Raw genomic sequence first — 88,395 nt, 5'->3', positions numbered from 1 at the left:
CGGGCGCTCGTGCCGCAGCGCACGGCCAGGTCCGCTGGCCCTTCCCGGTGCTCGACGCGCTGGGTGAGAACATCCGCAATGACTTCCGCGGAGGTGGCGTGCGGGCATGACTTTGGGCGGGAGCTGCGGTCTTCCAAACCAGCCCACCCATCCGCGCGGTACCTGCTGATCCAACGGTGCGCACAGGTCCTGGAGATACCCATCTCTTTGGCTACGTGGGCCACTGGCTGGCCTGCGAGGACGCGCTCGATAACGATCCGCCTACCGTTCGGAGTCAGCCGGGCATTACGGTGGGACATGAAGACCTCTTAGTCGTTGGCTGTGTGTGGTAACCACCAACCTAAGAGGTCTTCACCTATTCACGATGTAACCAACGTCCTGACTCAGTACACCTAGGCCGGCGACAGGTCCTGGAGCAGCGCCTCCAGGACGGGCAGCTGGCCCTTCACGAGTTTGAGCCGGGCCTCGTCCACCGTGAACCACCGGGCGTCGTCGATCTCGGGGTAGTGCTGGATCTTTCCCGACCCCCTGGGCCATTCAAGGGGGAAGGTGTTGCTGCGGATGGCGTCCGGTGCAAACCCGGCCCGGGCCGCGAAAACAGCAATGATTTTTCCCGATGCCTGCCGGAATTCGCCTAGCAGGCGGTAGTCGGCGTCAGGGGCGGGAACGCCCATTTCCTCGGCGAATTCGCGCCGCGCCGCGGCCAGGGCGTCTTCGTCGTCGGAATACTCCCCTTTGGGGATGGACCAGGAGTGGGCGTCCTTGTGGCTCCAGAACGGGCCGCCCATATGCGCGATCCACACCTGCAGCCCATCGGTGGCGCCCGCTGCCTGTCCCGGTGGCCACTGGTACAGCAGGATCCCCGCACTTCGAACCGGCATTGGTTTCCTTCCCGCCTGCTGTTGATGACCCTTAATTGCCGTCCGCCGTTAACGTTGAATTCACGGCGCTGCTTTAGGTTATTCCTTCAGGCACTCTGCTCGAAGGGACCCGGTCATGGCTCATATTGCTGAGGTTTTGGGACGGCTTACGCCGGAGGAAGTTGCTGAACTTCGCAGCCTTGGCCCGCAGGGCCACCTGCCGCGGCACTTGGTGGAGGCGCTGGACCGCGCCGCCGGAGGAACAGGATCGGGCCGCGGCTATTACGTTGCCAACGGCAACGTCAGCGCCACAGGCGGCCCGCTGATGGTGCTGCGCAGTGACGTTTCCAGCTGGTTGACCGGCTCCGATTCCTGAACTCCTGCCGGGCTGCTCAGGCTCCCGGCAGGATGAAGGTGGCACTGGTGCCTGCGCCGGGTGCGCTGGCCAGGCTGATTGATCCACCGTGGCCCTCCACAATCGTTTTGCTGACCGGCAATCCCAGGCCCGCCCCCGGGATGGCGGTGGACCGTGAACGCGCGGAGCGGAAAAACTTTGTAAACGCCTGCTCCTGCTCTTCTTCACTCATGCCGAGGCCGGTGTCCGTGATGGAACAGACCAGTCCAGCCTCGGTCCGGGCAGCGGTGGCGGTAATGAGCCCACCGCCCGGGGAGTATTTGACGGCGTTGGACAGCAGGTTGTCCAGGACCTGGCTGATCCTGGCCGGATCTGCCCGGACAGGCAGGGGCCGTTCCACTTCGAGCTTCACGTGCAGGCCATTCCCGGCCGCCCGGTGGAGGGCGGCGTCCACTGCGCGGGTCACCAACTGGGCGAGATCCGTCTCCTCCAGGGACAGTTCCACGCGCTCTGACGCCACGGCAATGAGGTCGTTGACCAAGCCCATCAAATGGTCGGCGTTGCGCCGGACCACCAGGAGCTCCGCACGGATGTCGTCGTGGCCAGGCTCGTCGAGGACCAGTTCCAGGTAGCCAAGGATTGATGTCAGGGGAGTCCGCAGCTCGTGCGAGACCGTGGCCACGAAGTCGTCCTTGGCTGCCAGGGCGCTGATCAGGTCGGTGACATCCGCGAAGGTGATGACGCCGCCGGCGTCCTGGCCGCCGGCGGCGGGAAAGCCGTGCGAGCTCACCGAATAGGCGCGCTGGCCATCCGCCGGCCCGGCCCAGTAGAGCTCGTCCATGAACGCTTCCCCGGCGGCCGCGCGCTCAGCGGGCAGTGAACCGCCCGGAACACGCGTGATCCGGTCTGCGGCCAGCAATTGGGTATTTCCGGCACCTGGTTTAATGAGGCCGGCCAGGGCGGGGTCGGATTTTAGGGTTTTGTTGGCCAGCACCGTGTTGCCGCTGCGGTCCACCACCCAGACGCCTACGCCCACGGCGCCGAGGACGGCGTCGAGCAGGTTTTGGCGCCGGACGCTTTCGTCCAGTGTCCGGCCGAGACGATCTTCGCTGTCCATCAGCTTGATGCGGTGCCGGCGGATGGTGGTGGCCACCACGTGCGCGGTTACGGCCATGACGGACATGACCAGGGGCAGGATCAGGACGCGGATCATCGAGCCGGCGGCCGGCTGCGACCCCAGCACTGCGGTGGGGATCACGGTGCTGAGGATGGTACCGGCGATAGCCAGGGCCGGCATGTAAGGCCGCACCTGCGCGGAGAGCCAGATAACGGGGAACACCAGGGTCAGGCTCAGGACGCTGAAGGACGGCCCGCCTGCCTCGCGGGTCAATCCGATGGCCAGGCAGTCAAGAAGCGGAATCACGGCGAATGCCCAGGACGGCAGCCGGCCCCAGGGCACGGCGACGCAGGCAGCGGCGATAGCCAAATGGAACAGCAGCGCAGCCAGGAACCTGCTGTCTGCCAGTGTCCAGGGGCTGTAGATGGCCGCGGCCACGACCACCAGTGCCACGGTCAGGGTGACGGGAAGTTGGCTTGCCATCACCCGCCTGCGGGCGCTGAGGCTGCCGAAAAGCCCGTCCAGGCGGCTGGACACGAGCGGTTCACGCTGCGTTGCGTGCGCCCGGCCGGGCATCTCGTTGCTGCGTTGCTGTTCACGGGTTACCACGCTGCCCCAGAGCAGAAATATCTTGCCTCCGTTTGCATGAAGGTCCTGCAGCCACAGTACCCGCGCAGGCGGCGGATCTCACGGTTGGCGCCTGGTTATGGCCACGGGCTATCCGATCAGAAGGCTCAGCGCCTCCGTCAGGTGCTCCACTTCCCGCACCGAGAATCCGGCAGGGACCGGACCGGGCCCGGTGTGGCTGGCCGGAACCACTGCGTGCGTAAACCCGAGCCGGTGGGCCTCCTGGATGCGCTGGTTGATCCCCGGCACCGGACGGACCTCGCCCGCCAGGCCTACCTCGCCGAAGGCAATCAGCCGGATGGGCAGCGGTTTGCGGGCCTTCGCCGAGGCCACGGCAAGGGCCACCGCGAGGTCCGTGGCCGGTTCGCTGAGCTTCACGCCGCCTACGGTGGCAACGTAGGAGTCGTCCTTGTGCAGCATGGTTCCGGCGCGCTGCTGCAGGACAGCAAGCAGCATGGACACCCGTGAACTGTCCAGGCCGCTGGTTGCCCGCCGGGGCTGCGCGTTGGGACTTTCGGCCAGGAGCGACTGCACTTCCGCGAGCAGGGGGCGGCGCCCCTCCATGGTGACGGTGATGCAGGTGCCCGAAACCGGGTCCTTGGTGCGGCTGACGAACAGGCCGCTGGGATCAGCGAGGCCCTCGATCCCGTTCTCGTTGAGGTCGAAGCAGCCCACGTCGTCGGTGGGCCCGTACCGGTTTTTCACGGCACGCAGCAACCGCAGCCGGGAGTGCCGCTCGCCCTCGAACTGGCACACTACGTCCACCAGGTGCTCCAGCAGCCGAGGCCCGGCGATGGAGCCGTCCTTGGTGACATGCCCCACCAGCAGCGTGGTCATGTTCCGCCGCTTTGCTGCGGCAATGATGGATGCTGCTACTTCACGCACCTGGGATACGCCGCCGGCGCTGCCGTCCACGTCCGCGCTGCTGAGGGTTTGCACGGAGTCCACTATCAGCAGCCGCGGTTCAATCTTCTCCACTTGGCCCAGCGCCTGGCCCAGGTCCGTCTCCGCTGACAGGTACAGGGATTCGGCGACGGCGTCGATCCGTTCGGCGCGCAGCTTCACCTGTGCGGCCGACTCCTCCCCGGTGACGTAGAGGACGTCCTGCGCGGTTCGGGCGAACTTTGCGGCCACGTCCAGCAGCAGCGTGGACTTGCCCACGCCGGGCTCACCCGCCAGCAGGATGACCGCACCGGGAACCAGGCCGCCGCCCAGGACGCGGTCCAGTTCGTCCACACCGGTAGGAAGGAACGCCGCCGTGGTGGCGTCCACATCCGCGATCCGGCGCGCCGGCTCCACCACCGTCGTGGCGGCCGTGGTCCGTGCCACCGCTGCGCCAGTTTCCTCAACCGTGCCCCACGCCTGGCACTCGCCGCAGCGGCCCACCCACTTGGCGGTGGTCCAGCCGCATTCGGCGCATTTATAGGCGGGCGCTTTGGATGCCCGGGAAGTCTTTGTTGCCATGGGGTCAACCCTACTGGCGGGCACAGACACTACAGTGCGGGCAGCACATCCCTGGCCTCGGCCGCGTCCATGCCCGTTGCTTCCAGCAGGTCCACCATGAGGGGGCGGAACAGCATCACCACTGTTTCGCCCTCCAGCCGCTGCACCTCCAACAGCTTCGGGTGCAACCGCAGCGCTATCTCGCTCAGGTCGCGCCTGGCCGTGCGCAGGTGGGCGCGCCGGACGCCGTCGTGCGTTTCCGCCAGGCCCAGCGAGAGCTCATCAATGGCGGCAGCGGTCTCCTGGAGCACCCCGGCGATGCTGTCCGTGGCCTCGTCCGAGAGGGCCGTGTGGTTGATGGCGCTGGTCAGCCGCCGCGCGAAGACGCGGCTGTTCCGCAGCGCCAGGTCAATAAAGTCCAGCGACTGGTTCAGCCGGTCCAGCTCGTCCCGGTGCCGACGGTAGGCCGGTGCCAGCGTGGCCACCTCCCCGGACGCCCGGAGGGACTGGCGCATGGCATCCACCAGGGGCTGGCAGTTCCTGCCGCGGATCAGCGCGTGCCAGGCCTGGGTGGAATCGCTGTTCACCAGCGCACCGGCGCATTCACGCAGGACCTCGGCCAGTTCATGCAGCAGCTTCTGGACGTCGCGGCGTGGCTCCCGGCGGGGGTCTTTGGGCGCCAGGATGGTCACCAGCAGTGCGCAGAAGCCACCCACCACGGCGTCGATACTTCGGGTGAACGGGCCGCCTGACGGCGCGGGCAACAGCACCACCAGCAGCGATTGCAGCGCCAACTGGGTGGTAAAGATATTTCCGCTGTCCAGGAACCGGGCCAGCAGGATGGAGAAGAGAAGCACGACGGCGGCCACCCAGATTTCGCCGCCCAGCCAGTGCAGGAGCAGGTCGCCCACCGCGATGCCGATGGTGCAGCCAAGCCCCACCTCCATGACCCTGCGCAGCCGCGGCTCACGCGAGAATCCGAGCGCGATCAGCGATGAGGTGGCGGCGAACAAGGGGCCCGAATGGCCCAGGACGTACTGCGCGAAAGCGTAGGCCCCCACCGCGCAGACGGTCATCTGGATGGCGGGCACGAAGGAGTTGCGGCTGCGGATCAGCCCGGTCCGGATGCGGGTGCGCAGGAACCGCCGGCTTGCTGAGAGTCCTGCTGGGATGGCCATGCGGTCAAGTCTATTCAGTGCCCGTCCACTGCCGGGTACGGGTCCACTACGGCTGGACGTGTGATCTGCGCAATGGTGACCCGGCATATGTCAGCCAATATCCCGCCGTCGTTAATCATCCGTTCACTTTGGACAGCCCATCCCGTTACCTGCGGCCCATAACTTACTTGAAGGTACACAACGTACGCATCGCGCAGCAGGGTTCTCCGTCCCTGTCCCGCACCTGAATAACCCTGGAAGGGGTACATCTAGTGAAGGCAATTCGCTTCGGCCGCCACGCGGCTATCGCTGTTATCGCTGCGGGCGCACTCGCGCTGTCCGCCTGCGGTTCAGACAACGCCACGGGCACCGCGCCTGCAGGCAACCAGGCTTCCTCCGGCACCAAGGTCACCGGCACGCTGACCGGCATCGGCTCCTCCGCCCAGGGTGCGGCCATGGATGCATGGAAGACGAACTTCGCCTCCGCCAACTCCGGCGCCAGCGTGCAGTACTCCCCGGACGGCTCCGGTGCCGGCCGCAAGGCAATCCTCGACGGCTCGGCACAGTTTGCCGGCTCGGATGCCTACCTGACCGATGCCGAGTTCGCTTCCTCCAAGGACAAGTGCGGTCCCGACGGCGCCATCAACGTTCCGGTGTACATCTCCCCGATCGCAGTGGCCTTCAACGTTCCCGGCGTCACCGACCTGAAGCTGGATGCCGCCACCGTTGCCAAGATCTTCCGCGGCCAGATCGCCAAGTGGAACGACCCCGCGATCGCTGCCCTCAATGCCGGCGTGTCCCTGCCGGACCTCAAGGTCACCCCGGTGAACCGCTCCGATGACTCCGGCACCACGCAGAACTTCACGGACTACCTGTCCGCCGCAGCCTCCGATGTCTGGACCGACAAGGCCGCCGGTGTCTGGCCTGCCAGCCTGCAGGGCGAGAACGCCAAGGGCACCTCCGGTGTGGTCAAGACCGTGACGGACACCCCCGGTGCCGTGACCTACGCTGACGACTCCGCCGTGAGCGGCAAGCTGGGTGTGGCACAGATCAAGGTGGGCGACTCCTTCACCAAGATCTCCGCCGATGCCGCCGCCAAGGCAGTTGACGCCGGCAAGCCCGTTGACGGCCGCGCCGCCAACGACCTCTCCATCAAGCTGGACCGCAAGACCACCATCGCCGGCGCCTACCCGATCGTCCTGGTGTCCTTTCACGTCCTGTGCACCACCTACGACAAGCAGGAAACGGTTGACCTGGTCAAGGCCTTCGAGCACTACGTAGTCTCCGCTGACGGCCAGAAGGCTGCTGCGGACTCGGCCAAGTCGGCTCCGCTGTCTTCCGACCTCGCAGCCAAGGCCGCCAAGGCCATCGACTCGATCAAGGTCAAGTCCTAGTAATCGCCGCAAAAACCAGGTTCCCCGCCTGCCGGAAGGCAGTGCGGGGAACTTGGCATTGCACCCCGTTTCCTTATACCGCAACGAATCGAAGGGCCGTCGAATGACCGCCACCTCCCTGACCAGTACACAGGGCGCCGGCCGCACCGGGGACAAAGTCTTCTCCGGAGCCGCACTGGCCGCCGGCTGCCTGATCCTCGCCGTCCTCTTCGGCGTCGCACTCTTCCTGGTGGTCCAGGCAATTCCCGCGCTGACCGCACCGGCCGACAAGATCCAGGGCGGACAAGGCTTCTTCGCCTACATCTGGCCCATTGTCATCGGCACCCTCATCGCCGCCGTCATCGCTCTGGTGATCGCCACCCCGGTGGCCATCGGAGTGGCGCTCTTCATCTCGCACTTCGCGCCGCGCCGCCTCGCCTCCGGGCTCGGTTACGTCGTTGACCTGCTCGCCGCCATCCCCTCCGTTGTCTACGGAGCGTGGGGCGCAGCGTTCCTGGCCAAGCAAATCTCGCCCGCCTACGGGTGGCTTGCGGAGAACATGGGCTGGCTCCCCATCTTCCAGGGCCCCGCCTCCACCACCGGCAAGACCATCCTCACCGCGGGCATCGTCCTGGCGGTCATGGTCCTGCCCATCATCACCTCGCTCTCCCGCGAGATCTTCCTGCAGACCCCCAAGCTGCATGAGGAGGCGGCGCTGGCGCTCGGTGCCACCCGCTGGGAAATGATCAAGATGGCAGTGCTGCCCTTCGGCCGCCCGGGCATCATCAGCGCAATCATGCTGGGGTTGGGCCGTGCACTGGGCGAAACCATGGCTGTTGCCCTGGTCCTGTCCTCCGGCGCCCTGACCGCCAGCCTGATCCAGTCCGGCAACCAGACCATCGCAGCCGAGATCGCCCTGAACTTCCCCGAAGCCAGCGGCATCAAGGTCAGCACCCTGATCGCCGCCGGCCTGGTCCTGTTCGTCATCACCCTGGCCGTGAACATGATCGCCCGCTGGGTCATCACCCGGCACAAAGAATTCTCGGGAGCCAACTAAATGACCTCCACGCTTACCCCGGTCCGCAGCAAGCGGTCGGCGCTCACCAAGGGCCAGCTGCCCAAGTACGCACCCTACGCCGTCCTGGCTGCCGCGTTGATCGTCGGGGCAGCCATCCTTGCCCTGATCGGCTTCAATGCGTTTGGCTGGGGACTGGTCTCGGCACTGCTCTTCGCCATCGGCCTGGTCTCCTGGAGCGCCATGGTGGAAGGCTCCCGCAGGGCCAAGGACAAGCTGGCCACCTGCCTGGTGGTTGGCTCGTTCCTGGTGGCCCTCCTGCCGCTCGTTTCGGTGATCTGGACGGTGCTGGTGAACGGCATTCCGGGTCTTATGGACCCCGGATTCCTCACCACCTCCATGAACGGCGTCACGGGCGCGTTCGACAACAAGGCCGTGGAGAGCGGCGGCCCGGTAATGGGCGGCATCTACCACGCCATCCTGGGCACGGTTCAGATCACGCTGCTGGCCACCGTGATCTCGGTGCCCGTAGGCCTGCTCACGGCCATCTACCTGGTGGAGTATGGCCACGACGGCCGCCTGGCCAAGGCCATCACGTTCTTCGTGGACGTCATGACCGGCATCCCCTCCATCGTGGCCGGCCTCTTCGCCGCCGCATTCTTCTTCGTGGTGGTGGGTCCGGGTACCAAGACCGGCGCGGTGGCCGCCGTCGCCCTTTCGGTCCTGATGATCCCCGTGGTGGTCCGCTCCAGCGAGGAAATGCTCAAGATTGTTCCCAATGAGCTGCGCGAGGCCGCCTACGCCCTGGGCGTGCGCAAGTGGCGGACCATCCTCAAGGTGGTTATCCCGACGGCGATCTCGGGCATCGCGTCCGGCGTCACCCTGGCTATTGCGCGCGTCATCGGCGAGACGGCGCCCATCCTGGTCACCGCAGGCTTTGCCACGAGCATCAACTCAAACGTGTTCGGCGGCTGGATGGCCTCGCTGCCCACCTTCATCTACACCCAGATCCTGAACCCCACCTCACCGTCCAACCCGGACCCGTCCTCGCAGCGGGCCTGGGGAGCGGCGCTGGTGCTGATCATCCTGGTGATGGTCCTGAACCTGGTGGCGCGCCTGATCGCCAGGATCTTCGCCCCCAAGACGGGCCGCTGACCAAGCCTCCCGCACCTTCCGCCGAACCCCGGCGGATCCTAGACTTCAATCCATACCAGCAAGTGAAGGAACACCATGTCTAAGCGCATCGACGTCAAGGACCTGAACGTGTACTACGGCGACTTCCTCGCCGTTGAGGACGTCAGCATCAACATCGAGGCCAAGTCCGTCACCGCGTTCATCGGCCCGTCCGGCTGCGGCAAGTCCACGTTCCTGCGGACCCTGAACCGCATGCACGAGGTCATCCCCGGTGCCCGCGTGGAAGGCGAGGTGCTGCTGGACGGAGACAACCTTTACGGCCCGGGCGTGGATCCCGTGACGGTCCGTTCCCAGATCGGCATGGTCTTCCAGCGCCCCAACCCGTTCCCCACCATGTCCATCCGGGACAACGTGCTGGCCGGGGTCAAGCTGAATAACAAGAAGATCTCCAAGGGCGAGGCCGATGTCCTCGTGGAGCGTTCGCTCAAGGGCGCCAACCTGTGGAACGAGGTCAAGGACCGGCTGGAGAAGCCCGGATCCGGCCTCTCCGGCGGACAGCAGCAGCGGCTCTGCATTGCCCGCGCCATCGCCGTGGAGCCGCAGGTGATCCTGATGGACGAGCCCTGCTCCGCCCTGGACCCGATTTCCACCCTGGCCATCGAAGACCTCATCAATGAGCTCAAGGACCAGTACACCGTGGTGATCGTGACCCACAACATGCAGCAGGCTGCCCGTGTCTCTGACAAGACGGCCTTCTTCAACATTGCGGGCACGGGCAAGCCGGGCAAGCTGATCGAATACGGTGACACGCACACCATCTTCAGCAACCCGGTGCAGAAGGCCACTGAGGACTACGTCTCCGGGCGTTTCGGATAAACGGCCGGCCGGTCCTGTTGGCGAACCCCGACGGCATTTAGTACGCTGAACTAGATACTTTCGAATCTAGCAGTAAGCAAGCTTAGGAGTTTTGCCATGACGCAGACGGCCAGCAATCCCGGTCCCCAGCTTACGGTTTCCCTGCCCGCTGCGGCCGCATCCGCGCTGCCCGCCGCGCACGTGCAGGACTTCGATGCAGCTGCCGGGCTGGCCGCCACCCTTGGCGGCGGGCCGCTCGTCCCGCAAATCGACCCGGAAGCCGTTGCGGCGGCCGGAGGCCCGGAGGACGTGCTCTCGGAGGTGTGGCGCACCAGCTCCTACCTTGAAAGCAAGCAGTGGGAGCTGGACAGCGCTTTGGAGGCGCTGCGCCAGGCAGTCCAGAAAGCGTCCTCCGCGGGAGTCGCCCAGGATGAGCTCTGCACGGCGGCGAACCTGTCTGCCGAAGAACTGGCCGCGATCCTGCCGGCCCCGGACGCAGCGCCCGCCATCATCTAGGACCGCAACTTTCGGGCCCCGGCTACGCCGCCAGCGGCGACAATGCCAGCGCCAGCACGAACGCCAGGGCGCAGGTGGCCACCGGCGTCAGGACCCAAAGCCAGATGATCCTGATGACCAGCTTCCGGTTGGTCACCGAGAAGTGCTGGTTCTCGCCCGCGCCCAAGGTGCCGGCCGTAACGGTGTGGGTGGTGGACAGCGGCCAGTGCAGCCCGATGGCACCCACAAACAGCATCAGCGCGCTGAAAGTCTGGGCCACGGAGCCGCGCAGCGGATCGATCCTGGTGATCTTGTAGCCGATGGTGTACGAGATCCGCCACCCGCCGAACAGGGTCCCTGCGGTCATCATCACCGCGGACAGCAAGGCAACCCAGACGGGGATCCCGCCGTCGGAATACCCTGCCGCCAGCAGGGCCAGCAACAGCACGGCGCTGACCCGCTGCCCGTCCTGCAGGCCGTGACCGAAGGCAACCGCACCGGCAGCGATGGCCTGCCCCCTGCGGAACCGCTGGTTCACCACGTTGGGTTGGGTGTAACGCGCCCCCCACGTGGCCGGGTACACCAGCATGAACGACCCGCTGTAGGCCACCAGCGGGGAAAGCACCAGCGGCAGGACCACCTGGAACAGCAGCGACTGGTCCACGCCGGCCACCCCGGGGCCGCCGACTGCCAGGCTGGCCAGTCCGGCCCCGGCAAGTCCCCCCACCAATGCGTGGGTGGAGGAGGCCGGGATGCCGCGGCGCCACATCAGCAGGCCCCAGGCGCAGGCGCTGGCCAAGCCGGCCAGCAGGATGGCGAGGCCGCCCGGTCCTGCCGGAAGGTTGATCCAGGTCCGGCTGGCGGCGACCGCGAGCATCGCGCTCAGCAGGGCGCCCACGAAGTTGAAGAACGCGGCGAGGAGCACGGCCACGCTCGGCGTGAGGGCCCGGTTCCGCACCGCAAGGGCCACCGAGGTGGATGCATCACGGAAGCCGTTCAGGAAGGCAAATGCTGCGGCCAGCAGGACCACCGCAGCGAAGATGGCTGCCGCCACGTCAGGATTCCTTGACGATGATGCTGCCTACCTGGGTGGCCACCCGCCGCATGTCCTTGGTGACCTCCACCAGCTGGTTGGCAATATCCCGGTTGCGCGAGTACTGCGCCCATTTCATGTCTGCGATCATGTCCGCAACCCACACCCGGTGGGTCCGCTCGGCCCGCTTGGCAAGGCGCAGGATCTCGATCCAGTAATCCTCGAGGTCATCGAGGTCATTGAGCCGGCGCATGGCATCGACTGTCAGCTCCGCCTGCCGGCTGATGATCTCCAGCTGGTCCGCCGCCCGCTTGGGCAGGCGGTCCAGCTTGTACAGGGCCACCAGTTCCGCCGCCGCGTCCATCTTCTCCATGGCCTCGTTGAGGTAGCGGGACAGTGCGTACATGTCCTCGCGGGGGAGGGGGTTCACGAAGCTGGTGCGCATGTGCGTCAGCAGCGCGAAATGCAATTCCGCGGACTTGGCCTCGAGGTTGTGCATGTCCTCCACGAGCTTGCCGTGCTCCGCCGCGGGTACGCCAAGGATTTCGGCCAGGGTTGCACTGGCCAGCACGATCTGGTGTGCCATCTGCGATAGGAGGTTCAGCCCTGCGGGCTCCTGGGGAAAAAGGCGCAGCTTCACGTGTTTACCGGTCTCCGGGACTGTTCAAGGCGGGCGTTGCTGCCGTGTGACTTGACGCCGACGCACAACTGTCGCCTACTCTACCGGCCCGTTGGAGCGTGCCTTGAATTGGCCGCCGGGAAGAGGGCAGAAAAATGGTGCCGAACCGGATACGCCTCTCGGCGGTAGGCCGCTCTAGGCGGCTAATTGTTGAAGCCCGGGGGTTTCGCGGCTCGGCACCGGTTTCAGTCTTCTACTTCGCCCCGTCCAAGTCAATCTTGACAGCAGGCCCGTGGTTGGTCAGGAAAACTGCGGGACAGCGGTCAATCGAGTTCGCCCAGGCGCCACGCGTTGGCGGCGTGTTCCAGGTCCTCGGCCGTCTTGACCAGCTGGTGGGAATTGCGGGTCAGCTTGCTGGCGTGGGCCTCGTTGGCGTGCTCGGCGCCGTCCGCCAGCGTGGCCTGGCCGAGCGCGACCACCCGGCAGAAGGCGGCCGAACGTTCCAGCGCGACGTCGAAATCGCCGTCGAACGCGCCCGAGAGGATGGCGTCGGCCATGGTGCGCATTTCATCGGCGCCCGGCGGCTCGGCGGCGCCGGCCACCACGTTGGACACCTGTGCCGTGTCCCGGCCGGCCCGGAAGTAGACCGAGATCCGTTCAGGGTCACGGACCGTGGCGGCGCGGAGCGCGTAGAGCCGCCAGAGCGCGCCGGGCAGGGAACGGGCCGGACTTTCAGCCCACATCTCGGCGATGGCATCCAGGCCCTGTTCGTCGGCCAGCTTCACCAGGCGTTCGGTGATCACGGGATCGTCGCTGTCGCGGCCATGGCGGACCAGCGCCTGGGCGGCAAGGTGGGCGGCCTCCGAGACGCGGGCGGGATCGGCGCCGCCGGCGAACGGCTCGAAATCCATCGGGGCGAACGGCTTTGGCTTGTGGTGCCGGTTGCTGCCGCCGTAGGGGCTGGTTCCTGCTTGCTCGCTCATGCCCCCACGCTACTCCTGTGCCACGGTGTAAATCGAGCATGGGCGGCGCCCGGCAGGGGCGCCCGGCAGGGGCGCCCGGACGGCCCTTGGGCGGGCCGGAAAGCGGCCGACGGCGGCGGCCGGGCCGTGTGCGAAGACGGCGGAACCATGGGTTAGAGTATTAACGTCCAGAAATGGATTGGGCCGGACGGAATGACACAGTGTGTCTGACCAGCCGGCAGGGGCCTTTAGCTCAGTTGGTAGAGCATCGGACTTTTAATCCGTGGGTCGTGGGTTCGAGCCCCACAGGGCCCACCCAGAGAGACCATGAGGGTCCGCCGCAAGTACCGGCGGACCCCTTTGCTTTAAGCCGCCCGGGCGGCTTAACCCAGTGCGCACCAAACCGGTGGTCCGCCAGGGCACACTGCGTCCAGTCGCCGCGGGAAAGCAGCCGCGGTGACCTGCAAAAGAACCACGCTGCCAGCGATGCAGCGCCCGGTATGCCGCAACACCCCCTCAACTGTCCCGGATGTCCGGGCCCCAGCAAGTAGGCTCGAAGGGTCATGAGCCGGTTTACACTCCCACTCACCGTACGCGCCAGCAAAATCTGCGCGGCGTTGACGGCTGCCGCCCTGATGGTGATGGCAGTGGTGCCGATGGCCAGCGCCGACGATGCCCCGCCGTCCGGCTACCCATCGTGGGCCGATGTGCAGGCTGCCAAGGGCAACGTCGATGCCAAGAACGCCGAGATCCAGAAAATCAACACGCTGCTGGACGGGCTGCAGCAGGAGGCCACGGCCCGCGGCGCCGACGCCGTCAAAGCCGGGCAGGCCTACGCCCTGGCAAACGGTGCGCTGGATGCCTCCACGGCCAAGCTCACCAGCCTGCGGGACAAGACCGCCGAGGCCCACGCCGCCGCAGCGAAACTGAAGAAACAAACCGGAGCCCTTGCCGCCCAGGCCTACATCACCGGTGGCAACGACCTGGGGGCCGTGTCGATGATGGACACCCTGCAAAGCGATGACGGGCTGCAGAAGCTGGACGTCGTCCAGATCGTCACCCAGCGGACCACGGACCTTTACAACATGTCGCGGGCCGCGGAAGCCACCGCCTCATCCCTGGACGCACAGCAGGCGGTGGTGGCGGCGGAGAACCAGCGGCTCGCCGACGACGCCAAGGCCAAGCTCGGTGCCGCGCAGGACGCCCAGCGGGACGCACAGCAAAAGGTGTCCGAGGAAGCCAAGTACAGTGACACGCTCACGGCGCAACTCGCGGACCTGAAAGACACCAGCGCCGCCGTCGAACAGAACTACCGGGCCGGCGTCGAAGCCCAGGCTGCCTACGAGGCGCAGCAGGAGGCCCGACGGCGCGCAGCTGAAGCGGCAGCGGCAGCGGCAGCGGCAGCGGCCGCGGCGGCGGCGGCCCAGGCCGCCGCGTCAGCAGCGCCGGCGGCGCCGGTCCAAGCCCAGCAGGATGTGCTGCAGCCCAACGTCCCCGGCGGGGCCGTCAACGACCCCGCGGGCGCACAGGCGTACGCTTCCAGCCAGCTCGGTGGGCACGGCTGGGGAGGCGACCAGATGGGTTGCCTGCTGAAGCTGTGGAACCAGGAATCGAGCTGGATGACCAACGCCACGAACCCCTCCAGCGGGGCCTACGGCGTCGCGCAGGCCCTGCCGCCGGAAAAATACGCCTCCACCGGAGCCGACTGGCTGACCAGCTACCGGACCCAGATCAATTGGGGGCTCGGCTACATCGCGTCCCGCTATGGTTCCCCCTGCGGAGCCTGGGACCACGAGGTGTCCAACAACTGGTACTGACCCGCCGGACAGGTTGGCCGGCGCGTCAGCTGGTGGGGTCGTCCTGGAAGGCCCGCACTTCCTGGGCGCAGCGGCAGGCGGCGGCGATCTTCGCAGCCCAGTGCAGTGCGGAGTCACGGCCGGGCAGTTCCAGCACCGTGTAGCCTCCTTCGATCCGTGCCGTCTGCGGGTACGTGCCCGGCGTGACGGTTCCGCCGGCATCCACCATGACCGGCGGGACACTTTCGTCAATTCCGCCGCCGAAAACCCATACGCCTGCCTCTTTTGCCTCCTGGACCACTGCGTGGGCGGCATCGGCAACCTGCTGCAGGCCGCCGTCGGGAATGTCCATGGCGCCGCTGGGAAACGAAATCAGATACTTGGTCACGGTGCCGGCTCCTTCGGTGCAGAGGGGAATCCCCTTATCCTTGCCAGCCGGCAGGGGCAGCGCAACCATCCGGGGCCGACGCCGGCGGGATCCGCAACGCGGCACGGCAGGCGCAGCGGCACCAGCAGGCAGAATAGGCACATGGCAAAAACCAGCAAGGGCCGGATGCCGCGCCTGGAAGACGTGGCCGAGCTGGCCGGCGTCTCCCACCAGACGGTTTCCCGGGTGGTCAACAACCACCCCAACGTCAGCAAGGGCACCCGTGAAAAGGTGGAGGCGGCCATCGCCGAGCTGGGATACCGGCGCAATACTGCCGCGCGCAGCCTGGTCACCCGGCGCTCGCAGACCATCGGCGTCCTGGCCAGCGAGCTCTCCCAGTACGGCCCCGCCAACACCCTGCTGGGGGTGGAACAAGCGGCCCGGGAAGCCGGCTACTTCGTCAGCATCGCCGCCTTGCGCGAGGTGGGCCCGGATTCGCTCGCCAATGCCGTGAGCCACTTCATGGACCAGGCGGTGGACGGGATCGCCGTGCTGGTGCCCCATTCGGAAACCCTGGCCGTCCTTGAGCAGATGGACCTTCCCGTGCCTGTGGTTGCGGTTGGATCCGCCGGAAGCGCTGCCGTCAGCGGCGCCATGGTGGACCAGCGCGCCGGGGCCAGGCTCGCCGTCGAACATCTCATCAAGGAGGGCCACCGGCTGATTGGCCATGTGGCCGGGCCGTCCGGCTGGACGGACGCCGCCCAGCGCGCCGAGGGGTGGCGGGCAGCGCTCCGGGACGCCGGGCTGGACGTTTCCCTGCTGGTGGAGGGGGATTGGAGCGCCGGAAGCGGCTACGCCATCGGCCGCCGGCTGGCGTCCGGCATGACGGCGACGGCGATCTTCGTGGGCAACGACCAGATGGCCTTGGGCCTGCTGCGTGCGTTCACGGAAGCGGGGGTCAAAGTGCCCGACGACGTCTCCGTGGTGGGCTTCGATGACCAGCCGGAAGCGGGGTACTTCACCCCGCCGCTGACCACCATCCGGCAGGACTTCGAAGAACTGGGGCGGCGCTGCATGGACATCATGCTCAAGGAAATCGAATCCGGTGCCCCCGTGAGTTCCACCGTGGTCCCCGCAGAGCTGGTTTTGCGTGCCAGCACCGCGGCTCCGGCGTAGGGACTGCGGTTGGCTTTTGCCTTCCGACCCCGGCCCCCGCGCCGCGGCGGGCTTCGGCGAGGCCCCTCCTAGTTGTACTCAGTACACCTAGTGGCCGAAATGCGGCGGCGGAGCGCCTTTGGGCAGGCGCTCCAGGATGTCCTCAGCCACCTTGCGGACCTTGATGTTCCGGTGGCTCGACGCCTTGGCGAGGATAGCGAACGCCTCCTCATAGGAACACCTGTTCTGGGCCATGATGACGCCGCAGGCAACGTTGATGGACGTCCTGCTGTCCAAGGCCGAGTGGAGGTCCGTTGCGAGGGAACGGGCGGTGTGCAGGTTGATGGCCATTTGGAGGCTCCTGGCCGCCAGTGCGGCGTAACCGCGGGCTTCGGCGATCACCTGGAGCGGAAATGCTTTCGTGTCCTGCGCAAAGAAAGCAAGGGCCGCAATGATCCCGCCGGGGCCGGCCCCCTCCGTAGCGTCCGCCCCCGGGGTCGAAAGCCCCGGGTCCAGCTGGAACCGCACCGCCAGCGCACTGCCGAACCCGGCTGACTGCAGCCGGCTGGAGTACCGCCGCCAGCGGAAGTCGCCGTTCCGTTGAAGGACCGCCACCGGGTGGCCTCCGGCCAGTACATCGGTTACGGGCCCCTCCGATGCCTCGAGTTCCCAGCCGAGCAGGCTGCGGACCTCGTCGGTGGTGCCGCAAATTGCCGGACTCCGCTTGGGCTGGCGCAGCACTGCTCCGCAGCCCACCTCGATCCCCGCGGTTCTGCAAATATGCCCGGCTGACGCTGCCGCCAGCAGATCGAGGGAGTCGGAGAGAGTTTGCGTGCCGCTGACCAGGTCCAGCAGCAGGGCCGGATTCCGGCGGTCTTCGAGCCGTGGTTTTGCCCGGGCGCCCGCAGGGGCAGAGATGAGTGAACTGCCCCTGCGCGCGCCCGATGGGGCTGGAGGGCCGGCGACGGCTGGGGGAGAGCCCTTGGTCTCAAAGGGCTCCTCGTCGCCGGCCCCGTTTAGTACCCGGGCGCTGTGGACCGGGAAATCTGTGCCTGCGTGTGGAGCATTCATTGCCAGTCCCACACCCCCCTAGTGAGCCAAATACCGAAAGCGAGAACTGGTATTGCCTCTGGGAAAAACCTAGTGGCCAGGCGGGCCCCGGTGAATGCGTAGTTGATACCTGTTTTTAGGATTGGGGATTACTTGGAATCCTCTCCGGCGGCACCCCTGGGTGCATTGCCGCAGGTGGAATCCGGCCCGGCCGCGACGGACCCGGCAGCCCGCGGCGGTGGCCATCCCTTGACTCGCCCGGCGGAACCCCAAAGAATACTTCTATAACGTTGTAAAAATCTGAGACAAGGATGTTTTCGTGACCCCAGCAGAATCCACCCCGGCGACGATCACCATCGATCCCGCCTTCACCGTAGGCCCGGTCCGGCGCCGCACCTTTGGCGCTTTCGTTGAACACCTTGGGCGTTGCGTGTACACCGGGATCTTCGAGCCGGAACACCCCGATGCCGACGAGGACGGCTTCCGAAAGGACGTCCTGGAGCTGACCCGTGAACTGGGGGTCTCCACGGTGCGGTACCCCGGCGGCAACTTCGTCTCCGGATACCGCTGGGAGGACGGCGTGGGGCCGGTGGACCAGCGGCCCATCCGGCTGGACCTGGCCTGGCACTCCACCGATCCCAACTCCGTGGGCGTGGATGAGTTTGCCAAGTGGTCCGCCAAGGCCGGCGTGGAACCCATGATGGCAGTCAACCTGGGCACCCGCGGCGTCCAGGAAGCCCTTGACCTGCTGGAGTACTGCAACATCGACTGCGGCACCGCCCTCTCCGAGCAGCGCCGCGCCAACGGTGCCCCCAACGGCTACGGCATCAGGATGTGGTGCCTGGGCAACGAAATGGACGGCCCCTGGCAGATCGGGCACAAGAACGCCCAGGAGTACGGCCGGCTGGCCGCGGACACCGCCCGCGGAATGCGCATGATCGATCCGGGCCTGGAGCTCGTGGCCTGCGGCAGTTCAGGGCCCACCATGCCTACGTTCGGCGAATGGGAGCGCGTGGTCCTGACCGAAACCTACGACGTGGTGGACCTGGTTTCCGCGCACCAGTACTTCGAAGACTTCGGCGACCTCCAGGAACACCTCGCCGCCGGACACAAGATGGAAGCCTTCATCCGCGACATCGTCAGCCACATCGACCATGTGAAGTCGGTTAAGAAGTCCACCAAACAGGTGAACATCTCCTTTGACGAGTGGAACGTCTGGCACATGAGCCGTGGCGAATCGAAGGTCCCCGGCGGCAACGACTGGCCGGTAGCTCCGGTCCTGCTGGAGGACACCTACACGGTGGCCGACGCCGTGGTGGTGGGGGACCTCCTGGTCACACTGCTCCGGAACACGGACCGCGTCCACTCGGCAAGCCTCGCGCAACTGGTGAACGTCATCGCCCCCATCATGACCGAACCCGGCGGCCGGTCCTGGAAGCAGACCACCTTCCACCCCTTCGCCCTGACTTCACGGCACGCGTCCGGCACGGTCCTGCAGCTCGCCGTCGAATCCCCCTTGGTCAGCGGCGGCACGACCGCCGACTTTGCCGCACTGTCCGCGGTCGCCACCTATGACGCCGCAAAGGGCGAGGCCGTGGTGTTCGCCGTCAACCGCTCGGCCGCCGGGGCACTCGCCCTCGACGCCGCCGTCGCCGGCCTGGGGAATGTCCGGGTCATCGAGGCGCTGACCTACTCCAACAAGGACCCGTACTGGCAGGCCGGCGCGGATGATTCCAGCTCCGTCCTGCCGGCGGAGAACGTCACGGTCAAGGCCGACGGCGGACGCCTCACGGCCGAGCTTCCGGCCGTGTCCTGGTCCATGATCCGGCTCTCCGTGGAGGCCTGACCGGGCCGCTCGCAAGGGCGGCGGCGCACTTATGACGACGACGGCCCGCAGGTGGGAGGATGGACGGCATGGAACTGCACATCACGGGCGATCCCGCCGCGGACAAGTTGTTGAGTGAGGACGCCTTCGCCCTGCTGACCGGCATGCTGCTGGACCAGCAGGTCACCATGGAATCGGCTTTCGCCGGACCGGAAAAGATCAGGAGCCGGATGGGCACCCTGACGCCCGAGGCCATTGCCGGGCACGATCCGGCGGAGTTCGTTGAGATCTTCAAAGAACGGCCCGCCGTCCACCGCTTTCCCGGATCCATGGCCGGCAGGGTGCAGGCGCTCGCCGAAGCGGTCCGGAACGATTGGGACGGCGACGCCGCAGCCATCTGGACCGAGGGCTCGCCCGACGGCGCAGAAGTCTTGAAGCGGCTGAAGGCACTCCCCGGCTTCGGTGAGCAGAAAGCAAAGATCTTCCTGGCCCTGCTGGGCAAGCAGCGCGGCCTGCAGGCGCCCGGGTGGCGGGAAGCGGCAGGCCACTACGGGGACGACGGCTCCTACCTGTCCGTGGCGGACATCGTGGACCCGGAATCCCTGGCCAAGGTGCGGGCCAGCAAGCAGGCGGCAAAGGCGGCGGCGAAGGCAGGAAAAGAGCGTTAATGGCAGTCACCATGAACGACGTCGCCCGCGCAGCCGGCGTTTCGCTCAAAACGGTCTCGAACGTCCTGAACGACTACGAGTTCATCCGCCCGTCCACCAAGCAGCGTGTCCAGGACGCCATTGCCGAGCTGGGGTACGAGGCCAACCTCACCGCCCGCAGCCTGCGCTCAGGCAAGACGTCCATGCTGGGCCTGGTGTTCTCCGACCTCTCGGCGCCCTATTACGCGGAGCTGGCGTCCAAGTTGATGAAGGCCGCATCACGCCGCGGCTACCGGGTGCTGGTGGAACAGTCCGGCGCTGATGCGTCCGTTGAACTCAGCGCCCTGCACGGGACGTTCCGTCAGCTCACCGACGGGCTGCTGTTCACACCGCTGGTGCTGGACGCGGACTCCATCGCCGCCCGTGCCGGCACCAAACCTTTGGTGATGCTCGGCGAACACATCATGGATCCCCGCTTCGACCTGGTCACCATGAAGAACGAGGAAGCCGCGGCTGCACTGACCACGCACCTGCTGCAGGGCGGCCGCCGTCGTATTGCCGTGATCGGCGCCCACCCCGGAGAGTCCACCGGGACCGCGGGCCTGCGGTTGAACGGATACCGGAAGGCGCTGGAAGAGGCGGGCGTCCCGTTCGACGCCGGTCTTGTGGCCCCGGCTGAATGGCGCCGCGACGCAGGGGCCGGCGCCGTGGCAGCCCTGATGGCATCGGGGGTGCAGTTCGACGCCGTCTTTGGCCTGAACGACGTCCTGGCCCTGGGGGCCATGCACGAACTGTTGATCAGGGGCGTCAACGTGCCCGGAGACGTGGCTGTTGGAGGCTTCGACGACATTGACGAGGCCCGTTTCGCGTCCCCTTCCCTGACCACCATCTCCCCGGGCATGGACGAGATCGCCGAGCGTTCGATCAGCCTGCTCCTGGACCGGATCAGCGGGCGCGAAACATCCGGGCAGGGCGTGCACGCGGAATCCCGGTTCGAGCTGAAGATCCGGGAATCCGCACCTTAGGATCTGTCCGGATGATGGACCTGAAACGTGGCGGAAACGTGACCGGCCTAGGCTGTCAGCACGCCCCAGGCCGTCGAAGGGAACCCCATGCATCTGATGCCGCGTGAGCAGGAAAAGCTCCTGATCGTGGTGGCCGCCGACCTCGCCCGCCGCCGCCAGGGGAGGGGACTCAAGCTCAACTACCCTGAGGCCGTGGCCATCATCAGCTACGAACTGATCGAGGGTGCCCGGGACGGCAGGACCGTGGCCGACCTCATGAGCTACGGCACCACGCTGCTGGGCCGTGACGACGTCATGGAAGGCGTGCCGGAAATGATCCATGACGTGCAGATCGAGGCCACCTTCCCTGACGGCACCAAGCTGGTCACCGTCCACAACCCGATCCGCTAAGGAGCGCCGCGATGATCCCAGGCGAGTACATCCTCCGGCCTGAACCCGTGACGGCGAACCCCGGCCGGGAGGCCATCGACGTTGCCGTGACCAACACCGGCGACCGGCCCGTCCAGGTGGGCTCCCACTTCCACTTCGCCGAGGCCAACGCCGCGCTGTCCTTCGACCGGGAGGCGGCTTACGGCCGGCGCCTGGACATTCCGGCCGGAACAGCCGCCCGGTTTGAACCCGGCGACTCCCGCAACGTGCGGCTGATCGAGCTGGCCGGCGCGCGCGAGGTGTACGGACTCAGCAACGCCGTCAACGGAAAGCTCGACGGCGGCACCGGCCCGGGTGCGTCGGCCACGGAAGGGAAAAACCAGTGAGCTTCGAGATTCCACGCCGGCAGTACGCCGACCTGTACGGGCCCACCGCCGGGGACAAGATCCGCCTGGCGGACACCGACCTGTTCCTCGAAATCGAAAAAGACTTCACCGCCTACGGCGAGGAAGTGGTGTTCGGCGGCGGCAAGGTGATCCGCGACGGCATGGGACAGAACGGCCAGGCCACCCGTGACCAGGACATCCCGGACACCGTCATCACCAACGCCGTCATCCTTGACTACACCGGCATCTACAAAGCCGACATAGCGCTCAAGGACGGCCACATCTTCCGCATCGGCAAAGCGGGCAACCCGCAGATCACCGACGACGTGGACATTGTGATCGGCGCCAGCACCGAGATTATCGCCGGCGAGCGGAAGATCCTTACCGCCGGCGGCATCGACACCCACATCCACTTCATCTCCCCGGACCAGGTGCCCACCGCCCTGGCCAGCGGCGTCACCACCATGATCGGCGGCGGAACAGGCCCGGCCGAAGGGACCAAGGCCACCACGGTGACCCCCGGAAAGTGGCACATCCAGCGGATGCTGCAGGCGGCCGAAGGGCTACCCATGAATATCGGCCTGTTCGGCAAAGGACATGCGTCCGCCGTCGAACCCCTCGCCGAGCAGATCCGCGCCGGCGCCATCGGACTGAAGGTCCACGAGGACTGGGGCGCCACCACCTCCTCGATCGACACCTCCCTCACGGTCGCCGACGAATACGACGTCCAGGTGGCCATCCACACCGACACCCTGAACGAGTGCGGGTTCGTGGAAGACACCATCCGCGCGATCAATGGCCGGGTGATCCACACCTTCCACACCGAAGGCGCCGGCGGCGGACACGCACCGGACATCATCAAGATCGCCGGAATGCCCAACGTCCTGCCCGCCTCCACCAACCCCACGCTCCCGTACACCCGCAACACCATCGAAGAGCACCTGGACATGCTGATGGTCTGCCACCACCTCAACCCGGACATCCCCGAGGACGTGGCCTTCGCAGACTCCCGGATCCGCGCCGAAACCATCGCCGCCGAGGACGTCCTGCAGGACCTGGGCATCTTCTCCATCACCTCCTCGGACTCCCAGGCCATGGGCCGGGTGGGTGAGGTGATCATCCGAACCTGGCAGGTGGCGGACAAGATGAAGAAGCAGCGCGGGATGCTGGAAGATCCCACCGGGGACGGAACTGCCGGTGCGCACGGCACCGCCGGCAGTGACAACTTCCGGCTCAAACGGTACGTGGCCAAGTACACCATCAACCCGGCCATCGCCCAGGGCATCGCAGACTCCGTTGGGTCCGTGGAGGTGGGCAAGTTCGCCGACCTGGTGCTCTGGCACCCGGCCTTCTTCGGCGTCAAACCCGAACTGGTGCTCAAGGGCGGCCAGATCGCCTACGCACTGATGGGCGACTCCAACGGATCCATCCCCACCCCGCAGCCGCGCACCATGCGGCCCATGTTCGCCACCTTCGGCAAGGCCATGCAGCAGTCCTCCATCACCTTCCTGTCCCAGGCGGCCATCGACGCCGGGGTACCCGAAGAATTGGGGCTCCAGAAGGTCATCCGGCCCGTCTCCGGCATCCGCAACCTCACCAAAGCCGACCTCAAATACAACGACGCCACCCCCGACATCCAGGTGGACCCGGAAACCTACCAGGTGACAGTCGACGGCGAGGACGTCACCTGCGAGCCGTCCGACGTCCTGCCCATGGCGCAGCGCTACTTCCTGTTCTAGAGCCGCGCATTCCAAACCCCGAAAGAACCCACGTGATCATCGACAAAGTCCTCGGCAACCTGCACGAACTGCCGGACCCCGACGCCTACGCCGGCCTGCACCAGGAAAAAGTAGTCCTGCCCAGCGCCCAACTGGTCAAACGCATCCAGCGCGCCACCACCGACCACGGCAAGGAAATCGGCATCCGCCTCCCCCCAGGCTCCGGCGACCTCCGCGACGGCGACATCCTCCACCTCGAAGCAACCAACATGATCGTGGTGTCCGTGTTGCCCACCGACGTCCTGGTCATCGCACCCCGCAGCATCCACGAAATGGGCGTCACCGCACACTCCCTCGGCAACCGGCACCTCCAGGCACAGTTCTTTGACTCGTCCTCGGAATATGGGGCCGACGTCATGGTGTGCGCCTACGACCACACCGTCGAGGACTACCTCCGCCACAACTCAGTGCCCTACACCCGCCAGGAACGCGTCATGCCTGTGCCTTTCCGCCATGCTGAACACAGCCACTAACTATCACGCGCTGCGCGCTCTTGCGGGTGCGTCCACTTGGGACGCCGCGAGGGATATGGGGCCGTGCCCGCTTCGCGGTGCCCGCCACGCCGCGGCCCCATATCCCTCGCGGCGCTCGGGTTTCGCGCCTTTGGGAGGCGCTTGGTGAGCAGTTTTCAGCTTGCTCTTCAGCAGCTCACTGATTCTGCGCTTCCTACTGGGGCTTTTGCTCACTCCCTTGGGTTTGAGACGTATGTCGACGCCGGTGTTGTTGCTGATGAGGCTGGTTTTGGACTGTGGTTGTCCGCTTTTGTGGCGCAGTCGCTGACCTATTCCGATGGGTTGGCTGTTCGGCTTCTGTATGAGGGTGTTGAGCTGGGGGAGCTGGATGGTCTGCTGTCTGCTTCGCTTTTGCCGCGGCAGGTCCGGGAGGCCAGCGTGAAGATGGGCGGCCGGTTGCTGGAGATTGGGGCTGAGGTGTTTCCCTCGCCGGCGCTGGATCTGTACCGGGGCCTCGTGGCCGCCGGCCGGGCCGCCGGGCACCAGCCGCTGGCGTTCGCCGTCGTCGCCCGCTCCCTTGGGGTGCCGCTGCAGGAGGCGCTCGCCGCCTACCTCTTCGCCACCGTCACCTCACTCACCCAGAACGCCGTCCGCGCCATTCCGCTCGGCCAGAATGCCGGGCAGCGGGTGCTCCGGGCAGCGCACGACGACGTCGCTGCCGCCATCGACACGATCGGCCGCCTTACGCCGGACGACCTTGGGGCCGTCAGCCCCGGACTGGAAATTTCGCAAATGCGGCACGAACGCCAACGTGCCCGCATGTTCATGAGCTAACCAAGTCTTTGACCTACAGGAGGAACACCATGGCAGAGCCCATCAAAATCGGCATCGGCGGGCCCGTCGGCGCCGGCAAGACCCAGCTCGTGGAGCGGCTCACCCGGCACATGAGCGGGGACATCTCGATGGCCGCCATCACTAACGACATCTACACCATCGAGGACGCCAAAATCCTCGCCGCCAACGGCATCCTCCCCGTGGACCGGATCATCGGAGTCGAAACCGGCGGCTGCCCCCACACCGCCATCCGCGAAGACACCTCCATGAACACCGCCGCCATCGAGGAACTCAAAGCCCGGCACCCGGACCTCCAAGTCATCTTCGTCGAATCCGGCGGCGACAACCTTTCCGCCACCTTCAGCCCCGAACTCGTCGACTTCTCCATCTACATCATCGACGTGGCCCAAGGCGAGAAAATCCCCCGCAAAGCCGGCCAAGGCATGATCAAGTCCGATCTCTTCATCATCAACAAAACCGACCTGGCGCCCCACGTCGGAGCGGATTTGTCAGTAATGGAGAAGGATTCACGGGAGTTCAGGGGCGATCGTCCATTTTGCTTCACCAACCTCAAGACTGACGAGGGACTCGAGAACGTCATCGAATGGATCCGGCACGACGTCCTGATGCTCGATTTGGCGCAGTAGACATGGCTGCACCGGACCTCCACGAAGGTGACCTATGTGCTGAGGCGGCGAGGCCGGATTTTGGGGCCGCGGCGTGGCGGGCACCGCGAAGCGGGCACGGCCCCAAATCCGGTGAAGCCGCCGGACCCAGCCACGGAAAGTCACCAATGGGGGAGCTTGAGCTTCGGGTTGCCGTGCGTGGGCAGCGGTCCTTTGCCGAACACCAGTACCACCGGGGTGCCTTGAGGGTTCTGCGGCCGCATTATCTCGATGACTCAGGGCAGGTTTGTTATGTCGTCGTCAATCCTGGCGGGGCTTATCTTGGGGCGGATCTCGTTCTACTGGATATCGAAGTCCAGGAGTCTGCCTCTCTTCTTTTGACGACGCAGTCCGCTACGAAGGTTTACCGGACTCCGGGGTCTTTTGCCGAGCAGCGGATGGCCGTGCGTCTGGGGGAGGGGGCGCGGCTGGAACTGATGCCGGACCAGCTCATCGCGTACCGGGAAGCCAGCTACCGGCAACGGACCTCGGTGACCCTGCGGCCGTCGTCGTCGCTGGTCATGACCGAGGTTGTGACTCCCGGCTGGTCGCCCGACGGAGCCGCCTTCCGGTACGAGGAGGTGCGGCTGCGGAACGACATCCGGGTTGAAACTGACGGCGGCAGCCAGCTGCTGGCTTTGGACAACCTGCTGATCCGGCCGCCGCTCGGCGACGTCGGAGGGCTTGGATTCATGGATGGGTACAGCCACCTGGGCTCGCTGGTGGTGGTGGACGCAAGAGTGGACCAGGAACTCGCCGACGAACTGCACGGGCTCACCGCCGGCTTCGACGCGCTGACCGGGATCTCGCTGACCCGCCCTGCTGCGGGAGTCGCCGGCCTGGTGCTGCGGAGCCTCTCCCACAGCACGGACGAACTGAACCGCCTGCTCCGATCATGCACCGACCTGCTGCGCGGACGCTGGTATGGCCAAGGGCCGCTGGACCTGAGGAAGCATTGATGACCAGCATCGGCGCCCTCTACCGGGACCGGGATGCCCTGCCGCTGCGGACCCGGGTGCTGTGCACGTTCGGTGCGGTGGCGGCGCTGCACGCTGCCGCCGTCGTCCTCCTGCTCGCAGGCAACACGGGGGCCAACGGACCGCAGGCGCTCACGTGGGGCCTGGTCCTCACCGCCTACCTGGCCGGCGTGAAGCACAGCTACGACTGGGACCACCTGGCAGCGATCGACAACTCGACCCGCAAGTTCGTGGCCCAGCGGCAGGACCCTGTCAGCGTGGGCTTCGCGTTCAGCCTGGGGCACAGCTCGGTGGTGACGCTCGCAGGCGTCCTGGTGATCGCCGGCGCCTCCATGGCCGGCGGCCTGATGCAGGACGGTTCCGCCGGAAACCTGGTTTTGGGGCTGATCGGCAGCGGCGTTTCCGGCCTGTTCCTGCTGGCCATGGGGCTGTTCAACGGCTCCGCCTTTGCCCGTGCGGCCGCTGCCTTGCGCCGCTCCCGGAACGGCGCCGCCGTCACAGCGCGGGACCTGGAGCCGCAAGGACTGGTGGCACGGCTCCTGGCGCGTCCGTTGTCCAAGGTCCGGCGGCCGCGCAACATCTACATGATCGGCTTCCTGTTTGGCCTGGGTTTCGATACCGCCACCACGATCGGACTGCTGATGATGACGACGGCGGCGTCCCTGGCCGGGGTGCCGGCGTTTGCCCTGCTCGCGTTGCCGTTGGCCTTCGCTGCCGCAATGACGCTGTGCGATTCTGTGAACGGCATGGCCATGATGCGGATGTACCGCTCGGCCCTGGATGATCCGAGGCGCAAGCTTGGCTTCAATGTTGCTGTCACCGGCATCTCCGCGGTGTCCGCTTTGTTCATCGCCGTGATCACGCTGGGCGGGTTCGTCCGCACGGCCCTTGCCATGCACGACCCGGTCACTGAATGGCTGGCGTCCATTGACCTGGGCGACGCCGGCCTGCTGCTGGTGGCGCTGCTCCTTGCGGTGTGGGGCGGGGTGGCGTTGCAGGGGGAAGGCGCTCCGCGGCAAGTGACAGGGCGCGGTGCCGGCATCCACTGCCGGAACCGCGCCCTGCATCATTGAGACTCCCTGGGTCCTAGCCGAAGTCCGCCACATAGCTGGGAACGCCGACGGCGTCAGTGGACACCGGTGCTCCCGTGTTGTTGACGACGTGGTCGAGCGTCCCGGCACCGAGGTTCACCGTCAGGAGGCTGTGCAGCTTCACGCCCGGCGTCACCGGCACTTCGAAACCCCTGGTGGCGTGGATGGTGGGATCCACATTGGTGTAAACGTAGCTCCCGGCGCCCCAGAGTTCATGGTTCTTCACGGAATCCGAAACCTTGTATCCGGCCCATCCCAGGACCCCGTCATGCTGCCACGCGGCCTGGTTGGGGGCGTCGTAGGGCAGCTCGTTCTGGAAGAAGACCGTCTTGCCGCGTTCGCCATTCCAGATGACGTTGTACTGCTGGTAATGCTCCACGAACAAGCCCGTGGCGGTGACGTTGTTGCCGTTGACGATCACGCCGTTCCGGCCGGTATTGGTGGTCCAGCCCACGCCATTGCCGTGGTCGGCGCGCCAGGCCCAGATGTGGTCCAGGAGGACGTTGTCGCTGTTGACTTCCAGGCTGACCGAAGCTTTGCCAACGTGGGGGCCGCCGACGCGGAAGAAGACGTCGTGGAGCGTGGTGGGGTTGGCCGGATCGCTGTGCACGGCCGAGTTGGCCGGCCCTTCGCCTCCGCCCGTGCGTGCCTTGCCGATTTGCATGAGGGCCGGCGAGTTCACGTCGCCGGCATCCACGGTGACCGCGGCGATATCCACTCCAGGGACATCTGCCACAGTCAGCGGAACAGATCCGTTGACGGCGGTGAGTGTTGTCATGCCCAGGCCAAGGACAACCGTGTTGGCCCGCTTGACGTCGATGCTTTGGTCAACGTCGTAGACGCCAGGGGTCAGCAGGAGGTGCCGGCCGGGTCCACGGTCAGGTAGGGCTTCTCGCGGCTGATGGGGGTTTTGGCCAACGTGGTGTACGGCGGGTTCGGGAAGGAGTCTGCTGGTGCGCCGCTCACGCCCGAGAACACCTGGTTCCAGACGCCGTTGGACCAGCTCCCAATGCTGCTGTCGCCGACCAGGTACTGCTGCTGGGAGCCGTTGATCATCGCTCCCGTTTTGGAGTCCGCAATGAAGCCGCCACTGGCATACTGCGGGCCTGCCGTGCAGTAGTCCATCAGGGAGAGGTTGCCGCCGGTGATGTTGACCCGCCGCATGGGGGAGGCCTGCGACGCCGCCCAGAAATTGGCGGAGCTGCGGCAGCCTTCAAGGCCCGTGACGTTGATGGTGAGGTTGGACAGGGACCGCCAGAAGTTGTCCAGGGCGATGCAGTTGTCCGCGGTGAGGCAGCGGTTGTAGACGTCCACATGGCCGTTGATGGTGACGTCGGTGGGTGCGGCGCCAAGTCCCGCCACCTCGGTGGAGTAGCCAACCTGGACGATCAGGGGTTCCGCGGCAGTGCCGTAGGTACCGGGTTTGAACAGCAGGGAGTACCGCTTGGTCCCCATTTCGTCGTCCACCTGCTGGGCGGCGATGGAGTCCACGGTGGCCTGGATCTGCGCCACCGGCATGCTGGGATCGAAGACGTAGACCTTGGGCCCGAAGGGGTTTTGGGCGGCCTGGGGCGGAGCTTGAGGCGAGGAGGGAGCCTGCTGCGCCGATGCTGCAGACGGCGCTGACGGCGCTGCCATGGCAGGAGCGGTCCCGCCGGCGGCAACAGTACCGGGGTGGTGCCGGCGTTGTGCCGGGGCGGGTCGGGATGGATCAGGGCAAGGGGCTAGCGGCATTGCTGGTCCTGTCATTCGGTGAGCTGGACGATCCCGTCAGCTGCAGCGGGCAGCTATGGATCGGATGGTGGGAGCGCTCCCATCCGGGAAGACTAGCACCGCCCTTCCGGCCCATCAAGGGTTGACGGAAGCGCTCCCATGCCCTCCGGGTGTCGTAATGTCTGTGGAGTGAACCAAAAGACCATTCAGCCTGCAGCGGCCAGGGCGACGCGGCCGCTTCCGACGCTCGAGGACCTGGCCAGGGCTGCCGGGGTGTCCCGCTCCACGGCCTCCCGGGCCATCAACGGTGGATCCAGGGTGAGCCCGGAGGCGCAGGCCGCCGTCGACGCTGCGATCCTGGAGTTGGGCTACACCCCCAACCGCGCAGCACGGACACTGGTCACCCGGCGGGCGGGATCGGTGGCGCTGGTCATCCCGGAACCGGATGCCCGCGTCATGATGGACCCGTACTTCGCGGCCGTGGTTACCGGAGTCAACCAGGCCCTGCGCGATACCGATCTGCAGCTGGTGCTGTTGATGTCGCGGACCGGGGATGATTCTTCCCGGACCCTCCGCTACCTGGGCGGAGGCCATGTTGACGGGGCCATCGTCGTGTCCCACCACCGCTCGGATGACTGGGTGGAAACCCTGGGTTCCACAGGGGTGCCCACCGTCTTCATCGGCAGGCCGTGGGACAGGAAGTCGGAACTTCCCTTTGTTGACGTGGACAATTTCGAGGGCGGCCGGCTGGCTGCCCGGCACCTGGCCGGCCTCGGCCGCACCCATCTCGGAACTGTTGCCGGCCCCAGCGACATGACGGCCGCCGTCGACCGGTTGGAAGGCTGGAGGCAGGGGCTCAAAGAGGCCGGCCTGCCGCCCGGACCTGTCGCCTACGGGGACTTCACGACGGCGGGCGGCGCGGACGCGGCAAAGAGCCTCCTGGCCCGGTCACCGGAGCTGGACGGTGTTTTTGCTGCCTCTGACCTGATGGCGCTTGGCGTTGTGGACCTGGTCCGGAGCATGAAGCGGCGGGTGCCGGAGGACATTGCTGTGGTGGGGTTCGACAACCGTGCCATCCTTGCCGCGAACGGTCTGGGGCTCACCACGGTTGCCCACCCGATGACGGACATGGCCGCTGCAGCAGCGCAGTTGCTGATCGGCGCCATTGGGAACCCCGGGCAGCAGCTGGAACCGGTGATTTACCCGGCCGAACTGGTGGTTCGCGGAAGCACGGCCGGCTGACCCCTGGCTTTCGACCGGGCATCAGGGGCGGTTCAGGCAGCCAGGCCGCCTTTTGCCTTGCGGTGCGGCCGGCGCTTTGCCCGCGCCAGGCGTGAGTGGACCCCGGCCAGCACCTCACTGCCGTCCGGCACGGTGCTGTCGGTATCGAGGTGGACGCCGTGCTCGATCAGGACGCTCGAGCCGATCCTTGAGTGGCTGCCAATATGGACCCGGTAGCCGATGACGGTGCCCCGGCCGACGTGCACGCCGTCGCCAATAACGGTCCGGTCGCCGATGATGGCATCCCGGTCGATCCAGCTGCCATGGCCAATCAGGCAGCCTGCGCCCACCTGGGCGCCGTGTTCGATGTAGGTCATGGGGCCAATCCGGGCGCTGTCCGCCACCTTGGCTCCGGGAGCAATGAGGCCACCGCCATTGTCGTGGCGGGCATACCGGGTGACCTTCCCGGCGTCGTCCTCAACTGAGACAAACTTTGCGGTCATACCGTCCCTCGTTAACGCTGCGGCACTCTACCGCACAGTAGGTTAACGGCCGGGAGCTTTTGAGGATTCCCAAATAAGCGCATGCACGGCGCGATTGGTGCCGCCGCGGGGTGTCACGCCACCAGGTTGGCGGCGGCGGTGTCCATGTGTTCCAGGATGGTCTTCCGCGCCAGGGTGGCGTCACCGGTGTCGATGGCGGCCACGATGTCCTTGTGGCGGTCCACGCTCATGTTGCTGACGCCCTTTTCGAGGCCCGCGAACATGATGGACATGCGGATGGAGCCCTCCAGGGATTCCCAGGAGTGGAGGAGGGTTTCGTTGCCGGTGAGCCGGCAGAGGGTGCGGTGGAACTCGAGATCGGATTCGATGCGTTCTTCAAGGGTCCCGCCGGTTGCCGCAGTCATGGCGTCGATGGCCTGGTGCAGCGACTCGGTGACATGCTGGCGGTCCGGGAGCTCGCACAGGGTCCGGGCAGCCAGTGACTCCAGGGCTGCACGGACCGAGTAGATGTCCCGGATTTCCTTTTCGTCCAGGTGCCTGACGGAGAGGCGGCCGCGGGGACCGGCGGACAGCAGGCCCTCCTGCTCCAGCTGGCGGAGGGCTTCGCGCAGGGTGCCGCGGCTGATCTGCAGCATCTCGGACAGTTCGGTCTCCACGAGGTGCCGGCCGGGTTCCAGCTCACCGCTGGTGATGGCGGTCCTCAGTGCCGAGAGCGCCTGCTCGCGCAGGCTTTTCTTTTCCAGTCCCAGCAGCGGGGCGGTGAGTCCGGCCATGGCTTCTGTCCTCAATGTCATAAGTCGACTGTTTACAGTCGGTAGTGATTTCGATAGTACGGCAGAAAGCACGGCGCCGGCGCAGGACCGGTGCCGTGCTTTCTCCATCCGCGTGCCTTTAGCCGAGCTCGGCGAGGACCTTGGCCACGATCCTGTCCACGGCCAGGCCGTAGCGGTCGTGCAGCGTAGGCAGGGCGCCGGCGTCCAGGAACTGGTCCGGCAGGGCGATTGGTACCACGCGTTTGCCCACGCCCGCGGTGACGACGGCGGAGGCGACGGTTTCGAACAGGCCGCCCACCACGGAGTGGTTTTCCAGGGTGACGGCCAAGCGGTCGGTGTTGACCTCCTTGAGGACGGTTTCGGCGTCGAACGGCTTGATGGTGGGGGTGTGCACGACGGCGACTTCCACGTTGTGTGCCGCCAGCGCCTTGGCTGCCTGCAGGGCGCGCATGGTCATCAGGCCGGAGGAAATGAACACAACGTCACTGCCCCCGCGGAGGACCTTGGCCTTGCCGAGTTCAAACGTGTAGCCGTACTCGTCCAGGACGGTGGGCACGTTGCCACGCAGCAGCCGCAGGTAGGTGGGGCCTGCCGACGCCGCGAGCTGCGGGATGGCCTGCTCGATGTCCACCGAGTCGCAGGGGTCCACGATGGTCAGGTTGGGCATGCCGCGGAAGATCGCCATGTCCTCGGTGGCTTGGTGGCTGGGGCCGTACCCGGTGGTCAGGCCGGGCAGTCCGCCCACGATGTTGACGTTCAGGTTCGGCTCGGCAGCGTCCAGGCAAAGGAAGTCGTAGGCGCGGCGGGCGGCGAACACCGAGTAGGTGGACGCGAACGGCACCAGCCCGCTCTCGGCCAGGCCCGCGGCTGCACCGAAGAGCAGCTGCTCGGCCATGCCCATCTGGAAGAACCGCTCCGGGAAGGCTTTGGCGAAGATGTGCATGTCCGTGTACTTGCCCAGGTCCGCGGTCAGGCCAACGATCTTGTCGTTTTCCTGGGCGGCCTTGACCAGGGCATGCCCGAACGGGGCGTTGGAGGTCTTCTGGCCGGGGTCGGCGAACGAGGCGATCATCGCCGAGGTCTTCAGCTTGGGCTTGGCGGGTGTGGCCGTCGTCGTGGTGGTGCTCATGCTGAAGCCTTTCCTTCGTAGCCGGCAGTGAGCTGCTCGCGGCAGATCTGCCATTCGTTCTCTTCGATGCGCATGAAGTGCGCCTTCTCGCGGTCTTCCAGCAGCGGAACGCCGCGGCCCACCTTGGTGTCGCACAGGATCACGGACGGACGTCCGACGGCGGCGGCCTGGGCAGCTGCGTTGTCGAACGCTGCCAGCAGCGCGCCGACGTCGTTCCCGTCCACCCGCTGGGTGTACCAGCCGAACGATTCCCACTTCTCGGTGACGGGCTCGGTGCGCAGCACCGTGTCGGTCTTGCCGTCCGCCTGCAGGGCGTTGATGTCCACCATGGCGGTCAGGTTGCCCAGCTGGTGGTGGTGCGCGCCCATCGCCGCCTCCCAGGTGGAGCCTTCGTCCAGCTCGCCGTCGGAGAGGAAGTTGAACACCCGGGCGGATGAGCCCTGGTAGCGCAGGCCCAGCGCCATCCCGACGGCGATGGTCAGGCCGTGGCCCAGCGAACCGCCGGAAATTTCCATGCCGGGCGTGTAGGTGGACATCCCGGACATCGGCAGCCGGGAGTCATCCGAGCCGTAGGTTTCCAGTTCCTCCACCGGGACGATCCCGGCCTCGGCCAGCGCCGCGTAGTGGCCAATGGCGTAGTGGCCGGTGGAGAGCAGGAACCGGTCGCGGGCCTCCCAGTGCGGATCTTCGGCGCGGAACCGCAACTGGTCCCCGTACACCGTGGCGAGCATGTCCGCGGCTCCCAGGGCCTGGCCCACATACCCCTGACCCTGCACCTCGCCCATGTTAAGGGCGTGGTGCCGGATCCGGTACGCGGCGGCGCTGATCTTCTCCAGCCGTTCTGGAGTTACCGCATTCTGCAGTGGTTGGCCCTGCAGTGTTTGTCCCTGCGGGGCGTCCTGGACGGTGTCTGTAGGCATTGCTGGCTCCGTGGTCGTTTTGTGCGTGGTGGTCATTCAGGCGTTGACGGTGTTCGGGGTGCTTTTGGTGGCCTCGTCAGCCAGTTCGCGTTCCCGCTTGCCCCAGGTTTCCCGGGTGGCGACGGCGGCCCAGAGTCCGATCAAGGCGTAGGCGCCGAAGAGCAGCGCGGGGCCCATCCAGCCGAAGCTGACGAACAGCAGGGTGGTGATGAAGGGGGTGAAACCGGAGACCATGGCCGAGATCTGGTAGGCCAGGCTGGCGCCGGACGCACGGGTCTTGGCTTGGAAGAGCTCCGGGAACCAGGCGCCCTGGGCGCCGGCCAGCGAGTTCTGGCACACGGCGTAGGAGATCACGATGGTGAGGATGATGGCGATGAAAAGGCCGGTGTTGACCAGCAGGAACATCGGGATGGCGAACAGGGCTGCGAACGCCGTGGACCACACGTAGAGGGGACGGCGTCCGATGCGGTCCGTCAGTGCTGCCCAGGCCTGCGTGGCGAAGATGCCGATGGCGGAGGCGATGCAGAGTGCGATCAGCGTCTGGGTCTTGTCCGCCAGGTGCTGGCTGTTGAGGTAGGAAATCATGTACGTGATGGATACTGCGTAGCCGGCCGTCTCGGCGATGCGCAGGCCGATGCCCTTGACGATGTTGCGCCAGTCGGTCTTGATGACCTCGACGATGGGGGCCTTGACGATGGCGCCGCTGTCCTTCACCTCGTCGAAGACCGGGGACTCGGGGACCTTGGAACGGATGACCAGACCCACTATGACCAGCAGGATGCTGGCGAGGAACGGAATCCGCCAGGCCAGTTCGTTACCGAGCTGGACGCTGAAGAGGAAGACCAGGTTGGCCAGCAGCAGGCCCACCGGGAAGCCGGCCTGGACAATGCCGGTGTACTTGCCCTTGGCCTTCCAGGGGGCGTGCTCGTAGCTCATGAGGATGGCGCCGCCCCACTCCGCGCCGAAGGCCAGGCCCTGGACGATGCGGACGAACACCAGCAGTGCAGGGGCCAGCAGGCCAACCGCCGCGTAGGTGGGGAGCAGGCCAATGGCGAACGTGGCCAGGCCCATCAGGATCAGCGAGGCAACCAGGACGGGCTTGCGGCCCACCTTGTCACCGAGGTGCCCGCCGATGATGCCGCCGAGAGGGCGCGCAGCGAAGCCGACACCGAGGGTGGCGAAGGAAGCGAGGGTGCCCGTCACGGGATCGGTTCCTGGGAAGAATGCGGTGCCGAAGTACAGTGCGGCAGCGGTGCCGAAGCCGATGAAGTCATACGTCTCGATGACGGCCCCCACGCCGGATCCGATGGCAACTCGCCGGGCGTCCTTGGTGCCGTGGACCGGCCCGCGCATGGTCAGAGCATCTTTGCTCATGGTGGTTCCCTTTCGAAAAGCGGCTGGAGGAGTTCCGCCGCTGTCGACTGTTAACAAATGATACGACCCCAGTGTGACCCAGATCATTTTCACTGTCAACAGTCAACTTTCGGAGTTGACTGTTGACAGTTACCGAAGCTATTGTGGTCTCCATCACTAAAGCTCGGCACGAACCAGAGGATCAATGATGTTCCATTCCAGACTCGGGTGCTCCTCCATCAGCTTCCGGCACCAGGAGCTGGGCAGCGCCCTGCACACCATGAAGGGGTTGGGGTTCGACGAGATCGACTTGGGCGCCCTGCCCGGCGTTTGCGACCATGTGCCGTACGAGCTCAGCCCTGCGGCGGTCGACTCAGTCTCCGCTGAAGTCAACGCGTCCGGCCTGCGGGTCCGCTCCGTGAACGGCGACATCGGGGACCTGAACAGAGTGCTCGACGCCGAAGGCCAGGCTGCGCGGGACCGCCACCTTGACGCCCTGCTTACGCTCACCGCCAAGATCGGTGCGAAGGCATTGGTGCTTCCCTGTGGCGCCCTGGACCACACCCCGGTCCGGAGCGTCGAGGAGGACCTGGACCTCGTAGCCGCCCAGCTCATCGGTGCGGGACGGCGGGCGGCGGAGTCCGGCGTCGAACTTTGGACCGAATCCCTGCACTTCCTGCGGTTCTCCTGGAACCTGGAGCGCGCGGGACTCCTGGCGGACCGCCTCGCGGGCTCCGGCGTCGGAATCGTCATGGACTTCAGCCACATTGTGGCCGCCGGCGAGGACATCCAGGCCTACCTGGACCGGCACCAGGGCCGCATCAGCCACGTCCACCTCAGGGACGCCGTGCCGGGGAACATCAACCTCAGCATCGGCAACGGGGACGCCGACTTCGCCGGTGGCCTGAAACGCCTGGCCGCCGACGGGTACACCGGCCACTTCTCGCTCGAACTGGAAACCCGGGACGTCACCAATGACGAACGCCCGGCAGCCGCCGCCAAGGCAGCAAGCTTCATCACCGACCTCATCTGAGCCCCACCTCCATCGATTGCTCCGTACTTGTCGTTTTGACGCCTCAAAACGACAAATACGGAGCAATCGACACAAGAACAATTACAAGGAGCACCACCATGACCACCATCCAGCGCACCGCCGTCCTCACCGGGGCAACCTCGGACCGCGGCATCGGCATCACCACCGCCCGCCGCTACGCCCGCGACGGCTGGGGCATCGTCATCCTGGACCTCGACGGCGAGAAGTCCGCCAAGGTCGCCGCCGAAATCGGCAACGAATTCAATGTCCCCGCCTTCGGCCACGAGGTCGACGTCGCCAACGAGGCCTCCGTCACCGCCGCCCAGGCCGCCGTCGCCGCCGAAGTGGCCGCCGGCAACCTCCCGCCCGTCGGCGCCCTGGCCAACATCGCCGGCATCACCTCGCCCATCCCGTTCCTGGAGACCACTCTTGAGTTGTGGCACAAGGTCATGGACGTCAACGCCACCGGCACTTACCTGGTAACCAAGGCCTTCCTGCCGGACATGATCGACAACGGCTGGGGCCGGATCGTCAACATGTCCTCCGTGTCCGCCCAGCGCGGCGGCGGCGTCTTCGGCAAGGTGCCCTACTCCGCTGCCAAGGCAGCCATCCTGGGCTTCACCAAGGCCCTGGCCCGTGAACTCGGCACCACCGGCGTCACCGTCAACGCCATTACCCCCGGCGCCGTGGACACCAACATCCGCGTGGGCAGCACCGAGGAGCAGGAGGCAGCCATCAACGCCGGCATCCCGCTGGGCCGCAACGCCACCACCGAGGAAGTGGCCTCGGTGATTGCCTTCCTGTCCTCCGAGGACTCGGCCTACCTCACCGGCACCACCGTCGACATCAACGGCGGCAGCCACATCCACTAGCAGTCGTCCCGGCAGCGCCAGAAAGCCCCACCATGACAAAGATCTTCAACGACCCATCAGACTTCGCCGAGGAAGCCCTCGCCGGATTCTGCGATGTGCACTCTGACCTGGTCCGGCAGGTTCCCGGCGGCGCCGTCCGCCGTTTCCGGCCGGCAAAGCCCAAGGTTGCCGTCCTCGCTGGCGGCGGCTCCGGGCACTACCCGGCCTTCGCCGGACTGATCGGAGCGGGCTTCGCCGACGGTGCGGTGGTGGGCAACATCTTCACCTCACCCTCGGCCCAGCAGGCCTACGCCGTCGCCAAGGCCGCCGAGTCCGGTGCCGGCGTCGTCTTCACCTACGGCAACTACGCCGGAGACGTGATGAACTTCGGCATGGCCAGCGAACGGCTGGCCGCCGAGGGCATCGCCGTGGAGAACGTCCTGGTGACTGACGACATCGCCAGCGCCGCGCCGTCGGAATCCGCCAAACGCCGCGGCATCGCCGGTGATTTCACGGTCTTCAAGGTTATGGGCGCGGCTGCCGAGGGCGGCGCGGACCTGGCCGAGGTGGTCCGCCTGGGCCGCAAGGCCAACGAGCTCACCCGCACCATCGGCAGTGCCTTTGCCGGGTGCACCTTCCCGGGCGCCCAATCACCCTTGTTCACCCTTTCCGAGGGCCAGATGGGCCTGGGCTTGGGCATCCACGGCGAACCGGGCCTGCACGACACCGACCTGCCCTCCGCCAAGGACCTCGGGCACGAACTGGTGGCCCGGGTCCTCGCCGAAACACCGCCCACCGCCGGGAAGCGGATCGCCGTGATCCTCAACGGGCTCGGCTCGACCAAGCACGAGGAACTCTTCGTCCTCTGGGGAACCGTGGCGCCGCTGCTGCGCGCCGCCGGCTACACGATCGTGATGCCTGAGGTCGGAGAGCTGGTCACCAGCCTGGACATGGCCGGCGTCTCGCTGACCGTCACCTGGCTTGATGAGGAACTGGAACCACTGTGGGCAGCCCCCGCGGAGACCCCCGCGTACCGTCGGGGCACCGCTGCCCGGGAAACGGGCGCTTTGGGCGCCCGGGAAGTGGACGACGACGGCGCCGACCAGGCCGCGTACGTCGCCACGGACGCCTCCCGTGCATACGCCGTGGCCTGCGTCGAGGCCATTGGTGCGGCGCGTTCCCTGCTGCACGAGGCAGAGGATCGGCTGGGCCGGATGGATGCCATCGCCGGCGATGGCGACCATGGCCGCGGCATGGTCCGCGGAGTGGATGCAGCCACTGCCGCAGCATCCGCCGCGTTGGCCGCCGGGGCAGGTGCCGGCGACGTACTGGCTGCGGCCGGGGACGCCTGGGCCGACAAAGCCGGCGGCACCTCCGGAGTCCTCTGGGGCGCCGGCCTCCGCTCCTTCGGCGAGACGGTAGGAAACGCCTCCGCACCCGAGGCTGCCGTCCTCACGGCCGCCGTGACGGCGTTCGCGGACCGCATCGTGCAACTGGGCAAGGCCGAAATCGGCGACAAGACCATGGTGGACGCGCTGCTGCCGTTCGCTTCCACGTTCAGCCGCGCGGTGGCCAACGGCGCCGAGCCGGGCCTGGCCTGGCAGGACGCTGCCCGCGAAGCCGCTGCCGCGGCGGAGGCAACCTCCGACCTGCTGCCCCTCAAGGGCCGCGCCCGTCCGCTGGCGGAGAAGAGCCTGGGCACGGCCGATCCCGGCGCCACGTCCCTCGCCATGGTCTTCGCCGTCATGGGACCGCATTTCACCACCACCAGCACCGCTCCGGCGGGAGCCAGGCAATGACAACGGAAGGAAACACCATGGGGCTGCGGCTCATTGTGGGCGCCGATGAAGCGGGCGTGGACTATAAGGACAAGGTCCTGGCTGACCTGCGGAACGATCCGCGCGTCAGCGAAGTCATCGACATCGGCGTCAACCGGAGCGATGCGCCGGAGGACTTCACCAGGCCCTACCCGTACGTGGGCATCACTGCCGGGGAAATGATCCGGGACGGCGCCGCTGACCGGGCCATCCTGTTCTGCGGTACCGGAATCGGCGTTGCCATCGCCGCCAACAAAGTGGACGGCATCCGCGCCACCGCAGCCCACGATTCCTTCTCGGTGGAGCGGTCCATCCTCTCCAATGACTGCCAGGTCCTCACCATGGGCCAGCGCGTGGTGGGCATCGAACTCGCCCGCCGCCTCGCCAGGGAATGGATCGGCTACACGTTCGATCCGGCGTCGGCCTCCGCGGGCAAGGTCAAGGTCCTCACCGACTTCGAGGGCTGCTAAGCAGCCCCGGCTTCGAAGCTGGACTGAGTTCAGCCGCCCAGCTTCGCGCGCAGCCCGCCGATGATCACGTCCAGCCCAAAATCGAAGGCGTGGTTTCCGCGGTCCGCGGGCGGCCCGGCGAACCCCAGGGCGCGCTTGAGCGCGGGGTAGCCCTCCTCCGGCGGATCCCACACAACGTCCGGGGCGGCGAGGTCCAGCGCCGCCCCGAGGGCGAAGCTGTCGATGGTCGAAATGGCCGACACCACCTCCCGCCCCTTGAAGCCGGCTGCTTCCAGTGCCAGCGCAAGGTCCTCATACAGCCCGATGACATCGGCATCGGTGATGGACTGCAGCACCATCAGGGGTGCCAGCCGCGGATGGCGGGCAAACGCGTCCCGGTATGTGCGGATCAGTGTCCGCAGGGCAGCTTCCCAGTCCTGGTGGTCGACCGGCGGATACGGCTCCTCGGTGATGATCCGGTGCCTCAGCAGTTCCAGGATCTGGTCCCGGCCGCTGACGTGGTTGTAGATCGAGGACTGGCTGACGCCGATCCGCTTGGCAAGCTTGGGGAAGCTGAAATCCCCGCTCTCATCGACCAGTTCCAGTGCGGCCGTGGTGATGGCCTCCACTGAAATCAAGGGGAGGAGGGGGCGTCCCATCGGTTCTCCTGACTGCGTTCGGACATCCGCTCCAGCCTACTGCCCCGTCACATATCTGCCGCAGCCAAAAAAACTGTTGTGCTCCAGGCCACTTGGTTTCATACTAAACGAAAGCCTTTCGTTTAAGTGGGCTTCCAAGAAAGGACCGAGCTTTGTCCGAGACCAAAACCAAGCCAAAGACGCCGTCCGCGGACGGCGCGCTCAAACGCAATGCCCTGGGAACCGGAGGCATCGCCTTCCTGGTGATCTCGGCGGCAGCACCCCTGACAGTGATGGCGGGCGTAGCCCCGGTGGCGATCGGAGTAGCGGGCATCGGCGCCCCGGCCGGCTACCTCCTGGCCGGCATCGTGCTGACCCTCTTCGCCATTGGGTTCATGGCCATGACGCGGCACGTCAAAGCCTCCGGTGGCTTCTACACGTACATTTCGATTTCCCTGGGCAAGACCGTGGGCCTGGCCTCGGCCATCCTGGCGATCATTTCCTACAACTGCCTCCAGATCGGCGTATACGGGCTCTTCGCCGTACAGACCCACGACATGCTGCAAGTCCTCTTTGGCCTCGATGTCCCGTGGCCCGCCGTGGCCCTGGCAGCCGTCGCGGCGGTCTGGTTCCTCGGGTACCGCGGGATCGACGTCGGCGCCAAAGTGCTCGGCGTCCTGCTTGTCGCCGAGACCGGCATCCTGGGTGTGATGGGCGCAGGCATCCTTGGCAGCGGTGGGGCGCACGGAATAAGCTTTGGCTCCTTCAGCCCGGAGCAGGCCTTCGGCCCCGGTGTCCTGGCGATCCTGGGCATCTGCTTTGCCGCCTTCATGGGATTTGAGTCCACCGTGCTTTACCGCGCCGAGGCCCGCAACCCGGACAAGTCCGTGCCGCGGGCCATGTACATCGCAGTGGGGTTCATGTCCGCCTTCTACGCCTTCATTGTCTGGACCGTCATCCAGGCCTTCGGCGAGGACCAGGTGGTTGCCGCCGCCGGGGAGCTGTCCGGCGGAATGTTCTTCCAGACCATTGGGCAGTACGTGGGGCCCTGGGCCGAGACCGCGATGTACGTCCTGATCGTGACCAGCGTCTACGCGTCCCAACTGGCCTTCCACAACGCCATCAACCGCTACGTCTACATGCTCGCCAAAGACGGCGTCCTGCCCGCTTTCCTGGGCCGCACCCACTCCCGTTTCCGGTCCCCGCACCGGGCCGGGCAGCTGCAGAGCCTGCTGGCGGCTGCCGTGATCACCATCTGCGCCCTCCTGAATGCGGATCCCTACCAGCAGCTCCTCATCTGGGTGAACACCCCCGGCATCTTCGGCATCGTGGCCCTCCAAGGCCTGGTTTCGGTGGCAGCATTCCTGTACCTTCGCCGGAACCCGCTCGCGGCCGCCAATAAACTCCTGGCCCCGCTCAGCCTCGTCTCGGCCGTCCTGCTTTTCGGCGTCGTCCTGCTCATCGCACTGAACATCGAGCTCCTCACCGCGGCCGACGCCTTGACCAACACAATCTTGATCCTCGTCACGCCTGTGGTCTTCGCCGGCGGACTGCTGGCCGCCCGCTGGCTGCGCCGCCGCCGCCCCGGCACCTTCAACCGCATTGGAAGCTTTGAAACCCATGAATCCTGACCTCATCATCCTTGCCGGCACCATCCACACCATGGACCCGGAAGACTCCGCCGGGCCGGCCCCGCAGGCCGTGGCCATACGGGGCGGCCTGATTGAAGCCATCGGGACCCGGAAGGAAGCGGAAGGCTGGGGAAAGGCCGTGAACCTCATCGATTTCGGGGACGCCGTGCTTACCCCGGGCCTGGTGGACTGCCATGTCCACCCCGTCATGGGGCTGGACATGACCCGGGGCTGCGATCTTTCGGGTGTGGCCGATCTCGCCACCGTCCGCGCCCTGCTGCGGGCGGAAACGGTCGCAACCCCGGCCGGGGAATGGGTCCGTGCCTGGGGCCTTGACCCGAACGCCTTTGGCTCAGCACAGCCCCACCGTGAACTGATCGACGACGTAGTGGGCGGCCGGCCGGCCCTGCTGCGGCTGTTCGATGCCCACTCGGCGCTCGCCAGCAGCGCGGCACTGGACATTGCCGGCGTCACCGGGCCGCGCGAATTCGACCAGGCCGCCGAAGTGGTCTGCGACGGCAGCGGCAAGCCCACCGGCCTGCTGCTCGAGGCCGCCGCACTCGACCTTGTCCTGGCGCACATGCCCGCGGAAACGTTCGAGGAGCGGAAGCAGCGGCTGGCCGAGGTCTTTGCGGGGTTTTCCAGGGCAGGCCTGACGGGCATCCACATCATGGACTGCGGCGGGGAAACCCTGGAGCTCCTGGCCGCACTCGAAAGCGGACAGGATGACGGTGGACTGCCGCTGCGCGTGCGCATTTCACCCTGGTGCATGCCCGGCAGCCGCGAGGAGGACTGGCGGCGCCTCGCAGCACAGGTGGGGACGGTGCGCGGGAACCGGTGGGAAGTGGCCGGCATCAAACTGTTTGTTGACGGTACCGTGGACAACGGCACTGCCTGGCTGTTCGAACCGGACAGCCAGGGACAGTCCACGGCACCCTTTTGGCCGAGCCCGGCGGAGTACGCACGGGCCATCCGGTTCTTTGCCGGCCGGGGGATTCCCACGGCCACCCATGCCATCGGCGACGCCGGCGTGGCGGCCGTCCTCGCTGCCTTTGAGGCCCTTCCGGCCGGCCTGCCGCGGGCTCCGCACCGGATTGAACACATCGAAACCGTCCCGGACCCCCTGATCGGGCGGTTCGCGGAGTCGGGCCTGATCGCGAGCATGCAGCCCAGCCACTGTACGCACTATTCGCGCGCGGACCAGACCGACAACTGGTCGCGCCGACTGGGAAAGGAACGAGCGGACCGCGGCTGGCGGTGCGCCGACCTGCGGGCCGCGGGCGTATCGCTTGCACTCGGTTCCGACTGGCCCGTGGCGCCGTTTGAACCGCTGCCGATCCTGGCCGACGCACAGTTGCGACGCCGGTCCGGGCACCCGCAGGAACAGCCGATCGTGCCGGGCCAGGCCCTCAGCGCCAGGCAGGCACTGGAGGGCTACACCTCCCATGCGGCCAAGGCTGCGGGGGAGTGGCAGGTCGCCGGCTCCGTCGCTGTGGGCAAACGCGCCGATTTCACGGTCTTCGATGTTGACCCGCTGACGGCGGCACCCGATGACCTGGCGATGGGGCGAGTACTCGCCACGGTCGTCGCCGGCCAGCCACAGCATCTTTCGGTGGCGGCCGCCCGGTAGCCGGGGCGGCGGTCCCGGCGTGGCCCGCAGGCCGGGACCACCCGGGGCCGCACCGCAAAATGGCCGCCATCTGGCTCCGTGGTACTCCTACACTGGGGTGATGATCACAGTCACCGGAAGTGTGGAAACCAACCTGTCCGCGGAGAAGGCATTCGCCTTCCTCAGTGAGTTCGAGAACACCAGCGCATGGGACCCCAATACTCCTGTCATGGACAAGATCACGCCGGGACCGGTGGCTGTGGGGCACAAGTACCACGCCGAATCCGAGTTCCGCGGCAAACGCCAGGCCCTGACCTACGAGGTCATCGAGCTCTCGCAGAACCACATCAAGCTCCGGGGCGAAAACAAGACCGTCACCTCGTACGACTCGATCGACGTCAGCCCCGGCGGGGCCGGTTCGGTGGTCACCTACACCGCCGAGTTCAGCATCAACGGACCCGCCAAGATCATCCAGCCGCTGCTGAAGCCCGCCTTTAATTCACTGCGCGACCCCGCGCTGAACGGCATCCGGGACACGCTCAACGCGTTGGCAGCGGGCTGACGGACTCAAAGAACGCGCGTATCCCGCCGCGCGGGTCGGCCTCAAGGCGCGTCTCGTCGTCGAACACCATGGTGCTGTGTTCCTGCCCGTACTCGGGCCACGCGAGCTGTGCCGTGCCCGGTGATCCTGTCCGCGCAAAGGACGCCCACGCCCCGCTCATGGCTTCGCCGAGCTCACCCGGGGCCCGGCCCCGGGTGAGGAAGGCGGCTTCCGGCGCGTCCAGGTGCCGGAAGACGAACGGGATCTCCAGCGCATGGCACGCACCAAGCTTGCCGCCCATGGCCGGGCTGCGCCACGTGAACAGGTAGGCAAAGTTCTTCCCCTCGGCTCCGGCGTGCGCGGCTCCGCGGCGGGCAGCCAGGAGCCGGTTGCTGGGCTGCCGGTAAAGGGAGTCGGCGATGGCGGATTCCAGGAGTTCCTTGCCGTCCGGTTCCCGCTGGAGCTCCTGGATGAGTGCGGCCGTGTAGCCGGCGGCATGGGTGGCGGTTACCCCTGCCCCGGCCAGGACTGCGGCGGCGCGCTCCGGGTAGCCGGGGTCGGCCGGAGAAGGTGGGCGCATCTCCACGGCAAACGAGCCCTCGTTGAGGTTGGTTCCGATCAGCAGGTCGACACCGCTGTTCACCCCGCTCCGGACGGCGTCCAGCGGCGGCACCGGCAATGACGGCGTCCCCAGCGTGGGTTGGAAGGGCAGCGGGACGGCATAGGACGCCGCGGCGAAACGCTTCTCGAGGTCCTTTTGTGCCGCCAGCAACTGTTCCACCGGGAGGGTGAGGAGCCCTGCTGCGGATGAAGGGGCCAGCCCGCACAGTTCAAGGAACGCGGCGCTGACCCGCGCGGATTCCTCCGGTTGGCGGTACCGCTCGGCCGTTCCGCTCTGCATGATGGCCCGGCGGAACAGCCCTTCCGACGCCGGCATCCCCAGCAGGGTGCCAATTGCCGCGGCTCCTGCCGACTCGCCGAAGATGGTCACGTTCTCCGGGTCGCCGCCGAAGGCGCCGATGTTGCGGCGGACCCAGCGAAGGGCCTCCAGCTGGTCCAGCAGGGCGAGGTTTCCCGAGTCTTCATAGCCCTCGCCCAGCAGGTCCGCCAAGTGCAGGAAGCCGAGCGCGCCCAGCCGGTAATTGATGGACACCACCACCGCGCCCGCCGCGGCGGCGAGCCTGGCGCCGTCGTACCTGGCGTCGCTGTTGGCGCCCAGCAGGTAGGCGCCGCCGTGGATCCAAACCATCACCGGCATTGCCGGGCTGCCCGTTCCAGGCGTCCAGACGTTCAGGTTCAGGCAGCCGTCCTCGCTCCATCTCCGGGGCACGGCCCCCGGAGGTGCCGGGGATTCCGGGTTTTGCGGTGCCGCAGGCCCGGCTGCGGTGCAGTCCAGGACTCCGTCCCACTGCTCCACGGGTACGGGTGGGCGGAAGCGGTTGGCGCCCGACGGCGGCCCGGCATACGGGATGCCAAGGAACCGGTGGACGGTGGTCCCGTCAGCCCCAAGCGAGGCGCCGCGGATGGAACCGGCGGGGGTGGAGAGGAAGGTCATGGTTGACAGGTTACGTCGTGGCCGAAGCCCAGGCGGCGTCAGGGCCCTGCTTAGCCGTGCAGGCCTCCCGGCTGGGAGTCCTTCCGGTTTTGCAGGAGGAGCAGGGCGGAACTGCTCAGGGGCGCCCGGAGCGGAAGGCCCCGGGCTGCGCAGTGCTCATTGACAGCCAACGCCAGGGCGTCCCGCTCCTTCGCGGACAAGGCCGCCTCGCCGGCGCAGTACGCCCGGATGAGCTGTTCTGAGGCGTCGCCGCCAAGCCCCACGAACTCGAGCCACAACTGCCCGATGTCCAGCCCTTGCTCCTTAATGACAGCCCCCGTCAGGGCTTGCTGGTCCACGGCATCCATAGTCCCGTCCTAGCCTTTGGTACACCTCTTCCCGTTCGATTCGGAGCGGAGCCCGAAATGGATGGGTGACGCTGGGTAGAAACTTTTCCTGCAAGAATGGGGCCCATGGCCCTGCGCACCTACCCGGTCCGGCGGCTGGCAGAGGACCCCTCAAACGTCCTGGACCGCTCCCGGTGGCCGGCCGCGCTGCCACCGGTGGCCCAGATCCTCAACCAGGGGCTGGACCTGGGCCCGGCCACCATCCTGGTGGGAGAGAACGGCTCGGGAAAATCCACGGTGGTGGAGGCTGTCGCGCTGGCGTACGGCCTCTCCCCGGAGGGCGGCTCAACAGGCGCCAGGCACACCACCAGGCCCACCGAATCAGTCCTGGGGGACCACCTGCAGCTGGTCCGGAACGCCGGCGCCACCCGGCGGGGCTACTTCCTCCGCGCCGAGACCATGCACGGGCTGTACACGTATCTGGAGGAGAACCCCAGAAGGTTTGCGCCGGACATCCCCTTCCATGACATGTCCCATGGCGAATCCTTCCTGCAGCTGGCAGCGGACCGTTTTTCCGGGGCCGGGCTCTGGGTCCTGGACGAACCGGAATCCGCGCTGTCCTTCAGCGGCTGCCTGAGCCTCTTATCCGTCCTGAAGGAGCTGTTGGCCGGCGGCGGGTCCCAGGTGATCATGTCCACCCATTCGCCGTTGCTGGCTGCCTTGCCCGGCGCCACCATCCTGGAAGTGGGGCCGTGGGGGTTGCGGTCCAGATCCTGGGCCGACCTGGAGCTGGTGGCGAACTGGCGGGCGTTCCTGGACTCGCCCGAACGCTACCTCCGGCACCTCTAGGGCCTGGAGGACCTTTGCCCCTAGGCAGGAAATGGCTGGAGGCGGTCAACTTGATTGTCCCGGCACCAGGAACGCCGGCGGGGAAGCGGGGAGCAGTGGCTGGTAACGGAAAATACAAGATCGTGGTGGGGGTGGACGGATCGGAGCAGTCCCGGGCCGCCATGGACTGGGCCGTGCAGGAGTCCAGGCTGCGGCAGGGCGAGGTGCAGGCCGTGACCGCCTGGAACTTCCCCTACGTCAGTGATGCCCTCGGCACCGCCTGGGATTACGAGATCTTTGAGAAAGACGCGCAGGCGATCCTGGAGGCGGAGCTGGAACGCGTCAAAGACCAGGGCGTGGCCATCACCGGCCGCATCGTGGAAGGAAACCCGGCATCGGCGCTCATCGACGCGTCCCGGGACGCCGACCTCATAGCGGTGGGCTCGCGCGGCCATGGCGGATTCACCGGAATGATGCTGGGTTCCGTTTCGCACCAGACCATCCACCATGCGCACTGCCCGGTACTGGTCATCCGCGAACCGGGCGGCGATTAACCGGGCCGGTGCGTCGAGTGCCGGGAAGAGCCGGGATCCAGCACCGGACCGTTTCGCAGTAGGACTGGAAGTCCGCGCCAAAGCGTTCCGCGAGGTCCGCTTCTTCCAGCGGCCTCACGGCATAGTTCCACACCAGGGAGCCCAGCACCGCGTAGCCCACCACCAGCCACGACTGCAGGATGAGTCCCACGGCTGCTCCCTGGACAATGCCCGCCACCGCCATCGGGTTGCGGATCCAGCGGTAGGGCCCGGCAACCACCAGGCGGTTTGCCATCACGGATGGCAACGGCGTTCCGCCCCCGAGGGTGGACATCACGGCGGCAGACCAGATCCCCAAGGCGCTGGCAAGGATGAGGATGACGACGCCGGCCGGCAAGGCAACCGCGGGGAAGGCCAGGGTCAGCCCCCAGCGCTGTTCGAGACCGGCCACGCAGGCCGGTACCAGCCCCAGGAAGAATCCCCAGAACACGACGATCTGTCCGAACGTGGCAGCCACATGGAAACCCGGGCCGGTGCGTTTCCGGGCCGGACGGAACGCAAACGGGCCCCGGATGATCCACGCGGTGGGGATGTGGCCAACCAGCATGAGGCACAGCGCAGCAACAGACCCCGCCGTGGCGGCGCCCATGGCCAGCACCCCGATGCCCGCCTGGGTGGTCACCGTGGCATAGGCGGCCATGGCGACGGCAACAACGGTGGTCCACAGGGCGCCGGCAACGGCGGCGGGCCGAACCCCGCAGGCTGCGGCGGCGGAGGCTAGGACAAACAGTGGAATGTCGAACACGGCAACGAGGACCGGGTCCAGTCCGCCCAGGGTGGCCCGGCGCACGGGCGGGGACAGGAAGACCGCAATCCACCAGAAACACCCGGCGGCAGCCTGAACAGCAAAGTACGCCCTGCCCCACTGGCCTGACCGCGGCACAGATCCCCCCGAATCTTTAGTAGGCACACGGCACGGGCGCCCTGGCCTTGGAGCTTGCGCGCCGCGTCAATCTTTCGGGATGCAGCGTTCCGGTGAATGAAAGCTGCGTCCTTTGACATGCGCCGGGCGGCAAGACTTGACTCTGAGACTACCCGTTGAGCCGGGAACCGCGCCCATTCCGGACGCCTGCCTGACAGGGACCCACGAGAAAGGATCCAGGATGGACATGATCCCCATCGCGCCGCGCTGCAGGGTGATTATCGACAATGACTGGGCCGGTGACCCGGACGGACTGGTGGCCTTGGCGCACCACGCGGTTTCGCCCGCCAACCGGATCGTTGCTGTCACGAGCTCACTGACCAACCCCATGTTCGGACCGGCCGCCGGCATGGCACAACGAGGCTCTGAGCTGGCAAGCAGCCTTCTCCGCGTCCTGAGCCTGGCGGACGTTGCCGGCGTGGACTCCGGGCCGGACACCACCTTTACCGGGAAGCCGCGAAGGAATGCAGCCGCGCAGGCCATCGTTGAGGCCGCCGCAACCGGTGGGGACCTGCCCCTGTTCCTCGTCTGCGCCGGACCGTTGACGAACGTGGCCGATGCCCTGCTGCTGGATCCCGGCGTCGCGTCCGCCCTGACCCTGGCATGGGTGGGCGGGGCCGCCCGGAACGAGGAGGAGTACAACTATTTCACCGACCCGGCGGCCGCGGACTTCGTCTTCGGGAACCCGCGGCTGGCCATCTGGCAGTTCCCGGCGGAAACCTACCGGCAGGTGGTGGCCTCGGTGGCGGAACTGGACCATGCCTTCCGGAACGCCGGTCCGGCCGGACGGTGGCTGTGGGAGCACTTCAACAGCCTGGATGTGCCGGATTTCATCCGGTTCGGACCTCTGTGGTGCCTGGGGGACAGTGCGCCCCTGGCAGTGACGGGCCTGGACGGGGTCCCGTCCACGTACGTCGAAACGTCCGCCGGTCCCGCGCGGCGGACCTACACCTCCGTGGATTCGCGGCTCATCGTCGCAGACCTGGCCGTACGGCTGGCAACGCCGGGGTAGCGGCCACGCCACAGCACAAGGCCCCGGGCTTTCAGGGAAAGCCCGGGGCCCTTGCCGTCCGCCTACGCGGGCTGCGGTGCGTCGGCGCGTGCATGCTCCCGGGCCAGGTTCCCCAGCCACCGCGCACTGTCCTTGGGGGCCCGTTCCTGGGTGGAGCGGTCCACGGCGATCAGGCCGAACTTGGGCCGGTAGCCGAAAATCCACTCGAAGTTGTCGAAGGCCGTCCAGGCGATGTAGCCGCGCACATCGATGCTGTCTGCGACGCAGTTGGCAACTGCGTCCACCGCGGCCTCCAGGTACGCCACCCGCTGCCTGTCATCCTCGGTGGCCAGCCCGTTCTCGGTAACGATCACCGGGATGCCGGCGATCCTGTGGGCCTCGCGGATGGTAGCCTCCAGGGCCTGCGGGTAGATCTCCTCGCCCATCTGGTTGACCGCCACGTCTTCGGGCGCCGGAGCGTGGCCGTCCGGGCCATAGACCGTGCGGCCGTAGGTCTGGATGCCCACGAAGTCGTCGCCCCGGGACGCCTCAAGGAACCGTTCGTTGACGCCGCGGCGCACCTTGTCTGCAACCTCTTCGCCGCCGCGCAGCGCCTGGATATCGGAGTTTGCCAGGGTCCAGCCCACCTGAAGATCGGGGCGGCGGGCCTTGATCGCAGCAGTGGCAGCCCGGTGGGCATCCAGCTTGACGGTGAAACCGGCTTCCGTGGAACAGAACTGGAACGGCGCGATGGTGGCGGCATCCACGCCCAAACGCTCAGCGGCGGCCGCCCAGATGGGCACCGAACCGCGGTTCTCCGGCGCCTCGCCGCCGATGCCGAATGATTCCAGCAGCCAGGGAAGATTGGGTTCGTTCAGCGTGCAGGCGACGCCGATCAGGCCACCCAGGTGTGCCATGGCGCGGTCGCAATACCGCGCGAAGAGTTCCGGAGTCTCCTGGCCTTCCCATCCGCCGCGCCGCAGCAGCCAAAGCGGTGAGGTGAAGTGGTGGAACGTGACCACCGGCGTGAGCCCGTGCTCGTGGCAGGCCTCCAGAACCCGCTTGTAGTGGTCCAGGGCAGCCACCGAGAAATGGCCTTCTTCCGGCTCGATCCGGGCCCATTCCAAGGAGAACCGGTAGCTGGTGAAGCCGAGGCCCGCGATGAGTGCGATGTCCTCACGGTAGCGGTGGTAGTGGTCCACAGCATCCCCGGAGGGCTCCGCGAAGATGGTCCCGGGCAGGTGCTCCAGGAACCAGGTATCGCTGTTGGTGTTGTTGCCTTCCACCTGGTGGCCTGCGGTGGCCACGCCCCACAGGAAGTCGCGGGGAAACGGGTTGGTCATGGGGTTCCTTTCGTGACGGACGCGCGCCGGCGTCCCAGGCTTCGCTGCCTTTCATCCATCCTGTCGTCCGGCGTGACCGCCGCCACAATACTTTTTCAATCAATGACATTGTCATGTTTGGTGCCCGGGGCCCCGGCTGATTCTGGAAAGGAGCCGGCGAGCAGCCAGCCCCCACAACCGTTCCTCCGTCATCACATCAGAATGCAAAGGCGCACTACATGAAACTTCCGAACTCCACCGCCCGTGCGAGCTCCGCCGTTCTGGCCGGTGCCCTGCTGATGGGTTCCCTGGCGGCCTGCGGCGGCGGTTCCAGCCAAGCCGCCGCCAAAGCTGACACCAGCAGCCTGACCCTGGCCATCGACAGTGACTCGGCCTCCTTCGGTTTCGACCCGCTGCGCGTCTCCGCGGCCCAGCGCCAGTTCTTCGAAGGCCTCTACGACAGCCTGGCGACCCTCCAGCCGGACGGCTCCACCGGGCCCGGCCTGGCCAAGGACTTCAGCTACAACGCGGACAACACCGTCCTGACGCTCAACCTCAAGGACGACATCACGTTTACCGACGGTTCCAAGCTCGATGCGGCACTGGTCAAAGCCAACCTGGACCGCCGGTCCGACCCCGCACTGACCGCCTACTCTGCCGTCGCCAAGGGCGGCGCCCAGGAGATCACGTCCGTGGACGTGGTCAGCCCCACCCAGGTGACCCTGACCTTCGCCAAGCCGCAGCCCGGGTTCGAAAAGAACCTGGCCTCCACCACCGGAATGATCGTGGGCAAGAACGGTGTCACGGACACCTCCAGCCTCGCCGCAACCCCTGACGGTTCCGGCCCCTACACCCTTGACCCGTCCACCGTGAAGGGCAACAAGTACGTCCTGGTGAAGAACGACAAGAGCGCTGACGCTGCCAAGTACGCCTACAAGAAGGTTGTCTTCAGCGTCGTCCTGGACCCACAGGCCCGCGCGAACGCCCTGGTCTCGGGCCAGGCCGACGTCGCGATGCTGACCTCCTCCACCGTTGACTTCGCCAAGTCCAAAGGGGTGGGCGTCTCCCAGATCGGCGGCACCGTGAACACCATGATCTCCTTCGACAAGATTGGCAAGACCGCCCCGGCGTTCGCGCAGGAAAAGGTCCGCCAGGCCATCCAGTACGCCATCAACCGCCAGGCGCTGGTGGACGCCCTGCACAAGGGTGACTACCCCGCCTGGAATGCGCTGCCCAAGGACTCCGCCGGGTTCACCAAGGACCTGGAAACGAAGTTCGCCTACAACCCGGACAAGGCCAAGAGCCTGCTGGCCGAGGCCGGCTACCCCAACGGCTTTGAGTTCACCATCATCGCCGGCGCCCAGACCCAGACAGACCTGCAAGCCGTCCAAAAAGACCTCGCCGCCGTCGGCATCACCATGAACGTGAAGATGGCCGCCTCCACTGACGAAGCTTTCGCCGCCGTCGCCACCACGCCCCTGGGGTACGCGCCGCTGAACTGGGACAACCCGGTGGGCGTCATGTACGGCGTCGTCCTCAACGGTTTCACCAACGTGCAGAAGGCCACCGATGACCAGCTCAGCGCCGCCACCGGCGAGCTGGCCGCGGCCAAGGACGACGCTGCCGTGAAGGCCGCCGCCACCAAGCTGAACACCCGGCTGGTGGAGTCCGGCTGGATGATCCCGCTGTACGAGGCGCTGACCAACCAGGGGTACAACACCAAGAAGGTAGCCCCGGTGAAGTTCGCCGGCACCAACGCCTACCCGCTCCTTTCCTCCTACACGCCCACCAACTGATCCAACCTGCCCGGCGCCCCTCCTAAAAAGGGGCGCCGGGCCTGACCAATGGAGGTCACCATGGCATTGTTCGTTGCCAAGCGCCTGCTGATGGCGCTCGCCACGGTGCTGGTGGTGGCGGTGCTGGCATTCCTGCTGGTGCACGCCATGCCCGGCAGCCCGGGAGCCGTTTCCCTCGGTGCCGGCGCCTCCCAGGACGCCATTAGCCAGCTCAACCAGCAGTTGGGCTGGAATGATCCGCTCTTCACCCAGTTCTTCCGCTGGCTGGGGGACGCCGTGCAGGGGAATCTGGGGAATTCGCTGATCGACGGCCGCTCCGTCAGCGCCGACCTCGCCAGCCGCCTGCCCGTCACCGCCTCGCTCGCGGCCGGCGCCACCATCCTCAGCGCCATCCTGGGCATCGCCCTGGGCGTGACCGCTGCCGTCCGCGGCGGCCTGCTGGACCAGGCCATCGGCGGGTTCGTCGGCCTCCTGGTCGCACTCCCTGCGTTCTGGGTGGGCATCATCTTCGTCTACCTGTTCGCCGTCCAGTCCTCCATTTTCCCCGCCACCGGCTACGTGCCGTTCGAAGTGTCCCCGCAGGACTGGGCCATGTCGCTGGCGCTGCCGGTAATCACGCTGGCCGTCGGCGGTGCCGCGTTCATCGCAAGGCAGACCAGGGCGTCCATGCTCGAGGCGCTGCAGCAGGAGCACATCCGCACCTTGCGGGCCACGGCCACCCCCACCTGGAAGATCCTCTACGTGCACGCCCTGCGCTACGCCAGCCTGCCCATCGTGGCCGGCATCGCCCTGCAGTTCATCGGCCTGTTCGGCGGCTCCGTCATTGCCGAACAGCTGTTCGCCATGCCTGGCCTGGGCCAGGCCGTGCAATCCTCCGTCAGCACCCACGACGCCCCCGCCGTCCAGGGCGTGGTGGTGATCGCCACCGTGGTGGTGGTCGCCGTCAACCTGGTACTGGAGCTGGCCACCAAGTTCCTCGACCCGAAGTTGCGTGCCTCATGATCCCCACAGTTGCCCCGGCCCCCGCAGACGCGGACCAGGCAGGAAGTACGACGGCGGCAGGCGCCCCCGTGCCAGGTGCCGGCAAGGCGGTACTCGCCAGGTTTTCCAAGCACCGTCTCTTCGCGTCACCGGGAGCCGTAGCCGGCCTCGTGTGGCTGGCGGCGCTGGTCATCGCGTCCCTGACAGCGCCGCTCTGGCTCCCGTTCAAGACCGAGGACCAGGACTTCACCGCCGTCCTGTCCGGCCCCACCGCCGCGCACTGGCTGGGGACCGATGAACTGGGCAGGGACATCCTCAGCCGCATCTTCGCTGCCGCGGCCGGCACCCTGGGGACGTCGATGATCACGGTGATTGTCGGCGTCGGACTCGGCACCATCCTCGCCATGGCTGCTGCCGGTGCGGGCGAGCGGACCGAAGCCGCGATCAGCCGGATCACCGAGGTCATGATGTCCCTCCCGGGCACCGTGATCATCCTGGCCGTTATCGGCGCCGTGGGCACCAACATCCCCATGGTCATGGCCATCCTGGGCATCCTGATGTCCGCCGGCATTTACCGGGTGATCCTTGGCCAGGCCAAATCGCTGCAGTCCCAGCTGTACGTTGATGCGGCAAAAGTGGACGGCGTGGGGCCGCTAGGCATCAGCGTCCGGCATGTCCTGCCCGGCCTTGCCAACACCATCGTGGTCCAGGCGGCGCTCATCTTCGCCGTCGGCATGCTCATCCAGGCCGGCCTGGCGTTCATCGGATTCGGGCCTCCCATCCCGCAGCCCAGCTGGGGCGGAATGATCCAAGGCGCCTCCCAGCACGTCTATGACGCACCCTGGATGATGGTGCCCACCGGTGCGGTGCTGGCCCTGACCGTCCTGTCCGCCAACGCCATCGGCAATGCCCTGGGCAAGGCACCCAATACGGCCGCGCCGCACCTGCCCTCCGCCGCCGCCCGCCGCCAGCGCGCCAAGGCAGTTGCCGCCATCGCTTCAGCAGCCCCCGCCGCCGTCACACAGGACGGTGCAGCGAAGGGGACGCTCAGCGTCCGCAACCTGTCCGTCGGCGTCGACAGCACCGGTGCGGGCAGCGGCGTCCGCCTGGTCACCGACGTCTCCTTCGACGTCGAACAAGGCACGGTCCTGGGCCTGGTGGGGGAGTCCGGCTGCGGCAAGACGATGACCGCGCTGTCCCTCCTCGGGCTGCTGCCGTCCGGTGTCTCCGTCACGGGCGGCCAGATCCTCTGGAACGGCAGGAACCTTGCCGCCACCACCGACAAAGCCATGGAAACAGTCCGCGGCCGGGACATCGCCCTGATCAGCCAGGAACCCATGCGCGCCCTGGATCCCATGTTCACGGTGGGCTACCAGCTCACCGCCACCATCCGGCGGCTCCGCGGCATGGGCAAGGCGGAGGCCCGGGAGGAAGCCCGGAACCTTCTGGAGAAGGTGGGGATCGTGGACGCTGCACGCATCCTGAAGACCTATCCGCACCAGATCAGCGGCGGCATGGCCCAGCGCGTGGCCATCGCCCTGGCGCTCGCCGGGCAGCCGAAACTGCTGGTGGCTGACGAACCAACCACCGCCCTGGACGTCACTGTCCAGGCCGAAATCCTGTCCCTGCTGCGTGCCCTGGTGACGGACACCGGCATGTCCGTGGTCATGGTGACGCACGACCTCGGCGTGGTGGCGGACATCTGTGACCAGGTTGCCGTCATGTACGCCGGCCAGGTGGTGGAGAACGGCAGGACGGACAGCATCCTGGACAATCCCAGGCACCCCTACACCCTGGCCTTGCTGGCCGCAGACCCACACGCCAACCATGCAAACGACATGCCGGAACGCCTCGCCACGATTCAAGGGCAAGTACCCCAGCCCAAGGACTGGCCCACCGGGTGCCGGTTCGCCGCCCGCTGCCAGTTCGCCGGTTCCGCCTGCCTGGAACCCGTCCCGCTGCTGTCCTCGGGCGCCGGTACAGGCGTGGTGCGGTGCGTCAAAGCGGATCAGCTCGCCGTCGAAGGCATGGACTGGCTGGCCACGGACGTACCCGCCGCCCGCGCCTTCGAGATCACCCCCACGCAGAATCCGCGTACTTTGCAGACCATCGTCGAAAAGGACCTGGCATGAGCACCGCAGTCACCGAACGCCGCGATTCCCCGCCGCCTTCCGCCGCCACTCCCATGCTGGAGGTCAAGGACCTGGTGGTCCGCTACGGCCGGGGCCGGAAGGCCGCCGCGGCCCCTGCCGCCGTCGACCATGTCAGCTTCAGCATCGCACCCGGGGAGACCGTGGGACTGGTGGGGGAGTCCGGATCCGGAAAATCCACCATCGGCAAGGCAATCCTTGGCCTGCAAAAAGTCTCCGGCGGCACCATCACCTACCAGGGGAACGACATCACCTCCGCCGGCGCCGCGCAGCGCCGGGCCCTGGGCGGGGAACTGCGTGCCGTCTTCCAGGATCCCAACTCTTCGCTGAACCCGCGGAACACGATCGGCACCTCCCTGGCGGAACCGCTGCGCCTCCGCGGGGTGTCGGCGGCAGAGGCTCGCGCCAAGGCCGGGGACATGCTGGAACGCGTGGGCCTGCCGCGGGACGCCGTGGACCGGTACCCCAGCCAGTTCTCCGGCGGCCAGCGCCAGCGCATCTCCGTGGCCCGCGCCCTCATCTGCGATCCCCAACTGGTGGTCTGCGACGAGGCCGTCAGTGCCCTGGACCTTTCCACCCAAGCGCAGGTGCTCAACCTGCTGGCCGACCTCCGCGACGAGAGGGGCCTGAGCTACCTGTTCATCGCCCACGACATCGCCGTGGTGCAATTCCTGGCCCAGCGCGTGGTGGTGTTGTACCGCGGCCAAGTGATGGAAAGCGGCCCGGCCGCCGCCGTCACCGAGAATCCGAGGCACCCGTTCACCCAGGCCCTCGTGGCAGCCTCCCCGGTACCCCGGCCTGCGGAACAGGCGGCGCGTCGGGAAGCCCGCGAATCACTGGGCGTCCGTACCGGGGCGGCCGCGGTGCCCGCGCCCGGCGGCTGCCCCTTCCGGCTCCGCTGCCCCCTGGCCACGGACCTGTGCGCCACCGAGCGGCCGGCGCTGCGCCGGGTGGGGACGGCCGACGTCGCCTGCCACTACGCCTGAACCTCCTTGCCTAACCTCCAGAACGGACCCCTCCTTCCATGACTTCAACCCCCTGGCACGCCGCCATGATCACGCCCGGGCAGGACTTCGACGGCGCCCCGCGCCTCCGCAAGGAATTCCGGCTTGAGGAGGGCCACGGTGACGTGGTGCGGGCGACGCTGCGCGCCACCGCCCTCGGCATCTATGAGGCCTTCATCAACGGCTCGCCGGTGGGGGAGGACGTGCTGAGCCCGGGCTGGAGCTCCTATGAGTGGCGGCTCCGCCACCGCAGCTACGACGTCACGCCGCTGGTGGGCCCGGCCACCGTGATCGGTGCGGAACTGGGCAACGGCTGGTATCGCGGCCGGCTGGCCTGGCACGGACTGTCCAACCTGTACGGCAGCGAGCTGGGGTTCCTGGGCCAGCTGGACATTGAGTTCGCTGACGGCCACGTCCAGGCCATCGCCACCGACGCCACCTGGCAGGCCGGCCCCTCCGCCACCACCTTCAACGACCTCTACGATGGCCAGACCATCGACGCCCGCCGGCTTCAGACGGGCTGGGCGCAGCCCGGCTTCGTCCCCGGGACTGACTGGACCGGCGTGCGGGAGGTGGCGTTCGACGCCGCCAGGCTGGCTGAGCCGCTGGGCCCGCCCGTGGTGCGTGCCGGCGTCGTGCGTCCCGTGGAAGTTTTCACCTCACCAAGCGGGAAGACGCTGGTGGACTTCGGCCAGAACCTGGTGGGGTGGCTTCGGTTCACCGTGCAGGGGGAGCCCGGGCAGGAGGTCACCATGCGGCATGCGGAGGTGCTGGAAAACGGCGAGCTGGGTGTCCGGCCGCTGCGCACAGCGCAGGCCACGGATACGTTCATCCTCTCCGGGAGCGAGGACGCTTTCGAGCCCACCAAGACCTTCCACGGCTTCCGCTACGCCGAGATCACCGGCTGGCCCGGCACCCTGACCGAACACGACATCGAAGCGGTGGTGGTGCACTCCGACCTGGAACGCACCGGCACCTTCGAATGCTCCAACGAGCTGGTGAACCAGCTGCACCGCAACATCGTCTGGGGCCTGCGCGGGAACTTCCTGGACCTGCCCACCGATTGCCCGCAGCGCGACGAGCGCCTGGGCTGGACCGGCGACATCGCCGTGTTCGCCCCCACTGCCGCCTTTCTATACGACGTCAAAGGCTTCCTGCAGGACTGGCTGCTGGACCTCGCCGCCGAGCAGAAGGCGGCGAATGGCCTGGTGCCTATCACCGTGCCCGATGCCCTGAAGTACTGCCCGCAACCGCCCGAATTCCCGGCACCTGAATCCTCCGCACTGTGGAGCGAGGCCTCGGTCTGGGTGCCCTGGGCGCTCTGGGAAGCGTACGGGGACCTCAGCGTCCTGCGAAACCAGTACGAGTCGATGGCTTCCCATACCCGCCGGGTGGAGGGCTTGCTCTCGCCCACGGGCCTGTGGGACACCGGCTTCCAGTTCGGCGACTGGCTGGACCCCGACGCCGCGCCGGACCAGCCATGGGCAGCCAAGGCGGACACCGGCGTCGTGGCCACCGCCTGCATGTACCGCACCGCGCGCCTCACCGCACAGGCCGCCGCCCTCCTGGGAAAGCACGACGACGAAGCCCACTTCAACGCGCTCGCCGCCCGGGTGCAGGCCGCCTTCGCCGAGCATTACGTGGCCGCCGGCGGCACCATCCGCAGCGACTGCACCACCGTCTACGCGCTGGCCATCGCGTTCGACATCCTGGCCACCCCGGAGCTGCGCGACTTCGCTGGCAACCGCCTGGCCGAACTGGTGCGGGACAACGGCTACCGGGTGTCCACCGGGTTCGCCGGTACCCCGTTCATCAACCACGCGCTGACGGATACCGGGCACGTGGACGAGGCCTACCGGCTCCTGCTGGAGGAGGGCTGCCCGTCCTGGCTCTACCCGGTGACCATGGGAGCCACCACCGTGTGGGAGCGCTGGGACTCCATGCTCCCGGACGGCACCATCAACCCCGGCGAGATGACCAGCTTCAATCACTACGCCCTGGGCGCGGTGGCGGACTGGATACACAAGGCAATCGGCGGTATCCGCCCGCTGGAACCGGGGTACGCGCGCCTCCTCATCCAGCCGCAGCCGGGAGAGGGGATCAGCTGGGCCAAGGCCTCCCTGAAAACCCCGCACGGGGAGGTCCGCGTTGCCTGGACGTCCGACGGCGGGGAGTTCCGGCTCGAGGCGACCGTCCCTGACGGGGTGGGGGCCGACGTCGTCCTTCCGGACGGTGCGCGGCACCGTGTTGAAGGCGGGGAGCACCGCTTCGCCTCCGCGCCGGCACCTGCGCTGGATTACCAGGCAAGCCACTGATGGGCCGACAGGAGATCGGGCGCGACAGCGTCCGGATCCTGGTGTGAGGTGCAACAGGGGCCGGTGATCTGCAACGATGGGCGGAAAGTCATTCCCAAGGAGGACCCGTGCCGTACACCGTGGATTTCAAGAACGTATCCACCGTTGGTCTGGAATCGTCGCCGGTGGTTGATGCGCTGGCCGGGCTGCGCGCCAATGAGGCTCGCTACTACAAGAACAAATACGACCACGACTTCACCGTGGTACCCGCGGACGAGGCCCCGGAGACGGTGGAGTACGTCCGCAATATCCTCGCCACCGAGCGCAACCTGGTGATCTCCTCCAAACCCCTCGAGGTGTCCTCCTTTGAGGTGGACGGGCTGCGGATGGCCTACGTGTTCTACGAGTCCGGGCTGTCCATCAACGTCATGTACGCCATCGAAGACGGCGGCAAGCGGGCGGTTGGCTTCAAACTTTCGGACGGTATGGAGGTCCCGGAGGAACTGGCGGCGAGCTTCAAGTTTGCCCGCCAGAAGTCGAAACTGGCCGGCACCATCCGCGGCTCCTACTTTGTGATCAAGGGCCAGTACTGAGCGCGGGATCCGTGGCGCCGGTTGGGTCATCGGCTCCGATCGGAGTGCCGGTCCCCGATCCCGGCCACGTGCTTTGGTACCGCGCCCCGGCCGGGCGCTTCGTCGAATCCCTGCCGGTCGGCAACGGACTCGCAGGGGCCACGGTGCGCGGCCTGGTGGGCGGCGAGCGCATCCAGCTCAACGAGGGCTCGGCGTGGTCCGGGCCAACGAGCCGGTCCGCACCCGCGCTGGACCCGTCCGCCGGACCGGCAACCCTGCAGGCCGTCCGGGAGGCGGTGGACGGCGGGGACGTGCGCCGGGCGGAAGCCCTGCTGCTGGCATTCCAGGGCACGCACTCGCAGGCGTACCTGCCGTTCGCGGCCCTGGCAGTGGACGTCGCCGGCAAAGCGGCAGCTGTTGACGACGGACCCGCCCGGTGGCTCGATCTTCGGACCGGCACCGCGGGGCACCGGTACGTGGTCGACGCCGCCGAGGTCCGGCACCGGACCTTCGCCTCCCACCCCGACGCCGTCATCATCCACGAGATCACCGCTGACGCTCCCATCGATGTCCGGATCGGAATCGACGCCGACAGCATCAAGGCCCTTGGGACGGACGCCGCGGCGCAGCCGTGGGGGACCGAACTCCGGCTGCGGGTGCTGCTGCCCAGTGACGTGGCGCCAGACTTTGAACGGACTGCCGAGCACATCCATTACGACGACGACTCCCGCGCCGGCGCGGTCCACGCCGGGATCGCCACCGATGGGGATGTGGACATCGCCCCGGGAGCCGTCACGGTCACAGGTGCCCGTTCCGTACGGCTGGCCATTGCCACCGGAACAGTCCTGGAGAATCCGCACGCCATCCGCCACGCAAACACTGCGCGTTCCCCTGAAGACCTTGCCGTGCTCCTCTCCGGCCGGGTGGCGCGGGTCCTCCAGGACTCCGCGGAGGCCGTGCTGGAGCGCCATGTTGCCGACCATGCCGGGCTTTACGGCAGGGTCACGCTGGAACTCGGCCCGGAGGCCGGGCCCTACTCCGGTCCGTTGACGCCAACGGATGAGCGCGTCCGTGCCTTCGAAGAAGACAAAACGGACACCGCCCTGGTCTGCCTCCTCTTCCACTACGGCCGGTACCTGCTGATCGCCTCCTCCCGCGCCGGCGGTTTTCCGGCCAACCTCCAGGGCATCTGGAACGAGGAGCTGCCGCCGCCGTGGAGCAGCAACTACACCGTGAACATCAACACGGAAATGAACTACTGGCCGGCGCTGCCCACCAATCTTGCCGAATGCCACGAACCCCTGCTGCAGCTGGTGGATACGCTTGCCCGCAGCGGCCGGGCCGCGGCTGCCCTGTACGGGGCGCGGGGATGGGCGGCCCACCACAATACGGATCCCTGGGGGCACCCCTTTGCCGTGGGCGCCGGCGAAGGCGACTCAATGTGGGCCAGCTGGGCCATGGGAGGCATATGGCTGGTCCAATCAGCGTGGGAACACTACGCCTACACCGGGGACGCCGGCCGGCTGCGCGCTTCCTGGCCGGCCATCGAAGGCGCGTGCCTCTTCGCCCTGGACTGGATCATTGGCGACGCCCGCACAGGAGCGCACACGTCGCCGTCGACCTCTCCCGAGAACCAGTACGTCGCCAAGGATGGCGGCCCTGCCTCGGTGAGCCGGTCCTCCACCATGGACGTTTCCCTGCTCCGCGGACTCCTCGATTCAGCCCGGCACGCCGCAACAGCCTTGGCGGAAGACGCGCCCTGGCTGGCGGAACTCGCGGACAAAGTGCACTCCCTGCCCCAACCGGCTGTCGGCGGCCGGGGAGAAATCCGGGAATGGTCGTTCCCTGCCATCGAGCATGCGCCCGACCACCGGCACACGTCCCACCTGGCAGCCCTCTACCCGCTGCGGCAGTGGAGTGCCGAGGCCACGCCGGCGCTCGCCGCCGCCGCTGCCAGGACCCTGGAACTGCGGGGTCCGGAGTCCACCGGCTGGGCCATGGCCTGGCGGATTGCCCTTTGGGCGCGGCTGGGCAACGCGGCAAAGGCGGAGGAGAGCCTGAACCTTGCCCTCCGTGTGGCGGGAGAAGGCTTCGATGAACGCGGCGGGGTCTATCCCAACCTGTTCACCGCCCCCCGCCGTTCCAGATCGATGCGAACTTCGGGGCCACCGCCGGCATCGCGGAGATGCTGCTCCAGTCCGACTCAGCTGCCCTCCGGCTGCTGCCCGCCCTCCCGGAATCATGGCGGGAAGGATCGGTCACAGGGCTGCGGGCCGTGGGCGGGGTCGAGGTGGACCTCCACTGGGTCGGCGGGGTGCTTCAGGGCGCGGTCCTGCGGTCGGAGGCGCCCGTGACCCGGGACGTGGCCTGGGATGGGCGCCGGATCAGCGTGGCCTTTGGCGGCGGCTCGGAGCTGGGAATCGGCCGCGACCATTTTGCCTGACGTCCTGGACCACCGGCCCGGGAATGCCTTCCAACGAATGAAATAGGGCCGCCCGGGGGACAGGGGCAGGCGACAGGATGGCTGGATGCACTCCAACCCCATCCTCCCCGGCTTCAACCCGGACCCGAGCATCGTCAGTACCCCCGACGGCTACTACGTGGTGACGTCATCGTTCGAGTACCTCCCGGGCCTGCCGGTTTATCACAGCCTCGACCTGCAAAGCTGGAACCTCATCGGGCATGTGGCCACGCGTGCGGAGCAGGTCCAGGTGGCCAACGTCACCACCCCCGGCGGCGTCTGGGCGCCAACGCTTCGATACCGGGACGGGGTGTTCTACCTGATCGTCACGGTGTTCCTCGGCGGCCGTGGCTGTGTCGTGTTCTCTGCCTCCGACCCCGCCGGCCCCTGGAGCGACGGGACGGTCATCGACGCGGTGGACGGCATCGACCCCGATCTCGCCTGGGATGAGGACGGCACCGCGTACGTGACCTTCGCACGGCACCCGGACGCGATCCAGCAGGTCCGCGTGGACCTCGCCACCGGGCAGTCTCTCGAAAAGCCCCGCGCCCTGTGGTCCGGGAGCGGCCTCTACTCGCCCGAAGGCCCGCACCTCTACCAGCGCGGCGGGTGGTGGTACCTGCTCGCGGCCGAAGGCGGAACGGACAGGGGCCACGCCGTCACCGTCGCGCGCTCGCGCCGGCCGGACGGCCCGTTCGAATCCGCGCCGCACAATCCCGTCCTCACTGCCGCGGGCACCGGTTCGCCCGTCCAGAACACCGGGCACGCGGACCTCGTTGAGCTTCCCGACGGCGGGACGGCCATGGTGCTGCTGGGCGTCCGTCCGCTGGGGCTGGGGAAGTCGTTCTCACCTTTGGGGCGGGAAACGTTCCTGACCGCGGTGGACTGGATTGACGGGTGGCCGCACGCACAGCTGCCCCGGGTGGCAGGTGCCATGCCCGAGGACCGCGAGTACGACTTCAGTAACGGCGCCGGGCTGGAGGATCCGCGGTGGATCGGTGTCCGCAGGCTTCCGGCGGAGTTCTCCGCACCCACGTCCAAAGGACTCCTGCTCAGGGGCGAAGGCAATGCCATGGGCTCGCCCCGGCCCTGTTTCCTCGCCCAACGCCAGCGCCATCACGAAATGGAATTCAGGGCCGTGATTGACGTGGGCTCCGGTACCGGCGGCATGGCCGTGCGCAATGCCGAGGACAACTGGTTCGGCATCGAGGCCGCCGCGGAGGGCCACACCGTCCGGATCACGGCGCATGCCGTCATCGCGGGCCTGGACCGCACCTGGGAGGCAACTGTTCCGTCCGGAGACGTTGAACTCACGGTGGTAGCCAGCCCGCCGCCGTCGGACTTCAGCGCGGGAGCCGTGGGCGGTGACCGGATCCAGCTGCTCGTCCGCCCCGCCGGTCCGGCCGGCAACCCGGAAGGCATCCTGCTGGCCGAGCTCGACGGGAGGCACTGGGCGTTCGAAACCGCCAAAGCCTTTACGGGCAGGGCTTTTGGTGTCTTCGCCGTGGACGGCGAGGTCCTGCTCCGCCGCCTGTCCTATTCCGGCAAAGACTAAACTGCGGCTACAGCGGGCAGGCAGCCCGCGGCGGTTCAACGACTGCAAGCTGGCCGGTGGTGTCGGCGACGCCGGGAAGCTGCACCGGCGCGGGCTCGGCGACGGCGGGCCCGCGGGCGGCCTGCATGCGGACAAGCGCTGTGGCGGAAATGAGGAACCAAGCAACATTCGTGACCACTGACGGCCACGCTTCGTGGAAGACCCCGTTGACGATGAACGCGCAGGCGCCCACAAGGTTCGCGGTTTGAAAGCCTTTGCCGGCTTTGAGCCATCCCATGGACACCGCCAGGTAGGCGCTGAGAATCGCGACCGCGCCGGCCCAGCCGGCAATTTCCCACATCATGACGTCCATGCCTTGCCTCCCAACGTCGGCGCATCCGGCTGCGGGGCCGGCTCCATTCGCAATTATTGGGCGCGCGGCGTCTTTAGTTCAATTGCTTTTTTCTGAAGCGGTGGTTTAGAACTACTTAACATGGATATCGACCCGCGCCGGGTGCGCGTACTTCTGGCGGTTGCCCGCAGCGGCGGCGTCCTCGCCGCTGCCGAAGAACTCCGCATCACCCCCTCGGCGGTGTCCCAGCAGCTCTCCAAGCTGGAGGACGAAACGGGCCACGCGCTGGTCCTGCGCACCCCCAAGGGCTCCGTTCTCACGCCCGCCGGCCTGGCGATCGCCGAAGCCGGCGAAGAGATCGAACGCGCCCTCAGCGCGGCCCTGGCCCGGATGGAAGGCGGCGCCAAGGTTGCAGGCACGGTGCGGGTGGGCGGGTTCACCAGCTTTATTCGGACAGTCCTGATCCCGCGGCTTCCCGAGTGGCGCACCCAGTACCCGCAGCTGCAGATCCACATCGTGGAAGACGACTTTCCCGTGCTCATGCGCCTGCTGCGCCAGCGCGAGCTCGATGCCGTCGTGGTGGAGCTCGATTCGACGGCGGCGGAGCAGCGTGTGCTGGGTTCGGGGCTGATTGAGGAGCCGCTCCTGGACGAGCCGTGGAAACTGGTGGTTCCCTCCGGCTCCCTGCTCACCACCGAGAACATCGATCTTAGCCGCCTGCCCCTGCCCTGGCTGGGGGTGGAACCCTCAGCGGCCAATGTTGCCGTGCTTACGCGGCTGGGCCGCGCCTCCGGAGCCCGAATGGACACCGTGCACCAGTACCTGGATACCCTGACCGCCCTGGCGCTCGTGGCTGCCGGCGAGGGCGTCGCGATCGTCCCTACCCTCGCTTTGACCGGGGTGGTCCAGGACGGCGTGGAAGTCCTGGATGTTCCCGGGCTGGGGACGCGGCGCATCGTCCTGCGGCGCGTCGGCGGACGCCGCCGCCGCAGCAGCCTGCCCGTGGATACGGTGGCGCGCCTGCTGCGTGAATCGGCGGCGGCCTTCGACACCCGCCATGCCTCCTGAGCGGCCCGGTGAGCCTGCCGCCTTCCCTGCTAGCCGTTCGAGTGCGTTCTGATATCCGTGCTGGCCTGGGCCTGGAAGCCAAGGTTTCGGGACACGGCCCTGGCTGCGGCGCGGACCGCCGGGGCCAGGACGTTCGGCGGCGTGGAACCGTCCGGAACCACGATGGACAGGGACGCCACCACGGCGCCCTGCGCGTCGAAGATGGGCGAGGCCACGGACACGGTGCGTGACGGCAGGCTGCGCCGGATCATCGCGATGCCGGTCCGCCGCACATCGGACAAGGTGCGACGCAACTGACCCTCCGGCATCTCGGAGACGCCGGGTTCGATCTCCGGCGGCCGCTTCAGGATGGTTTCCTGGAACTGCTGGTCCGCTCCTGCCAGCAGTACCAGGCCAATGGCCGTGGACCGCAGCGGCGCCCGGCCGCCCACCCGGTACGCGACCTCGGTGGCGTCCTTCGCGGACAGCCGTTCGATCAGCACCGCCTGCTCGTTGTCCCGCACCGCCAGCAGGACGTGGTGCCGCGTGACCTCGAAGAGGTCCTCCAGGTAGGGGAGCGCGATCTCCCGCACCCCGTGGCCGCGCGGCGACAGCGAGGCCACCTCCCACAGCCGCACGCCCACCACATAGCGGCCGTCGTCCAGCCGTTCCAACGCACCCCACGCCACCAGCCGGGCAATCAGCCGCAGCGCCGTGGGCGCCGGCATACCCGCGTGCCGCGCCAACTCGGACAGGGTCAGTGCCCGGCGCCGGTCCGAGAAGACGGCGAGCAGGCTCAGGGCCCGGTCGATGACCGGTTCGCCCTGTTTTGGCCGCTTGCCGCGGGCAGTCGGGGTGTCCGTTTCCGGGGTGGCAGTCATGGCAGTCTTTCCTAGCGCCGTCGATAGTTGCGGTGGGCCGCAGTGAGCTGAACCACAATACTATTCCAACCATTGAAAGCACCCTGTGGGGGACGGATGGTGGCGCACGAAGCTGGAACTCCCAGCATCCGCATCCCAGGAGTCCCGCCGCATGACCGCCCCTACCCGGCTTCGGGCCGAGCACCTGTCCGAGGCGATGGGCCTGACCATCCGCGACCCGCGGCTCAGCTGGACACCGCCCGCCGGAACCGTCCGCCAAGCCGCGTACCAAATTACGGCCGGCAACGGCTGGGACACCGGCAAGGTTGAATCAGCCACCTCCAGCGGCATCCCGTACAGCGGCCCCACCCTGGACTCCCGCAGCCGGTTCGAGTGGCGGGTCCGCACCTGGAACGTGGACCACACCGGCACCGAAACAGCCAGCGGCTGGTCCGAGCCGATGCCGGTGGAGTTGGGCCTCCTGCATCCCTCCGACTGGAGCGCGCAATGGATTGGACCTGACGAGGAAGACGTCCCTGCCCCCGGAGGGCGCCCCGGCTACTCCCTCACCAGGAACTTCACGCTCACTGCCGCCCCGGACAAGGCCCGCGCGTACGCCACCGCGCAGGGCATCTACGAGTTGTTTATCAATGGCCGGCGCGTGGGCAGCCAGCAGCTCACCCCTGGCTCCACCAGCTACAACACCACCCTCCAGGTCCAGGCGTATGACGTCACCGGCCTGCTCCGCGAGGGTGCCAACACCATCCGGGCCGTCCTCACCGACGGCTGGTACCGTGGCAGCTTCGGGTACACGCGCGACGCCGACATGTACGGCACGCACACGGCTTTCCTGGCACAGCTCGAGATGGAGTCCGGGACCGGCAGGCAGGTGATCGGCACCGACGCTTCCTGGCTGGTATCCGCCACGGAGATCACCGGCGCGGACCTGATGGCAGGCCAGCGGGTTGACTTCCGGGCGCATGACGCCGGCAGGGCACCGTTGGCGGGCACCGCGCCCGGGGTGCGTCCCGCCGTCGTCCGGCCCGGCACGTTCACGCAGCTGGCCGGGCCCCTGGCTCCGCCCACCCGGGTGACGCGGGAGCTGGCGCCGGCGTCCGTCGTCCGGCTGCCCAGCGGCAACCAGGTGGTGGACTTCGGTCAGAACATCCATGGCTGGGTCCGCCTTGCCAGGCTGGCGGCGCCGGGCGAAACCCTCACGCTCGAATACGGCGAGGCCCTGGAGAGAGACGGCGAGGTCACCCGCGACCACCTGCGCCCGCACGATTTCCGCTCACCGGGGGCGTTCCTCGACGCCGGCCAGGTGGACACGGTCATCTCCTCCGGCGCGCCCGGCGAGGTCTTCGAACCCCGCCACACCACCCATGGCTTCCAGTACGTGTCCGTGCAGGGCCTCAGCCGGGACCTGCACCCCGGGGACATTACCGGCTGCCTGGTCCGGACGGACCTGGAACGGATCGGCACCTTCCGCTGCAGCGACGAACGGCTGAACAGGCTCCATGACATCGTGGAGTGGAGCTTCCTGGGCAACTCCTGCGAAGTCCCCACCGACTGCCCGCAACGGGAGAAGGCCGGCTGGACCGGCGACTGGCAGCTGTTCGTCCCCACCGCCGCGTACCTCTACGACGTCACCGGCTTCACCCGGAAATGGCTCCGCGACGTCCGCGCCGACCAGTGGGACACCGGGGTCATCGCCAACATTTCACCGTCGCCCGGCCCTGCTGCCACCGCGGCCGAATTCATGGCCTTCACCAATGGGTCTGCCGGCTGGGGCGACGCCATCGTCATGGTGCCGTGGGAGGCCTATATGGCCACCGGGGACGCGTCGATCCTGGCCGAAAACTGGGACGCGATGACGCGCTGGCTAAGATTCGTGCAGACCACCGCCGAAAGCCGGCGGCACCCCACGCGGACAGCCAGGAGCACCCGGCCGGCACCGCACGAACAATACCTCTGGGACACCGGCTTCCACTTCGGCGAATGGATGGAACCGGACGGGCCCGAGCCGGACCTCTTCGCCGCCCGCAACGCCGACCACGGCATCGTCGCCACCGCCTACTACCGGCACACTACGGACCTGATGGCCAGCATCGCCGGGGTTCTCGGCCTGGCCGCGGAAGCCGCCGGCCTGGCGGAACTCTCGTCCCGGATCCGGGACGCTTGGGAAACGGAATACCTGGACGCCGCCGGCCGCGTCACCGGGGCCAGTCAGGCCAACTGCGTCCGCGCCCTGGCCTTTAACCTGGTCGGTCCCGAACACCGTGCCTCCGTTACCGCGCAGTTGGCGGCGCTGATCAGGGACACAGGCACGCACCTGGGCACGGGCTTCCTGGCCACGCCCTGCCTGCTGCCGGTACTGGCCGACAGCGGCGAGCTGGAGCTGGCCTACGAACTGTTGATGCAGGACACTGAACCCTCGTGGCTGGCCATGGTGGACCGCGGCGCCACCACTGTGTGGGAACTGTGGAACGGCATCGACGCCGAGGGCGCCGCGCACCAGTCACTCAACCATTACAGCAAGGGCGCCGTGGTGACCTTCCTGCACCGGTACACGGCCGGGCTGCGCCAGGCGGCAGGAAGCGCCGGCTGGGAGCGGATCATCATCGAGCCGCGCCCCGGTGCCGGACTGACCTCCGCGGCCACCTCCCACCTGGGGCCGCGCGGCCTGATCGAGGTGGCCTGGGCCCGGTCCGCGGACGCGGCCTCCGGGGGCTTGAAGGACGACGCCGGGCTGACGCTCACTGCCACGCTCCCCGCCGGCACCACCGCGGAGGTGCTGCTGCCCGGGCGGCCGGCCGTCGTCGTCGGGCCTGGGACCCATACTTTCGCTGCCGCCACCCGCGGCAGTGCTGCCACACCCGAGCTGATGAGGAGCACACTATGACAGTGGATGACGCTACCGAGGTAATCGAACCCCGCCGGGACGTCTCTCATCCCGAAGGAAGGGACGTGCCGCCGTTCCCGGTGTTTGATTCGCCAGGAACACCGGAGCCGGCCGGGGACGTGTCCCTGGTACACCGGGAAGTGACGTATGCCCGGGCCCTGGGCTTCCGGCCGTTGAAAATGGACATCTGGCTGCCGCGGCATGCGGCCGGCCGCGTGCCCCTGGTGCTCTGGGTGCATGGCGGCGCGTTCCAGCTGGGCGACCGCCGCGAACTGCCGCCCACGTTTGCGCCCGGCTCGGTTTTCCGGCTGCTCAACGAGGCCGGGATCGCCTGCGCCACCGCTGACTACCGGCACTCGCTCGAGGCCCCGTTCCCGGCCCAGCTTCACGATCTCAAGGCCGCCGTCAGGTACCTCCGCGAGTTCGCCTCAGAGCTCAACGTGGATCCGGAGCGGTTCGGAGCGTGGGGCGAATCCGCCGGCGGCCACCTGGTGGCGCTCCTGGGGCTCACGGGCCACCGCGGCGACCTGGAAGGCGGCCTCGGTGCGCAGGGGCACCCCAGCAGCGTCAGCGCCGTCGTCGACTTTTATGGTGTTACTTCGCTGGGGGACCTTCCGCCGATGGCCATGCCCGGGGGGCTCTTCCCGGAGGCGTTGACCGCGGCCGTCCCGCCGGGCATGTCCCTGCAGCCCAACCACATGCTGGTGGGTGGCTCGGAGGACCGGGAGTTGCTGGCCGCGGCCAGCCCGGTCAGCTACGTGGACGCCGCCGCCGCCCCGTTCCTCCTGGTCCACGGTGACTCCGACGGACTGGTGCCGCATTCGCAGACCGACCTGCTGGCCGCCGCGCTCGCCGAGGCGGGCGTGGAGCATGAGGTGGTGACCGTCGAGGGCGCCGACCATTGCTTCTTCGGCGCGGAGGACAGGATGGCGGACATCCTCGACTCCGCCGTCGGCTACTTCGCCAGGAAGCTGGGCACGCCATGACACCGCGGAAAGACCCGGCGGCGGTTGCCACGGAGGCTTCCACGGCCGGCGGCCCGGAGGGAACCGCCGACGGTTTCGCCGAATACCTTGCCAGCCCTGAAGGCCCGCGGTTCCTGAACCCCGACGCCGTCCGGACGCCTGGGCCCGACGTCCCCATCCGCACGGTCACGGCGGACGGGCGGCACGGGCCGGTGGCCCTCCGGATCTACGGCGAAGCCGCCGGAACCGGCAGCCCTGCCCTGGTGTGGCTGCACGGCGGTGGCTTCGTCAGCGGCAGCGTGGACATTCCCGAGTCTGATTACCTGGCCCGGGTGCTTGCGGACCGGGGGACGCCGGTGCTGTCCGTCGACTACCGGCTGGCACGGGACGGGGTCTCCTACCCGATTCCGCATGACGATGCCCTGACGGGATGGTTCTGGGCGCGGAAGAACGCCGCATCGCTGGGGCTGGATCCGGACCTGCTGTGCCTGGGAGGTGCCGGTGCCGGCGGCAACCTGGCCGTGGGCGCCGCGCTCTACCTGATCGACGCGGGCAAGCCGCTGCCGGCCAAGCTCCTCCTGGCCTACCCCTTCCTGCATGCCGAACTGCCGCCGCCGGCCGGCGGCCTGGACGAGGCGGTCATGGCCGGCCTGCCCCGGCATTTGCGGTTCACCCTGGAGGACTGCATCCGCACGGCGGAGAACTACGTGGGCGGACCTGTCAGCATGGCGCCGTCTTACGCGATGCCCGGGTATGCCGATCCTGCCGGGCTTCCGCCCACAGCGCTCCTGGCCTGCGAGTACGACGACGCCCGCGGCTCGACCGAGCTTTTTGCCTCCTCTTTGGAGCGGGCCGGGGTTCCGGTTTCCTCCTTCCTGGCCCGGGGCGCAGTCCACGGCCACCTCAACCACACGGCAGGGCTTCCCGAGGGGCAGCCGGCCCTGGACTTCCTGGCCCGGGAACTGGCCAACGTCTCCCCCTGACCCCGCTGACCCCGCTTGTCCCCGGACCGCCCGTTGACCCTGGGGCCCGCCCGGTGTGAGGATGGCGCCATGAACCAGGTTTCGGCCTTCTACACCGGCCCCGGGCAACTTGTGGAGGCCATCAGTTCTGCCCTGGACGCGGCCGGTGTGGACCGTACGGCGCTGCGGCCGGCGGACCTGGCTGCTGTGGACGAGTTCCACATCCGTGGGCGCAGGGCCACGCTGGAAATCATCGAAGCATTGGCCGTTACCGCTGATTCCCGGGTGCTCGATCTCGGCAGTGGATTGGGCGGGCCGGCACGGACGCTCGCCGAGGTGGCCGGGTGCACGGTGACGGGGGTGGACCTTACTCCGGAGTTCTGCCAGGCAGCAGCGGCGCTCTCCGAGTGGACAGGGTTGTCCGGCCGCACCCGCTTCCAGGTGGGGGACGCCACGGCCACCGGTCTGCCGGATGAGTCTGTGGATGCGGTGATGACCGTGCACGTGGCCATGAACATCCCGGATAAGCCTGCGCTGTATGCCGAAGCGTTCCGCGTCCTCCGGCCCGGCGGCAGGTTTGTGGCCTACGACGTCCTGCAGGGCGAAGGAGGTGAAGTGCACTACCCGGTGCCGTGGGCCGCTGACTCCTCTACAAGCTTTCCCGCGACCCTGGAGGACGTGCGCCGGTTGCTCCCCTCGGCAGGATTGGACGACATGTCGGAAATTGATTCCTCGGACGAAAGCCTTTCGTGGTTCCAGCACATGCGTGCCAAAATCCAGCGGGAGGGGCCACCGCCGGTGACCTTTGCGGCCTTCCTTGGCGACGGCTTCGCGCAGATGGCGGCCAACCAGGTGGCCAACCTCGCCGAGCGGCGGATCCGGACTGTGATGTTCGTGTGTACCAAGACCTGAGCTCCTCTTGCCGGACCCCCAAGGTTCATTCGCCGTTGGCAGTTTCCTCGATCCAATCGACTGCTTCGTCGGAGAGGTAAATGCCCTCGGGTGTCTGGTCGCCGATCCACCAGGCGTGCGATGTTACAACTCCGCCGGCCGCCGCGATCTTGTTCACCACGTCCTCGGCAATAACCTCGCCGTTGTGCTCAATTAGCCACGTCTGCGCCTCGGAATCTAACTTGGGCCACCACTCAATTGTGTTCATACTGCAATCCTTCACCCGGGTTTGGCCGATGGAAAGGCGCTGTCAGCGAGGAAGCGTCGAGACCGCCAGTGCCGCCACACGACGAAGCGAAACTCAAAGCTCACCGCAGTTTCATGACCGGCAGCTACATCGGCCTGCTCGGCGCCTTCGTGCGCGTTTTGGCGGTGCCCTCGCGCCGCCTACATCAGCTCGCCATCCACGAGCTCCCGTTAGCCAATCGGCTTGCGGATCGGCGCGGAAGGGGCCCCGCCGCGGGCTTCAACACCCACCAAAATGACTGCTCATGGGGCTGCCCAAGATCCTGTTTCCGACGCACGATCGGCACCTCCCTCTCAGCTCGAGCGTTGCCGATTCCGGCCCGCACAATGGCTCCCCCGGCTACGATGCATCTTCGCCGATATGGCGAGCCCTTAGCTCCGCAATCAGCGTGGGCATCGATTCGTCCATGTTCGGGATCCGGGGCTGCCCGGATCCCCCGCTTCCCCGCCACCGGGCGCTCCACTCGGCCAATTGGTAGAGGATCGGCACGCACTGGATGCCAGCCTCGGTGAGGCTGTACGTCGCCCGCTGCCCTCGGCGCCCCTCGCCTCGCACCAGAAGACCTGCTTCGACGAGCCGAACCAGCCGATCAGCGAGGATGTTGGATGCTATCCGCTCGCGGGAGCCGAGCAGGAGGGAACGGAAGTTTCGTCGATCCTCGAAGACCACGTCGCGAAGGATCAGCAGGGTCCACCGGTCACCGAAGATGTCTGCCGCATCGGCGATATGGTCCGACGTGCTCTCCATGGATCCTCCTTGACACTGGACTTCAACAATCTATAGTGATTGCAACTTACAACCACTATAGATTGGTCGCGCGATGGGCCGCTTCATCTACAACATGAATACCTCTGTCGATCTGCTGATCGAGCAAGTGCCCGGAGATAACGGAGCCGGGTCGTGGCTGAAGATCGACGAGGAGCTGCACCAGCATTTCAATGACGAAGCGAAGCGCCTCGCCATGTTTGTCCAGGGGCGGGTTTTCTACGAGATTATGGAAAAGGCGTGGCCGGACGCCGCCGACGATGCGTCTGCTCACCGTATTACGCGGGAGTATGGCCGGATCTGGGTCGCCACCCCTAAAGTCTTGGTGTCCAGCACCCGCACCAGCGCTGACTACCACACCCGGATCATCGGCCAAGGCGACACCATGGGTCAGCTCTCCCGGCTCAAGGCCGAGACCGACGGGAGGATCGCCGTCGGTGGGGCCGCGGTGGCGTCCCAGCTCCTTCGGGCAGGGTTGCTCGATGAGCTACTGCTCTACACCCACCCCAGCATCCTCGGGTTCGGCCGCCCGTTGTTCGACGATAACGACAGGCCGATCGACCTGGACCTGCTGGAGCAAAAGAGGTTCTCGTCCGGTGTGACGATGCACCGGTACCAGGTGCTGTCCATGAAGGAGGAATGGTGACCGATTCTGCTCGTTCGACGCACACCACCATCACCCGCCTCCGGGTGGGTGATCTGCAGGCCGGCGACCAGCGTCTGCCCATCAACGTGCACATTCTCGACCACCCGGATGCCCGCATCCTGGTGGACACGGGGCTCACCCAGCTGCACCCTGCAGTCGAGGATATGGACCCCCGCATCCAGCCGCTGAACGAACTGCCCGGCTTCGACCCGGACAGCATCGATATAGTCGTCAACACCCACCTGCACTTCGACCATGTGGGAGGCAATCACCTTTTCCCCGGGCGGCCAATCTATGTGCAGCGGGCCGAGTACATCGAAGCGCATGCGGGCGAGTACACAATCCTGGACTGGGTGGATGCCCCGGGCGTCACTTACACGCTGGTGGACGGGGAACTGGAACTCCTTCCGGGTCGTCTCATTCGCGCCGCTGGACACTCGGCGGGGTCCCAGATCGTCGTGGTTGAGACAGGCCATCGTCCCGCTGTGCTCTGTGGCGACAGTGCCGTGTTCTACGGGGAACTGGACCAGCCTGCAACCGAGGCGCAGCACCTTATCCGCAGCCTTGATCCGAGCGAAGTGTGGCTCTCCCACCAAGACGCTCCCTGGCGTCCGGCCGTGCCGGCGCGGGGCTGAGTACAGTGAACAAGATCCGGGTGTGCCGCGTCGTGATGATGTGCGGGCCGGGTGGTGCAGGACAGACTACCTTCGCCAAGCGTTTGGAGCGCGAGGGCTGGACGCGTTTGTCGTTTGAGGTGGAGTACTGGAATCGGGGAATCAGAACGATGCCCTCCGCAGAGGTTGTCGCCGAAGTTGCAGCAGACCTGAAGGCACGCTTGCTGCGCCATGTCGCGGCGGGGAACGATGTCGTCCTCGACTTCGGATTCTGGTATCGACGGCAACGCGACGAGTTCCGTGCACTGCTTGAGCCGCAGGGCGTTGTGCCTGAAACTGTTTACGTCGCGACGAGTCTGGAGACCATCTTGAGCCGCGTCGGTGACCGGCATGGCAAGCAAGCGGACGATTGGCCGCTGACAGAGCAGACGGCTACGGAGTACTTCAGGCGATTCGAGCCGCCGACGCCCGAGGAGGGGCCGCTCGGAATCATAGGAGCGTAGCCACAGGAACGAACCCGGCGTCGCAGCGGATTGCGCTCTTCAGGTGTTACCAACCTCTACGGGACGCAGCTCGGTGTCCGCCAGACCTGCTCCTGATCTATGTGGGCGTATGCCGATTCCCTATCGAACGCAGCAGCGCCCGTTAGGTCACCGTCTTGCGGGCAGCGCAAAAAGTTACCCTGACGGCCATCGCGCCCCTTGGTAGCATGCGAGCATGCCAATCAAATTAGAGAACGTTGGAATCGCGGTCCGCGACATCGAAGCGACGATCTCGTTCTTCACCGACCTGGGATTGGAAGTCGTTGGCCGCGACACAATCAGCGGCGACTGGGCCGACACCGCTGTCGGACTCGACGCCAACCACGCCAAGATCGCCGTGCTCAAAACGCCGGATGGTCACGGTCAAATCGAGCTCTTCGAGTACCTTCACCCCGACGCTATCGAGACGCAGCCCACGCTCCCCAACGAGATTGGCATGCACCGCGTCGCGTTCTCTGTTGACGACATCGACGCAGCGCTTGAAGTCGCAGCGCGGCACGACTGCCATCCAATTCGCGGCGTAGCGACATACTTGGATATCTACAAGCTCACGTATCTGCGCGGGCCGAGCGGCATCCTCGTGATGCTTGCCCAGGAACTGAAGAAGGACTGACGGCCCTTCGACCGATCAACGCGAAATCAAATCCGAGCTCGGGGGCGCGAACATGCAGCTGGCCCCAGACGCAGATCGTGGTTTCCGCTTGTCCACCGGAAGACCTACAGACTGTTCGAGACCTACTGGGGTGCCCGCAGCGACGACGGCGGCTTTGGAGAGGCAATCAGCTCGAAGCCGAAGTACGTCGTCTCCACCACCCTGGCTGCTCGAGAACGAACTGGTCGACGAACTTAATCTGATCCAGTTTCCCGTCATCGTCGGCGAGGGAGAACGAGTCTTCCCCCACAACGGGCTCGATTTCAACCGCCAGCTCACGGACTCTCGCGTCTTCGGGAGCGGAATCGTGGGCCTCACCTACCGAGTGGGCGGACGCCCCGAGTACGCCTGACACATGCACCGGGTCGCCGCGCGAGCAACGTGCTACCGGGATCAACGGGCGCTGCCATGTCCGGTAAAGGATCGGCTTAGGGGCGCGTCACTGCGCCGACCAGAACATTGTCGTGAATCTTGCGCCAGCCCTCCGATTCAAGAGATCGGGTATCGAATCCAGTTGTCACCAGCGTCACAGTGGGCTGGCCGATGTGGCTGACGGTGACGATTTCACGGTCACCTGTGATCGCGTCGCTACAGCCTGTGAACCATTGGTCGGGCTTGTCGACTGGGTAGACGGCCATGCAGGCAGTGGTGTGGTCGGAGTTTTCTGCAGCGTAGTACTTGACCCCTGCATCTTCTGTAAGGAATCGGAAGCCGGACGGCATGTTTGGATTCAGGCTGCCGACTTCGGTGGGAAGATCGTCTCTGGCGTCTGCCGTCCTTTGGACGGCAGCGATTCCTGAGTAGCTGGAGCACCCGGTCAGTGCCAGTAGGGCCGCAGTTGCGGCGGCAGTTGTCAGCAAGCGGTATTTCAATGTTCCCCCAAACAGTTTGAAATCCTTACCCTACCCGCGGCCAAGAACTGCAGCGGAAACAAAGCATCGGTCCAGCTGTTCCGCAATGAAACCGATATGAGGATCCTGTAATGGTCAGATGCTGTTATGAATTGCGCCTGGCAGGACTGGCCTGTTAGGGATCCGTATTCGTCCGTTGCTAGCACGAAGCTCAGCGCAGATCTTCGAAGTACTGTGCCACGTCGTAGTTGCCGATCAATCTGGCGAGGCCCACGGGGGTCTGCCCTGCCTTGTTCGGATGCAGTGGATTTGCACCGCGTGATCGCAGCAGATCGATCATCTCCGGCCGGCCGCGCGAGCTGAAGACTGCGACAAACAGCGGTGTGTTACCGAAGGAGTTGGCTGGATCGACCATCGCGCCGAGGTTGAGCAGCGCAGTCGCCGCGGCAAGGGCGTGTTCCTGGGACGCAAGGTGAAGCGGGGTGAATCCCTGGCTGTCGGACGAATCGGGAGCCTCGCCTTCTGCAATCAGCCGTGTCACCTCCGCGGCATCATTGGTGAGTGCTGCGTAATGAAGCGGAGCCCGACCGGCGCGATCCATAGATACCTCAATTCTTGGTGCTGGAGACACTGCACCATAACCGATCGGCTTACGCGCGGCGAGGCGACAGTCAGCGCTGCAATGAGATGCCGCCATTCAGCGCTGAGATTCATACCCTTGAGGTTGTGAACGCGGTAGCCTCGAAACGTGCTCCGCGCGCGGATGCGGCAGCAGCCGCGATCGATAGGGTCGGTGTACCGTCAGGAACAAGTCTCCACGGCGCCCGGACATCAGGTATCAGAGTCTTCGTCGCACCCCGGGGAGACTCAGCGACTTGTTTGAGGAGAGATGACAGTGGGAATCACCCCAGGCGTCCTGGTCGCAGTCTTTGTCACCCTGTTCGTGGTCTTTGTCGCTCTGTACGTCATCCGCCGAAGGAAGTGATCACTCGGCGGCCAAGCTGGTTGGGTCCCCGGGTAGGAGTCCAGTGTTTGTGTGAGTTTCGTGTCCGAGAATGGACGCAGGAGGAATTTCACGAATCATGGCACGCAGACACACCCCCGAGCAGGTCATCGCGAAGGTCCGGCAGGGCCAGAAGATGCTCAATGACGGACGCCCGATGGTCGAGGTCATCAAGGAGCTCCAGGTCACCGAGGCGACCTGGTACCGGTGGCTGAAGGAGTACGGTTCCGAGAAGAACGCCGAGGCCTCCAGGCGGACCAGAGAGCTGGAGAAGGAGAACGCCCGGCTCAAGCGGTTGCTGGCGGAGAAGGAACTGGCCATCGACATTCTCAATGAGGTGGCGAAGGGAAAATTCTGAGCCCCGAACCGCGCCGCCGTGCCGTGCGCATGGCGGTGGAGAAGTTCGGGGCGTCCGAACGCTTCGCCTGCGCGCTTCTGGGCCAGAACCGGTCCGCGTTCCGCAAGAAGAAACCCGACATGGGATTCGAGGAGGCGCAGCTGCGTGCGGACCTGAGGGCCGTGGCCGTGAAGCATCCCGCGTGGGGCTGGCGGAAGGCCCGCTGGCATCTGCTGGCCCAGCCGGCATGGGCTGGTGTGGCACTGAACAAGAAGCGGGTGCGCCGGCTCTGGCGTGACGAAGGGCTCACGTGCAAACCCAGGGCGAGGAAGAAGAGGCGCACCGGCCCCGGCGCCGGGGAACAGAAGCGTCTCACGGCCCAGTACCCGATGCACGTGGTCAGCTTCGATTTCCAGTCCGACGTGACCTCCTGCGGCCGACACATCCGGTTCTTCAATGTCATCGACGAATACACGCGCACGGCGCTGGCAGTCATTCCGCGCCGGTCCTTCAAGGCCGCCGACGTCATCGCGGTGCTGGAGGACATCATCGCCGAAACCGGCACCGCCCCGACGTACGTCCGCTGCGACAACGGGCCGGAATTCACCGCCGCAGCGCTGGTCGGCTGGTGCAACACCGCCGGGGTCGATACCGCGTTCATCGACCCCGGATCACCGTGGCAGAACGGCTTTATCGAGTCGTTCAACGCCCAGTTCAGAAGGGAACAACTCACCGGAGAAATCATGGACACCATGGCCGAGGCAAGGTATTTGGCCGAGGAATGGAAAGCTATCTACAATCATGAACGGCCCCACGGATCCCTGGATGGCATGACGCCGAATCGGTACTGGGAGAACTGGACGCAAGAAAACCAATTAGCTATCGCATAGACGCTGGACTGCTAACGGGGACCCAACCAAAGCCCCTCAGCCCGCGTTCACAACCTCACGGGGAAGAACAGCTAAGGAAGCTGATTATCCGGGAATTCACTACCGACAGTTTGACCACGATAGCGGGGTCCGCGCTGTCGTGGTCGTAATCGCTGCGAACTCGTTCTCTTTCTGAGCTCGATGGAGCGTTGAATGCACGGAGAGGGATCGGCTTACGCGCGGCGAGGTGACAGTCAATGCTGCAATAAAATGCCGCCATTTAGGCTGAGATTCATACCCGTGAGGTTGTGAACCGATAGCCTCGAAGCGTGCTCCGCGCGCGGATGCGGCAGCAGCCGCAATCGATCGGGTCGGTGTACCGTCAGGAACAAGTCCCCGCGGCGCTGGACATCACGTACCAGAGTCTTCGTCGCACCCAGGGGAGATTCAGCGACTTGTTTGAGGAGAGATGACAACAGTGGGAATCACCCCAGGCGCCTTGGTCGCAGTCATTGTCACCCTGTTCGTGGTCTTTGTCGCGCTGTACGTCGTCCGCCGAAGGAAGTGACTACTCGGCGGCCAAGCCCCTCAGCCCGCGGACACAGCCTCTATCCGGAAATTCACTACCGACAGTTTGACCGCGATGGCGGGGTCCTCGCTGTCGTGGTCGAGATTGCTGCGAACTCGTTCTCTTTCTGGGCTCAATGGAGCGTCGAGTGCCCGGTGAAGGATCCTTCACCGCACGCGCATAGCCGGCCCCACTGGCCGTGCGCCCGCGCTGCCCAGCGGGTGTTCCCAGACATCAAAGCGCCTCAGTCCTCAGCTGCCTTGGAGCCTGTCTTCGTCAATGAGGTCGATTGCGTGGTCGTAATTCATTGCCAGGGTCGGCATTCCTATATCAAGCCGTCGTTGAGCCACATGGATAACCGAAACGCTTGTGTTCCTGCTTATCCGGACCACTGGGAAGCCCTCCTCGACAACTTCCCAGTGGGCTCCCGGGATGATGTGAGTAAGCACGTCTCCGTAGAACATGCCAATGGCCCTGGCGAGTCCTGTTAGGTCGCTCTTGGCCTCCGGGTCTTCAATCAGGGCATCAATTACGACAAGGCCCTCGCGCGAGCGGGGAAGGGCCATCGCTTTCCCCTGGCAGTAGTTGAGGAGCCCGTCATAGCCACCAACATTGGTTGGTGCAGGCGAGGGCGTATCAGGGGCAGGCTTGTACTCGGCATATCTCCGAGCCATCCCAGGAGGCAGCGATTGAAGCGGCTCTTCGGTTTCGTCCCGGTCAGGCATGCCGTCATGCTACCCCGCTGTGTTCTTAGAGCAGGAGTGCCAATTTGGGAGGGATCAACAGGGCACTGAAGTGACCGGTGGTGGATCCTCTACCGGGCGTCACCGCTCCGTGGCGGGAAGCCCCGGCCGGTTGCTGGTGCCGTAGATCCGGGGGGATGCCTCGCCTCCGTCTCCTTGTACTTTCGGACGGGTTTTCTTAGCCCTGCGGCTATTTCTTGATAGCCGCAGGGCTACGAGGTCTCCAACTGAGGATTATCTTCGTTCTGCCCGGGATAGCGTGGCTTTATGAGGGTTCTTCGGGGGTTTACACGGCATTGGGGTGCGCTGGTTGTAGCGGGCGGCTACTTTGCTTTCTGGTACTTCAGCCTGGTTCCCTGGTACGGGCGCTTCTGGGACTGGCCGGTAACGCACACGCTGGTCATCTTCACCGCGGTGGTCGCGGTCTCTGCCCGCTACCCCCTGCTGGCATTAGCAGCTGTGGGTGCTTACCTGCTGGCACAGGGCCTACATTGGGTGAACCCCGTGTTTCCCCATTACTGGACAATGAATCTCGCTGTCCCTTTCGCCTTATTTTTTGTGGCCTATAACGGCCAGCGGTGGGTCCGCTGGGCGGCGCTCGGCCTGTCACCCGTCTACGCCGGGGTTATGTCTTTTTTGCTGCTCTCGCGGCAATATACAGGCAGCTCCACGGGGCGGGGTTTCGTCCTCATCAATAATTTCGCCGACCCTGAAGCGATGGCTAATTACTGGGCTGCGGGCGCGTCACTCCTGCTTGTCATCATGCTGACCTGTTGGCTGGCCGGCTACCTAATCCGGAATTTTGAAGAACGCGCCCTGCTTACCAGGGAGCGCCGGTCGGCCGAGGTGAAGCTGCACGCTGCCGAAGTGGACCTCATTCTTGAGCAGGAACGCAGCCGTATCTCCAGAGACCTCCACGATGTCCTCGCTCACTCCCTCGCGGTTATCGTCGCTCAAGCGGACGGCTCTCGTTACGTTAGCCAGGATTTGCCCGCCCCTGTCCGGGCTGCGTTGGAAAATGTCGCCGACTCAGCCCGCAAGGCCTTGGTGGACACCCAACGGGTCATTGACGGCGGCAGAGATGAAGGACTCACCGGGCCGCAACCAGGTGTAGGCGATGTGGGCGCTTTGATAAAGGAACTGGCGGACAAGCTGAACATTTCCCAGACCGCTTCGGGCACCCCTGTCGTGCTGGCCGAGGGCCAGCAGGTCGCCGTTTACAGGATCGTGCAGGAATCACTCACTAATGCACTGAAGCACGGCGGCCGGGGGACGCACGTGCGAGTCCACTTCGATTGGAGCGGACCCGGGCTGGCCATCCAGGTCTTTAGCTCCACCCGCGGCAACCAGCAGCGGCAGGACCTGCCCCCAGCCGCCGGGATGGGCCGGGGAATCCCTGGAATGCGCGAGCGGGCACGACTGGCCGGCGGCTGGCTTACAGCAGAGCAGGACCACAACGAATTCCTCGTCAACGCCTTCATCCCCTACGGTGCGCTGCTAAAAAATGTTGGGGCTGCGGAAGAAACCGCCGGCCCGGTCCCAGAGGAAGTGGCCTCAGTGGGAAGCAGCAGCCATGGATGAGCTTGAGAGCACCGCACCCATCAGAGTTGCCCTGGTCGATGACCAGGTCCTCTTCAGGGCCGGCATGGAGATGATGATTGGATCCCAACCTGACATGGTCTTTTGCGGAAGCGCGGGCAACGGCCAGGAGGCAGTGACCCTTGCAGGGTCCTCAGCACCGGATGTCATGCTCATGGACCTGCGGATGCCCGTCATGGACGGGGTCGAGGCAACGCAACGCATTGTCACATCGGCTCGGGACGGCGGAGGCGAGAAGCCAAAGATCATCGCTCTCACAACATTCAACCGCGACGAGGCCGTGGTGCAGGCCATCCGGGCCGGTGCCAGCGGATTCCTGCTAAAGAGTGCCCAGCCGGAGTTCCTGCTTGCAGCGATCAGAACCGTCCATTCCGGCCACGCGGTGATCGCCCCCGGCGCCGCCCACGAGCTCTTCGCACACTCCTCCACGGCCCCTGCAGTTGAACCAGATCTTGAATCCATCGCGGAACTGACAGCCCGAGAAAAGAACGTCTTTCTGCTGGTAGCCAAAGGACTGAGCAACGCCGAAATCGCGGCGAATGTTTTTTCTTCGGAAGCCACCGTTAAATCCCACGTCCGCAGCATCCTGGGCAAGCTCCGCGTCCGCACCAGGATCCAGCTCGTCGCCTTCGCCTACGAACACCGCTTATTGGGCTGATGCCCATGACGGAAAGCCGCTAACCGGAACGACTCATCCCATGTAATGCCCGGGAGGCCCAGCCTCCGCGGGACGCCACGGATGGTGGCTTTCTCTTCTTCTCAACACCACGCACCGGAGTGCCCCGGTTGATGCGTGCTGCCCAAAAACAGGCACAACATACAGCGATAGCTAGGGGGAACCATGTCAGTGGTCAGTGAACAAGCCGTCCGAAGTACGGCCAGGCAAGTCCCGAGCGGAAGACTTCAGCTACTCCGGAAAGAACTGCTGCACCAGGTCTCCCGCCCATTCGCCCCGGATCTGCGCTGGATAACAGTCCTGGCGTTCGCAGCCGCCGTGTTCTACTCCACGTTCTCGTTCCAGAGGTTTTCCCGCTTCCAGTCAGCCGGCTACGACCTGGGCATTTTCGATCAGGTAGTACGCCAATACTCACAACTGGCAGCGCCCTACAGCCAAATCAAGGGCGCTGGCTTCAACATCCTGGGCGACCACTTCCACCCAATCCTGGCCACACTCGCGCCGCTCTATTGGCTGTGGGACGACCCTCGGATGCTAGGTATAGCGATGGCAGTGCTGCTGGCCGTCTCCGTGTTTCCGGTCTACTTCTTTACGCGCTCCCGGCTGGGGTGGCTGCCTGGACTCCTAGTGAGCGCTGGCTACCTTTTTTGGTGGCCAATCCAAGGGTTAGTGGGATTCGACTTCCACGAAATCGCCTTTGGTGTGCCGCTGGTGGCCTGGATCATCCATGCACTGGACCAACGAAAATACCGCACCGTGGTTATGATCTGTTTGGCTCTGCTGATGGTCCGGGAAGACATGGGGTTCATGGTCATGGCCGTCGCCCTGATTGTTCTACTCCGTCGGCAATGGCGACTTGGAATAGTGCTCACAGCACTGGGGCTCACCGCCTATCTGGCGGTGACCGGCGTCGTCATTCCGCACTTCAACGCCCACCAAACCTTTGGCTACTGGCAATACTCGGACCTGGGGCCCACACTGGGCGCTGCCGTACTCTTCATCCTGGCCCACCCACTCAAGACCTTGGCCCTGCTGTTCAACAACGAATCGAAACAGCTCCTGTGGGCTGCCCTGTTCGCGCCGGTAGGCCTTCTGCCCCTCGGATCCGCCTACGCGCTGCTGGCGGCGCCCATACTGCTCAGCCGACTACTCAGCGACAGACCCGGAACGTGGGGCACCGGATTCCAGTACAACGCCGTGCTAGCCCCAATTCTCGTGATGGCTGCAGTGGACGTGCTGGCCAAACTCATCCGGCGCCATGAGGCTATTGACTGCCTGCGCACCATCGCTCCTGCCCTGTTCCTGGCCGGTGTCTTCATCGGGACAGCTCTTGCTCCATCCTTGTTTCCGCTTCACCAGCTGTTCATGCCCCTATCCTCAAGTGCCACTACACACATCGATGCCCAGCAACGCATTGTGAGCATGGTTCCCGACGGTGCGTTCGTGGAAGCAGATGACCGGCTCGTGCCACACCTGACCAACCGTACGTCTGTCGGAATGATCGGCCGGCAGTCCGATCAAGCTCAATGGGCCATCGTTGACCTCACTCAGGACAACACGGGTGGCGGTGGAGACGGAAACTACAGCCCAAGCACCGCGCTGAAATTCCTCGCCTCAAAAGGATTCCGGGAGACGTACCGTGAGAACAACATCCTGCTGCTCCAGAAAAGCCAGTACGCCCAAGACAGTGAGAGCCTGGCTACGGCGGCTAAGAATTGAAAAAACGAAAAGCTTGGTTCAAGCCCCCGATCGCCGCGTGCTGTCGAGTCGGCGTGACAGTCTTCGCAGGCTTCTTGGGCTACTACCTCGGATCCAGATTCTGACACTCCTGACCCCCCAAGCTAAGGATCCATGCTGACAGGCCTCCCCGGCGATAGGTGACTGTCTTTTCGCACTCTTATCGGGCGGCGTAGCCCGAAAGGCGATCCACAATCGGGCACAGTACGCCCTTTGAGCCAGCGGCTTACGGCAATGGTCTTCGAGACTTCAGTTGATTCCAGCGGTTACGCTTTGGCATGGACACCTCATTGCTGTTGGCCGTACTGGCAGCACTCGTTGCAGTTTTCTGCTTCTTTCTTTTGTACCGAACAACCAAAGTTGGGCAACCGCAACGCAACCGCCTCTTGTTTCAAGTGCTGGGCCTCCTGGCCGTTGGTGCCGCATTGCTCTGGTGGTCCATGGAACTTTAGGTCTATGGCAGCGGGCTAACCCTAATCCCGCGAAGGGATCCCCTACCGGGCGCTGGGAGGCCTTGCGTTTGCGAAGCTGGACGGCATACACCGGAGCGTAGCGGCCCCCGATTTTTTGAACAGGAGTAGCGAACAAAAGCACCATTTTGCATGGGGCTCTCGACCGGCCGCTGCTCTAGTCGTCCTCTGCGCAAATCCTGGAACCACGGAAGCTCGTGCGCAGTCAGCTTCGGAAAATGACAGGTCAATGCGTTCGCTGGTATTTCCGTCATGAGCGGGAAGCGTCCCCGTGTCCGAATTAGTGTTCGGGCTCCGGATTGACTGGCAGCCCAGCATTCCGCCGGTGGCGGTCCACAGCGGCGGATGCATAGAAGCGGGCCAATAAGACGCACATGATGGTGATGCACGCTAAGGCTGCAGCGAAGAATGCCCCGGCCACAGCCAAGGGGGCGGTATATTCCTCGCTAAATCGCGGTCGTGTAATCACACCTGTCAGAAGCGTAAGGATGAGAAAGCCGAACCCCACCATCCCTGTGGCTGTGCCACGGACGTAGATGTCCGTAGTTTTCTTGCTGTACTTCTGCTGCCATGTCAGTCGGGTCCCGGGTGGGATAAGAGGACTGTTACTTGACCCAAGACTTCTATTTGCCACTGACATCCCCGAGTTTTCTATTGACAGGACCGCGGCGAATTGCCGATGAACGCATGATGTCCCGACACTAGACCTTCCTATCAGGAGCGGCAATGGTCTTGATCAAGCCTTCATGCTCGGTCCGGCCGCGCATAGGACTTATCCGCTCTCCCAGCGGGGCCAATGTCAGGAGCGGCACAGCACGAATTTGGTGCATCGCCCCCGTCGCTGGGCTCGATGATCGGCTTGCTCGCGTCCGTAAGCCGATCCTCTACCGGACGCTCCACAGTGCAGGCGGCTGTTTTCCTGTGACAGCCGTTCTCCTTGGTTGGGGACCTCTTATTCCACCCGTGCCGGCTTGACGTTTTCGCTGCTGCTCTTGGCCGTCTCATCAGATACGTCACCTTTTCTGACGGTGTAGACCTTCAGATAGGGGACGAACGGCACAATGATAAGAATCGCTACCGCCACGCAACCGAAGAGGACGTTGCCGTCTGGAACGAGCCAACTTCCGACAAGTGTGCCCAAGACAGCGGCTGCATTCACGATCGGAAGGAAGAACGCAAAGAATCGCCCGACGCCTGCCGGGCTTAGCCGCAGTTGTAAGTCCGCGAAAAAGGCCGTCGTAGCGACCGATTCGAAAAGGCCGGCCAGGACCAATAGACCAATGGTTGCTGGCAGCCAGTCGCTGACCCCGATGCCGATCCACAGGCCGCCCTCAACGAGGTTGCCTATCAGGTAGATCGGCCCGATCCATCGCTTGGGGAATTGTCCTCCGATCATGCCCCCGGCAACGGCCCCCAGCGCCATGGCGGATAGAAGCCAGGCTAAGGCTGCAGGGTTATCTCCAAATACGAACGTAGCCAGGGCAATCATGACTATGCGACCTGCGCTTACAGCGATCGTGTAGAAGATCCCGGTTACCGCATAACCCTGCGTCCGGTAGTCCAGGGCGCTCTCCCTGACGCGGGAAATCAGGGATTTTGGCTCAGCGGGCTTGTCCTCCCGCGGCACTGCTGGAAGCCCCACGATAAGGAGGCCTGATAGCAGCGTCGCCAACGCTTCGGCGATAAGGAGCGTAGAGACATCGGAGATTAGAAGTACCGGCGCCGCGATCGCAGGGCCGATCACGAGTGGTGCTCTCTCGGCCACCACGATCAGCCCGTTGCCTTTCATGACATTGTCTTGCTGCAGGACACCGGACCTCAGCATCATCATTGCAGGACTGCCCAGGACACCTGCGAATCCGCTGATGACGGAAAGGACATTGAGCTCGACCAGATTGGAGGTCAGAGGTATCAGCGCTGTTGCTATCCCAGTTGCGGTCGCTGATAACGCGGCAAGCCAACGGGCATCCACCCGGCCCAAGACCCAAGCAGCGACACCGCCAGCAAAAACCATGGGAAGGAGCCGAAGGGCCAAGGAGAATGCCAGGTCCCCTGAGAATCCGTATCTCTGAACGATGAATACAGGGAGGGCCACAGTCGTAATCGCCGTGCCCAGATGCAGGACAAACATCGCGCTCAGCAGCTGCGCGAAAGGCCTGGTCAGTACCTTCTGTGAATTGGACATGGCAGTCGACTCCAAGTGCTTCTCGGAGGTCCCCCGCCGATTCCAGTTCTTGTCTTCCTATGCGGCCACCTCATATGAGAAAGCGCTTTCCAAAGCCTACTGCATAGCTGTCATTGGTCATCAACTACTAAATTCCGTGTCACTGCCACCACGATGTTTAGAACATCATGAGGTGAGGGTTGGTGGCTCGTAACTTACGCCGCCGGAAAGCTAAGCGAACAGACACCCTGCCCTGCGATTGTGCGCGTCCGTTGAAGGACCGTCTTACGGAACGCTGTGATCCTGCCCCAAGGCGGGATCAAATGCCCCGATTTGGGGGACGTACAGGCCCTCCTCCAAATTGCATTGACAGATCTTCGGCATCTTCCCGCTCGCGGCAACGTATGGTGTGGGCATGGAAGACAAGGACAAAGCCAGTGAACGGACTCCGGAACAGGTTTTGGCTCTGATCACCTTGGTCGAGTCGTCCGGCTGGCCCACCACGGAAGCCGAGCAAGATAACTACTTTCAGATGCTCGGACTGCGGCCACTCCCCGGAGCTCCCCAGAACGGAGCATCACCGGCAGTCGTCGGAGGGGTGATCACTGATTCTGCATCGACCACTCCAGTCGGCGCTTGGATGACACACGAGGGCGAATTGGTTGGAATCAGCCTCTTCCTCCAACAAGAGCCGCGCAGTCCCGCCACGCGACCTTTTGATCTATTCGACTCCATACACTCCCTGATTCGCGCTGAATTCGGAGAACCACTGGACGACTCGGTCCAACCAGCCGGCAACGCGTCTGCCCTTTGGAAGGTCAACGGAACAGCCATCGAGCTCTACAGACACGTCAACCCGCCAGTAGCCGTCCAAGTCGGACTCAACAACCTTGAGCGCACTTCAGCCGTGGAACGACTGGCGGCTACCGGGAACCTTTAATTGCGTCTTTGAGAGGAAGTCGTGGCTAAAGAGGTAACAGCTTCCCACCGCGGTCCAGCCTGTCCGTAGGCCGATCCGCAACGGGCACGGCAATTCCCGTTGATCCCTTCCTAATTGGCGGTGCCGCTCCAGGACCGCAGCCGGGTAGCATGACGGCATGCCTGACCGGGACGAAACCGAAGAGCCGCTTCAATCACTGCCTCCAGGGATGGCCCGGAGATATGCAGAGTACAAGCCAGGTGCCGATGAGCCGTCGCCTCCACCCACAAATGTTGGAGGCTATGACGAACTCCTCAAGTATGTCCGCGGGAAAGGAATGGCTCTTCCCCGCTCGCGCGAGGGCCTCGCCGTAATCGATGCCTTGAGTGAGGACCCGGAGGCCAAGAAGGACCTTACGGGACTCACTGCGGCCATTGGGATGTTCTACGGAGACGTTCTCACTCACGCCATTCCGGGAGCCCACTGGGAAGTTATCGAAGAGGGCTCCCCAATAGTCCGCATAAGCAGGAACACAAGCGTTTCGGTTATCCATGTGGCTCAACGACGGCTTGATGTGGGGCTGCCGACCCTGGCGATGAATTACGACCACGCACTCGATCGCATTGGCCGCGATGAACCTCAAGGGACGTGAGGTTAGTCGGTCTGAGGACCAGTGCGTCCGTGTCAGCCAAGTACCGGCCTTCACACGTCCGGTGAAGGATCCCTTTCGCACTGCCTGTCCTCCAAGAACTGTCCCGCTGAGGGTTGACTAATGGGCACTGGCCAGTCGTCCTCCGACGCCGTGCGTCGGGTGGTTCAACGCTTGGTCAACAGCATGCATTTACCAGTAGCGTCCGAAGATGGTCTGGATGTAGATCAGCATCAGGATATAGCCGGCGCTGCATAGCCATACGTACGGCCAAGGGGTGTGCGCCTGTTCCGCCTTTGGCTTGCCGTGCTTCCCCTGGGGGCGAAGCACGATTACGTAGAGGCTTAGGGGACGCCAGCGGTAGATAGCAACTGATACCGCCACGAAAAGCGCGGAGAGGTACGACAGGATTGCTATGCCCTGGAAATCCGTTAGAGACGGCAATGTGAGTGCTATCGCTATGGCGCATCCGTGGAGGACAAGGTTCACCGTTCCAAGGAATCTGTGGATAGGGGTGCCCGGACGAACGATCATGGGAAGTTTGAATTGCCCCGAATAGCCGACGGCGTAAGTCACAATGACGATGTAGGAAACGATCAGCACTTTGGTCAACGACGACACTTTTCACGAATTTCAGAAATCGGGCCCTGCAGGCGGGCGACGGTGGAAGTCATGCGGAAAAGTCAGTGTGTGAGTTGGGAAACCAGTCAAGCGATTCGATGTCAGGGTGTTCCCTTATCTGTTGGATAAGCGCCCGGCTTCCAAAGATTTTGCTTCCCATCAGGTCGTGGTCGCTCCAGACAAGCCAAGCCCGGTCCTCGGGCCACCATAGTTCAGGAGTGACGCGGTCGTTCGGGTCGGAAACACGCAGCAAATCGGTGACCATGCCGGTGAGTTCAAAGCTGAACGCGTAGCGGACGCCGTCTGGATCCCCAGGAACGTCGAGGAAGCCTGAAGAATCCATATAGGAAAGCACTCCCCGCACCCGCGTAGTCGTTGTATGCGCCGCAAATAGTGGGATCAATTCCTCAAGCTCCAGTTGGCTCATTGCCCCTTCAGTAGGGGCAACGAAGGCATCAGCGGCTGCTGCCTTGAACAGGGGGCCATCTATGACTGCCTCCCAGCCATCACAAGGAGGAGCTTCGCCCCGCTCGGCTAAAGGAGCCCGTAGAGCAACCCCCTTTGCCGCAGCGACGTCCTTCCAAAGTACTCGCCGCCATCCGTGCGGAGGCCGAGGTGAAAATCCTTGGCCTGGCCAGAAGTCACCCAAATCATCAGTGAGTATTTGAAGCTTTGAGCGCCACCTGTTCGTGCGGTTCAGCGCCGGGGTTCG

The 88,395-nt window shown here is 66.0% G+C and carries 83 protein-coding genes, 1 tRNA gene and 3 pseudogenes; 56 read left to right on the top strand and 31 right to left on the bottom strand.

Annotation, left to right across the window (positions count from 1 at the left end; translation table 11 throughout):
- Both QRN53_RS17740 and QRN53_RS17735 read right to left on the bottom strand, forming a co-directional pair.
- Positions 1–299 (bottom strand): helix-turn-helix domain-containing protein (locus tag QRN53_RS17740; RefSeq protein ID WP_350224185.1); only part of this gene is annotated, 299 nt, incomplete at its 3' end.
- 93 nt (positions 300–392) lie between these two features.
- Positions 393–881 carry an NUDIX hydrolase gene (locus QRN53_RS17735; protein WP_285245126.1) on the bottom strand — a complete coding sequence of 163 codons (489 nt, stop codon included), beginning with the start codon at positions 879–881 and terminating at the stop codon, positions 393–395.
- Positions 882–996: 115 nt separating this feature from the next.
- On the opposite strand from QRN53_RS17735, the gene QRN53_RS17730 reads away from it, so the two are divergent.
- Complete coding sequence (locus tag QRN53_RS17730; RefSeq protein ID WP_285245125.1) at positions 997–1,236, top strand: hypothetical protein; 240 nt, start codon at positions 997–999, stop codon at positions 1,234–1,236.
- Between the two features lie 16 nt (positions 1,237–1,252).
- Here QRN53_RS17730 and QRN53_RS17725 read toward each other — a convergent pair whose 3' ends face one another.
- The 3 genes from QRN53_RS17725 to QRN53_RS17715 all read right to left on the bottom strand — a co-directional run bounded on the left by QRN53_RS17725 (position 1,253) and on the right by QRN53_RS17715 (position 5,580).
- Positions 1,253–2,941 carry a sensor histidine kinase gene (locus QRN53_RS17725; protein WP_285245124.1) on the bottom strand — a complete coding sequence of 563 codons (1,689 nt, stop codon included), beginning with the start codon at positions 2,939–2,941 and terminating at the stop codon, positions 1,253–1,255.
- Positions 2,942–3,049: 108 nt separating this feature from the next.
- Complete coding sequence (gene radA, locus QRN53_RS17720; RefSeq protein ID WP_285245123.1) at positions 3,050–4,423, bottom strand: DNA repair protein RadA; 1,374 nt, start codon at positions 4,421–4,423, stop codon at positions 3,050–3,052.
- A gap of 29 nt (positions 4,424–4,452) precedes the next feature.
- Complete coding sequence (locus tag QRN53_RS17715) at positions 4,453–5,580, bottom strand: FUSC family protein (protein ID WP_285245122.1); 1,128 nt, start codon at positions 5,578–5,580, stop codon at positions 4,453–4,455.
- Between the two features lie 251 nt (positions 5,581–5,831).
- Between QRN53_RS17715 and pstS the strand changes: the two genes are divergently transcribed.
- The 5 genes from pstS (at position 5,832) to QRN53_RS17690 (ending at position 10,452) form a co-directional block, all read left to right on the top strand.
- Entirely contained in the window at positions 5,832–6,953 is a 1,122-nt protein-coding gene (pstS, locus tag QRN53_RS17710) for a phosphate ABC transporter substrate-binding protein PstS (RefSeq protein ID WP_285245121.1), read from the top strand.
- A gap of 103 nt (positions 6,954–7,056) precedes the next feature.
- Positions 7,057–7,989 carry a phosphate ABC transporter permease subunit PstC gene (gene pstC, locus QRN53_RS17705; protein ID WP_285245120.1) on the top strand — a complete coding sequence of 311 codons (933 nt, stop codon included), beginning with the start codon at positions 7,057–7,059 and terminating at the stop codon, positions 7,987–7,989.
- Positions 7,990–9,102 (top strand): phosphate ABC transporter permease PstA, encoded by a 1,113-nt coding sequence (gene pstA, locus QRN53_RS17700; protein ID WP_285245119.1) that lies wholly within the window; start codon positions 7,990–7,992, stop codon positions 9,100–9,102.
- A gap of 75 nt (positions 9,103–9,177) precedes the next feature.
- Complete coding sequence (gene pstB, locus QRN53_RS17695) at positions 9,178–9,957, top strand: phosphate ABC transporter ATP-binding protein PstB (RefSeq protein ID WP_018763202.1); 780 nt, start codon at positions 9,178–9,180, stop codon at positions 9,955–9,957.
- A 96-nt stretch (positions 9,958–10,053) separates the two neighbouring features.
- Positions 10,054–10,452: a hypothetical protein gene (locus QRN53_RS17690; RefSeq protein ID WP_285245118.1), complete on the top strand. Its 399-nt coding sequence runs from the start codon at positions 10,054–10,056 to the stop codon at positions 10,450–10,452.
- Between the two features lie 22 nt (positions 10,453–10,474).
- Here QRN53_RS17690 and QRN53_RS17685 read toward each other — a convergent pair whose 3' ends face one another.
- From QRN53_RS17685 to QRN53_RS17675, 3 genes are all read right to left on the bottom strand, one after another.
- Positions 10,475–11,485: an inorganic phosphate transporter gene (locus QRN53_RS17685; RefSeq protein WP_285245117.1), complete on the bottom strand. Its 1,011-nt coding sequence runs from the start codon at positions 11,483–11,485 to the stop codon at positions 10,475–10,477.
- Between the two features lies 1 nt (position 11,486).
- A complete protein-coding gene (locus QRN53_RS17680; RefSeq protein ID WP_285245116.1) occupies positions 11,487–12,104 on the bottom strand; it encodes a DUF47 domain-containing protein in 618 nt (205 codons plus the stop codon).
- A 302-nt stretch (positions 12,105–12,406) separates the two neighbouring features.
- Complete coding sequence (locus QRN53_RS17675) at positions 12,407–13,066, bottom strand: hypothetical protein (RefSeq protein ID WP_018763206.1); 660 nt, start codon at positions 13,064–13,066, stop codon at positions 12,407–12,409.
- Positions 13,067–13,287: 221 nt separating this feature from the next.
- On the opposite strand from QRN53_RS17675, the gene QRN53_RS17670 reads away from it, so the two are divergent.
- A tRNA-Lys gene (locus tag QRN53_RS17670) sits at positions 13,288–13,360 on the top strand.
- Between the two features lie 248 nt (positions 13,361–13,608).
- Positions 13,609–14,862 (top strand): aggregation-promoting factor C-terminal-like domain-containing protein, encoded by a 1,254-nt coding sequence (locus QRN53_RS17665; RefSeq protein WP_285245115.1) that lies wholly within the window; start codon positions 13,609–13,611, stop codon positions 14,860–14,862.
- 25 nt (positions 14,863–14,887) lie between these two features.
- Here the strand turns inward: QRN53_RS17665 and QRN53_RS17660 are convergent, their stop codons facing one another.
- Positions 14,888–15,229 (bottom strand): YciI family protein, encoded by a 342-nt coding sequence (locus QRN53_RS17660; RefSeq protein WP_285245114.1) that lies wholly within the window; start codon positions 15,227–15,229, stop codon positions 14,888–14,890.
- Between the two features lie 141 nt (positions 15,230–15,370).
- Between QRN53_RS17660 and QRN53_RS17655 the strand changes: the two genes are divergently transcribed.
- On the top strand, positions 15,371–16,384 hold the full coding sequence (locus QRN53_RS17655) for a LacI family DNA-binding transcriptional regulator (RefSeq protein WP_285245113.1): 1,014 nt from the start codon (positions 15,371–15,373) through the stop codon (positions 16,382–16,384).
- Positions 16,385–16,471: 87 nt separating this feature from the next.
- Here the strand turns inward: QRN53_RS17655 and QRN53_RS17650 are convergent, their stop codons facing one another.
- Positions 16,472–17,434 carry an ANTAR domain-containing protein gene (locus QRN53_RS17650; protein ID WP_285245112.1) on the bottom strand — a complete coding sequence of 321 codons (963 nt, stop codon included), beginning with the start codon at positions 17,432–17,434 and terminating at the stop codon, positions 16,472–16,474.
- Positions 17,435–17,732: 298 nt separating this feature from the next.
- Here QRN53_RS17650 and arfA point away from each other — a divergent pair, with 298 nt between their 5' ends.
- The 11 genes from arfA to QRN53_RS17595 all read left to right on the top strand — a co-directional run bounded on the left by arfA (position 17,733) and on the right by QRN53_RS17595 (position 27,444).
- The gene (gene arfA, locus QRN53_RS17645; RefSeq protein ID WP_285245111.1) at positions 17,733–19,259 is read left to right on the top strand and encodes an arabinosylfuranosidase ArfA; all 1,527 of its coding nucleotides are present in this window, start codon (positions 17,733–17,735) and stop codon (positions 19,257–19,259) included.
- Positions 19,260–19,318: 59 nt separating this feature from the next.
- Positions 19,319–19,906 carry an HhH-GPD-type base excision DNA repair protein gene (locus tag QRN53_RS17640; protein ID WP_285245110.1) on the top strand — a complete coding sequence of 196 codons (588 nt, stop codon included), beginning with the start codon at positions 19,319–19,321 and terminating at the stop codon, positions 19,904–19,906.
- Positions 19,906–20,910 carry a LacI family DNA-binding transcriptional regulator gene (locus tag QRN53_RS17635; RefSeq protein ID WP_285245109.1) on the top strand — a complete coding sequence of 335 codons (1,005 nt, stop codon included), beginning with the start codon at positions 19,906–19,908 and terminating at the stop codon, positions 20,908–20,910. Before QRN53_RS17640 ends, QRN53_RS17635 begins: the two co-directional genes overlap by 1 nt.
- An 87-nt stretch (positions 20,911–20,997) precedes the next feature.
- Complete coding sequence (locus QRN53_RS17630) at positions 20,998–21,300, top strand: urease subunit gamma (RefSeq protein WP_285245108.1); 303 nt, start codon at positions 20,998–21,000, stop codon at positions 21,298–21,300.
- Between the two features lie 11 nt (positions 21,301–21,311).
- Positions 21,312–21,665 (top strand): urease subunit beta, encoded by a 354-nt coding sequence (locus QRN53_RS17625; RefSeq protein WP_285245107.1) that lies wholly within the window; start codon positions 21,312–21,314, stop codon positions 21,663–21,665.
- Complete coding sequence (ureC, locus tag QRN53_RS17620; protein ID WP_285245106.1) at positions 21,662–23,404, top strand: urease subunit alpha; 1,743 nt, start codon at positions 21,662–21,664, stop codon at positions 23,402–23,404. Before QRN53_RS17625 ends, ureC begins: the two co-directional genes overlap by 4 nt.
- A gap of 32 nt (positions 23,405–23,436) precedes the next feature.
- On the top strand, positions 23,437–23,916 hold the full coding sequence (gene ureE, locus QRN53_RS17615; RefSeq protein WP_285245105.1) for an urease accessory protein UreE: 480 nt from the start codon (positions 23,437–23,439) through the stop codon (positions 23,914–23,916).
- Positions 23,917–24,060: 144 nt separating this feature from the next.
- Positions 24,061–24,729 (top strand): urease accessory protein UreF, encoded by a 669-nt coding sequence (locus tag QRN53_RS17610; protein ID WP_285245104.1) that lies wholly within the window; start codon positions 24,061–24,063, stop codon positions 24,727–24,729.
- 29 nt (positions 24,730–24,758) lie between these two features.
- Complete coding sequence (ureG, locus tag QRN53_RS17605; RefSeq protein WP_285245103.1) at positions 24,759–25,376, top strand: urease accessory protein UreG; 618 nt, start codon at positions 24,759–24,761, stop codon at positions 25,374–25,376.
- 146 nt (positions 25,377–25,522) lie between these two features.
- Complete coding sequence (locus tag QRN53_RS17600; protein ID WP_285245102.1) at positions 25,523–26,353, top strand: urease accessory protein UreD; 831 nt, start codon at positions 25,523–25,525, stop codon at positions 26,351–26,353.
- Positions 26,353–27,444 (top strand): HoxN/HupN/NixA family nickel/cobalt transporter, encoded by a 1,092-nt coding sequence (locus QRN53_RS17595; protein WP_285245101.1) that lies wholly within the window; start codon positions 26,353–26,355, stop codon positions 27,442–27,444. The genes QRN53_RS17600 and QRN53_RS17595 overlap by 1 nt, the downstream gene beginning before the upstream one ends.
- Positions 27,445–27,457: 13 nt before the next feature.
- On the opposite strand, the pseudogene QRN53_RS17590 reads toward QRN53_RS17595, so the two are convergent.
- Positions 27,458–29,196 (bottom strand): annotated as a pseudogene (locus QRN53_RS17590) (pectate lyase-like domain-containing protein).
- 168 nt (positions 29,197–29,364) lie between these two features.
- Between QRN53_RS17590 and QRN53_RS17585 the strand changes: the two are divergent.
- On the top strand, positions 29,365–30,417 hold the full coding sequence (locus tag QRN53_RS17585) for a LacI family DNA-binding transcriptional regulator (RefSeq protein WP_285245100.1): 1,053 nt from the start codon (positions 29,365–29,367) through the stop codon (positions 30,415–30,417).
- Positions 30,418–30,449: 32 nt separating this feature from the next.
- Here QRN53_RS17585 and QRN53_RS17580 read toward each other — a convergent pair whose 3' ends face one another.
- The 5 genes from QRN53_RS17580 to QRN53_RS17560 all read right to left on the bottom strand — a co-directional run bounded on the left by QRN53_RS17580 (position 30,450) and on the right by QRN53_RS17560 (position 35,095).
- Positions 30,450–30,899, bottom strand: coding sequence for a transferase (locus QRN53_RS17580; RefSeq protein ID WP_285245099.1), 450 nt, complete (start codon positions 30,897–30,899; stop codon positions 30,450–30,452).
- A 113-nt stretch (positions 30,900–31,012) separates the two neighbouring features.
- Positions 31,013–31,672, bottom strand: coding sequence for a GntR family transcriptional regulator (locus QRN53_RS17575; protein WP_285245128.1), 660 nt, complete (start codon positions 31,670–31,672; stop codon positions 31,013–31,015).
- A 118-nt stretch (positions 31,673–31,790) separates the two neighbouring features.
- Positions 31,791–32,801 carry a transketolase family protein gene (locus QRN53_RS17570; protein ID WP_285245098.1) on the bottom strand — a complete coding sequence of 337 codons (1,011 nt, stop codon included), beginning with the start codon at positions 32,799–32,801 and terminating at the stop codon, positions 31,791–31,793.
- Positions 32,798–33,721 carry a transketolase gene (locus QRN53_RS17565; RefSeq protein WP_285245097.1) on the bottom strand — a complete coding sequence of 308 codons (924 nt, stop codon included), beginning with the start codon at positions 33,719–33,721 and terminating at the stop codon, positions 32,798–32,800. Before QRN53_RS17565 ends, QRN53_RS17570 begins: the two co-directional genes overlap by 4 nt.
- 36 nt (positions 33,722–33,757) lie before the next feature.
- Positions 33,758–35,095, bottom strand: coding sequence for an MFS transporter (locus QRN53_RS17560; RefSeq protein WP_285245096.1), 1,338 nt, complete (start codon positions 35,093–35,095; stop codon positions 33,758–33,760).
- 187 nt (positions 35,096–35,282) lie between these two features.
- On the opposite strand from QRN53_RS17560, the gene QRN53_RS17555 reads away from it, so the two are divergent.
- The 4 genes from QRN53_RS17555 (at position 35,283) to QRN53_RS17540 (ending at position 39,245) form a co-directional block, all read left to right on the top strand.
- On the top strand, positions 35,283–36,107 hold the full coding sequence (locus QRN53_RS17555; RefSeq protein WP_285245127.1) for a sugar phosphate isomerase/epimerase family protein: 825 nt from the start codon (positions 35,283–35,285) through the stop codon (positions 36,105–36,107).
- 98 nt (positions 36,108–36,205) lie between these two features.
- Positions 36,206–36,979: an SDR family NAD(P)-dependent oxidoreductase gene (locus tag QRN53_RS17550; RefSeq protein ID WP_285245095.1), complete on the top strand. Its 774-nt coding sequence runs from the start codon at positions 36,206–36,208 to the stop codon at positions 36,977–36,979.
- Between the two features lie 32 nt (positions 36,980–37,011).
- Positions 37,012–38,757, top strand: coding sequence for a dihydroxyacetone kinase family protein (locus QRN53_RS17545; RefSeq protein WP_285245094.1), 1,746 nt, complete (start codon positions 37,012–37,014; stop codon positions 38,755–38,757).
- Entirely contained in the window at positions 38,754–39,245 is a 492-nt protein-coding gene (locus tag QRN53_RS17540) for an RpiB/LacA/LacB family sugar-phosphate isomerase (RefSeq protein WP_285245093.1), read from the top strand. The genes QRN53_RS17545 and QRN53_RS17540 overlap by 4 nt, the downstream gene beginning before the upstream one ends.
- 29 nt (positions 39,246–39,274) lie before the next feature.
- On the opposite strand, the gene QRN53_RS17535 is transcribed toward QRN53_RS17540, so the two are convergent.
- Positions 39,275–39,883: a TetR/AcrR family transcriptional regulator gene (locus tag QRN53_RS17535; protein WP_285245092.1), complete on the bottom strand. Its 609-nt coding sequence runs from the start codon at positions 39,881–39,883 to the stop codon at positions 39,275–39,277.
- A 152-nt stretch (positions 39,884–40,035) separates the two neighbouring features.
- On the opposite strand from QRN53_RS17535, the gene QRN53_RS17530 reads away from it, so the two are divergent.
- The 3 genes from QRN53_RS17530 (at position 40,036) to QRN53_RS17520 (ending at position 43,664) form a co-directional block, all read left to right on the top strand.
- Positions 40,036–41,493: an APC family permease gene (locus QRN53_RS17530; protein WP_285245091.1), complete on the top strand. Its 1,458-nt coding sequence runs from the start codon at positions 40,036–40,038 to the stop codon at positions 41,491–41,493.
- Positions 41,483–43,123 (top strand): amidohydrolase, encoded by a 1,641-nt coding sequence (locus QRN53_RS17525; RefSeq protein WP_285245090.1) that lies wholly within the window; start codon positions 41,483–41,485, stop codon positions 43,121–43,123. The genes QRN53_RS17530 and QRN53_RS17525 overlap by 11 nt, the downstream gene beginning before the upstream one ends.
- 100 nt (positions 43,124–43,223) lie before the next feature.
- Entirely contained in the window at positions 43,224–43,664 is a 441-nt protein-coding gene (locus QRN53_RS17520) for an SRPBCC family protein (protein ID WP_285245089.1), read from the top strand.
- Here QRN53_RS17520 and QRN53_RS17515 read toward each other — a convergent pair.
- Together QRN53_RS17515 and QRN53_RS17510 are read right to left on the bottom strand one after the other, a co-directional pair.
- Positions 43,642–45,198, bottom strand: coding sequence for a carboxylesterase/lipase family protein (locus tag QRN53_RS17515; protein ID WP_285245088.1), 1,557 nt, complete (start codon positions 45,196–45,198; stop codon positions 43,642–43,644). The genes QRN53_RS17520 and QRN53_RS17515 overlap by 23 nt on opposite strands.
- A 50-nt stretch (positions 45,199–45,248) precedes the next feature.
- Positions 45,249–45,545 carry a hypothetical protein gene (locus tag QRN53_RS17510; RefSeq protein ID WP_285245087.1) on the bottom strand — a complete coding sequence of 99 codons (297 nt, stop codon included), beginning with the start codon at positions 45,543–45,545 and terminating at the stop codon, positions 45,249–45,251.
- 105 nt (positions 45,546–45,650) lie between these two features.
- Here QRN53_RS17510 and QRN53_RS17505 point away from each other — a divergent pair, with 105 nt between their 5' ends.
- Positions 45,651–46,373 carry an AAA family ATPase gene (locus QRN53_RS17505; protein ID WP_285245086.1) on the top strand — a complete coding sequence of 241 codons (723 nt, stop codon included), beginning with the start codon at positions 45,651–45,653 and terminating at the stop codon, positions 46,371–46,373.
- Between the two features lie 95 nt (positions 46,374–46,468).
- Positions 46,469–46,906 carry a universal stress protein gene (locus QRN53_RS17500; protein ID WP_285245085.1) on the top strand — a complete coding sequence of 146 codons (438 nt, stop codon included), beginning with the start codon at positions 46,469–46,471 and terminating at the stop codon, positions 46,904–46,906.
- On the opposite strand, the gene QRN53_RS17495 is transcribed toward QRN53_RS17500, so the two are convergent.
- Complete coding sequence (locus tag QRN53_RS17495) at positions 46,881–47,828, bottom strand: methyltransferase family protein (protein ID WP_285245084.1); 948 nt, start codon at positions 47,826–47,828, stop codon at positions 46,881–46,883. The two genes, QRN53_RS17500 and QRN53_RS17495, sit on opposite strands and share 26 nt — an antisense overlap.
- Positions 47,829–48,048: 220 nt before the next feature.
- On the opposite strand from QRN53_RS17495, the gene QRN53_RS17490 reads away from it, so the two are divergent.
- Positions 48,049–48,879, top strand: coding sequence for a nucleoside hydrolase (locus QRN53_RS17490; protein ID WP_285245083.1), 831 nt, complete (start codon positions 48,049–48,051; stop codon positions 48,877–48,879).
- A 62-nt stretch (positions 48,880–48,941) separates the two neighbouring features.
- Here QRN53_RS17490 and QRN53_RS17485 read toward each other — a convergent pair whose 3' ends face one another.
- Positions 48,942–50,201: a glycoside hydrolase family 1 protein gene (locus QRN53_RS17485; protein WP_285245082.1), complete on the bottom strand. Its 1,260-nt coding sequence runs from the start codon at positions 50,199–50,201 to the stop codon at positions 48,942–48,944.
- Between the two features lie 218 nt (positions 50,202–50,419).
- Between QRN53_RS17485 and QRN53_RS17480 the strand changes: the two genes are divergently transcribed.
- The 9 genes and pseudogenes from QRN53_RS17480 (at position 50,420) to QRN53_RS17445 (ending at position 62,993) form a co-directional block, all read left to right on the top strand.
- Positions 50,420–51,976 (top strand): ABC transporter substrate-binding protein, encoded by a 1,557-nt coding sequence (locus QRN53_RS17480; protein WP_285245081.1) that lies wholly within the window; start codon positions 50,420–50,422, stop codon positions 51,974–51,976.
- Positions 51,977–52,024: 48 nt separating this feature from the next.
- Complete coding sequence (locus QRN53_RS17475; RefSeq protein WP_350224184.1) at positions 52,025–52,978, top strand: ABC transporter permease; 954 nt, start codon at positions 52,025–52,027, stop codon at positions 52,976–52,978.
- Positions 52,975–55,089 carry a dipeptide/oligopeptide/nickel ABC transporter permease/ATP-binding protein gene (locus tag QRN53_RS17470; RefSeq protein ID WP_285245079.1) on the top strand — a complete coding sequence of 705 codons (2,115 nt, stop codon included), beginning with the start codon at positions 52,975–52,977 and terminating at the stop codon, positions 55,087–55,089. The genes QRN53_RS17475 and QRN53_RS17470 overlap by 4 nt, the downstream gene beginning before the upstream one ends.
- Entirely contained in the window at positions 55,086–56,093 is a 1,008-nt protein-coding gene (locus tag QRN53_RS17465) for an oligopeptide/dipeptide ABC transporter ATP-binding protein (RefSeq protein ID WP_285245078.1), read from the top strand. Before QRN53_RS17470 ends, QRN53_RS17465 begins: the two co-directional genes overlap by 4 nt.
- Before the next feature lie 38 nt (positions 56,094–56,131).
- A complete protein-coding gene (locus QRN53_RS17460) occupies positions 56,132–58,426 on the top strand; it encodes a family 78 glycoside hydrolase catalytic domain (protein ID WP_285245077.1) in 2,295 nt (764 codons plus the stop codon).
- A 107-nt stretch (positions 58,427–58,533) separates the two neighbouring features.
- A complete protein-coding gene (locus QRN53_RS17455) occupies positions 58,534–58,998 on the top strand; it encodes a DUF8821 family protein (RefSeq protein ID WP_285245076.1) in 465 nt (154 codons plus the stop codon).
- A gap of 11 nt (positions 58,999–59,009) precedes the next feature.
- Positions 59,010–61,108, top strand: a pseudogene (locus QRN53_RS21850) (glycosyl hydrolase family 95 catalytic domain-containing protein); the annotation flags it as partial.
- Positions 61,109–61,162: 54 nt separating this feature from the next.
- Positions 61,163–61,276: pseudogene (locus QRN53_RS21800) on the top strand (glycoside hydrolase family 95-like protein); the annotation flags it as partial.
- Positions 61,277–61,505: 229 nt separating this feature from the next.
- Positions 61,506–62,993, top strand: a complete 1,488-nt coding sequence (locus tag QRN53_RS17445) for a glycoside hydrolase family 43 protein (RefSeq protein ID WP_285245074.1) — start codon at positions 61,506–61,508, stop codon at positions 62,991–62,993.
- 7 nt (positions 62,994–63,000) lie between these two features.
- Here QRN53_RS17445 and QRN53_RS17440 read toward each other — a convergent pair whose 3' ends face one another.
- On the bottom strand, positions 63,001–63,336 hold the full coding sequence (locus QRN53_RS17440; RefSeq protein ID WP_502934855.1) for a CBU_0592 family membrane protein: 336 nt from the start codon (positions 63,334–63,336) through the stop codon (positions 63,001–63,003).
- A gap of 129 nt (positions 63,337–63,465) precedes the next feature.
- Between QRN53_RS17440 and QRN53_RS17435 the strand changes: the two genes are divergently transcribed.
- Positions 63,466–64,392, top strand: coding sequence for a LysR family transcriptional regulator (locus QRN53_RS17435; RefSeq protein WP_285245072.1), 927 nt, complete (start codon positions 63,466–63,468; stop codon positions 64,390–64,392).
- Positions 64,393–64,421: 29 nt separating this feature from the next.
- Here QRN53_RS17435 and QRN53_RS17430 read toward each other — a convergent pair whose 3' ends face one another.
- Positions 64,422–65,252 carry an IclR family transcriptional regulator gene (locus QRN53_RS17430; protein ID WP_285245071.1) on the bottom strand — a complete coding sequence of 277 codons (831 nt, stop codon included), beginning with the start codon at positions 65,250–65,252 and terminating at the stop codon, positions 64,422–64,424.
- A gap of 151 nt (positions 65,253–65,403) precedes the next feature.
- On the opposite strand from QRN53_RS17430, the gene QRN53_RS17425 reads away from it, so the two are divergent.
- From QRN53_RS17425 to QRN53_RS17410, 4 genes are all read left to right on the top strand, one after another.
- On the top strand, positions 65,404–68,133 hold the full coding sequence (locus QRN53_RS17425; RefSeq protein ID WP_285245070.1) for an alpha-L-rhamnosidase: 2,730 nt from the start codon (positions 65,404–65,406) through the stop codon (positions 68,131–68,133).
- The gene (locus QRN53_RS17420) at positions 68,130–69,119 is read left to right on the top strand and encodes an alpha/beta hydrolase (RefSeq protein WP_285245069.1); all 990 of its coding nucleotides are present in this window, start codon (positions 68,130–68,132) and stop codon (positions 69,117–69,119) included. Before QRN53_RS17425 ends, QRN53_RS17420 begins: the two co-directional genes overlap by 4 nt.
- Complete coding sequence (locus tag QRN53_RS17415; RefSeq protein ID WP_285245068.1) at positions 69,116–70,081, top strand: alpha/beta hydrolase; 966 nt, start codon at positions 69,116–69,118, stop codon at positions 70,079–70,081. Before QRN53_RS17420 ends, QRN53_RS17415 begins: the two co-directional genes overlap by 4 nt.
- Before the next feature lie 69 nt (positions 70,082–70,150).
- Positions 70,151–70,972 carry a class I SAM-dependent methyltransferase gene (locus QRN53_RS17410; protein WP_285245067.1) on the top strand — a complete coding sequence of 274 codons (822 nt, stop codon included), beginning with the start codon at positions 70,151–70,153 and terminating at the stop codon, positions 70,970–70,972.
- A gap of 25 nt (positions 70,973–70,997) precedes the next feature.
- On the opposite strand, the gene QRN53_RS17405 is transcribed toward QRN53_RS17410, so the two are convergent.
- Positions 70,998–71,219, bottom strand: coding sequence for a hypothetical protein (locus tag QRN53_RS17405; protein ID WP_285245066.1), 222 nt, complete (start codon positions 71,217–71,219; stop codon positions 70,998–71,000).
- 378 nt (positions 71,220–71,597) lie between these two features.
- The gene (locus QRN53_RS17400; RefSeq protein WP_285245065.1) at positions 71,598–72,005 is read right to left on the bottom strand and encodes a winged helix-turn-helix transcriptional regulator; all 408 of its coding nucleotides are present in this window, start codon (positions 72,003–72,005) and stop codon (positions 71,598–71,600) included.
- Positions 72,006–72,099: 94 nt separating this feature from the next.
- Between QRN53_RS17400 and QRN53_RS17395 the strand changes: the two genes are divergently transcribed.
- The 5 genes from QRN53_RS17395 (at position 72,100) to QRN53_RS17375 (ending at position 74,829) form a co-directional block, all read left to right on the top strand.
- Positions 72,100–72,669 (top strand): dihydrofolate reductase family protein, encoded by a 570-nt coding sequence (locus QRN53_RS17395; protein WP_285245064.1) that lies wholly within the window; start codon positions 72,100–72,102, stop codon positions 72,667–72,669.
- Positions 72,663–73,304 carry an MBL fold metallo-hydrolase gene (locus tag QRN53_RS17390; RefSeq protein WP_285245063.1) on the top strand — a complete coding sequence of 214 codons (642 nt, stop codon included), beginning with the start codon at positions 72,663–72,665 and terminating at the stop codon, positions 73,302–73,304. The genes QRN53_RS17395 and QRN53_RS17390 overlap by 7 nt, the downstream gene beginning before the upstream one ends.
- 5 nt (positions 73,305–73,309) lie before the next feature.
- A complete protein-coding gene (locus tag QRN53_RS17385) occupies positions 73,310–73,786 on the top strand; it encodes a P-loop nucleotide/nucleoside kinase family protein (protein WP_285245062.1) in 477 nt (158 codons plus the stop codon).
- Positions 73,787–74,000: 214 nt separating this feature from the next.
- Positions 74,001–74,438: a VOC family protein gene (locus QRN53_RS17380; protein WP_285245061.1), complete on the top strand. Its 438-nt coding sequence runs from the start codon at positions 74,001–74,003 to the stop codon at positions 74,436–74,438.
- Between the two features lie 52 nt (positions 74,439–74,490).
- Positions 74,491–74,829, top strand: coding sequence for a dihydrofolate reductase family protein (locus QRN53_RS17375; RefSeq protein WP_285245060.1), 339 nt, complete (start codon positions 74,491–74,493; stop codon positions 74,827–74,829).
- Between the two features lie 76 nt (positions 74,830–74,905).
- Here QRN53_RS17375 and QRN53_RS17370 read toward each other — a convergent pair whose 3' ends face one another.
- Together QRN53_RS17370 and QRN53_RS17365 are read right to left on the bottom strand one after the other, a co-directional pair.
- The gene (locus tag QRN53_RS17370) at positions 74,906–75,337 is read right to left on the bottom strand and encodes a hypothetical protein (RefSeq protein WP_285245059.1); all 432 of its coding nucleotides are present in this window, start codon (positions 75,335–75,337) and stop codon (positions 74,906–74,908) included.
- 202 nt (positions 75,338–75,539) lie between these two features.
- Entirely contained in the window at positions 75,540–75,929 is a 390-nt protein-coding gene (locus QRN53_RS17365; RefSeq protein WP_285245058.1) for an ankyrin repeat domain-containing protein, read from the bottom strand.
- Positions 75,930–76,410: 481 nt separating this feature from the next.
- Here QRN53_RS17365 and QRN53_RS17360 point away from each other — a divergent pair.
- A protein-coding gene (locus QRN53_RS17360; RefSeq protein WP_241711096.1) for an IS3 family transposase occupies positions 76,411–77,558 on the top strand; the annotation gives its coding sequence in 2 pieces (ribosomal slippage) (positions 76,411–76,684 and positions 76,684–77,558; 1,149 coding nt in all).
- 798 nt (positions 77,559–78,356) lie between these two features.
- On the opposite strand, the gene QRN53_RS17355 is transcribed toward QRN53_RS17360, so the two are convergent.
- Positions 78,357–78,830 carry a DUF6278 family protein gene (locus tag QRN53_RS17355; RefSeq protein ID WP_285245057.1) on the bottom strand — a complete coding sequence of 158 codons (474 nt, stop codon included), beginning with the start codon at positions 78,828–78,830 and terminating at the stop codon, positions 78,357–78,359.
- Between the two features lie 285 nt (positions 78,831–79,115).
- Here QRN53_RS17355 and QRN53_RS17350 point away from each other — a divergent pair, with 285 nt between their 5' ends.
- The 3 genes from QRN53_RS17350 (at position 79,116) to QRN53_RS17340 (ending at position 82,842) form a co-directional block, all read left to right on the top strand.
- Positions 79,116–80,429 (top strand): sensor histidine kinase, encoded by a 1,314-nt coding sequence (locus QRN53_RS17350; RefSeq protein ID WP_285245056.1) that lies wholly within the window; start codon positions 79,116–79,118, stop codon positions 80,427–80,429.
- Entirely contained in the window at positions 80,422–81,105 is a 684-nt protein-coding gene (locus QRN53_RS17345; protein WP_285245055.1) for a response regulator, read from the top strand. The genes QRN53_RS17350 and QRN53_RS17345 overlap by 8 nt, the downstream gene beginning before the upstream one ends.
- A gap of 183 nt (positions 81,106–81,288) precedes the next feature.
- Positions 81,289–82,842, top strand: a complete 1,554-nt coding sequence (locus tag QRN53_RS17340; protein WP_285245054.1) for a DUF2079 domain-containing protein — start codon at positions 81,289–81,291, stop codon at positions 82,840–82,842.
- 1,440 nt (positions 82,843–84,282) lie between these two features.
- On the opposite strand, the gene QRN53_RS17335 is transcribed toward QRN53_RS17340, so the two are convergent.
- Positions 84,283–85,515 carry an MFS transporter gene (locus tag QRN53_RS17335; protein WP_285245053.1) on the bottom strand — a complete coding sequence of 411 codons (1,233 nt, stop codon included), beginning with the start codon at positions 85,513–85,515 and terminating at the stop codon, positions 84,283–84,285.
- A gap of 394 nt (positions 85,516–85,909) precedes the next feature.
- Here QRN53_RS17335 and QRN53_RS17330 point away from each other — a divergent pair, with 394 nt between their 5' ends.
- Positions 85,910–86,434, top strand: a complete 525-nt coding sequence (locus tag QRN53_RS17330; protein ID WP_285245052.1) for a hypothetical protein — start codon at positions 85,910–85,912, stop codon at positions 86,432–86,434.
- 157 nt (positions 86,435–86,591) lie between these two features.
- The gene (locus QRN53_RS17325; protein ID WP_285245051.1) at positions 86,592–87,065 is read left to right on the top strand and encodes a DUF6278 family protein; all 474 of its coding nucleotides are present in this window, start codon (positions 86,592–86,594) and stop codon (positions 87,063–87,065) included.
- Between the two features lie 189 nt (positions 87,066–87,254).
- Here QRN53_RS17325 and QRN53_RS17320 read toward each other — a convergent pair whose 3' ends face one another.
- On the bottom strand, positions 87,255–87,674 hold the full coding sequence (locus tag QRN53_RS17320; RefSeq protein WP_285245050.1) for a hypothetical protein: 420 nt from the start codon (positions 87,672–87,674) through the stop codon (positions 87,255–87,257).
- Between the two features lie 58 nt (positions 87,675–87,732).
- Positions 87,733–88,110, bottom strand: a complete 378-nt coding sequence (locus QRN53_RS17315) for a hypothetical protein (RefSeq protein ID WP_285245049.1) — start codon at positions 88,108–88,110, stop codon at positions 87,733–87,735.
- Positions 88,111–88,395: the final 285 nt, after the last annotated feature.

It is taken from the genome of Pseudarthrobacter sp. fls2-241-R2A-127 (assembly GCF_030209355.1).
In the GTDB taxonomy this organism is placed as follows: domain Bacteria; phylum Actinomycetota; class Actinomycetes; order Actinomycetales; family Micrococcaceae; genus Arthrobacter.
Note: the sequence above shows the minus strand (reverse complement) of the source record. Positions and strands in the feature narration are given on the sequence as shown.

Coding starts and splice junctions, on each gene's coding strand:
- QRN53_RS17735 (WP_285245126.1), bottom strand. CDS start 881: ATGCCGGTTCGAAGTGCGGGGATCCTGCTGTACCAGTGGCCACCGGGA.
- QRN53_RS17730 (WP_285245125.1), top strand. CDS start 997: ATGGCTCATATTGCTGAGGTTTTGGGACGGCTTACGCCGGAGGAAGTT.
- radA (WP_285245123.1), bottom strand. CDS start 4,423: ATGGCAACAAAGACTTCCCGGGCATCCAAAGCGCCCGCCTATAAATGC.
- QRN53_RS17715 (WP_285245122.1), bottom strand. CDS start 5,580: ATGGCCATCCCAGCAGGACTCTCAGCAAGCCGGCGGTTCCTGCGCACC.
- pstC (WP_285245120.1), top strand. CDS start 7,057: ATGACCGCCACCTCCCTGACCAGTACACAGGGCGCCGGCCGCACCGGG.
- pstA (WP_285245119.1), top strand. CDS start 7,990: ATGACCTCCACGCTTACCCCGGTCCGCAGCAAGCGGTCGGCGCTCACC.
- pstB (WP_018763202.1), top strand. CDS start 9,178: ATGTCTAAGCGCATCGACGTCAAGGACCTGAACGTGTACTACGGCGAC.
- QRN53_RS17690 (WP_285245118.1), top strand. CDS start 10,054: ATGACGCAGACGGCCAGCAATCCCGGTCCCCAGCTTACGGTTTCCCTG.
- QRN53_RS17675 (WP_018763206.1), bottom strand. CDS start 13,066: ATGAGCGAGCAAGCAGGAACCAGCCCCTACGGCGGCAGCAACCGGCAC.
- QRN53_RS17665 (WP_285245115.1), top strand. CDS start 13,609: ATGAGCCGGTTTACACTCCCACTCACCGTACGCGCCAGCAAAATCTGC.
- QRN53_RS17655 (WP_285245113.1), top strand. CDS start 15,371: ATGGCAAAAACCAGCAAGGGCCGGATGCCGCGCCTGGAAGACGTGGCC.
- QRN53_RS17650 (WP_285245112.1), bottom strand. CDS start 17,434: ATGAATGCTCCACACGCAGGCACAGATTTCCCGGTCCACAGCGCCCGG.
- QRN53_RS17640 (WP_285245110.1), top strand. CDS start 19,319: ATGGACGGCATGGAACTGCACATCACGGGCGATCCCGCCGCGGACAAG.
- QRN53_RS17635 (WP_285245109.1), top strand. CDS start 19,906: ATGGCAGTCACCATGAACGACGTCGCCCGCGCAGCCGGCGTTTCGCTC.
- QRN53_RS17630 (WP_285245108.1), top strand. CDS start 20,998: ATGCATCTGATGCCGCGTGAGCAGGAAAAGCTCCTGATCGTGGTGGCC.
- QRN53_RS17625 (WP_285245107.1), top strand. CDS start 21,312: ATGATCCCAGGCGAGTACATCCTCCGGCCTGAACCCGTGACGGCGAAC.
- ureG (WP_285245103.1), top strand. CDS start 24,759: ATGGCAGAGCCCATCAAAATCGGCATCGGCGGGCCCGTCGGCGCCGGC.
- QRN53_RS17600 (WP_285245102.1), top strand. CDS start 25,523: ATGGGGGAGCTTGAGCTTCGGGTTGCCGTGCGTGGGCAGCGGTCCTTT.
- QRN53_RS17595 (WP_285245101.1), top strand. CDS start 26,353: ATGACCAGCATCGGCGCCCTCTACCGGGACCGGGATGCCCTGCCGCTG.
- QRN53_RS17580 (WP_285245099.1), bottom strand. CDS start 30,899: ATGACCGCAAAGTTTGTCTCAGTTGAGGACGACGCCGGGAAGGTCACC.
- QRN53_RS17575 (WP_285245128.1), bottom strand. CDS start 31,672: ATGGCCGGACTCACCGCCCCGCTGCTGGGACTGGAAAAGAAAAGCCTG.
- QRN53_RS17570 (WP_285245098.1), bottom strand. CDS start 32,801: ATGAGCACCACCACGACGACGGCCACACCCGCCAAGCCCAAGCTGAAG.
- QRN53_RS17565 (WP_285245097.1), bottom strand. CDS start 33,721: ATGCCTACAGACACCGTCCAGGACGCCCCGCAGGGACAAACACTGCAG.
- QRN53_RS17560 (WP_285245096.1), bottom strand. CDS start 35,095: ATGAGCAAAGATGCTCTGACCATGCGCGGGCCGGTCCACGGCACCAAG.
- QRN53_RS17555 (WP_285245127.1), top strand. CDS start 35,283: ATGTTCCATTCCAGACTCGGGTGCTCCTCCATCAGCTTCCGGCACCAG.
- QRN53_RS17550 (WP_285245095.1), top strand. CDS start 36,206: ATGACCACCATCCAGCGCACCGCCGTCCTCACCGGGGCAACCTCGGAC.
- QRN53_RS17545 (WP_285245094.1), top strand. CDS start 37,012: ATGACAAAGATCTTCAACGACCCATCAGACTTCGCCGAGGAAGCCCTC.
- QRN53_RS17540 (WP_285245093.1), top strand. CDS start 38,754: ATGACAACGGAAGGAAACACCATGGGGCTGCGGCTCATTGTGGGCGCC.
- QRN53_RS17535 (WP_285245092.1), bottom strand. CDS start 39,883: ATGGGACGCCCCCTCCTCCCCTTGATTTCAGTGGAGGCCATCACCACG.
- QRN53_RS17525 (WP_285245090.1), top strand. CDS start 41,483: ATGAATCCTGACCTCATCATCCTTGCCGGCACCATCCACACCATGGAC.
- QRN53_RS17520 (WP_285245089.1), top strand. CDS start 43,224: ATGATCACAGTCACCGGAAGTGTGGAAACCAACCTGTCCGCGGAGAAG.
- QRN53_RS17515 (WP_285245088.1), bottom strand. CDS start 45,198: ATGACCTTCCTCTCCACCCCCGCCGGTTCCATCCGCGGCGCCTCGCTT.
- QRN53_RS17510 (WP_285245087.1), bottom strand. CDS start 45,545: ATGGATGCCGTGGACCAGCAAGCCCTGACGGGGGCTGTCATTAAGGAG.
- QRN53_RS17505 (WP_285245086.1), top strand. CDS start 45,651: ATGGCCCTGCGCACCTACCCGGTCCGGCGGCTGGCAGAGGACCCCTCA.
- QRN53_RS17490 (WP_285245083.1), top strand. CDS start 48,049: ATGGACATGATCCCCATCGCGCCGCGCTGCAGGGTGATTATCGACAAT.
- QRN53_RS17485 (WP_285245082.1), bottom strand. CDS start 50,201: ATGACCAACCCGTTTCCCCGCGACTTCCTGTGGGGCGTGGCCACCGCA.
- QRN53_RS17480 (WP_285245081.1), top strand. CDS start 50,420: ATGAAACTTCCGAACTCCACCGCCCGTGCGAGCTCCGCCGTTCTGGCC.
- QRN53_RS17475 (WP_350224184.1), top strand. CDS start 52,025: ATGGAGGTCACCATGGCATTGTTCGTTGCCAAGCGCCTGCTGATGGCG.
- QRN53_RS17470 (WP_285245079.1), top strand. CDS start 52,975: ATGATCCCCACAGTTGCCCCGGCCCCCGCAGACGCGGACCAGGCAGGA.
- QRN53_RS17465 (WP_285245078.1), top strand. CDS start 55,086: ATGAGCACCGCAGTCACCGAACGCCGCGATTCCCCGCCGCCTTCCGCC.
- QRN53_RS17460 (WP_285245077.1), top strand. CDS start 56,132: ATGACTTCAACCCCCTGGCACGCCGCCATGATCACGCCCGGGCAGGAC.
- QRN53_RS17445 (WP_285245074.1), top strand. CDS start 61,506: ATGCACTCCAACCCCATCCTCCCCGGCTTCAACCCGGACCCGAGCATC.
- QRN53_RS17440 (WP_502934855.1), bottom strand. CDS start 63,336: ATGATGTGGGAAATTGCCGGCTGGGCCGGCGCGGTCGCGATTCTCAGC.
- QRN53_RS17435 (WP_285245072.1), top strand. CDS start 63,466: ATGGATATCGACCCGCGCCGGGTGCGCGTACTTCTGGCGGTTGCCCGC.
- QRN53_RS17430 (WP_285245071.1), bottom strand. CDS start 65,252: ATGACTGCCACCCCGGAAACGGACACCCCGACTGCCCGCGGCAAGCGG.
- QRN53_RS17425 (WP_285245070.1), top strand. CDS start 65,404: ATGACCGCCCCTACCCGGCTTCGGGCCGAGCACCTGTCCGAGGCGATG.
- QRN53_RS17420 (WP_285245069.1), top strand. CDS start 68,130: ATGACAGTGGATGACGCTACCGAGGTAATCGAACCCCGCCGGGACGTC.
- QRN53_RS17415 (WP_285245068.1), top strand. CDS start 69,116: ATGACACCGCGGAAAGACCCGGCGGCGGTTGCCACGGAGGCTTCCACG.
- QRN53_RS17410 (WP_285245067.1), top strand. CDS start 70,151: ATGAACCAGGTTTCGGCCTTCTACACCGGCCCCGGGCAACTTGTGGAG.
- QRN53_RS17405 (WP_285245066.1), bottom strand. CDS start 71,219: ATGAACACAATTGAGTGGTGGCCCAAGTTAGATTCCGAGGCGCAGACG.
- QRN53_RS17400 (WP_285245065.1), bottom strand. CDS start 72,005: ATGGAGAGCACGTCGGACCATATCGCCGATGCGGCAGACATCTTCGGT.
- QRN53_RS17395 (WP_285245064.1), top strand. CDS start 72,100: ATGAATACCTCTGTCGATCTGCTGATCGAGCAAGTGCCCGGAGATAAC.
- QRN53_RS17390 (WP_285245063.1), top strand. CDS start 72,663: ATGGTGACCGATTCTGCTCGTTCGACGCACACCACCATCACCCGCCTC.
- QRN53_RS17380 (WP_285245061.1), top strand. CDS start 74,001: ATGCCAATCAAATTAGAGAACGTTGGAATCGCGGTCCGCGACATCGAA.
- QRN53_RS17375 (WP_285245060.1), top strand. CDS start 74,491: ATGCAGCTGGCCCCAGACGCAGATCGTGGTTTCCGCTTGTCCACCGGA.
- QRN53_RS17365 (WP_285245058.1), bottom strand. CDS start 75,929: ATGGATCGCGCCGGTCGGGCTCCGCTTCATTACGCAGCACTCACCAAT.
- QRN53_RS17355 (WP_285245057.1), bottom strand. CDS start 78,830: ATGCCTGACCGGGACGAAACCGAAGAGCCGCTTCAATCGCTGCCTCCT.
- QRN53_RS17350 (WP_285245056.1), top strand. CDS start 79,116: ATGAGGGTTCTTCGGGGGTTTACACGGCATTGGGGTGCGCTGGTTGTA.
- QRN53_RS17345 (WP_285245055.1), top strand. CDS start 80,422: ATGGATGAGCTTGAGAGCACCGCACCCATCAGAGTTGCCCTGGTCGAT.
- QRN53_RS17340 (WP_285245054.1), top strand. CDS start 81,289: ATGTCAGTGGTCAGTGAACAAGCCGTCCGAAGTACGGCCAGGCAAGTC.
- QRN53_RS17335 (WP_285245053.1), bottom strand. CDS start 85,515: ATGTCCAATTCACAGAAGGTACTGACCAGGCCTTTCGCGCAGCTGCTG.
- QRN53_RS17330 (WP_285245052.1), top strand. CDS start 85,910: ATGGAAGACAAGGACAAAGCCAGTGAACGGACTCCGGAACAGGTTTTG.
- QRN53_RS17325 (WP_285245051.1), top strand. CDS start 86,592: ATGCCTGACCGGGACGAAACCGAAGAGCCGCTTCAATCACTGCCTCCA.
- QRN53_RS17315 (WP_285245049.1), bottom strand. CDS start 88,110: ATGAGCCAACTGGAGCTTGAGGAATTGATCCCACTATTTGCGGCGCAT.